Here is a 115,343-nt window from a genome sequence, read left to right on the forward strand (position 1 = left end):
CGATGCGCACCCGCATAGCGGGTGGTTTATTTGTTTCGCACCTTCGGAGCGAAACAGACTTAAAGTCACATAAAATAAAAACAAAAAGCAACAGTCTCGAGCACTGTTGCTTTCAATAATGTCTTAAGCTGAAAGAACTTTACGTCCTTTACGACGACGAGCTGCAAGAACACGACGTCCGTTTTTAGTTGACATACGGTGACGGAATCCGTGTTTACGTTGACGACGGATTTTACTTGGTTGATAAGTACGTTTCACGTTGAATACCTCCTGATAGATTTTCGTATTCGTTTAGCCGGCTATTTTTGATCAGTTACTAAACATACCATACTATTTTATAGCAATAGCTTAATCTTGTCAAGAATTACTTAGATATTAATTTCATTATATCTTCGATGCCCGAAGGCTAGTGATAACTGTAAACTACAATGCCGTTCCTATATCATCGCTTGCTCATAACCTTCTTGCTAGTTTAGCTATTTTCTTGAGTACCTCTTTTCGCTTATAATCACTCATATACTCAACGGGTGAAACCTGGGTAACTTTGACCGATTTAATACCACAAGGTTTTAGGACTTGAAATTTTAGGACTTTGCAATAATCTTGAACTAAAGGTAGAACAATCTTTGGTGTATTGTGGGTTGTAATAATCCAAGCTTTCCCAGTCAATTTACCATCCAATCCACGGGGTGTATTTTCATAGGCAAAGCCAGCAACAAAAACGCGTTCAATAAATCCTTTCAAGATAGCTGGCATTCCACTCCACCAAGTTGGAAAAATAAAAATCAACTGATCTGCCCAAGTTATTAAATCTCGATAGTCTTTCATAGCTACATCGTGCGCTAAGTCTCTTCTCCTATGTGTTGTATCAAAACGTAAAATAGGATCGAACTTTTCTTTATACAAATCTAGAATCTTTAACTCATGTTTAGACGATAAATTTTCTTTAACAGTCTCTAGTATAGAGGCATTGTAGCTCTTGTCGTTTGGATGGGCGTAGATAATTAAGGTTTTCATTGTTTAGCTCCTTTAACATAGATGTCTAACATAGTACTAACAGTCTCTTCAATAGTATTACTATTGAAATTATCACCAATGGGACTCCTTACCAAAACAGCTAATCCAGTAATAAAACTCCATATATGAACTAATATTTCTGCCTCACTACCAGAAATATTCATGTTACTTTTCAGCTTCAGAACCACACTCTTAAAGTGCTCAAACCCTGGTAAATGGGCATTAACAGAGATACTGTCCCGAGTGAGCTCCATATAATTGAAAGGAAACTTAATAAACAAGGCCTCAAAACTATTTGTTTCTTTTTGAGCAAATCCCACAAAATTACAGCCCATTAATACTAATTGACCTCTTACATCAAGCGAAGAGTCTACCCCTTGTGTCAGACACTTCAAAAAGATCTCAGATAAACGCTCTAAAACTACCTGAAGATAGACATCCTTATTTTCAAAGTGCTTATAGGGCGCTCCATGGGTGACCCCACATCTTTGAGCCACCGTTCGGATAGATAGTTGATCAACACCTCTTGTTCTTATTTCCTCGACTCCTGTTTCGATTAACTTTTCCTTCAATTCAGCAGTATTACGTTTCATTTTGACTCCTATTTCCATCTAAGTAGACAGCGACTACCTTTTAAATAAAGTATACACCGTCTACTTTTTATTGTCAAAAAAACCAGCCTTCAAATAAGACTAGCTTCTGTAAGCAATAAACGCTATTTTAACTATACTTTTGTCACAACAACGTAACGATTAGGATCGTCTCCTTCTGAGTGACTTTCAACACCTTCAATTTGAGAAAGTGCCTTATGGATAATTTTTCGTTCGCTATTCGTCATTGGATCCATAACGTACTCTCGACCTGTTTCTTTTACTTTAGCCGCCGTTTTTTCTGCTAGATCAATCAAAGTCTCTGTGCGTTGCTCCAAATAATCACGAACATTAAGAACAACACTAAAACGTTTAGAATGACGATCGTGCAAATAATTTTGCGCTAAAAGTTGTAAAGACTTGAGAACCTTGCCATGATAACCAATAACACGACCAGGTTGGTCTGTTTCAATCTGAATGATAATATTGCGACGATTGTGACTAACCTCTAGGCTAGCATCGACATCCATTTCATAGATAATTTTTTCGAGGTAAGATAAAACATCATCTGCAGCCGCTTGAATATCTTCTAAATTATTTTCAGAAGACTCATCTGAACTAAACTCAGATGCCACAAATGAACTGAAATCTCCTTCAGAAGTTTCCGGAGTCTGAACTTGAGCCACCGGTTCTAGTGGGGGCTCAAGCGAATTTGCCATAAATTCTGTAGCATCCTCTTCCGATGACTCACGTTTAACAGATAGAGGAATAATTGTTGCCTTTGGTTGCTCCTGTTTCTTATCTGGCAACTCTTCACCAAGGGTCTCTGTAGACACTGGTTGCTTTAAGTCTTCTTGTGCAATTTCCTTATTATCTGAAACCGTAACGAGTTTTGTCACTTTATTAAAAGCAATCGTTTCACCTTTTGGACTTGCGACAGAATCGTCTAATTGTTTTACAGCATCAGGAGCCACTTTAACGGTGTTTTGATCTGCTTCATGAGCTATCTTTTCATTTATTGGTTCAACACTAACTCGAGCTGGCTTCTTTCCGAACCCTAGAAAACCTTTTTTCTCACGAGAAATAACCTTAATATGAGCCTTCATACGGGGTAAATTAAGATCTTTCAAACCTTTTTCGATAGCTTGTTCGACTGTTCGTCCAGAATAGACAACCATAATAAGCCTCCTTATTTACGTTTATTCGCCTTTTTCTTGGCACGACGAATCTTAGCTTTACGTTCTTTTTCTTCCGCTTCCAAACGATTACGTTCTTCAATGATTTTAAATGGATTATTAAAAACCAAAATCTGAACAACTTGGAAGGCGTTTGAAACTGCCCAGTAAAGTGCTACCCCTGAAGAAATCTGAGTTCCAAACCAGAAAATAAAGATTGGAAGCATGATATTCATAACAAGAAGCATTGCACTACGATCTTTAGCTGCCTTATTTGTCAACCAAGTTGAAAGGAAGGTGAAAGCAGCCGCCAAAATCGGAAGAATAAAGTAAGGATCTTTCTGACCTAGGTCAACCCAGAGGAATGTTCCTTCTCGCAACTCTGGCACTCGCGTGAGCGCTCCATAAAGAGCCATCAAAATAGGAAATTGGATCAAGAGAGGAACGAAGCTTGCGTAAGGATTTACACCATGCTCTTTATAAAGATCTTGTTGTGCATAAGCAAGAGCTTCACGATTCTCGCGTCCAGGATACTCACTCTGCAAGCGACGTAACTCTGGTTGCAACTCTTGTAGTTCACGGCTTGACTTAATTTGGCGATTATAAAGAGGAATCATTACCGCACGAATTAAAATCGTGAAAATAATAATACCTAATCCAATAGAACCACCAAATGAGAGCCCTTGAATAGCCTTCCCAAACATTAAAATAAGACGTTCCCAAAGGCCTGTAGAGTGACTTGTAACATCACTTCGTCCACACGCGGACAAAAGCAAGAGAGCTCCTGCACCTAAAACAGATATATTAAGTTTTTTCTTCACTAAAAACTCCTTTTTAATACGATAAAGAACTGCTTCGCTTCCATTCATTAAGAGTATCTCAAAAATCAGGAGTGATTTTAGTTTATCCTACAATGTAAAGAAGCAAAATAATTTTTTAGTCCTTATATAACTTTGCTATTTTTAAGACATGAACGAGATTGCTATAAATGTCTTGATAACTTAAGTCTTCGACACCTTTACGAGCAATAACGACAAAATCTTGATGTTCTAACTGAGATGACATGTCCATCAGTGCATGTCGTAGACGACGTTTTACCCGATTCCGAGTAACCGCATTACCAAGACGCTTACTGACTGACAAACCTACTCTAAAATGAGGTAGATCACGATCCAGACAGTAGACAACAAATTTTCGATTAGCAACACTGTGTCCTGCATCAAATAATGCTTTAAAGTCTTTCTCTTTCTTAACGCGATAAGATTTTTTCAAAATGCGACTCCAAACTCAAAATTAGTACTATTATATCATAAATAGCAAAAAAGCCCAAAACCTTATGGTTAGGGCCTTAGAGACTTATTTTTTTAGAGCTTTTTGAGCTTCTTTGATTTGCCATTTAACCTGATCAAAACCAGTTCCACCAAGGGAATGACGACGTTCAACAGCTGTATGAGATTTAAGTGTCTCATAGATGTCCTCTTCAATTAAATCTGAAACTTCTTGATAACGTTCGAGAGGAACATCCTGAAGGTAATAACCAGCTTTGGTACACTCAAGGACAAGTTTTCCAACAATCTCATGTGCTTCACGGAATGGTAGGCCTTTAGATGCAAGATAATCAGCCAACTCTGTAGCATTTGAAAAATCTTTCTCTGTTGACTCTGCCATATGTTTGTCGTTAACAGTCATTGTATTGAGCATGCCTGCGAGAATATCAATAGCGACAGTAATCGTTTCTACCGTATCAAACATACCCTCTTTATCTTCCTGGAGATCTTTATTGTAGGCCAAAGGTAATGACTTCATCACGGTCAATAATCCAATCAAATTGCCATAGACACGACCTGATTTCCCACGAATTAGTTCTGCCATATCTGGGTTTTTCTTTTGAGGCATAATGGAAGAGCCTGTTGAAAAAGTATCAGATAGAGTTACAAACTTAAACTCGTTAGAACACCAGTTAATGATTTCTTCACAAATACGTGTCATATGCATCATGAGAATACTTGAGTTTGACAAGAATTCGAGAATAAAGTCACGATCGGAAACAGCATCCAAGGAATTGCTATATGGTTTTGCAAAGCCCATTAAGTCAGATGTCATATTACGATCAATCGGGAAAGTTGTTCCTGCTAGTGCAGCAGCTCCGAGTGGAGAGATATCCGTATGCTTGATATTAAATTCAAAACGTTCGGCATCACGTGTAAACATGTTGTAATAAGCCATCAAGTGGTGACCAAAAGAAATCGGTTGTGCATGCTGCAAGTGGGTGTAGCCTGGCATAATTGTGTAGGTATGTTTGTCTGCTAGATTGACCAAAGTACCACGTAAATTATCAAGCTTCTCAATAACTTCCACTAGTTTGGCTTTTAGATACAAGTGCATATCCGTTGCCACTTGGTCATTACGTGAACGTGCTGTATGAAGTTTTCCTGCTACTGGTCCAATTTTAGCCGTTAAAAGACTCTCCATATTCATATGGATATCTTCATTGGAAACATCAAATTCTAGTTTACCAGCCTTATATTCCTCAAGCAGTTCTTCCAAGCCCTGTTTAATTTGCAATGCTTCCTCTTTGGTAATAATCCCTGTCTCACCAAGCATCGTAACATGGGCAATAGATCCTTTCAAATCAAACTCTGCCATCTTTTGGTCAAAGGAGATTGAAGCACCAAATTCTTCTACCCATTTTTCAAGACTAGCTTCGAACCGACCGCCCCATAGTTTATGATTTTCTGCCATAGTTTTATTTTGAAGATTTCCCTACACTGAGATAATCTTCCATCCTTTCTTAATACTTATAACAAGCAACGACCTCTTTGGTCACAATAACTTAAATGAAAAAAGCTAGATAGTATTTGTCTAGCTTAATTTGTCTCTCTGGACACTTGTTTTCCTAAAACCAGATCTCTGTCGTAGTTTATTTAGGCTCGTGACGCCTCTCAGAACGCCTTAACGATAATAATATAAGTTATAAGAAAAGAGTATCAGATGTGGCTCTCTGTCCACTTTTATCTGATAAGAAGCGTTTTTCTTCTAATAGCCTACTTTTCTTATGTAATCTGTCATTAATTGTCAAATGGATGGTTAACTTGTGAATTAACCTGAGTTGGAAGACCCCAAAGCTTGATAAATCCAATTGCAGCATCCTGATCAAAGCTGTCTGCTGATGTGTAAGTAGCCAAGTTTTCATCATACAATGAATTAGCTGATTGACGTGCTACTACTTGAGCATGCCCTTTGTAAAGCTTAACTTTAGCGATACCATTAACAACTTTTTGTGTTTCCTTAATATAAGCAATGATAGCTTGTGTTGCTGGGCTAAACCACAAAGCATTGTAGATAAGGTTTGACAATTCATTTTCAAGAATTGGTTTAAAGTGAGAAACCTCACGTACCAAAGTTAAGTCCTCAATTTCTTTATGAGCTGTCAAAAGGGCGATAGCTCCTGGACATTCATAAATTTCACGAGATTTGATACCTACAAGACGGTTCTCAACGTGGTCGATACGTCCGACGCCATGCTTACCAGCAATAACATTCATTTCTTGGATAAGGTCAGCCAATTTCATTTCTTTACCGTTAAGAGCAACTGGTTTCCCTTCTTTAAAGGTTACATCGACATATTCAGCTTCATCTGGCGCAGACTCTGGTGAATTGGTAATCCCAAAAGCTTCTTCTGGAGCTTGATTCCAAGGATTTTCAAGAACACCACACTCGTTAGCACGTCCCCAAAGGTTTTGATCGACTGAGTAAGGATTATCAAGGTCTGCTGGAACTGGAACACCATTAGCCTTAGCATACTCAATTTCTTCCTCACGAGACCATTTCCATTCACGTACTGGCGCTACTACTTTAAGACTTGGATCTAGGGCAGCAATGGCAACTTCGAAACGAACTTGGTCATTACCTTTACCAGTACAACCGTGAGCGATAGTCGTTGCTCCTGTTTTATGAGCAATCTCAACCAATTTTTTAGCAATAATTGGACGACTAAGCGCTGAAACCAAAGGATATTTTTGTTCATAGTAAGCGTGAGCTTGAAGTGCTGGAAGCACATAATCTTCAGCAAACTCATCTTTAACATCAAGCACGTATGACTCGACAGCTCCAACTGTCAAAGCTTTGTCATGGATAAACTCAAGATCTTTACCTTCACCGACATCCATACAAACAGCAATAACATCATAATCTTTTTTAAGCCATGTAATAGCGACTGAGGTATCAAGACCTCCCGAATAGGCAAGAATAACTTTCTCTTTTGACATAATATTTTCTCTTTTCTTATATTTTCTTGTGGTTGCTATCTCTATCAACCTTACGAGATTAATTATATTGCATATTTATTCACTTGTCAACGCTTTTTTGTTATTTTTTTATATTTATTTCATTTTTATTTGTTTTTATTTATTATTTCGATCTTAAAAGTGCTTAATTCTTAATTTTTATTCAATTTTATGCAAGAGGTGATGAAAAATAAAAAAACACTTTTGAAACTATACCAATAGATTCAAAAGCATCTTTAACTAGTTATCTTCTAAAATGCCAAAAGGCCTGTACAAAGTACAGACCTTTTGAACAACAGCATCATCGGTAGAGAACACAACAGCAATTTTAGATAGAATGAATGAGGGAAATTATTATGTTTAAGGGACTAACTTAAACCATACATTCTTCTTGCTCTCTAACCTTGATTACATTATAGCATGCAATCCCCAAATGTATATCTTGATTTCCTAAAATGTCGAATTTCACTCACAGAATGTATTTTTTATCCTAATCTGCACTAATGCCCTTAAAAACAAAAAAACGGCTTGATTTCTCAAGCCTATTAATTTCTATAAAAAAGATATGTAATTGGACGAGCGGCCAATAAAAAATGGGGATTAGGAAAAAGTTATATAAAAGTACATTATTTATTTTCATAAAGTGTATGTAGATTTCAATAAGATTGACGATGTCTCATTTCCGAATCACATATCTTGATTATATATTAACTTTTTTCAATTTAATTGTCTATACGATTTCATAGAATGTCGTTTTTTCATCCTGAACTGCATTTTTTTTAGTCATTTTTTTATAAATCTCTAAATTTTATCACTAAAGGACATCTATTTTGTGTTTTTACAGAATTTGTTCACTTATAAGATTATCAATCACCTATGAAATAAACACATGCTTTTTTAGACTAAAAAGAACATTAGTCATCGACTAATGTTCTTTTACCTCTGACCATTTTTTAAGCAGGGCCTTCATTTTCAAACGTGAAACTGGACAAGAATCGCCATTTTCAAAGTAAATCATCAACTGAGTCTTATCAATACGAGATATGTTATCCAAATTAACTAAAAAGGAGCGATGACAAGAAAAGAGTTTTTTATTTACCGAAGTAATATCTCCAAGATTGGCATAAAACTCCAGACGCTCTGTTTTGGTAATTAGCATCACCTTATGAGGTGTCACAGCAGTCGCAAAATAATAAATATCTCTCATAGGGACTTGGATCCGAGACTGAGCGGTTTCAAACACAAATATCTCATCATCATCCACATCTCCAACTTTTTGGTTCACAAAAGTCAATGTTTGTTTTAGTTGTTGTTTGAATTCTGCATTAGAAACTGTCTTATCAATGAAATCTAGTGCAGAAACCTTGTATTTAAAACTGATCGGTGCAAACTCTGAGTGAGTTGTTACAAAAATAATAACTGCATTAGCATCTTGTTGGCGAATTTCTGAGGCGACTTCTAGCCCCTTCTTTCGCTCACCATCAATATCGATATCTAAAAGGAAAACCTGATGGTTACCCTTCTCGTTGATACTGGACAATAGTTTGTGAGGTTTAGAAAAAACTTCAAGTTTTCGTACGGAAAACGTGCCCTCTGAAACCAATTCTCGGATGATGTCGCTAATGCGTGTTTGCTGCATTAAGTCATCTTCTAAAATGTATATATTCATATTAGGGCCTCATTTCTAGTATTTGCATCATTTTATGATTCTGACTACGGACAGAAAAGGACGTGTTCGGATAACGTTCCAAGATATCTTGAACAGCATTAACACCTATACCACCCTCAGGATGAGAAAGCCGGGTACTCATCATTGAAAGTGGCATTTGCTCGTCTGCAATTGTACTTTCAATAATAAAACTCTGGCAATCCTCTTCATCAAAATAGGCCAGACTAATAAAACCTTCACTGGCTTTACGAGCACCATCAATAGCATTATCCATGAGGTGACCCAAAACAACAGCTAAATCTAAATCAGTTAGATAGTTATGAATCACTGGATCTGGAATCTCTGCATGAATATTGAGGCGATGCATCTGAGCTTCATGATATTTTGATGAAAGTAGACTATGAATACTTGGATTTTGGATATTATCCAAATCTGTGACCTGAGTTGAAAAACTATGCTGATCTCGATTGACATAAAGATCAACCAAATCTTTTTTATAAGAACGAATATCCCCTGTTCTTTCGATATCTCTCAGATTATTAAGTAGGAAATTATAGTTAGAGCGAACATGCATCAAGTCTCTATACAAACCTTCTACCCTGGTATTCTCACGCTTCAAATCATCAAGATAGTTGGCTTGCTTCATCGCTAAATCCTGCTCTATTTTTTCCTTAGCAAACTGGTTTACAGCACCAAGTACAAAGAGGAGTAAATAGAGATATCCCATTACTAATGGCAACCTAAATCTACTCTCAAGATGTAACTCTGGGAAATAAGTATCAAATGTCGACACTAAAAAGATAACTAAATAATAAAGTAAAAGAAGCATGTTGACCAAACCCAGACGGTTCTTTTTTTCTTGTTGGGCAGCAACTTTCAAGATATCTGTAAAATCTAGACGTAAAATAAAATCTACTATTCTGACCGTCAACATGACGAAGGAAAGTGGTACCATAGACCACCAAATATTAGTATTTAAAGTGTCAACAGTTATACCAAGTATCGGTGGAAAGAAGAAGGTAGCCAAAAAACGTCTTGCCAAATCGACTAGTACCACCGGGTAAAAACCTAGAAAAAAGCGCTCTACAGAGGTGACACTTTTATTCAATTGGTAACTAAATGTCAATGTTACAATGGCTACTAAGGGAGGTACTATGCCTATATAGCGTCCAATGAGTTGTCCCCAAATGCATAGAGCAACATCAAATAACAAATAAAGTATACGATTTTTAAGATTAGTGTTTTGTCCACCAATACGTAAGTAGATATCCCAAATAATGATAAACATCAAAATTTGAAATAGGATGTTACCCAGCATAGTTGTCCCTCTCCTTTCTACGATTATAGTCCTACCGTGACAATTTGATAGGTTTTAAATAATTCTTTTTTATTTTTTAAACCGATACCGTTTGACCAGCAAAACTGGGCAAAATCACGACTAATAGCCAGACTATCATCGAGTTTCGGATCAGCTTCCTGATTGGTATTCTCAAGAATAAAGCTGAGATTACCATCCTCATTCTGTTGAATAAGGAACCCAATATCTGTCTCCGGCTCCTTGGCCCAAAGTTTTTCAGCTAAGTTCATGCAACGTTCTAAAACTCCAATAAGAACTGCAATATTTAAATTGTTAGGATAAGCATCAACATTGACATCCAACCTAACGGTGATACCTTTTTGTTCCAAAGGAATGATTTGGTTTACAATCCAACTTCTTAATACCGGATAAGGAATCTCAAACAGAGGAGCCAACTTATCATTTAAGTCCAAATTATCAAGTTTAAGATGATTCAAATGCTCATGATAAACGGATAAAACTTCTGATAATTGATTTTTAGCCAATGGGGTCTCAAGAGCTACCAAAAGACTCTCAAAATCTTTTTCAATAGGTTTTACTTTTGTAAAAAGATCCTCAATATGTTTATTATAGACTTCCAAGTTATAGACATAAGTCTCCACAGCTTCCTTACTACGTTCTCTCACAAATTTATGAGAATAGCGGTTCAAGGTTGTTACCATTAGGAGATAAACTGCCATTGCAATAAAAATTGGCCCTCCCACATCACTACCTGTTGATACCAAAAGAGTACTACAAGTAATGTAGAGTGCAAAGGTCAGATCAACGGCTATCAACAGACGCTCACGACCACGTGAATAAATCAATTCCTTGACCTTATCAACATCTGAACTGGAAAGGTAATTGATATAGAGAAAGAATGGGTAAATCAGTACAAACGATAACAATTTGAGGAAGAAGTTTTCTTGAATCTCACTCAAAGTCATATTTGTAAACAGATTATTGAATACATAAAATGGAGTAAAAGTCGCAAATAAATCTGTAAAAATAACCGAGAAAGCTCCAAAAAAGAGGCTTGCCCAGATCGTCAAACGATGTTCCCGACGTTCCTTTAAGGCCAAAACTAAAAAGATAACAACTTGATAATAGAAGCCATCACCCTTACCAAGTGATACCACTATACCTAAGAGACTTAGACAAAATACTTTCCAGTAAGCTAATGTGCTCCTTGTTAGTTTTTTATAAATAAACCAGGTAATATGAAAACTAATAATCTGAATAATACTATTTTCAAGGGATACCATGGTCCAAAGCTGTAAGTTCATGATAATATTTCCTGTTTATACTCAAGAGACATTTTCGTCATCTTCTTCAATGAGTTCTTGACCTGCCTTTTTCAAAATATCTTGATAGGTTTGTTCAATAAGGTCAAAATCCCCACTATCAATACTTGTCTGCATACTAATGAGTATGTTTTCATAATCATGTTTAAACGAACGTACACTCTTATAGGCAGTTTCGATTTTTTCATTATAAGCTTCCAGACTCCTCAAGTGCTCCTCTTGTTCTCTGAGAATTTTGCTATCACGTACGTCTTTACCGTAGGAAACAAAACGAACAAGAATATACATGTGTATAAGGAAACCAACCCAAATATAAATTTGAGGGTAACCTGGGAGATAGGTCTGACTAAGAAGCAAGGAGAATATCTCCTGCTTAAAGAGGATAAGAAGATAACTGATAATTAAAATATAATCAACTTGCAAGAGCATGCTCTTATATTTATCCTGCAAGTCCTGATATGGTTCCTGAAAAAAGCTATCTAAACCGAACATTTTTTGCAAGCCTAGAAAGAAGGGAAGAACAACACTATCTACAGCCAGGATTCCTAAATGGTTTGGAACCAACTCGACCGGCTTATTAAAGAAAACTCGGAAAAGATAAAAACTAAAGAAACTTGTAATCAGAGTCCAAAAGACAGGGGAAAAGAAAGCATAAAAATACTTTTCTTCTCGTAGAGCCTGAGGTTTTTCAATAAAAATAAAGACTAGGAGATAGATTGCATCTGGAATGTCAATTTGCCATAGCACCTTGGCTAACCACTTAACAGCAGTTACTACGATTACATAAGGAATGTAACGGTAAGTAAAAACATCTAGATAAGCCATTCTAGCTAAAATCACAAGATGTGAAACGACAACAACCAAAGCAATAAGACCATCAATCGCAAGTTGCATATGCTTTTCCCCTTTCTATTTTCCCTTATCCTCCACAAATATTATCTTTGATTTATCAATTATCCTGAAAAGAGAGGACCTGGGTAAAATGATGGTCACAACTACGAGTCTCAAGATTTACTTTTGGATAGCGATTAAGTATATCTGCGACCTTAGACAAACCAAGTCCTCGGCCTTCACCTTTGCTAGAAACCCCTTCATCAAAAATCCTTGACACAGGAATACGTTCTTCTCTGGTTGTATTATCAATAACCAAGATAAGATAACCTTGATTTTTAAAGAAGGATATGGTTAAAGTAGGATTTTCAGAATCCACTGCCGACTCAATAGCATTGTTTAAGAAGACAGAAGAAATCACAACCAAATCTAAGGCCTCTATCTGAGTTGACGATATAACATCTGGTAACTCCAAATTGACCTTAATTCCTAAGTTCTCTGCCTCAAGCACTTTAGCAGAAAAGAGACTCTTGAGAGACGTGATTTCTAAGTTGATCAAACGTGACAATTCATAATTTGACAAAGTTAAGCTATTTCCAGATTTCTCTAAAAGCTCTGCATACTCTTGTTTCAAAGCAGGTAAGTCTCGACGTTGGATACTAACCTCCATTGTCTTAAGTCCTTCAAGATAATCCTTCTTCACCTGAGAAATATCATTATAGAGATTTTCTAAACGGTGGCTATATTCCTCTAAACTTTCCTCATGTCTAGCCATTTCTTCGGCCAACTGGTTTTTCACTCTTCTCTTAGAATAGATATTAAGCTGAGCAAAGAGCAAAATAAAGAGAATGGAGTAAACAATCGTAATACTGCCTGCTAAATAAATAAAGAGGCCTGTGTAAGGAAAGATGTTACTGGCATAGAAAATAATTAAAGATAAAACAATATAAGCCAGAGTAACCCCAACCAATAAGCGTTGCCTAACTTGGTAAGTATGGTTATTTCCCATAACATTGAGAGCACCAAAGTCAATAAAGAATACTTTGACAATCAGATGAAAAATTGGATAAATCAAGAGATAAGACAGAGCAATAAGTACTGGGGTGTCCTTGACCTGTAAATAATTAATTTGAAAAATCCATGGGAAAAAGTAAAGTTGAAGCAGTTTCGAGGTGACTTCAACAAAAACCCACGGCAAAAAGGTGAAAAGAAAAGAATTCTTTTCACTACTTGATATTTTATTTAAGAAAAGATAGCAGAACAAAAGTGCTAAGAGCGACCCTGTAATGCCTCCGACAAATAGAGAGAGCAAGAGACTCCCTGCGATAAACCAGCATTTACTCTTCCAAGTTTTGAGCAAACCTGACATATCGTGACTAACAATTAAAATAGCCAATAGACGTAGAACCGTAAACAAAACGATCATCTCTAGACTCCCCCCTTCCTTTCAAAAATCAACCTACTTTATTGTAACATAAATATATAATTTAGCGTCATTCCTATTAGAAAAAGCTAAAAATATAAATTTATTTTTTCTTGGTTAAGAACAATCAATTATTAATATGAGCGTCAGACCATTTCCCATATCCCCTACTTTTCATAAACATAAAAAAGAGCTTAGAAAAACTAAGCTCTTTAACTGACTCATTACCTCTTTTTATGGGTACATGCCAATGACGTAGTAGAAATACCAACCAAATCTTCTCATAATGCTCACTCCTCCCTACTTTTTATTACCAATCTATTATAAAACTAATTTAAAGTTTTGAAAATGATGATATGATTACGAAATATCATCATTATATTACAAATACACTCTTAGTAATACCCCATTAATTGCTGATACATTGTTTATGTGCATTCGAAAACCCAACAATTGTTGGGTTTGTTTTTATAATGTTGCAAGAACTTTATCAATATGTTTGATTGATTTTTCACGACCAAGCAAGAAAATAGTGTCTGGCAATTCTGGACCGTGCATTTCTCCTGAAACAGCAATACGGATTGGCATGAAAAGGTTTTTCCCTTTGATTCCTGTTTCTTTTTGAACAGCCTTAATCTGAGGGAAAATGTTTTCAACAACAAACTCATCATCAGACATAGCTTCGAGTTTGGCTTTAAAAGCCTCAAGTACTGTTGGTACTGTTTCACCAGCCATAACTTCTTTTTCAGCATCTGTCAATTCTGGGAAATCTTCAAAGAAGAGATCTGTAAGAGGGACAATTTCTTCTGCAGCTGTCATTTGTGGTTTGTAGAGTTCCACTAATTTTTCAGCTTTATCTGTTAAACGACCAGCTTCTTCCAAGAAAGGTTTGCAAAGAGCAAAGACCTTATCGAAATCTGCATTCTTAATGTAGTCGTTACTCATCCAATCCAATTTCTTCTGATCAAAGGCCGCTGGTGACTTACTTAGACGGTTTTCATCAAAAAGTTTAATGAGTTCTTCACGAGAAAAGATTTCGTCTTCACCGCCAGGATTCCAACCAAGCAGAGCAATGAAGTTGAATACTGCTTCTGGAAGGTAACCTTTTTTACGGTAGTCTTCGATAAACTGAAGGGTGTTAGTATCACGTTTAGACAACTTCTTACCAGTTTCAGAATTGATGATAAGGGTCATGTGTCCAAACTCAGGTGCTTCCCAACCAAGAGCTTCATAAACCATGAGTTGTTTTGGTGTATTGGCAATATGGTCATCTCCACGGATAACGTGTGAGATTTGCATATCGTGGTCATCAACAACTACCGCAAAGTTGTAAGTTGGGTAACCATCTTTCTTCTGGATAACCCAATCGCCACCGATATTACCACCTTCAAATTCGATATCTCCCTTAACGATATCATGCCATTTATAAATTCCTGACTCATTAACCGCCAAACGAACTGTAGGAACAATACCTGCTGCTTCACGTTCTGCGATGTAGGCAGCTTTTTCTTCTTCAGTCATACCAAGAAACTCGTTAATATAACGAGGTGGTTCACCTGCTGCTTCTTGACGTTCGCGCTCAGCGGCCAACTCTTCTTCAGTTACATATGACTTATAGGCTTTACCTTCTGCCAAAAGTTGATCAATATACTTTTGGTAAAGTGGCAAACGCTCTGATTGACGATAATTTTCGTGTGTTTCAGGACTTTCATCCCAGTCAATCCCCAACCAACGCAAGTTATCAAGCTGTGAACGCTCACCATCTTCAACGTGACGTTTACGGTCAGTATCTTCAATACGGATAATGAAAGTACCGCCATGATGACGTGCATAGAGGTAGTTAAACAATGCTGTACGGGCATTACCAATGTGTAGTAGCCCTGTTGGACTTGGTGCGTAACGAACGCGAATATCTTTAGCCAAGATAAATCTCCTTTTTATGTTTCATTCTTCAGTCTTTGGATACCTATTAAGCCTAAATCCTTCCCTTTGGAACAACCTTAAGACGATAAGTACCCGTAGGTAACTCTAGCCTTCAAATTTTCCAAATAAAAATCTAGAAGCGAGTACCAATCTTTCTTATTATATCACAATCTAGGGGTGGTTCGAGAAATTTTGTTAAAAAAACGACTACCTAAAGGTAGACGTTTTCGATAGATTACTTAACGTGTTTAGCAAGATCTTTTTGAGCTTTGTCATTAGATTTCGCTCTTTCTTTAAGCCAATCTTTATAAGCTGAGTCGTATTGTTTCTTAGTTACAATATCATCTTGAGATTTAAGATACTTGAAGTAGTATGTAGAACCTTTATCACCAGCTTGAGCATATGCTCCTGAGAATGGCTTAATACGAGAAATGACAGCGGCTGCACCATTATAAGTAGTCGTTGGGATATAAAGTGCACTATCCGTCAACCATGCCTGAGCTTTTGCATATTTTTCATAACGAGCCGTCAAGTCTGTTGTTTCCTTAGAAGCATCATCAACCAATTGGTCATATTCTTTAAGACCTACTTTTTGAACCGCTTGACTATTTGGATCGTCATAACCCATGAAAGATTTAGTATTTTCACTATTTGTAGTCTTCAAGACATCAAGATAAGTTGATGGATCAAGGTAATCAGGCTCCCAAGCCACACCTACTGACAAGTCCCAATCCTCTGCAGCTGCATTTGAAGCAGAGTAGGTAATATTATAGAAATCATCAGTTGACAATTGGTGAAGATCAAGTACAACATTATCTTTTCCAAGAGCTGATTCAATAGATTGTTTAAGTGACTGCACTTGATTCACAAAGATTTTATTTGACTGATTGACAGGAACATCCAAATGGATTGGGAACTGAACCCCTTCTGCTTGAAGAGCTTCCTTAGCTTTAGCAAATTCAGCCTTAGCTTTTTCTGGATTATAAAGACCATCTTGACTATCTGCAAGATTCACACCAGACCACTCATCACCATAGCTTGGTAATTGATCCATTACCATAGTTCCGAAATCTTTACCATCTGCTTGAACAAAGTCTGGTTTAACATAGATATTACGAACGGCAGTACTACCACCCTCTTTACCGTTAAGTTGTGCAGCATAATTCGTACGGTCAATAGCAAAACCTAATGCTTGACGGAAATCTTTGTTAAGAAGAGCTGTCTTAGTTGATGTCTTTTGCTGGTCATTTTCTTTAGATGTATGACCATAAGTTTGACGATCGATATTAATACCGACACCTTCTACAGCTGCTCCAGGTTGTGTATAGAAAATATTGTCTTTGTACTGTTTTTCAACTTTAGAATAGTTTGAACTAGTTGGGTATAGACGAGCTAAGTTATAGACTCCATCTGTGAAGTTACGTTCCAAGGATTCTTGGTCTGTACCATCATCGTAAGTCAATTTAACTGTATCAAAGAAGACATTATCCTTATCCCAATAGTTTTCATTCTTGGTGAACTCAATAGATGATTTCGTTGTCAAAGATTTAAGAAGGTATGGACCGTTATAGAGAATAGAAGTCGGATCTGTTGACTTACCAAAGTCTTTACCTTTAGATTTCAAGAATTCTCCATTAACAGGCCAAGTAACAGAGTAGGTCAATTTTGAATTCCAATAAGGTTCTGGTTGACTAAGCGTATATTGCAAGGTGTAATCATCAACAGCCTTGATACCTACATTTGAAAAGTCCTTGTTGGCACCTGAAAGGTAATCATTCAAGCCCTTAACTGAGTTTTGTAGCAAATAAATCGCTTCAGAATTTGTATCCGCAGCATGTTTAAGTCCTGTCACAAAGTCCTTAGCCGTCACATCAGCATACTCTTCACCATCTGAAGTATACCATTTGACACCCTTACGAATCTTGTAAGTATATGTCAAACCATCTTGAGAAACAGACCAGTTTTCGGCTACAGAAGGTTTTAGATTCCCATATTGGTCATTTTCAAACAAACCATCAACACCATTACTCACAGCTGTCGTCATATTTTTCTTGTTTGTAGCAAGATAGTCTAGGGTTGCAGGATCGCCACCGTAGACATAATTATAAGTCTTACCAGACGTCTTACTTGATGACGAGCAAGCCGTTAAAACACCTACAGATAACAGGCCTACGGCTGCCAGTAAAAATACCTTACTCTTTTTCATTCATTGCCTCCTTAAATTCGCAACGTAAAAAGTTCAAAAATCAATAATTATGTGTATACGCTTAAATTATACCATAAATTCGAAAAAGCAACACTACTTTCTGAATATTTTTTATTTTCTACTCAAATTTCGTGTTTAGACCAAGAAAAAAACCTATCCGAAGATAGGCCCTTTACTACTCTTACAATGAGTTAGGATCAACTTTGATACCAGCACCTTGTGTAGTAGTGATTGAAAGGTTTGTGATGTAAGCACCTTTCGCTGTAGCTGGTTTAGCTTTTTGAATTGCATCGTTAAATGCTTTGAAGTTTTCAACCAATTTTTCAGTTTCGAATGAAACTTTACCGATGATAGCTTGTACGTTACCTGCTTTATCAGCACGGTAAGTGATTTTACCACCTTTAGACTCTTCAACTGCTTTAGCAACGTCCATAGTTACAGTACCAGTTTTAGGGTTTGGCATCAAGTTACGTGGTCCAAGGACACGTCCAAGACGACCAACGATTGCCATCATGTCTGGTGTTGCAACAACAACGTCAAAGTCAAGCCATCCACCGTTGATTTTAGCAACGAGTTCGTCTTCACCAACGAAGTCAGCACCTGCTGCTTTAGCTTCTTCAGCTTTAGCACCACGAGCAAATACAAGAACGCGTTGAGTTTTACCAGTACCGTTTGGCAATACCATTGCTCCACGGATTTGTTGGTCAGCTTTCTTAACGTCGATGTTAAGGTTGTATGATACTTCAACAGTAGCATCGAATTTTGCGAAGTTAGTTTCTTGTGCAAGAGCTACAGCTTCTTCTACGCTGTAAGCTTTTGTGCTGTCGATCTTTTCAAGAGCAGCACGCATTTGTTTGCTTTTTTTAGCCATGTTAATTATTTCTCCTTGTGTAATGTGGTCATAACGACTTTCATCTTCCACGTCACTCAGCGAAGTGAGACGACGTCTGTGGTTTTCTTGTTAACTGAATTAGTCAGTAACAGTGAATCCCATTGAACGTGCAGTACCTTCGATCATACGCATAGCTGATTCGATGTTTGCAGCGTTCAAGTCAGGCATTTTAGTTTCAGCAATTTCTTGTACTTGTGCACGAGTTACTGAAGCAACTTTAACTGAGTTTGGAGTACCTGAACCTTTTTCAACACCTGCAGCTTTTTTCAAAAGAACAGCAGCTGGTGGTGTTTTAGTGATGAAATCAAATGATTTATCTTCATACACAGAGATAACAACTGGGATGATCATACCAGCTTGGTCAGCTGTACGAGCGTTAAACTCTTTAGTGAATCCCATGATGTTGATTCCGGCTTGACCAAGAGCTGGTCCAACTGGTGGAGCTGGAGTCGCTTTACCAGCAGGAATCTGAAGTTTTACGATGTTTTCGACTTTTTTAGCCATTTTGTAATTTCCTCCTATTGTGGTTTTGGCGGTAAGTAAGTTTTGTTACCTCCCACAAGTATGTTTTTACATACCTTATCTATTATACAGAAATTCTTTTTAGATGCAAGAATTTCTTATTAAGTTTAGGAAAAAATTTACATAAAGGGCTTTTCGAGGTAAAATAGACTTATGATTCTATATAAATTCTTTGCTATAGCATTTTTGATTCTAACACCTATCTTTGCTTTTATTATCCACCGCTTCTTCAGTTTAAAATACCTCGGGCTTAATTTTGCTGACCTTACCTTCCCTCTTTATTTTATTGAGCTAGTTGCTGTGTCAGCCCGTTTCTTTACCCATAGCTTTTTGCCTTACATCACCATTTTATTATCCTTGGCGGCTATAATTATCACGATTCAAATGCTGAGAAAAACACAATCCTTTAAATTTAAACGTTTTCTTAAGTTGTTCTGGCGTATCAGCTTTTTTATCACCAGTCTTTTCTATTTGGGGACCGTGATTCTCATTTTTATTGTTTCTTAAGAACTAGATTAACTCAGCAGATTTATTGTGTGCTGAGTTTTTTATGTCAAACCATGAAAAAAGCAGGCAACCTTGCCTGCTTAACTTTTCGGTATTAGGGTTGAACTTGAGTCATTCGACCAGTATCTACATCATAAACCGCACCGGAGATGATAACATCCTCAGGGATAAGCGGTGACTGACGAAGAATGGCCATATCTTCACGAACACTCTCTTCTACATCTGTGAATGGAAGAAAATCTTGATCAGAAACATCAACACCAAGTTCTTTATTGAGATAGGCGGTAAACTCATCGTTCTTAAAGGTCTGAGCACCACAATCTGTATGGTGAAGAACTACGATTTCTCGTGTCCCCATCTGTTGTTGAGAAATGACCAAAGAACGAATCATATCTTCCGTCACACGACCACCCGCATTACGCAAAATATGAGCGTCACCTAGGGCCAACCCCAAGGCCTGAGCAACGTGAAGGCGTGAATCCATACAAGTCACAATAGCCACCTTAGTCTTTGGTTTCAAGGGAAGATGGGCTGTCCCGTGGAGGTCAACATAGGCTTTGTTGGCATTGAGAAAGTTTTCAAAATAAGACATAATAACTCACTTTCTAATGAAGAAAATAATTTGACTATCAAATTATTTACACACTATCTTATCATCTTTTTATTAACTTGTCAGCTATTGAGTCCGCAACATAAAAAAGGAGAATAAATGCTAACAAGCATCCATCCTCCTTCAATTTATATTATGAACGTTTTGGCAAGTATCTATTAAGCAAGCCTGCAAAGGTTTGAAGATTGAGACTTTGAACATAAATTTCACCTGTTCCTCTAAAGGTATTAACAACACCCTCTCCTGTCCCAATAGACTGCCAGAAACCATTTTCCAGGTGAATATTATAATCAAGTGTCTGACTCCAGGCAACGACATGAGCATTATCAATAGTCACTTCTTGATTGTTTAGCTCAATTTTTTTAATAGAGCCGTAAGCATTTGCCAAGAGAGTTCCTTGGCCTTGGGTAGTCATTACAAAGAAACCACCCTGACCACCAAAAAGAGCCTTACCAACAGACTGGAGCTCCATTGTATAGTAAGCTGTGCCATCAAGTGCTAGAAAGGCACCGTCGTTGAGTCGGTACTGTTTTTCACCTAAATAAAGTGGAATCACTTGACCTGGAGAATCAGGGGCCAAGGCTATATAGCCATTATTGGACTGCGAGACAACCTGAGTAATAAAGCTACTTTCGCCCGAAACCATTGAACGCCCAACTGCTTTTACAAAGCGACCTAAACCTGATCCACTGGCATTTAATTTGGTACTCAGTGTCACATTCGGTGTGTGATATACCATACTGCCACGCTGGATAAAGACTGTTTCACCTTGATTAAGAGATAACTCTACTAAAGGGAACTGCATGTTGCTGTCTGTAAAAAATTGCATAATAAATACCTCCCTATTCTTAAGAAAAGTATAGCATCGAACAGGTATTTTTGCAAGCGCTTCCAAATTCTGGCTTTGAGGCATTTTTTTAAGAAAAGACTTTTTTGAGTACTTCTCCTACCGTCGTGACCCCAATGATCTGGATACCTTCTGGAATCTTCATGCCATGAAGCGAATTTTTAGGAGCATAAATCTTAGTAAAACCTAATTTAGCAGCCTCATTAATACGCTGTTCAATGCGAGTTACTCGGCGAATCTCTCCAGTCAACCCAATTTCTCCTATGAAAGCTTCTTGTGGATTGGTTGGAAGCTCCTTGTAACTAGAAGCAATCGCAACGGCTACAGCAAGGTCAATAGCTGGCTCGTCCAATTTGACACCACCAGCCGATTTGAGATAGGCATCTTGATTTTGGAGAAGAAGGCCACAACGTTTCTCTAAAACAGCCATAATGAGGCTGACACGGTTAAAGTCCAGTCCCGTCGTTGTCCGCTTGGCATTACCAAAGACGGTTGGTGTCACCAAGGCTTGAACTTCAGCTAAGATAGGTCTGCTACCTTCCATTGTCACAACAATGGCAGAACCTGTGGCACCGTCTAGGCGTTCCTCTAAGAAAACCTGGCTAGGGTTTAGCACTTCTACCAAACCACCAGACTGCATCTCAAAAATCCCAATCTCATTGGTTGAACCAAAACGGTTTTTGACTGCTCGTAAAATACGGAAGGTATGATGACGTTCCCCCTCAAAATAGAGTACCGTATCCACCATGTGTTCCAACATACGTGGCCCAGCCAGTTGTCCCTCCTTGGTCACATGTCCAACAATAAAAGTGGCAATGTTATTGGTTTTAGCAATCTGCATGAGTTCAGCAGTGACTTCACGAACCTGAGATACAGAACCTTGAACGCCAGAAATCTCTGGACTCATGATGGTCTGAATAGAGTCGATAATGAGGAAATCAGGTTTGATGGTCTCTACTTGACTGCGAACCGCTTGCATATTGGTCTCAGCATAAAGATAAAATTCGTTATCAATATCACCTAAACGTTCGCTCCGCAATTTGATTTGCTCGGCAGATTCTTCTCCAGATACATAGAGGACCGTACCCTTGTTAGCCAGTTGCGTTGACACCTGTAAGAGGAGGGTTGATTTCCCTATCCCTGGATCTCCTCCAATAAGAACCAGACTGCCCGGAACCACACCGCCACCTAAAACACGGTTAAACTCGTCCATATCAGTCTTTATGCGGGCATAATTGATTGAGGATACTTCTTTTAATTTAGTTGGTTTAGACTTTTCACCCGTCAAACTGACACGGGCATTTTTCACCTCCTGCACCTCAACCTCTTCTTCAAAAGAGGACCAAGAAGAACAGTTGGGACAGCGCCCTAGATATTTGGGTGAATTGTAGCCACATTCTCGACAAACAAAAGTTGATTTTTTCTTTGCTATGATAATTCTCCTTCTACGATTACTCCGACAGAATGCCACTTATGCAATGTTTTTTTTAATTTCTTCTGGTTGGCAACTCCGACAGCGGACAAATCAACAGAAACCTGATAATTCTCCTTGACAGCTGCCAAAATGGAAGCCTTGACACAGCCATTGCCATCTACCCCTATAAACTCTAAGCTTTTAGCAGCATTCCCCTCCAGAAACTCTTTTAAATCCAGATTGGTAAAGCAAGAAGCCCGACGCTTCTCAAAGATACGAGAAGATGCAAGCAGCAAGCCGGTCGCAAATTTCTTCTTTCTATCTTTTCTCTCCCAGAAAAAACGATTGAGAATATAGATAACCCGGTCACTGGGATAGCTGGCAATTTTGTCATTTACAGCTACAGTCAGTTCTTCATGATATGCTTTTCCTACAGCAACATAGTCTGACTGCATATCTACAACTAATAAATAGTCTGCCATATTCTTTCTCTATTTCCCTGTCGATCCGAAACCACCTGTACGAACACCGTCAGCTTCATCTCCATCTACAATTAAGAAGGGCATAAAGACACCTTGAACGATGCGTTCGCCAACTTCAAGAGTCACGGGCTGATCCGTAATATTTTTCATCTGGGCGAAGATGTGACCCTCATTCCCTGGATTTCCATAGTAATCGCCATCAATAACTCCAACAGAGTTGATCAAGACCAGACCTTTTTTGCGAGGATTAGAAGAACGATCATAAAGATATAGCACCTCACCCGCTTGCATATAAGCCTTGACCCCAGTTGGGACGAGGACGATTTCTCCTGGTGCAATCACTGTGCGCTCTGCCACCTTTAAGTCGTAGCCAGCTGCATGGGCTGTCTCCCGTTTTGGAAGCAAGTCCTGATTGGTATAGGTTGATACAAGTTCAAATCCACGAATTTTTGTCATTATTTTTCCTTTCGATACATCTATAAATTAATTCTTGTAAAACTAGCCATGCTAGCTTCAGACTTTTAAATCTATCCCATTATAATCTATTCGAAATAAGATGACAAAGGTAATAGTCTAATCACTTTCTCATTAAACGAAGATTGACTTTTAACCAGGAAAACGCTAACATAATAATAGATATAATACTTTTAAGGAGAATTGTCATGAAATTCATCGGACTTGTTGGTACGAATTCAAAACGTTCAACTAATAGACAATTATTGCAATATATTCAGAAACATTTTGCAGATAAGGCAGACATCGAACTTGTTGAAATCAAAGACCTCCCTGTCTTTAACAAACCCGCTAACAAACAATTGCCAGAAAGTGTCCTTGAAATCGTTAAAAAAATCGATGAGGCTGATGGGGTTATTATTGGAACACCTGAGTATGACCACTCAATTCCAGCTGTTCTCATGAATGCTTTAGCTTGGGTCTCATACGGTGTTTTCCCTCTTTTGAATAAGCCTGTTATGATTACAGGAGCATCTTATGGAACTCTAGGAGCTTCTCGTGCACAGCTACAACTTCGTCAAATTTTGAATGCTCCAGAAATCAAAGCTAATGTGCTTCCAGACGAATTCTTGCTTTCACATTCCCTTCAAGCTTTTGATAGCAACGGCGATTTAGTTGACCTCGATGTCATCAAAAAATTAGATGCTATTTTCGATGACTTCCGTCTCTACGTCAAAATTACTGGTAAACTCTCACATGCTACAGAGTTATTACATAAAGAAGCTGAAGACTTCGACTGGGAAAGCCTATAAGACAGGAGAATATAAACTATGAAATTTGTTGGACTCGTTGGAGCAAATTATGATCAATCATATAACCGTAAACTGCTCGAATTTATCAGAAGACATTTTAAAATTAAATTTGAACTTGAAGTTTTAGAAATTGATGAAGTCCCTATGTTTAACCAAGATGAAAAATGGGATGAAAGTTTCCAACTTCGCTTACTTAATAATAAAATTACACGCGCTGACGGTGTCATCATTGCAACACCTGAGCACAACCACACTATCTCTGCAGCACTTAAATCAGTATTAGAGTGGCTATCATTCGAAGTGCACCCTTTTGAAAACAAGCCTGTAATGATTGTTGGTGCTTCTTACTACGATCAAGGGACTTCACGTGCCCAAGTGCATTTGCGTAAAATCCTTGAAGCGCCTGGTGTTAATGCTTATACACTTCCAGGTAATGAATTCTTGCTTGGAAAGGCTAAAGAAGCCTTTGACCTTGAGGGAAACATTACCAACGAAGGTACTGTTAACTTCCTTGAACAGTGCTTAGATAATTTCATCCAATATGTAGGAGTGGTTTCTAAATTGAAAAAACCAAAACCAATTGAACCTGAAGACTTGGATTGTAACAACCCAATCGCTACAACTGTTACCGAAGTTGATCCTGACGATCCAGAGTGGGTAGAAAAAGTAGCTGAAATCACTGGTGCGGTATCTGGTGATACCTACGTAAAATTGGACCACGGTATTTTGACGGTTAATCAAATTGACATGTTCCTCAAGGCTATGCCATTTGAATTGACCTATGCCGATGATAACAACCAGTTCCTCTACTACAACAACGCCCATCAAGATCCTGACACTATGTTTGCCAAACGTGTGCCACCTCAATCTGGTAGCCGTATGTCAACTGTTCACGGCTCACTTCCACCAGCTCGTATGAAAAATGTGGAATGGGTTATCGGTACACTTCGTAATGGTAACCAAGAATATGTTCGTACGATTGTTCCAGGGTCACCTGAAGGAGTTATTAATACGCATAACTATCAGGCTATGTACTATGATGATGGTTCTTATGCAGGAATCAATGAAATCGTCTTTAACTTTAAACCATGGCTTGACTGGTATCTCGAAACAACTGGTCAACGCCTTGTCGGAGGAAGCGGTCCTTTTGCACCAGCTGCAGCTAGTCATGGCGGTAGCGACGCCACATCTGGTGCATCAGATGCGGGTGGTCATGGTGGCGACGCAGCCCCAGCCGCAGATGCTACATCTGGAGCATCCTCATATTAAGACTTGGAAAAGTTGGGACAACTGTCCTGACTTTTTTTCATGGTCATCCTAGATTAAGTTTCACTCGAGCTTGCGCATTTGCCATGCTCCATGCCACATATTTTAGAGGTAAACCTATGTCTCAATTTAAAGAAAAAGTATTCGCTGCTTGTGCTAAAAAAGAAGCTCTCTTTGACGAAAGTCTGGGTCGCTATGCCTTGCGTTCTATGCTTGCAGGAGCTTATCTTACCATGTCAACTGCTGTAGGAATTATTGGTGCGGATGTTATCGCTACAGGTATTCCGGCCCTTTCTCGTTTTGTTTTTGCCTTTATCTTTGCCATCGGACTGGTCTTCGTTCTCATATTCAATGGAGAGTTGGCTACTTCAAACATGATGTTCCTGACCAGTGGTGCCTATTATGGTAAAATCAAATGGAGCAAGGTGTGTACCATCCTCCTCTACTGTACCTTCTTTAATTTTGTCGGTGCCCTTATCTTGGCCTGGTTCTTCAACCAATCCTTCTCTTTCCAACATTTGACTGACAAGAGTTTCTTAGTTACCGCTGTCTCAACCAAGCTTGGAAAAACAGATTGGATGAACTTTACAGAAGGTATTACAGCGAATATGTTCGTTAATATTGCCATCTTGGGTTACATGCTCCTCAAAGAAGAATCTGCTAAGATTTTCATTGCGCTATCAGCCATCTTTATGTTTGTATTTTTAATTAATGAACACTTGATTGCTAACTTTGCCTCTTTCATGTTGCTCGGTTTCAACGGTGTGCGTGATGCTGTGGATAATTTCACTTTGGCAAATATTCTACGTCAGTGGATAGTCGTTTTCTTCGGTAACTGGATTGGCGGAGGTATTTTCATTGGTTTGGCATACTCTTGGCTCAATAAAACTAAAACACCTCACATTGATTAGGAGACCTCATGCGTCAAAAGACATTCATCAAACAAACCAGTATAGCTATTCTACTCTATTTTATTTGCCTAGCCCTTGCAGTCGCCATTGATTTAATCTTTTTCAAAGTCAAAAATATGTATCATACGCCTGCTTTAGCTGCTATCTTTGCAGGCTGGGTCTATTTGGGGCTTATCAGAAAAACTAAACAATTTGGAGCTATTACCTGTCTGGGTATCTTTATGTCCCTCTTCTTCTTTGCCTCTGGGCACTTTGTTCTAGCCTTTCTTCCTAGCTTTTTAGCTGGCCTTGTCGCTGATTTTCTAGCTAAGAAAGGGAACTATGAGAATAATAAACTTAATCTACTCTCCTATATGATTTTTTCCCTAGGGAACTTAGCACCCATTATCACCATGTGGCTTGCGCCCAAAACTTATATCGCACAGCTCCTGGCCAAAGGGAAAACTCAAGATTATGTCAATCAAGTTATGGTTCCCTTTACAGGCAGTCATGTCTTAATCCTGATTGGAGGAACGCTCATGGCTGCCCTCATTGGAGGCTACATTGCCCAAAATTGGCTGAAAAAATAAATGGCCATCAGCCTTACTAACAGAGAGTACAAGACAAACATGCTTTTCTTATGTTATAATGAGAAAGAATACAGTCTTTTTCTACTTTGTTAGAAAGGACCTAAAGGGAGACCTAATGATGAAAAAACAAAAAATCGCTGTCTTGGGCCCTGGTTCATGGGGAACTGCCCTTGCTCAGGTACTCAACGACAACGGACACGAGGTCCGTATTTGGGGAAACATCCCTGAACAAATTGATGAAATTAACGAGAAACACACCAACACCCGCTACTTCAAGGATGTGGTTTTGGATGAAAACATTAAAGCCTACAAGGAACTGTCTGAAGCCCTAGATAGTGTCGACGCTGTTCTCTTTGTTGTTCCAACCAAAGTTACTCGCTTAGTTGCTAAACAAGTTGCCGAACTTTTGGACCACAAAGTTGTTGTCATGCATGCTTCAAAAGGATTGGAACCTGGAACACACGAACGTCTTTCAACAATCCTTGAAGAAGAGATTCCTGAGGAACTTCGCAGTGACATTGTTGTCGTATCTGGTCCAAGTCACGCTGAAGAAACTATCGTTCGCGATATCACTTTGATTACAGCAGCATCTAAGGATCTTGAAGTGGCACGCTATGTCCAAGGCATTTTCAGTAATAACTACTTCCGCCTCTACACCAATTCAGATGTGATTGGTGTTGAAACAGCTGGTGCTCTTAAAAACATTATCGCGGTAGGTGCAGGTGCCCTCCACGGTATGGGATATGGGGACAATGCTAAGGCAGCCGTTATTACTCGTGGACTTGCAGAAATTACTCGTCTTGGTGTGAAACTCGGTGCCGATCCTTTGACTTACAGCGGTCTATCTGGGGTTGGTGACCTTATTGTTACAGGAACTTCTATCCATTCACGTAACTGGCGTGCTGGGGATGCGCTCGGTCGTGGAGAAAAATTAGAAGACATTGAACGTAACATGGGAATGGTTATCGAAGGTATTTCAACCACAAAGGTTGCCTACGAAATCGCCCAAGAACTCGGTGTCTACATGCCAATTACAACAGCAATCTACAAATCTATCTATGAGGGTGCTGATATCAAGGAATCTATTCTCAATATGATGTCCAATGAATTGCGCTCTGAAAATGAATGGGATAAAAAATAAAAATCTAAGGAGTTCTCATGAAGAATCAAAAAGTTAGAAAAGCTATCATCCCCGCTGCAGGACTCGGAACACGCTTTTTACCAGCTACTAAGGCCTTGGCCAAAGAAATGTTGCCAATCGTTGACAAGCCAACCATCCAATTTATCGTTGAAGAAGCCCTCAAATCAGGTATTGAAGATATCTTGGTGGTTACTGGTAAGTCAAAACGTTCTATCGAAGACCACTTTGATTCAAACTTCGAGTTAGAATACAACTTGGAACAAAAAGGTAAGACAGACTTGTTGAAATTGGTTAATGACACCACTGCTATCAACCTCCACTTTATCCGTCAAAGCCATCCGCGTGGTCTTGGGGATGCAGTTCTTCAAGCCAAAGCATTTGTCGGAAATGAGCCATTCGTTGTCATGCTTGGTGACGACCTCATGGATATCACTAATGACAAAGCAGTACCTTTGACTAAGCAGCTCATTAACGACTATGAGGAAACACATGCATCAACCATTGCAGTTATGCCTGTACCTCACGAAGAAGTTTCTTCATATGGTGTCATCGCCCCTCAAGGCAAAGGCGAAAATGGACGTTATAGCGTTGAAACTTTCGTTGAAAAACCAAATCCAGAAGATGCACCAAGTGATCTTGCTATCATCGGACGTTATCTTCTAACACCTGAAATTTTCGGTATTTTGGAAACTCAAAAACCAGGTGCTGGAAACGAAGTCCAACTGACTGATGCCATCGATACACTTAACAAGACACAACGCGTCTTTGCTCGCGAATTTACTGGAAACCGTTATGATGTCGGTGACAAATTCGGATTCATGAAAACGTCTATCGATTACGCACTTAAACATCCTCAAGTTAAAGATGACCTCAAGCAATACCTCATTGACTTGGGCCACAAACTTGAAGGCAAAGCAGCTAAAAAAGACTAAAATAAAATCCATCGAACATAACATTCGATGGATTTTTCATATGACTTAAAAATAAGTGAATCCTAGAAGAATCAGCAATAGTAAAATGTAGGTTAAAAGGGATGTAGAACGCCAACCTTTACTAAATAAGCGACTTTCAACCTTGTTGGCCAAAAAGATAGCTGCAAGAGCACCTCCAACTAAACCACCGAGATGGCCTGTAATCCCAACACTAGGTGTAAAAAGGTTGAAGATTAAGTTAATAACAATCAAAACCAAATAATTACGGCCTAACTGATTAAGCAAGGGGCTGTGACTGTAATAACCAAGAATCACAACAGCCGCAAAAAGTCCAAACAAGGATGTCGAAGCACCAGCTGCAATAACATTAGGCGTAAAAAGTAAGGTAAAGGCATTTCCCATAACACCCGCTAACAAATAAAGCCCTAGAAAACGTGGAGTCCCAAAAATCTGCTCAGCCATTTTCCCCATAAAGTAAAGAGTAAGCATATTAAATAGAAAATGCTCAACACCTATATGCACAAAAATTGGTGTTACAAGACGCCAAAGGTTCAAGGGACTGTACTGAACAAACGCACCGTACATAGCTCCCATCTTAAAAAGGCTCAAAGGCGAAGTCGCTTGAAAGCCGTTTAAAAGATATTGACAGATAAAAGTCAACGTCGTAAGCCCCAACAATAGATAGGTTGCCGGGTATTTCTTCCACTCATTTATTTGCATGTGACGACCTCCTTAACAGGAATATCATAGCTGTCTGGTTGAAAATCATGTTTCTGGCAAGGATAAACCGTACTAACTGTCTCCCCTTCAAAATCAGACAAATAGCGATCATAGTAACCTGCTCCGTAACCAATGCGATAGCCTTCATCATTGAAAACTACTCCTGGCACATGAATCAAATCAATCTCTGATTTTTCCACAGCCAAATCAGACGCAGGTTCCATCAAGCCAAAAGAGGTTGCAACAAGATTATCTGGATCATAATCCACAAAAATCATTCGACCTTGTTTATATGTTTTAGGAATCAAAAGTCGTTTACCATCCTTTAAAGCCTGATTGATTAAAAGACTGGTATCATATTCATGAGGAAAAGACAAATAAGTCGCAATCACCTGAGCCTCTTTATAAGCAGGTAAGGCAATCAATTGCTCCAAAAGATGTTTATCTATCTTAGCCTTAGTCTCAGGTTCTTGTGAAGTTAATTGAGCCAAGACTGTTTTTCTAAGTTCATTTTTCATAGGTTTATCATATCAAAAAATCTACCAAAAGTCAGACTTGGTAGATTTTTTAGCTTTATCGACTCTGATTAGGCTTCTGCCTTGTGTTTAAGGAATTTTCCAATTTCAGCCACTGCAAAAGCGAGAGCATCTTCATTTGGGCTCATCTTAGGATGGTGAAGTGCATATGGCGTGTCGATTCCCAACCAGAACATGACACCAGGAACTTTACTAAGCAAATAACCAAAATCCTCTCCAGTCATAGCCGGTGGACAATCAATCAGGTTAACTTCTGGGCTAGCATCAAAGAAGGCCATCAACTCTTTGGCCAAGGCTGGATTATTTTCCACAGGAAGATAACCACCTTGTTTCAACATGATATCCACTTCCATACCAAAGCTAGCTGCTACACCTTCTGCAATCTGGCGCACACGCTTCTGGATAAGGAGACTCATTTCCTGAGTAAGGGTACGAATAGTTCCATAAACCTCTGCAGTTTCAGCGATAACATTATTAGTAGTTCCTGCATGGAAAGAACCAAAGGTAACTACCCCACCCTGAATAGGGTCAACATTACGACTGACAATCGTTTGCACTTGAGTAATAAAGTAAGAAGCTGCTACAAGAGCATCATTGGCCTCATGTGGAAAGGCCGCATGTCCACCTTTCCCCTTGAAAGTAACGAGGACTTCACAAGTCCCAGCAAAAAGGGTACTTGTGTTAGTCGCAATATCACCTACCTTGAAATCTGGACGGACGTGGAGGCCATAGAACTCATCTGGCAACCAATCTCCAAAGGCACCATCTTCATACATAAGCATACCACCAGCTTCATTTTCTTCGGCTGGTTGGAAGAGGAAGAGCATGTTATTTTTAGGTTGTACTTGAAGCATCTGGTCCAAAAGACCAAGTGCTGTGGTCATGTGCATATCGTGTCCACAAGCATGCATACGACCTTCATGAGTAGACTTGAAGTCAAGATCTGTTTCCTCTACGATTGGGAGGCCATCAATATCTGTACGCCAACCAATGATTTTTTCAGGAGCATGCCCGTGAAGATAGACAAGAATTCCTGTACGCCAAGTACGTTGCTCCACAAAGTCCTTACCTTCAGTCATTTCGGCAATACGCTCTAAGAGGTAAGCCTGAGTTTTAAATTCTTCCAAACCAATTTCAGGAATTTGGTGAAGGTCTCGTCTGATTTTGATTAAATCAAGTGTCATGTTTTTGTCCTTTTTATTTATATTTATTTTATAGAGAATCTAGAAATAGAGGCCTTACAGGCCTCTACTATCAATATGTTACAAATTACGCAAAGCGTCTTCGAGTGCTGTTTTTTGTTGTGTTTTTTCATCGATTTCCTTGATGATACGAGCTGGAACACCAGCTACAACCACATTTTCAGGAACATCTTGAGTAACGATAGCTCCAGCAGCAACGACTGAACCATTACCAACTTGAACACCTTCAATAACAACAGCATTAGCACCAACAAGAACGTTGTCACCGATACGAACTGGGTCTGCTGAAGCTGGTTCAATCACACCAGCAAGGACCGCACCCGCACCGATGTGGCTGTTTTTACCAACAGTAGCACGACCACCAAGGATTGCGCCCATATCAATCATAGTACCAGCACCAATTTCAGCACCGATGTTGATAACAGCACCCATCATAACGACAGCATTATCTTCGATAGTTACTTGGTCACGGATAATAGCGCCTGGTTCGATACGCGCATTAAGGTGACGTTTATCAAGCAATGGAACAGCTGAGTTACGGCCATCTTGTTCCACAACATAGTCCTTGTTTTCAGTCAAATTCGCAAGAAGTGGTTCGATTTCTTTCCAGTCTCCGAAAAGAACATTACCAAGCTTAGTGACAGAAGCCGGAACAGCAGTTGCCAATTCCCCTTCAAAAGTTACTTTAACATTCGTTTTCTTTTCAGCATTACCGATAAAAGCGATAATTTCTTGTGCAGACATTTTTTGTGCAGTCATGAGATTCTCCATTCACATAAAGTTAGGAATTATTATACCAAAAATTCTGATAATTGTCTTTGCTTTTGCCAAATAGAGTGTATTTTTATGTAAAATTTGTCTTTAGAGCCTCTATGTCAGTAATCACTCGATCTGGTTTAATTGGGGATTTCTCCAACTCTCGACGAGAATAAGGGAAGGTATTCAGCAAGATACCATCGATCCCAACTGCCTCAGCCACAGCAATATCAGTCGTCAGGTCATTTCCCACCATGACAGTCTCAGATGGCTTTAACCCATGATCATCCAAAACTTGCTTTAAAAATTCAGGTTGAGGCTTACAGATACCCGCATCCGAAGACAGGTAAATGGCATCAAAGTAAGGTCTTAACTCCATTAAGTCAATCTCAGCATTAGTAAAGGCTGCTTGAGCATTAGACAAGAGATAGAGACGACAGCCCTGCTCTTTTAGAAAGGTCAAAACCTCCTTGGTATGCGGATAAGCTAACAACTGCTTACGAGATAAGACGCGAAAGACCATGGCTATCAAATTTCCCCAATCGTCCGGCTGACTAGAGTTACTAGACTGAGACCGACCATCTACATAAAGCTGGTTGAAAATGTGAACTAAATCAACTTCTGGATAAGCAACTCCTTTAATCTCTATTAACTCCTTACGAGTCTGAGCCACACGCTTAGCATAAGCCTTTTTAAGAGCATCACCTTCATAAGCCGCTCCATAAGCCTGATATAGCTGGCCTAATGTATCCCATAACACAGGATCCTTCTCATCAGTTAGGATATCAACCAAGGTACCATAAAAATCAAAAATGTAGTTCTTATAGGCTCTATTTTTCATCACTTTTTACCCATTACTGAAACTTTCTTACTTATTGCTCCCATCATACACCTTTTAGGAAGACCAAACAAGCTAACTGAGATATTTTCCCATCAAAAAAATCCCAACGACTGTTAGGATTGCTTATCATCTCTAATACGACCAATCAGCAGCTCTCCCGCAACGGTTAATTGCGTCACTGAAGTCAAGTCCAAAGTATCCTTATTGGTATGGAAGAAAAGAGGTGTCATCTCAGCAAATGTTTGAACATGCTCTGATGGCATAGACCAAGTCTTAGCAATCGTCACACGCTCCAAAAGCTCACAAGACTCTTGAAAATGTTCCAGAACATCCTGGTTAGAATAAGCCTGCGCCTCCGGTAACAGTTGGCGAAACTCTTTAAGATGATCTTCGTGAGGAATAACCTTGAAAATCAAGCCCTGATCAGACAAAAGTCTTCCAAATTCTTGATAATTAGCTGGTGAAAAGATATCTAAAATGACATCGATACTGTGTTCACATAAGGGCAATTGAGCCAAATCACCAACGAACCAAGCTACGTTTTTCTGAGGATTTTGACGTGCCGCAAGAAGGATTGAATCCTTAGACAAGTCAAAGGCCATGAAATCCTTGTCAAACTGTTGAGCCAACTGACGGCTATAATAGCCTTCACCACAGGCAACATCTAACACGTGCGAGTGTCCAGGAAGGTCACGCAAGCGCTCTGAAATCACCTTCAGGATAGGATCGTAATAGCCTGCTGCTAAAATCTGACTCCTCTTTTCAAAAGAAGCCATATCATAGTGCTTATCTCCCTTAGTCTGTCTTAAAAAATTGACAAAGCCCTGCTTAGCTATATTAAAGGTATGCCTATTCTGACAAACCAAGCTAGACAAATCCAAATGCATTGGCACCTGACAGATTGGACAAGCAAAAAGGCTCTCTTGATCTTTAAAAACACTAAATTTGGCCATAAATCCTCCTTAACACAAAAAAAGAGCACACACCTGAAATCGCTTAGGGCTGCTGGATTCCTCCCCTGACCCGCTTCACGCACAGATGTTGCTCCGAGAAATATTATACCATAAATCGAAGTGATTGCAAGTAGAGAACTTACGATAAGACTAGCTAGACCTATCCCCCTATTAATCCCCTTTGTTTCCTCCCGTTAGTATAAGCTTTGGTAAAGTATAAGACTTACCATAGTGACATTTATGTCACTACTTTTTTATTTCTCGACGCCTTATAATAAATCCATAGCTTGAGGGAAGCTCCATAAGTTAGTGACATGACTGATTTTATTGAAAGAAGAAGTCATGTTTAACATATCACTTAACTCACGGTGAGAGGGTATGAGATTTAAAAATTCACCAAAAATAAAAAAAGGAGAACAATAATGACTAACAAAGAAATGAACACTTCTGATTTAGCCTCAGTAACAGGAGGCGGATGGAAGACTAACCTTGCCGTTGGAGGGCTCTGCCTAGCTTCAGGACCTATTGGAACTATGATTTGCCTTGGTGCCTACAACGGCTACATGGACTCTGCACGATAAAAAGAAAGGACATATGAATAATGACTAAGACAATTAACAATCGTAAACACATGACTACTCAAGAACTTGAAGCTGTATCAGGTGGGGTAGTTCCTTGGGTGGCTATTTCTGTTGGCATGGCTGCTGCAAAACTAACTTATGACCTTAGCTATGCCGCAGGTAAATCTTTCTATAACCTCACCCACTAACTAACAGAACTCACCTGATATCTCAAAGATTTTGAGGATGATAACTCATGAAACATACCATAAATCGAACAAATGATACTACTACTAATCAATCACCTAAAATGAATAACTATTTACTCGTAAAAATAGCTTTAGCTGGAATTATCAGTAGCCTACTTCTGATACTCCTAATCAACCTTATCTTTCATATACGATTAGGAACACCAATTATTGATACTAATTTGAAGTCCGCTTTTGGTACTCTGATTCTCTTTATGCCTATTTTTATTCTAACAAGAGAGAAAGAAAAAAATAAAGCATAGAAAGAGTGACTTAAACTGTCTTCAGGAAAACAAAAATACTCATCTTCCATTAAAAATGCAAGTCCAAAGGGACTTGCACTTTTGTTTACATATCTTGCATTGTTTCCAATTTAGCCAATCGTTTGGCTTCTTTTTTGCGTTCACGACTCTGGCGGAAGAAGTCTTGCATAATCTTAGCACACTCCTCCTCCATGATACCGGTCTCTACTTCTACGCGATGATTGAGACGCTCGTCTCGTAGGATATCGTAGAGGCTGCCCGCACCACCAAACTTTTGATTACTTGCTCCATAGATAACTTTAGGAATACGAGCCAGGCCGATGGCCCCACTACACATGACACAGGGTTCAATGGTCACAAAGAGGGTACAATCTAACAAACGCCAATTGCCCTCGGTCCTATTAGCTTCCTGAATAGCCATGACCTCCGCATGCATAATAGCTTGATTGAGCTCCTCACGTGCATTGTGCCCACGACCGATGACTTCGCCATCTTTAACGATGACACAGCCAATTGGGATCTCTGCTTTATCTAGAGATTTTTCGGCCTCCTTAAGAGCTTCAGACATAAAAAAGTCTTTCTCTTCTTGGGTAAAATCAAGCATTAGTATCACTCCCGTTCCAAGATTTGCGAGATATTATCTCGCTTAGTCCTTCTATTATAGCATAAGAAAATCAATACCAAAGATCTCCATTTTAAAGGACACAAAAAAAGCTAAGACGAATCATCCTAGCTTCAAACACATTAGTCTGGTGAGTCTTAGGAATCACACCAATGTGTTCCCCCAAGGCTAGACGAAAAGTCAACGACCGCTTAACATCCTAATTCATATGTCAGTCGGAGTGTCATAGTCAATTGTCTGTGAAATCAATCATGGACCTGTGGCCTCACAACAATAAACAAAAATGCAACTGCCTCAAACAATTGCAAGGATAGTGTTCTAGTTGTGATATTTCACACTTTCCTTCCAAACAAATAATGCCTACTATAAAAGTAACTTTTATAGCTTTTTCCTTACCCACCTATAGTTTATCACGAAACCTCTATCATTTAATTTAAAAATTGGTAATAAAACAATGATATAAATGAGAAAGAACTGTTAATTGTGTACACTGTTTTGGCTAATTAACCAAATAGCAAAAAACCATGTTATAACTGCATTTTAAGGTTTTTCGAATAACTTTCTCTACTCTATCTATACTTTTCAACCCCTATCATCCTAAGTCTTATCTAATTTTACTGTTTATTAGTCTAACAGGTGTTTAATGTTTTATCTCCGACAATTCTTCAAAACAAGGTATGGAACAAGATAATGATTTTTTGGATAGGTGGCTTCAAAGATAGGAGACCTAGATAGCTAGACAAAGGATAAACTAGAAGGGAAGTTCTTCTTCCAAGACGAGGTCAGCCAAGTCATTGTCAGGATTATTTTCCCTAACAGCACGCTGAGCACGACTCTCCAGAAGTTGGAAAGAGGAACAAAGCACTTCAGTAACGTAATGGGTTTGACCATCCTTATCATACTTACGGGTACGAAGCTCACCATCAAGAGAAATTAAACTCCCCTTGCTAGCATAAGAGGCTAAGGTCTCAGCCAAACGCCCCCAGACAACCACTGTAATAAAGTCAGCCTCACGCTCACCATTTTGCGTCTTATAGCGACGATTAACCGCAACTGTGACACGTGTAAAAGACCTATCGCTAGCAGTCTTAACCATTTCAGGAGTAGCTGTCAAACGTCCAATTAAAATTACTTTGTTATACATTTTTTTACCTCCACCTATCTATTCGTAAGAGGAAGTAAAAAATAGATTATTTTAAATAGCTTTACAGATTCCTTTGAGAGTATCCTTACTAACACTCCAGTCTACATACCCAAATTGTCCTAATAATCCTAGTAAATAGAAGGTTATTACTTTTCTAGTAATACTGCTCTCTCAGATATTTTCATTACAACAATTGATCTTTAAATTTTCTCGACTCGCTTAGCTGACTCAACGTTTTTGAACTACAATTTCCCATGAAGCAGGGCCGACTTGTTCAAAGCGCGTCACAGGATAATCATTATCTGCAGCCCAGTTTGGTATACTTTCCGTTGCTTGCGTACAATCGAAAGCTATCAACAACTCATCACCTGTAGCTAATTCAACCATTTTTTTCTTCGCATCAATCAATGGGAATGGACATACCAATCCACCCGTTTCAAGTTTTATCAAAGCCATATGATATTCTCCTCTTAATTTTTGTTGGGTTTTACAAAGATAATATAGGAAGCCGTCCAAACACCTAATATAGTCACTGGTAAAGCAATCCATCCCTTACTGGAAAAAATTGCTGTAGCTGTTAAACCATTACCAATCGTACAGCCACCAGCCCATGAAGCACCGATTCCCATAAAAATACCCCCTAGTGTGCTCTTACCGATGGTTGACAAGTCTGGCAAGCGCCAACGAAACTCTCGAGAACCCTTTGCAGCAAGAAAGGAACCAAGAAAAATCCCCAATACAAGAAAAACACCCCAACCAAGCTGTTTACTATCTCCTGTAATAATATAACTAATTAGATGTGCTGAGGGAGTTGTAATCCCTAACCCTCCAACACGACCCGTCAACTGACTAGCAGGCCAAGCAATAAAAGCAACAAGACCTATTAGAAGTCCTGCAAAATATTTATGGTAAGTTTTCTCAAAAAGATAGTGTCTCACTCCCTTATATTTTGATGGAAGCGAAGCAATCTGACGTCTGGGCTTACGTAACTCTCGAATGACAACAAAACTTGTTATAGCTACTAAGAAAACAAGAAAATACCAAACCGGAATTCCTAATTGACCAGCTAAATCATCATTAATTACCCATCGCTTGGCTATTAATTGATTCAAAGGAACAAGAAATCCTGATTTCATAGCTGCTGCACTTGTCATATAAAAGAATAGTGCAACCCAACTACCTAGGAGACCTTCACCGGCACGATACCACGTTCCTGTGGCACATCCCCCAGCAAGAACAATTCCAATACCAAATAGATAGGAGCCCACAATTGCTCCCAACACGGAAAATTCTTCATAAGGGTTTCCAATAATACCTAATTTAATCAGGGAAAGTACTCCTATACTTTCTACTGTGATTGCAATAAGAAAAGCGTAAAATAATGTATTATTACGTGCAATGTACATGTCTCGGAAACCACCAGTCAAGCAGAATCGAGTTCGTTGCAAAATGAATCCAAATATCAGACCTATGAGCCCACCAGAAAGAACAGTTGTAAGCATAATTACCTCCTAAAGTAAATATTGATTACATTTTAAGAAAAATATTATAACTTGCATAATCTTTCTTTTTTATGATTAGCTATAAACTTTCTTTATGACAAACAAAAAAGCGGCTTACTTACCGCTTCTTGTCTTATTTACCCTTTCCAGTGTTTGGCTGGATCAAAAGCCTCACCGACTACTGCTGAATCATCAAGTTCAATAATACCACGTTTTTGTGGGGCATTTGGAAGTGCCAACTCACGTGGGGCACACATCATACCATAACTATCTTCACCACGAAGTTTTCCTGGGAAGATAAGGGTACCGCTAGGCATCATAGCACCGGGAAGAGCTACGATAGTTTTAAGCCCAAGCGCTGCGTTTGGTGCTCCTGCAACGATTTGGACCTTCTTATCACCGATGTTCACTTGGCAGATGTTAAGGTGGTCACTATCTGGATGTGCAACCATTTCATCAATTTGTCCAACCACAAAAACTGGACCTTGTGTATTTTCCAAACGCTCTTCAAAGCCTTCTTTAGCCAATTCCTCGTTCAAGACAGCTACATCTTGGTCTGACAAGAAAACTTGACCGTTACCTTCGATATCAATGAGGCTTGACGCTTCAAAAATATTCCAAGCAAGAGTCTCGCCTGTTTCATCAGCTGTGACACGCGCCACTTTACCTTTACGTTCTACGCTACGTTTGATGTCTTTAGTATCTTCCAAGATAACCAACAAAACGTCGCCAACTTGTTCTTTATTATATGCAAAAATCATGGATTCTCCTTCAATAATTCTTTTTCTAGATTTTAAAATCGACTGATATGCCAAGAATCGTCGTTACTACCATAGCGATAACTAATCTTGTCAATTTTCCAGTCACTCTCTGTTAATTTTACGATAAATTGTTTATGGTACCAAAAATCATTCCCATAGGAAAATTCGAGAAACATCTTAGCCTTACTCTTCATAATAAACTTAACTCGACAGGGCTCTAACACAAAATCATAGGTGCCTGGAGAACCAAAAGAAGCTGAAAAACCTCTTTTATAACAGTTATCAGTCAAGTGTTTTTGAGCTAAAGGAGTCAACTTCACTTTAAATTCATCAAATAACTCCATTTCTCCAGGAATAGTTTGATGTGTAGGAAGATTATTTTCCTTTTTGTAGGTGTTTATTTCTTGGTGTTTTAGGAAGATATCACTTTCAATTTTGGAATGCTCTACTAAAACTTGGCATAATTCTTCGATGATCCTCTCATTTTTTTCTGTCAGATACTTTTCTTTGGTTTCTGAAATATCAAAAGAGATATTAGGAAAGTGATTGATTTTCATCTTTTAAATCTCCGACAAAAAGGCATTGATTTCTTCTTTGGTTTTACGAGCTTTATTGACCAAGCGCCCCAATTCCTGGCCTTTCTTAGTCACAACAAAACTTGGGATACCAAAAATATTCCAAGTTTGTGCCAAAGCCATATAATCATCACGATTAACACTCACAAAGGTCATATCTGGATGGAGGGCTTCGATTTCAGGCATAACGGGATAGATGAACTGGCAGTCTGGACACCAGTCGGCAGTGAAAAAGAAAACCACCTTTTGATCACTTTCGACATAGCTTGCCAGTTCTTCAAGATTCTTAGGAATAATCATGCCCGCTCCTCCTCATAGGTCAAGATATCCTCTGCATAAACAAAGCTATAGGCACGTCCATCCTCTAAGACGATACCTCCTGTAAGCCCTGAATTTTCCTTATCAGTGGGATTCGTATAGAGGACTGCGATAGTCCCTAGGTGTGATAATTCTTGTCTAATATCTTGGATTAATGCAGCCTTCTTCATTTCTGCACGTGACTGTCTATACTTCTCTGCCATTGCCAAGAGACCTAAAGCTCCTACGCCTCCAGCAAACAAGGCCAATGTTTTACGTTTCATAAGAAACATTTTACCATAATTTTAGATGAATGGGGAGAGGCTACCTATCTCTTAAGAATCGTGCTAAAATAGTAGCAAGTACTACTCAAGGAGGATTTTATGACTACCCTATTTGACAAGATTAAAGAAGTAACTGAACTCAGTGCCACTTCAGGATTTGAAGCGCCAGTACGCGACTACCTTCGCCAAAATATTACACCACTCGTAGATGAGGTCCAAACAGATGGTCTCGGTGGTATTTTCGGTATCAAACATAGCCAGGCGGAAAATGCCCCTAAGGTGCTCGTGGCTGCCCACATGGACGAAGTTGGGTTTATGATTAAGGAAATCAAGGCAGACGGGACTTTCCGTGTCGTCGAACTTGGTGGTTGGAACCCACTGGTTGTCAGCTCTCAACGCTTCACCCTACACACTCGTGATGGCCGTATCTATCCTGTCATCTCAGGTTCGGTGCCACCTCATTTCTTACGTGCCAGCGGCGGAGCTTCAAGTCTTCCTAGTGTTTCTGATATCGTCTTTGATGCTGGTTTTGCCAACCAAGAAGAGGCTAATGCCTACGGTGTTTTCCCTGGTGATGTCATCATTCCTGAATCAGAAACGATTCTCACAGCCAATCAAAAAAATGTGATTTCTAAAGCTTGGGACAACCGTTATGGTGTTCTCATGATTCGTGAACTCTTGGAAAACGTTAAAGAGCAAGAACTCAATAATACTCTAATTGCTGGTGCCAACGTTCAAGAAGAAGTTGGTTTACGTGGTGCCCATGTTTCTACCACTAAATTTGATCCTGAAGTTTTCTTTGCCGTGGACTGTTCTCCTGCAGGTGATATCTATGGTAATCAAGGTAAGGTAGGTGATGGTACCCTTATTCGTTTCTTCGATCCAGGTCACATCATGTTGCCAAATATGAAAGATTTCCTTTTGACTACAGCTGAAGAAGCTGGTATCAAATATCAATACTACTGTGCTGCGGGCGGAACAGATGCTGGTGCCGCTCACTTGCAGAATGCTGGTGTCCCATCAACAACTATCGGTGTTTGTGCCCGTTACATTCACTCGCACCAAACCCTTTATGCGATGGATGACTTCCTAGAGGCACAAGCCTTCTTACAAGCGATTGTTAAGAAGTTGGATCGTTCAACAGTAGATTTGATTAAAAACTACTAAGACAAGGAGTAACCCATGATTATTGGTTTTATTGGCGTTGGAAAGATGGCGACAGCCATTATCAACGGCCTAAATACAAGCTCACATCGTATCATTATTTCAGGGTCTTCCTTAGCTCGTTCACGCCAAATTGCAGAGGAACTAGAGGTTGAGGCTGCTGCTTCCCATCAAGAATTGTTGGATAATGCTGACCTGGTCATCCTCGGTATCAAACCTCAAATGTTTGATAAGGTACTAACTGGCCTCAATTTCCATCAACCTATCATGAGTATGGCTGCTGGAGTAACCTTGGAACGCCTCGCTTCACTCACCAGTCCAGACCTTCCTCTCATTCGTATCATGCCTAACCTTAACGCTCAGATTCTCAAGAGCACTACTGGTCTTTGCACCAACGATAAAGTATCTGAGGACCTTTTGGCAGTTGCCAAGGAAATCACAGATAGTTTTGGAACTACTGTTGAATTGGCTGAGAAGGACTTTGATACCTTTACTGCTCTAGCTGGCTCTAGTCCGGCCTACATCGCCCTCTTTATAGAGGCTCTAGCCAAGGCTGGCGTCAAAAATGGCCTAAGTAAGCAAGTTGCTCTGACCATTGCCACACAGACAGTTCTAGCTACTGCTGAAAATCTCAGTCTTGGTAGCGACAGTCCACATAATCTTATTGACAAGGTGTGTAGCCCTGGTGGAACCACTATCGCCGGTCTCATGGACCTTGAGCGTACAGGTCTCACCCATAGTGTGGTTTCAAGTATTGATACAACCATTGCTAAAGCTAAAAAACTATAAGAAAAAAGCTCGGAATCTTCCGAGCTTTATTTGATATATGGTGCTAACAATTGTAGGAGTAACATCATTGAAACCGCAATACTATTGTTAATCATATGAGCCATGATACAGTACTCTAACTTTTGACACTTACGATATGCTATCCCAAGGACAAACCCCATACCTGCATATACAATCCAAACACCGATGCTATTAGGCATATGAGCAAGGCCAAAGAGTAAGCTACTCAAAATCAAGCCAACAATAGAATCTGGATTAAAGACACGTCCCATGAGGATCCCTCGAAAAACCAACTCTTCCACAATCGGTGCCATAATTACTGTCAACGTTATGAGAAGGAAGGGATTCATATGGGCATTTTCTATGGCTGCCTGATTGGTGCTATTACTAACACCTTCCATCATCATGACCATAGAACCAATCCTAGTAACGATATAAATACCTAGGTAGGTCAAGCCAATCATCCCCCAGGCCTTCAGGGAAGAAAGGGCCTTAAAGCCTTCGAAAAGCCCAAGACGTTTTCCTAAGAAAAGAGCTCCTGCGCTCATGAGAAGCAAGACAAAAATTAAGAGACAGACTAACCTTGTATCTTTGACACCTAAATAGATGGTTGGAACTTGATCAATAATTAGTATTAGGAAAGCGAGTAAAAAATAAAGAAAGCGTTTGAGAATTGACTCTTTGTTCATGAAAATCTACCTCTTTTCATCGTTTATTTGTATCTCTATTATAATACAATATAACTCAATTAACAAGACAATAAGAGAAAGAGAGGTGAAGTTTTCAAGAAAATATAGGCTCTTATCCTATTTTAGATAGGATGAGACGAATAAGAGCAAATCCCAATACTAAGCCATAGAGCAAGACTGATAAGACTGTAACATAGGGCAACTGAATATTGACAAAGGCATATAGGGCAATCAAAGCAAAGATAAGCAAAAACTCTAAAATCAGAGTTGCAACTGCTGTCGCCATTAAAATCTGTTTATTTCGCTCATCATAGGCAGCAATATACATCCGATGAAGACGTTTAGGATGGGTAAGTGTCGCAAAATAATAGATTGACAAGGCATAAACCCCAAGGGTAAGTCCCAAAACTAAGCCTAGAGCATAATCACTAAGACTGTTAGAGCGAACAACAAACAATCCCAAAACACCCAAGCAAAAAAGAGAACATGCTACTCGTGTAATGTATTTCTTAAACTCATCCTCTGTTTTTCTCTTTCCTAATAACATTTTTATTAACATATCCTAATTCTCCCTTCATTATCCTTTAAAAGAGCAATATACATTTTTTCAATGATAACTTTAATCATTCACCTTAAACGAAAAGACTGAGTAGTACACTTATGCTATTGTTTAAGATATGAACACCCATACTGTACTCGATACGCTTAGTCTTATAATATGTTATCGCAAGACCAGCTGACATAACACCATAGATGACAATTGTCTGAAGCGTAAATGCTGAGTGACCAGCCATAAAGAGAAGACTGGAAATAACAAGACCCGTCTTAAAGTATTTTCCAAAGAGCACCTTGGCTAAGAGTCCCCTAAAAATGATTTCTTCCATAATCGGAATAATAAAACCGACGACTACTAGGTGAAGATAGAATGGTACTTGAATAAATATCTTATTTAAAGCATCTTGATTTTCCATAGTCGCATTGTGTGTTAACTGACCAACAAAATACCCTAGAAGATCACCTAGGAAAAAGATGACGAGATTAAGAGAAGCAATCGCAACGAGACGTCTCCAATTAATCTCTTTAAGCGATAAGAGTTTAAATCTATAAGCAATCACGATAAAAATAGCCAAACTCCCTAATGCCCAAATACCGTAACCTATTTGCTCCACAAGTGAAAACTTACCATCCTGAGTAAGTAGCGGGAAAGCACCTAATAGTGTTAAATCTAAGATTAGTAGAGTGAGCGCTAAAACAATAACACCAATTTTCTTCATTACCTGTTTAAACATATCTTTTCTCCTTAATCTTCCTCAAAAATAAAGACTTCTTCAATAGTCTTTCCAAAATACCTAGCAATTTTAAAAGCTAGTTCCAACGACGCATTATAGCGACCTTTTTCGAGTGAAATGATGGTCTGTCTCGTGACCCCCATCTCATCTGCTAAGTCTGCCTGACTAATCTTATTAGCCTTACGAAGTTCCTGAATTTTTGTTTCCATGTGGTACCTCAACTTTATCGTTTATTCTCAAATGGTTAAACTCCTTGCTTTTCTTTGTTAAGTTAACTTTACATTTATAGTATAGTCTACTTTACATATTTTGTAAAGCCTCTTTTACATTTTTTGTAAAGTTTTCTTTACTTATAGAATTACACATAAATAGAAATAGTCGAATGATTCTGTCAGAGCATTCAAAAAAGCTGGCCAATCACTCAGCCAACTTTTCTGGTCTTATCAAATTTTTGATAACTTATTTAGTTTTAAGGCGCTCAACATCACGCGCAATCACCAACTCTTCATCTGTTGGGATAACAAATACTTTAACAGCTGACTCTGCTGTTGTAATGTCGCCTACATGTCCAAAGACATTCTTTTCAGGATCCACTTCAATACCAAACCAAGTGAGACCATCCAATACTGAAGCACGAACTTCTGCAGAGTTTTCACCAATACCTGCTGTAAAGACGATAGCATCCGCTCCGTTCAACACACCGAAGTATTGTGCAATATATTTACGCAAACGATCCACATAAAGATTATAGGCTAACACACATTTTTCATCGCCAGCATTCTTACCAGCAATGATATCACGCATATCACTTGATTTTTCAGAAATACCAAGGAGACCCGATTCCTTATTAAAGACGTGACGGATACGCTCAGCATCTGCCATTTCAGGCTCACGGTCGATAACAAATGGAATAATCGCAGGGTCAAGATCCCCAGTACGTGTTCCCATCATAACGCCACCAAGTGGTGTCAACCCCATTGACGTGTCTACTGATTTACCACCATCAACGGCAGTAATTGAAACACCATTTCCCACATGGGCTGTGATAATCTTAGTTTCTTCAATTGGCTTACCTAACAACTTAGCTGCTTCTTGAGAAACATATTGGTGGCTAGTTCCGTGTGCTCCATACTTACGGACTTGGTAGTCTGTATAGTAACGATTAGGCACTGGATAACGGTAGGCCACTTCCGGCATAGACGTATGGAAGGCTGTATCAAAAACAGCAACACTCGTAATATCTGGGAGGAGCTCCTTAAAGGCCCTAATCCCTGAAGCTGCACCTGGATTGTGCAAAGGTGCTAAGGCTGACAATTCTTCAATCTTAGCCAAGGCATCTTCATCCACCAAGCTTGATTCTTTGAAATATTCTCCACCAGCAACCACACGGTGACCAACACCTGTAATTTCATCATAACTCTTGATAATATCAAAACGAATCAAATCATCAAGCAAGATTTTTACTGCCTGAACATGGTCAGCAATATCTAGGGTTTGCGATTCTGAACGGTCATCAAATTTTACTGTTGAAACAGAATCTTTCAAGCCGATACGTTCAATCAACCCCTTAGCAAGAACAACTTCATCTGGCATCTCATATAGTTGCCATTTCAAGCTTGAGCTTCCTGCATTAATTGCTATTGTTTTTGTCATAAGCCACCTCTTTGTAAAACGCTTTCAATAATATAGTCCTATTCTAACATGTTTTGCTAGAAAATGGAATTATCTGATTTCCATTTTTGAAAATTATCTGTGAAATCCTTGAGGATCTCTGGGTTTTGCAAATCGCTAAGTGGATAAACGAAGGTCTCTGGAGCATTTTCAGTTTGTTTTTTAAGTACGAAGATAGACTTCATATTATGTTTATTGCCAAAAGCTGCTTCTGGAAGAGTGATAACGGCAATAATATCAGCATATCCTGATAGCCATTTCTTAAGCAAGTCACTTTGTGGGCTTGTCAAAAGATTAGTTGGTGCCAAAAGAATAGCAATACCATCTTTCTTCAGGTACTTGAGTGATTGCTCCATGAGAAGGTGATGGGCATAGGTGTGTTCACCAGTTGCTGCAACCTTGAAACGACTCGCAATCTCATCATTTGGGTAATACCCAACAGGTAGGTCACTGATAATAACATCACTCTCTTTGAGAATGTGTGGTCGAACAGCATCTTCTTGAATGTAAACTGCACTTGAATTCACCACATCAGCAATACTAGCTGACAAATCGATAAGGAGATCGTCAACTTCCATTCCCATATAATTAAGGGTTTTCTGACTATTATTTAGAAGAGTTTCAGCCAAGTTTCCTGTCCCTGAACCAATCTCCAAAATATCTAATTGGTCGTCCTTGGTCAAACCTTCGAGTAGGTAAAGAATGATAAATCCAATAGCATCTGGTGTAAATTGGTGATTGGCTTGTAAAGCTTCCAATTGCCCTAGTTTGATAAACAAGAACTGAAAAGCACGACGCCACTCCTCTTTACTTAGATCAAGAGCACGTAAATTCTCGTTGTTTTTGATGATGACTTCATTAGCTACCTCAGCCCCCAAATAATAGGAATTTTGCTCAATAAGTGCATCGTAAGCATGGGTTCCAAGATCATTTTCAATGGTTTGGACATTTTCTAACAACAGCTCAAAAGCTGTCTCAATTGCTTCAAAATTCATGATTTCCTCCGTCCTTCTATCATATCAAAAAGGGAAGAGAATTTCTATTTCTGCTCCTGTTTCTTCATATAACGATAGGTCTTGATTTGGCCTTTACTGGCAACTCTAACAATCACTTGTTTGTCCTTAACCTCATAAGTCGTAGTTCCCTGAGAAAAACTAAAAGCACCAGCTTCCTTGTCCGCCAAGTCCATGGTCATTTCTGCCATGAGATGACTTTGACTGGAAGTCATTTGCGCTTGGTTTTGTCTAGAGCTAGCAACCACCCGCTCCAGATAAACATGAAGAAGAAGTGTGAAAATGCCAGCCATAAAAAGAGCGTAGAGGAGAACGCCTCCCCTAACCTGTTTTTTCAAAAGCATAAACAAAACTCCTTTGTAGCCCATTTTTAAGAGTCACTTGGATAGTGACTATCTGGTTATTTTGACTAATCGTACTAGATTTTACATTGAAAAGCATTGGTTGGTAGCCTCGACCGTCAGCATTTGTTTTTCGAAAATCAGTAGCACTTGAAAGTCCAAAAGCCAGGTCTTGATTATCCTGCTTAACATAGAGTTTGTTCCCTTCTACCTTTACAAACTGACAACCTTCTAACTCTGCCTCCATTTGTTGAACAAATAGAAGCCAGTCTTGGTTTTCTTGTTGCTTGACCTGCTTAACATTGCTCACCAATACTGTGGTCAGACCTTGATAAACTTGAATTGAACCAGCAATCACCAACAAGGCTACTAGACATTCCAAGAGGGTAAAGGCGCGGACCTTACTATTTAGAGACATGAATAATCTCCTTTCCTGATTCATAAACCGCGATACCTTGCTTGCTACGTTTTACTGTCACTGTGATACCATTTAAGGTCAACTGATCCTGTTTGGTCTGAACTGCCATGGTTGCCACACTCAAAACCTCCTGTTGGTGGAGATTCCTAGCCATTAACCTACGATTGGTATTGATTTGATCTAATATAAGACCACTGACAAGCACTAAGACAGCCATTGCTACCAGGCTTTCGATAAGAATATAGCCTCTAAGAGACCGTCTTTTTATATTTACCGCTGCCCATGTTAAGCTGATAGGTCACCACCTCCTTATCACTTGAAAAACGAATTTTCGTGAGGCTAGAGTTGCCTCCTTTGGCATCAAACATTAGCGTCTGCCCCTTATCAAGATGAATACTTTTAGGAATCACCAGACTGGATTTTCCGTTACTGATTTTATCCTTGGTCAACTGCAATTCAACATTGGCCCCTTCCGCCGCTGCCAAGCGCTGACTATCTCGGTATAGGTACTCAAAGCGCAGATAAAAAAGGTTAGTTTCAACCTGTTGAAAAATACCTGTCACTGAGCCTGACAAACTCAGAGTGAGAAAGGCAACCACTGCTAGTGTCACCAGACTCTCCAACAAGGTGAAGGCTCTAATTGGCCACTGAGCGGCTTTCGCCACCATGTTTCGCATAGTAATCATTGTATGAATCTGCCTGTTTTTGCGTGATTTGACCTTCTGAAACAAGAGCTGCTAAGCTAGCTGTCTTGTTATTCTTCATTTCATAAAGTTCTGCTTGAGAATCCACGACCTTGACCACAGCCGCATTTCCAGTCTCTTTAACAGAATCCTTCTGCTTACTCAAGTTAGGAACAAAAAGCAAGAGGAGAATACTGATAATGAGAAGCACGACTAGCATTTCAATTAGCGTAAAAGCTCGTAGTTTAACGGCATTCAATTTTTTTAACATCATTTTCATGACATCATTCCTTCCATATTTTGATACATTGGTAATAGCATGGCTGCATAGATCATTACAATCACGACAGCAACAATAATAAAAATGAGGGGTTGCACAAAGGTTGTTGCCTTATTAAGACGGTTAAAGAAAGCCTGCCAAACCTCTTCAGCATAGACTTCTAACTCATAGCCCAACCTAGCATTAGCCTCTCCATAAGCAATAATCAAGGATAGTTCCTTAGTGAAAAAAGGGTGAGTAGCAATACGGTCAGGAAAACTCTGTCCTAGCATTAAGGCCTCTTCTAAATCAGCCCCCAGCTCACGAAAGAGCTTGGACTTTTGCTCTTGCATAAGAGAAACCAAATCTAACAGGTCAATGCCTTGTCCTAAGAGATTTCCCCATTCCCTAGCATAATAGGCAGTCGTATATAGCCTGACAGTTTGCCCTATAAAAGGGATTTTTGCCATTCGTCGGTAAAAGACAAGGGCTGGCTGGTGTTTGACCCATAGATAAAGAATTAAGCTTAATACAAGAAGTCCACACAAACTCACAAAGAAGAGCTGGGGAAAGATTTGAACCAACTGTACAGCCCAATTATCCTTACCATCACCCTCTAACAGTTGAGGTAAAAGATAATTTTTAAGTCCTAACATAATCAGAATCAGGAAACCCAGGAGTAGGATAGGGTAGGTCGCTACCTCCATGAGTTTCTTGCGAACCTTGGTCATGCGAAGCATGTAGGTTTCAATCTTGGTTAAACTCCCTAGAAGATTACCGTGCTTATCAGCAAGGGCAATCTGAGTAACAATATTGTCCGAAAAACCCACTGACGCAAACATCTGGTCTAGCCTGTCGCCTCGCATTAAGCTTGCTTTCATAAGAGATAATGACGATTCTTTCAACAAGTGACTTCGCTCCAAAAAGGCTACGATTTCAGTTAAAGTAAACCCTGCTTTTAGAAGTTGTTTGAAAAGCTGGATAACCTTGACTTGCTGATTAATCTTTAATTTTTTCCCCTTGGATATCCCCTTCAGTGAGATATCCTTGTTGAACCAAGCCTTCCAACTGTTGGTTCCAGCTGGTTGACGAATGGCTTTGGAAATTTTCACTGGCAAAATCAATCACACCTCCTCCCTTAATCAAACGCATATAGGCAATCCCTTGAAGAGCATTATCCAACTCAGACTTATCTACACCGAGGTCCAGAAGACGCTCATAAACACCTGCCACACTCTTTGCGTGAATAGTTGAAAGAACAGTCACTCCTGTCAGACTAGCTCTAATAACCGCTCGAGCAGTCTCCTTATCTCGAATTTCTCCAATAATCAAAACATCCGGGCGGTGACGTAGTGATAGCTTAATCAAATTATCATAGGTCATGTCAATTGCCTGATTTACCTGGAGTTGCAAGACATTATCCTGTTTAATTTCCACAGGATCTTCAATCGAAATCACCTGCTGTCCCTTAAAACGCTCCTGAACCAATTCATGCATAAGCGTAGTCTTTCCAGAACCTACGGGACCTGCAAAGAGATACAAGCCACGATAATCCAAAGCATCCATAATCGGCTGGATTCCTTGATTCCAATACACCAATTCTCGACGTTCGGAATGTAGAACACGAATAACTAAACTTTCTAAGCCACGATAATCCCCAACGGTTGATAAACGCAGAGAAACCCTTTGACCATCACCACAATCATAGTCACAGGAACCTAGTTGACTCCTACGCTTCTCACCCACCATCATTCCTGCCACAAATTTAAAGTGACCAATAAGACTAGCCATGAAATCAGGCCGATATACATCAATTAATCTCCTCTCCTGGCCAACTCGCATATAGAGCTCGTAATTATCCTGACGTGGAATGACATAGATGTCTTGAGCCCCACAACTATCAGCATTTTTGATCATTTCCTTAGCAAATTCTGTTACCATAAGGACCTCCTCATAGACCTATTCGTAAAAAGTTTAAGAAAATGAAAAGAAGCCCGAAAAAAATTCGAGCTTGTGCATTGTTTAACGTTTAATTTTACAGTGGGCATGATTTGGAAGGTCATTTCGCTTTTCATATCCCGGACGGTATTTTTCCTCAGGAATTTCCTGCCAATCATCCAAAAGAGCAATCGATTGATAGACCTGCAGGTATTCGTCACACTCCTCACACCAGTGTTTATCCTCTTGGTCCCAAAAAGCAGTCATGACACTACTACGGCTGATATAACTTGGTAAGGTTTCTTCCATGGCAAACCAAAGTTTTTTATAGTACTTGAGGGCATCATAAAAATTTTCAAATTCCTTAGTACTGATGATATCTTCTTGCCAGCCTTCTAAGAACCACCACGGTTCCAAATCCCCTTTCATTTCAACTACTTGGTACATTTTTCTTTCTCACTTCATCTTTGGTGTTCCTATTATACAAAATTTTCTGGAAAAGATAAAAAAAATGGTCTTATATTTTATATTTATCAATCATTGAAGAAATTCTAGTCATATAAATACGAAAAGAACTCACAATTCATTGTGAGTTCTTTTGATTTCGTTTTAGTCTTCAGATGATTCCACAATTGCTTCATCAACAGCAATGTTTTCAATAACTTCAACTTCGTTAACTGAAAGTGGTTCAATGTTACGGTAACGAGCCATACCTGTACCAGCAGGAATAGTCTTACCAATGATAACATTTTCTTTAAGACCAAGGAGATGGTCTTTCTTACCACGGATAGCTGCATCTGTAAGCACACGTGTTGTTTCTTGGAAGGAAGCCGCTGACAAGAATGAATTTGTTTCAAGTGAGGCTTTCGTAATACCAAGAAGGACTGGACGAGATGTTGCAGGAACACCACCAGAGATAACAATATCCTTGTTAGCATCTGTGAAGTCAGAAATGTCCATAAGTGTACCTGGAAGGAGATCTGTATCACCTGGATCCATAACACGTACTTTACGAAGCATTTGACGAACCATTACTTCGACGTGTTTGTCACCGATTTCTACCCCTTGGCTACGGTAAACTTTTTGTACTTCTGCAAGAAGATAAGTTTCAACTGACAAGGTATCACGCACTTCAAGGAGACGTTTAGGTTGGATTGACCCTTCTGTCAAGGCTGCACCACGGTGTACTTCGTCACCCACTTCAACTTTCATACGAGCTGTAAATGGAACAACGTATTCACCCATTCCAGTCTTACCTTGAACGAAGACTTTCTTAGTACGTGTTGCGGCATCTTCTTCGATTTCAATAACAGTACCTTTAACTTCAGTGATAACCGCTTCCCCTTTAGGGTTACGTGCTTCAAAGATTTCCTGGATACGTGGAAGACCCTGTGTGATATCGGTGTTTGAGGCTACCCCACCGGTGTGGAAGGTACGCATAGTAAGCTGTGTACCAGGTTCCCCGATAGATTGAGCGGCGATAGTACCAACTGCTTCACCAACTTCAACCGCATCACCTGTTGCCAAGTTGATACCGTAACAGTGACGGCAGACACCGTGACGTGTGTTACATGTAAAGACTGAACGGATAGTTACTTCTTCAACACCAGCATTGACAATAGCAGCAGCCATGTCTTCAGTAATCAAAGTATCTGGACCTACGATTACTTCACCTGTTGTAGGATTCTTAACTGATTTCTTAGTGTAACGACCTTGAAGACGTTCTTCAAGTGTTTCCGTAACTTCTTTACCATCAGTAATCGCACGGATGAGAAGACCACGGTCTGTTCCACAGTCGTCTTCACGGATGATAACATCTTGGGCAACGTCAACCAAACGACGAGTAAGGTAACCTGAGTCGGCTGTCTTAAGGGCCGTATCGGTCATACCTTTACGCGCACCGTGAGTAGAGAAGAACATTTCCAAAACGCTCAAACCTTCACGGAAGTTTGAAAGGATAGGCAATTCCATGATACGTCCGTTAGGAGCGGCCATCAAACCACGCATACCGGCAAGTTGAGAGAAGTTAGAGATGTTACCACGAGCTCCTGAGTCCATCATCATAACGATTGGGTTCTTAGGATCTTGTGTCTCAATCAGACGTTTTTCAAGGGCTTCTTTCGCTTCACGCCATGTTGTTGTAACAGCAACATAACGGTCATCATCTGTCATCAAACCACGACGGAAGGCCTTGTTAATTTCTTCGACACGGTGGTGAGCAGCATCGATAATTTCTTGTTTGTTATCGATAACTGGGATATCGGCGATACCCACTGTCAAACCAGCAAGTGTTGAGTGGTAATAACCAAGGTCTTTCAAACGGTCAAGGAAGGCTGATGTTTCAGTCGTACGAAGACGTTTGAAGGTTTCAGCGATGATGTTACCAAGATTTTTCTTCTTGAATGGTGCATTAATTTCCAAACTATCAATAACTGTTTGGATATCTTGACCTGGTTCAAGGAAGTACTTATCTGGTGTACTATCTGTCAAGTTCTCATTTGTTGTTTCTTGAAGATATGGAATTTCTGCTGGGATGATTGAGTTAAAGAGGATCTTACCAACAGTTGTAACCAAAATCTTGTGAAGTTGGTTTTCTTTCCAAGGTTTATCAGGCATACTGTCTACTGCGATACCGACACGGCTATGCAAGTGAACATAACCATTACGATAAGCCATAACTGCCTCATCAATATCCTTGAAGACCATACCTTCACCCTCACGGCCTTCTTCTTCCATAGTCAAGTAGTAGTTACCAAGAACCATATCCTGAGATGGCGTTACGACCGGTTTACCGTCTTTAGGGTTAAGGATGTGTTCAGCCGCAAGAAGGAGCAAACGTGCTTCAGCTTGAGCTTCTTCAGACAATGGAACGTGGATGGCCATTTGGTCACCGTCAAAGTCGGCATTGTAGGCCTCACATACCAATGGGTGAAGACGAAGGGCCTTACCATCAATCAAGACTGGTTCAAAGGCCTGGATCCCCAAACGGTGGAGGGTAGGTGCGCGGTTAAGAAGTACTGGGTGTTCCTTGATAACATCTTCAAGAATATCCCAAATACGTTCATCGCCACGTTCAACCATACGTTTAGCGGCTTTCACGTTACCCGCGTATTCACGCGCAACGATTTCACGCATTACAAATGGTTTGAAAAGTTCGATGGCCATCAAACGTGGCACACCACATTGATACATTTTAAGTGTTGGACCAACGGCGATAACGGAACGTCCAGAGAAGTCAACACGTTTACCAAGCAAGTTTTGACGGAAACGACCTTGTTTACCTTTAAGCATGTGGCTCAAAGATTTAAGTGGACGACTACCTGGTCCAGTAATTGGACGACCACGACGTCCATTATCGATAAGGGCATCTACCGCTTCTTGCAACATACGTTTTTCGTTTTGCACGATGATACCTGGAGCATTCAATTCAAGCAAACGAGCCAAACGGTTGTTACGGTTGATAACACGACGATAAAGATCGTTCAAGTCAGATGCCGCAAAGCGTCCACCATCCAATTGAACCATTGGACGAAGGTCTGGTGGCAATACTGGCAAAATGTTAAGAACCATCCATTCTGGTTTGTTACCAGACTTATAGAAGGCATCAAGAACGTCCAAACGACGCACAGCTTTAACACGTTTTTGACCAGTTGCTGTCTTCAACTCTTCTTTGAGTTCAGCAATTTCAGCTTCCAAATCCACTTGTTTCAAGAGATCTTGGATAGCTTCTGCACCCATTTTAGCGACAAATGAACCATGTCCATACTCTTGCAATTTTTCACGATATTCACGTTCTGTCAAGAGAGATTTTGGTTCAAGTGGTGTTTCCTTTGGATCGATAACCACGTAAGCTGCGAAGTAGATAACTTCTTCAAGCGCACGAGGGCTCATGTCCAAAGTCAATCCCATACGAGAAGGGATTCCCTTGAAGTACCAGATGTGTGATACTGGTGCTTTCAACTCGATGTGACCCATACGTTCACGGCGAACCTTAGCACGTGTTACTTCAACACCACAGCGGTCACAAACGATACCTTTATAACGAATACGTTTGTATTTCCCACACGCACATTCCCAGTCTTTAGTAGGACCAAAGATTACTTCGTCGAAGAGACCTTCGCGTTCTGGTTTGAGCGTACGGTAGTTGATTGTTTCAGGTTTCTTAACTTCACCATAAGACCATGAACGGACCTTAGTTGGTGAAGCTAGTGTGATTTGCATACTTTTGAATCGATTTACGTCAACCACTAGTATTACCTTTCTTTTGTTCTATTGACAATAGCAGCGCTATTCTCACCTTTATCAGCTACCTTAGCAGAGAGTGTGAACTCCCTCTCTAAAGCTTATTTTATTCTGTTTTATCTGAAGCTTCTTCTTTAGCTTTTTCTAATTCAGCAGCTTCTTTGGCTTGTTGTACACGTGCTTTTTCAAGATCATCGACGTGCATGACATCGTCATCTTCACCTTCATCAAGATCACGCAATTCAACTTCGTAATCATCCTCATCAAGGACACGCATATCAAGACCAAGTGATTGCAATTCTTTAACGAGTACTCGGAATGATTCTGGTACACCTGGTTTTGGAATTGGTTTACCTTTAGTGATGGCTTCATAGGCTTTCAAACGTCCGTTAACGTCATCTGACTTGTAAGTCAAGATTTCTTGAAGGATATTTGATGCACCATAAGCTTCAAGGGCCCAAACCTCCATCTCACCGAAACGTTGTCCACCAAATTGCGCTTTACCACCAAGAGGTTGTTGGGTAACAAGTGAGTAAGGACCTACTGAACGAGCATGAAGTTTATCATCAACCATGTGGTGAAGTTTGATCATGTACATGACACCAACTGATACACGGTTATCAAATGGTTCACCTGTACGTCCATCGTAAAGGATTGTCTTAGCATCACTATCCATACCTGCTTCACGAACAGTATCCCAGAGGTCTTCTGAGCTTGCCCCGTCAAAGACTGGTGTTGCGATGTGGATACCCAAGTTACGAGCAGCCATACCAAGGTGAAGTTCCATAACCTGACCGATGTTCATACGTGATGGCACCCCAAGAGGGTTCAACATGATATCAACTGGTGTACCGTCTGGAAGGTAAGGCATGTCTTCAACAGGAACAATACGAGAAACAACCCCTTTGTTACCGTGACGACCGGCCATCTTATCTCCGACCTTAATCTTACGTTTTTGAGCGATGTAAACACGAACAAGCATGTTAACACCTGATTGCAATTCATCACCGTTTGCACGTGTGAAGATTTTAACATCACGAACGACACCATCACCACCGTGAGGTACACGGAGTGAGGTATCACGTACTTCACGAGATTTATCACCAAAGATAGCATGGAGAAGACGTTCTTCAGCAGAAAGGTCTTTTTCACCCTTAGGTGTTACCTTACCAACAAGAATGTCACCTTCTTTAACCTCAGCACCGATACGGATAATACCCATTTCGTCAAGGTCTTTGAGAGCTTCTTCACCAACGTTTGGCAATTCACGTGTAATTTCTTCAGGCCCAAGCTTTGTATCGCGTGTTTCTGATTCGAACTCTTCCAAGTGAACAGATGTATAAACGTCATCTTTCACAAGACGCTCACTCATGATAACGGCATCCTCGAAGTTGTAACCTTCCCATGTCATGTAAGCGACGATAGGGTTTTGACCGAGGGCCATTTCTCCACCTTCCATAGATGGACCGTCAGCGATAAAGTCACCTTTTTCAACAATATCGCCAACCTTAACCAAAGTACGTTGGTTATAGGCAGTACCTGAGTTTGAACGACGGAATTTTTGAATAGTATAAACATCAAGAGAACCATCTTCACGACGAACTTCAACTTTATCAGCATCAGAGTAGACAACTTTACCGTCGTGTTGAGCGATAACTGCAGCTCCTGAATCGTGGGCAGCTTGATATTCCATACCAGTACCAACATAAGGTGCTTTAGGGTCAATCAAAGGCACAGCCTGACGTTGCATGTTGGCACCCATGAGGGCACGGTTAGAGTCATCGTTTTCCAAGAAAGGAATACATGCTGTCGCAACGGCAACTACCTGTTTAGGAGAAACATCCACGAAATCTACAAGGTGTGATGGGTACTCTTGGTTATTACCTTGATGACGACCCATAACGATTTCTTCTGCAAATGTTCCATCTTCGTTCAATTTAGAGTTAGCCTGAGCAACTGTGTACTCATCTTCTTCGTCGGCAGTCAACCAAACTACTTCGTTGGTTACTTTACCAGTTGCACGGTCAACCTTACGGTATGGTGTTTGAATGAAACCATACTTGTTAAGGTGTCCGTATGAAGACAAGTTATTGATCAAACCGATGTTAGGTCCTTCAGGTGTTTCAATTGGACACATACGACCGTAGTGCGTGTAGTGCACGTCACGAACTTCATATCCGGCACGGTCACGTGTCAAACCACCAGGTCCCAAGGCTGACAAACGACGTTTGTGTGACAACTCTGACAATGGGTTGTGTTGGTCCATGAACTGTGACAACTGTGAAGAACCGAAGAATTCTTTAACAGCTGCAGTTACAGGGCGAATATTGATGATTTGTTGTGGTGTCAAGACTTCGTTATCTTGAACTGACATACGCTCACGTACGTTACGTTCCATACGAGCCAAACCAATACGGAATTGGTTAGCAAGCAATTCACCAACAGCACGGATACGACGGTTACCAAGGTGGTCGATATCGTCAACTTTACCGATACCTTCAGCAAGGTTGAGGAAGTAGCTCATTTCAGCCAAGATATCTGCTGTTGTCAAAGCACGAACTTTGTCATCTGGGTTGGCATTACCAACAATTGTAACCACACGATCTGGATCATTTGGTGCAACAACCTTGAATTTTTGAAGAACAACAGGTTCTGTAACCACCGCATAATCGTTTGGTGTGTATACAAATTTGTTCAAATCACCATCCAAGTATTCTGCGATTGAATCAATCACATCACGTGTCATTTCAGTACCAGCTTCAACAAGGATTTCACCTGTTTCAGGATCTACCAAGTTTTCAGCAATTGTTTGTCCCAAAAGACGTGTCTTGATGTTAAGTTTTTTGTTGACTTTGTAACGACCAACAGCAGCCAAGTCATAACGACGTGGATCAAAGAAACGAGCTACAAGCAAGCTACGTGAGCTGTCGGCAGTTTTTGGTTCACCTGGACGAAGACGTTCATAAATTTCTTTAAGCGCTTCATCAGTACGTGAATCTGCTGGGTTTTTGTGGATATCTTTTTCAATGGTGTTACGAACCAACTCGCTATCACCAAAGATATCAACAATTTCGTCATCACCTGAGAATCCAAGCGCACGCACAAGCGTTGTGAATGGAATCTTACGTGTACGGTCGATACGAGTGTAGGCGATGTCTTTTGAATCTGTTTCAAGCTCAAGCCATGCCCCACGGTTAGGGATAACTGTTGATCCATAACCCACTTTACCGTTTTTATCAACCTTATCGTTAAAGTAAACACCAGGTGAGCGCACCAACTGAGAAACGATAATACGTTCACCACCATTGATGATGAAAGTACCCATCTCAGTCATAATAGGGAAATCTCCGAAGAAGACTTCCTGAGTTTTGATTTCACCAGTTTCTTTGTTAATAAGACGGAAAGTCACAAAGATAGGTGCTGAGTATGATGCATCGTGGATACGAGCTTCTTCAAGTGTATACTTAGGCTCTTTCAATTCGTAACCAACGAATTCCAATTCCATAGTGTCTGTGAAGTTTGAGATAGGAAGTACATCCTCAAAAACCTCTTTAAGACCAGTATCCAAGAATTCTTTGAATGAATCCGTTTGGATTTCAATCAAGTTTGGTAAATCAAGAACTTCTTTGATTCTTGAAAAACTACGACGGGTACGATGTTTCCCGTATTGAACGTCATGTCCTGCCAAGTCTTCTACTCCTTTTCTACATTCGAGACCTGCTTTGCAAGTCGTGCACTTTAAATATTTGTCTTCTGCCTTTTTCAGTTGCTTGTCCCATTGACAAGTGATCAAACACCAAGATCCACTTAGCTGATTAATGATAAGCGAAAAATTTATTTTGTGAATTTTTAGAACGTTTAAATATGCATTACAACACTTGAAAATCCTAAAAATAAGCACAAAAATAGCAGCTAAATCTGACCGAAAAAACGTTGATTTAACTGCTGTATCTCTTGATTGGACAATATTTCAACCAAGTAAGACGACAAATAGTTGTCTATATTATACCTAATTTTTTGCTTTTTTGCAAGTTTTCTTGGTAATTCCTAATGCCCTCCAAGAATGCTAGACCAGGCTTTTTGATAATCACTATCAGTTCCACCAATAGCAAACTTGTAGGTCGTATCTCCAGGTCCATTTTTAGCCCAGTAAGTATCAACCATTTCACCACTTACAGAAACATTACGACCATTGACAGACACTGTTGCTGGTTTAAGACCTGTTGATTTGAGCACACTTGCCTTAATGGCACTTGAATCGATATTAAACTTATCTCCCGTTTTAAAAATACCTGGATTAGCATTATAGATAGCGGAAGTCAAACGAGCCATATATTGGGAATTATATATGTAACCCGTTTTAGAATTGGTAGGTGCATTGTTGTCATAACCAGCCCAACCACCAAGAGTAATACCAGGCGTTGAGACGATCAACCAAGAATCTACAAAATTATTTGTCGTTCCTGTTTTACCCATCCAGTCCGCTGAGGCTGCTGCACCATTGACATTTTTCAATTCAGAATGAAATTGAGTTGTTGCTCCCTTAACTACCACTTCTTTGAGCAAGTTATCCATGATGCTAGCCGTAGCTCTTGAAAAGACCTGAACCCCTTCAGATTTATGCTGATAGATAACTTCGCCAGTCCGGTCGGTAATACTATCAATCATATAGCCCTTCTCATAGACGCCACCATTTGAAAGCATTTGATAGGCATTTACCTGTTGGGCAACCGTGGTTTCAATCCCTCCACCAAGAGGTAAACTCTCGATATTGTAATTAGCAATCTTATAACCCATCTTGGTCATGTAACCCTCAACATCAACATCATGACGTTGAAGCATTTGATAAGTCCAAAAGGCTGGAATGTTCCATGAGGTATTGAGTGCCTCTTGGAGGTTCATCATAGCTGTACCCTTATCACCATCATGGAGAATAGGCGTTCCACCCGTAAAATTAGTTGGGTAGTTAGAAAGGATACTTGAGCTACCCATCAAACCTTGATCAATAGCAATTCCATAAGAAATAATAGGCTTAATTGTAGATCCCGGAGAACGTGCCGTATCAAAGGCATGGTTATTTTGATTATTTTCGTAACTACGACCACCAACAAATCCTAGAATTGCTCCAGTCGCATTATCCATGAGCACATTTCCGACTTCAACCCCACTATTGCCACCCTGGTCGAGGAGACCACCATATTGACTCGCAGCATCTTGCATCGCATTATAAACTGCATTATCAATAGTTGTCTTAACGCTGTAGCCACCGGTTTGGAGCTCTTGAAGGGCTCTCTCACGATAGCTTTCCTTTGTCTTATCATTTTTCAAATCTTGACTCGATACCTTGTCACGTTTAACGAGGTAATCATACATGACATCCTGAGCCTCAGACATGACAGAATAGTACAAATAGTCATGACTTACGGCATCAGATTTCTCACCAGCCTTGAAATCTTTAGTGATATCATAATCCTTATAGCTTTCGTACTGCGACTTATCAAGATAGCCGCCACGATAAAGATTGTAGAGTACATCTTGTTGACGTGCCAAGCCATAAGATAGATCCTCTGCGTTTTTTAATTGACCATCAGCTGTATAAGGTGAGTAGACAATCGGGCTCTGTGGCAAACCTGCCAGATAGGCAGCCTGAGGAACTGTCAAATCCGCTGCAGATACGCCAAAGATACCTTGAGCAGCCTCCTCAATACCAGCAATATTTTTCCCCTTGTTATTACGTCCAAAAGGAGAAACATTCAGATAATCGGTTAAAATTTCATTTTTAGAAACACGACGCTCCAATTGTAAGGCATAGATAATCTCTGCCGCCTTACGTTTAAAGGTTGGTGCATCTCCTGTTACCTGTTGCTTAATTAACTGCTGCGTTAGCGTCGAACCACCACTTGAAGAGCCGACTCCCAAAACTGATGACACCAAAGCCCTAAATACTGCCTTTGGCACAACACCCTTATGCTTCTTAAAATTTTCATCCTCAGTCGCAATGATGGCATTTTTGACATTGTTAGAAATCGCATCACTCTCAATAGGTGTTCTCAGCAAGTCAGTATCAATATCCGCAATCTTCTTAGAATCGGAATAGCTCATCGAAGATACCAAACTAACCTCACTAATCTGATTCAACAAGGTTTTGTCCTTAATCGACGGAACAGACTCAATTTGACTCCCCAAATACCCCAAACCAATTCCTGCACCGAACAAGGTAAGGACGATAATAACCACATAAAAGAAATCAGACAAGAGCTTTAAGGTTTTTAAGAAAACATCGCCCATGTCTAAGAGTGTCATCCGGTCCTCAGTCGACTTTCTCACTTGCTTACGATTCCACTTAGAATCAGTCGTAGATTTCCTTTCATTAAAAGATTTATCCCCTCTTTTAGACCTAAAACCAGCAAACCTTGTGCGAATAGCCTGCCCTAGTCGTCTAAAATAATTTATTATTTTTTCAAAATTCATAGAAATACCTCAAAGCCTATTATAACAAACTTTGACAAAGCTTGCATAGGCCTACTTTCTTTTGGTATAATGGTGCAGAATATACTTTACTGGAGAATATCATGACAATTTTTGAAGAACTAAAAGCACGTGGCTTGATTTTTCAAACCACAGATGAAGAAGCCCTTGTAAAAGCCTTTGAAGAGGGACCAGTCTCATACTACACTGGTTATGACCCAACAGCAGACAGTCTCCACCTTGGACACCTTGTAGCTATCCTTACAAGTCGCCGACTTCAATTGGCTGGGCACAAACCTTACGCCCTCGTTGGTGGTGCAACAGGTTTGATTGGTGACCCATCATTTAAAGATGCTGAACGTAGCCTCCAAACCAAAGAAACCGTTGAAGGTTGGGTTGAAAAAATCCAAGGTCAGCTCTCTCGTTTCCTTGATTTTGAAAATGGTGACAACAAAGCCGTTATGGTCAATAACTATGATTGGTTTGGTTCAGTCAGCTTCATCGATTTCTTGCGTGACGTGGGTAAATACTTCACAGTTAACTACATGATGAGTAAGGAATCTGTTAAGAAACGTATCGAAACAGGTATCTCTTACACTGAGTTTGCCTACCAAATCATGCAAGGTTACGATTTCTATGAACTCAACGATAAGTACGGCGTAACCCTCCAAATTGGTGGTTCTGACCAATGGGGTAACATGACCGCAGGTACTGAGCTCTTGCGTCGTAAAGCAGATAAATCTGGACACGTTATTACAGTGCCACTTATCACAGATTCAACTGGTAAAAAATTCGGTAAATCTGAAGGTAACGCTGTCTGGCTTGATGCTACTAAAACAACACCTTACGAAATGTACCAATTTTGGCTCAATGTTATGGATGATGATGCTGTTCGCTTCTTGAAGATCTTCACTTTCTTGTCACTTGAAGAAATCGAAGAAATCGGTAAAGAATTTGATCAAGCTCGTCACCAACGTTTGGCACAAAAGGTTTTGGCTCGTGAAGTTGTTACTTTGGTTCACGGTAAAGAGGCCTACGAACAAGCTGTTCACATCACTGAACAACTCTTCGCTGGTAACCTTAAAGCTCTCTCAGCACGCGACCTTAAAGTTGCCCTTAACGGTGTCCCAACTTATGAGATCTCAGCAGATGAAAATCTGAACATCGTTGAACTTCTCGTCAACGCTAAGATTTCACCTTCTAAACGCCAAGCACGTGAAGATGTACAAAACGGTGCTATCTACATCAATGGTGAACGTGTGCAAGACTTGGATTACACTCTATCAGATGCAGATAAAATTGATAATGAAATTACTGTTATCCGTCGTGGTAAGAAGAAAAACTTTGTCTTGACTTACTAATTTATAGCTATTCTCACTCCTTAATGGAGTGAGTTTTTTTTACCAAAAAAGAGCAGTCGGATTCCCAACTACTCTCTTCAGAACACAAAAAAACCAGTACTAGACTGGTTTTTGAGACTATCACATTAGTTATAGATTTTGAATGCGTCATCGTCGTTTTGACCAACGAATGGCATTGCTTTACGCAATTCAGCACCAACTTTTTCGATTTCAAGGTTAGCAGCTTCTTCACGGTAAGCAGTAAGTTTTGGACGTCCAGCTTTGTAGTCGTTAACGAAGTCGTTAGCGAATTTACCGTTTTGGATGTCAGCAAGAACTGCTTTCATGTTTTCTTTCACTTGTTCAGTGATAACACGTGGACCTGATACGTAGTCACCGAATTCAGCAGTGTTAGAAATTGATTGACGCATTTTCTTGAATCCACCTTCGTAGATCAAGTCAACGATCAATTTCATTTCGTGAAGCACTTCAAAGTAAGCCAATTCTGGAGCATATCCAGCTTCAGTCAAGACTTCAAAACCAGCTTCGATAAGGGCAGTCAAACCACCACAAAGAACTGCTTGTTCACCAAACAAATCTTCTTCAGTTTCTTCTTTATATGTTGTTTCAAGAAGACCAACACGTGCTGCACCAACACCTTTACACCAGTCCATAGCGATGTCTTTAGCGTTACCTGTAGCATCTTGGTATACTGCGTAAAGTGCAGGAACACCAAAACCTTCTTCAAATGTACGACGTACCAAGTGACCTGGTCCTTTAGGAGCACACATGAAGACATCAACATCTTTAGGAACTTTGATGAATTCAAAGTGGATGTTAAATCCGTGTGCAAAACCAACAGCATTACCAGCTTCAAGGTTTGGAGCAATTTCTGCTTCGTAAAGTTCTTGTTGGATTTCGTCTGGAGCCAAGATCATGATAACGTCAGCCAATTTAGTTGCTTCTGCTACTGTGTAAGTATCAAAACCATCTTCTTTAGCTTTATCAAATGATTTACCTGGACGAACACCGATGATCACATCGTGACCTGTATCACGCAAGTTTTGTGCATGTGCATGACCTTGTGAACCGTAACCGATAACGGCGATTTTTTTACCGTCAAGTGCTGCTACTTTTACGTCTTTTTCATATTCCATTTGAACTGCCATAGTAATATGTCTCTTTTCTAAAAAAATATTTTATTGCCTTTTTAAGGCTGGGTTAACAAATTTAAGTTGGATTTTTAATCACGGGTAAATCCAGTAGCACCCGTACGAGCGATATTCTTGATTCCGTAAGGACGAATAACTCGTAGAAGCGCCTCGCTCTTTTCAGCATCACCAGTCATCTGGATAGTGATAGAGCTTGGTGCCACATCAACCACCGATGCACGGAAAGGTTGAATAATCGCCAAGATTTCAGCACGCTTAGAAGTTGGTGCTGACACCTTAACCAGGATAACTTCACGTTCCAAGTGTGGCTGATCCGTGATATCACGGATACGAATCACATCAATCTGACGATTAAGCTGTTTGATGATTTGTTCCACTTCATTTTGAGAATTCACATCAATAATAATCGTAATACGTGAAACGTTAGGATCCTCAGAAGCCCCTACAGAGATACTTTCAATATTAACTTGACGTCGTGAAAGAACACCTGTGAAGCGGTTAAGGACACCCGAACGGTTCTGAAGTTTAGCTGTTAACATTCTACGCATTGAACTTCACCCCCAACATTTCGTGATTACTCTTACCAGCCGGAACGATTGGCAAGACATGCTCTTTACGAGAGATATCCACCTCGATGAACATTGGCACGTCTTCCTTGATAACTTCCAAATCCTGATCAATTGTCTCTGGATTATCAAACTTGTAAGACTTAATGCCATAAGCTTGAGCCATCAATTGGAAATCTGGAAGGGTATCAAAGACAGACTCTGATGTACGCCCTTCGTAGAAGGACTCTTGCCATTGACGTACCATACCAAGTGAGTGGTTGTTCAACATAACAACCTTGATTGGCACCTTGTAAATATTTAAGATAGCCAATTCTTGGTTCGTCATTTGGAAACCACCATCACCAACAAAGAGGATAACTTCTTTATCAGGATTAGCAATTTTGGCACCAATTGCTGCTGGGACACCGAATCCCATTGTTCCAAGACCACCTGAGGTCACCAGTTGACGCTCATTTTGGTATGGATAATATTGAGCTGTCCACATTTGATGTTGACCAACGTCAGTAACAACAACAGCATCACCCTTAGTCAATTCACCGATACGCTCGATAACTGCCTGAGGCTGTACCATACGTTCTTTCTTATCGTAAGAACGTACACGTTCTTTGTCTTTTGTGACTTTTTCAATCCATTTTTCAGTGTTATTCTGAACCACTGGTTCTGCTAAGAGCATTTCAAGAGCTTGCTTGGCATCACCAACAACTGGAAGGTCCACTGCAATAATTTTACCAATCTCAGCTGGATCTACATCAATATGGACAACCTTAGCATTCTTAGCAAATGTTTTAGGATTACCTGTCAAACGATCATCAAAACGACAACCAATGGCAATCATAAAGTCAGCATCGGTCATAGCAATGTTAGCCGCATATGAACCGTGCATACCACCCATACCCAAGAAAAGGGGATGGCTAGTAGCAATTGTCCCTTGTCCTAGAAGACTTGTGACAACTGGGATTTGGTAGCGTTCTGCAAAAGCAACTAGCTCCTTAGCAGATTCAGAATAAGACACCCCACCTCCAGCTACAATAACCGGCTTCTTAGCTTTACCCAACTGCTTCAAGATTTTCTTGATTTGCATTTCGTTTGGTCTTAGCGTCGGTTGGTAACTTGGAAGATTAATTTCAGGATCATTGATGAAGGCTGTTTCCTTAGCTACGACATCTTTAGGGAGGTCGATAACAACTGGACCAGGACGACCAGTTGTTGCAATATGAACCGCTTCCCTAATAATACGAGGAATATCAGCTGTATCGCGAATCTGATAATTGTATTTTGTAATCGGCATGGTAATTCCGACAATGTCAGCCTCTTGGAAGGCATCCTTACCAATACCTGGTGTTGCTACCTGACCAGTAAAGACTAGGAGAGGTACGCTATCACTCATAGCATCTGCAATCCCTGTAATAGCATTAGTGGCACCAGGACCACTCGTTACAAGAGCAACACCGAGTTTACCAGTTGATTTGGCATAACCTTCAGCTTCGTGCAGACTTCCTTGCTCATGACGAGATAAGATATGATTAATCTTGTCATTTTTGTAAATAGCATCATACAAAGGAAGAACCGCTCCGCCAGGATATCCAAAGATAGTTGAAATCCCAAGTTCAAGAAGTGTATCAAGAATCAAATCAGCACCAGAGCGTGCTTCTTCAAGTTCAATTTTCTTCACATGGACCTCCTTCAGTAGTTGTTTTTTTCGAATTGTCTAAAAATTCAAAACCTTGTATACTATGATAACATTTTTAACCAAATTTGCAAGGGTTTCAGAGAAAAATATCACAAACTCTTCGGAAAGAATGTTCTTAGTTTTTTTCTTGTGCTTGACGTTCTGCTTTACGTTCTTCGAATTCTTCGTCACTCATCAAAGTTCCGCCGACGTTGGCTGATTTAGCAAAGGCTGTATAGCGACGCAACCAACCACTTGAAATTTTTGATTTGAAAGGTTTCAAATGTTTGCGACGTTCTTCAAGGGTTGCATCATCGACAAGTAGATCAAGGGTACGATTTGGAAGATCAATCACGATTTCATCGCCATCTTCGATTAGGGCGATATTACCACCTTCTGCTGCTTCTGGAGAAACGTGACCAATAGCAATACCACGAGTCGCTCCTGAGAAACGACCATCCGTAATCAGAGCCACATCCTTACCAAGACCGCGTCCGACAATCTTAGAAGTTGGTGCCAACATTTCTGGCATACCAGGTCCACCCTGAGGACCCTCATAACGAATGACAACGACATGACCCTTCTTAACTGTTCCATTGTCAATCAACTCAAGGGCTTGATCTTGTGAATCACAACAAATAGCTTTACCGCGGAAAGTTTTAACAGATGGATCTACACCACCAACCTTGATTACAGCTCCATCCTGAGCAATATTTCCGTAAAGGATAGACAAACCACCAACTGGTGAAATAGGATGCTCGATTGGATGGATAATTTCTTCATTTTTGATTTCAGCACCAGCTACATTTTCTTTCAAGGTTTTACCAGTAACTGTAATACGATCACCTTTAATGGCTCCTTTTTTAATCAACTGATTAATAATGGCTGGAACACCACCAGCTTCATGGACATCATGCATAGTGTAAACACTTGAAGGTGCAATTTTAGAGAGATAAGGGGTCTTCTTGGCAATCTCGTTAATGTCTTTAAGATCATAGTCAATACCGGCCTCATGCGCAATAGCAAGAGTATGAAGAACAGTATTGGTTGAACCACCCATGGCCATATCTAGAGCAAACGCATCATCGATGGCTTCTTTGGTCACAATATCACGTGGGCGAACATTATTTTTGATGTTATCCATCAATTTTGTGGCTGCTTGACGAACCAATTCACGACGTTCATCTGAAACAGCTAGGATAGTACCGTTACCTGGAAGGGCAAGGCCCAAAACTTCCATCAAACAGTTCATTGAGTTAGCGGTAAACATTCCTGAGCATGAACCACAAGTTGGACAAGCATTTTTCTCCAAATAATCGAGCTCTTCCTTGCTCATATCTCCAGCCTGATAGGTACCTACAGCTTCAAACAAACTTGATAGCGTCGCTTGATGACCAGTCATGTCAACGCCACCCTTCATAGGTCCACCAGAACAAAATACTGCTGGCACATTAGTACGCATAGCCGCCAAAATCATCCCTGGTGTAATCTTATCACAGTTAGGAATGTAGAAAACCCCGTCAAACCAGTGGGCATTAATAACTGTTTCTGCAGAATCGGCAATCAATTCACGAGATGGAAGACTGTAACGCATCCCAATATGCCCCATGGCAATCCCATCGTCCACACCAATGGTATTAAACTCAAAAGGAATACCACCAGCCTCACGGATAGCTTCTTTGGCAATATCTGCCAATTCACGCAAGTGAACATGCCCTGGAACAATATCAATATAAGAGTTACAAATAGCAATGAAGGGCTTTTGCATATCATTGGCAGATTTAACTTGCCCAGTCGCATACAAAAGTCCGCGTGCTGGTGCCTTATCAACACCAACTTTGATCATATCACTTCTCATGATGTTACCTTCAATCTATAAAATTTCTTACAACATATGTTACCACTTTGGAAAGTAATGTCAAGGAATTTTCAGAATATTTTTGTAATTCTGAAAAGATATCCCCGCTATATCAAAACTGACAAAACAAAAAGGAAGCCCTAAGACTTCCTAAATGATTATTCAAAATTATTCAACACTGAAGAGGTATGGATAAACTGGTTGGTCTCCTTGGAAGATTTCAACTTCGATATCTTCGTGAGCCTCTTCCAATTTTTCCGCAAGTGCTTGAGCTTGTTCTTGATTACCTTCTTCGCCGACGTAAATCATAACAATTTCACTGTCTTCGTCAATCATCTTGTCAAAGGTGTCAAGAAGGGCTTGGTCCATATCTGGTGTAGACACAAGGATCTTACCATCCACCATACCAAGGATATCATTTTCATGAATCTCAAGACCATCAATAGTTGTATCACGTACCGCCAATGTCACGCTACCACTTGTTACATCTGAAAGACTAGCTGTCATAGCTTCAACATTAGCTTCGATACTTTGGCTAGGATCGAAAGCGAGCAAACTTGTAAATCCTTGTGGAACTGTACGTGTTTCAACAACAGCCGCATTGGCATCTACTACTTCAGCAGCTGATTGCGCTGCCATAAAGATGTTTTTATTGTTTGGCAAGATGATTACATTCTTAGCATTGACCTGTTCAATAGCCTTAACAATATCTTCTGTTGATGGGTTCATTGTTTGACCACCTGAAATCACATAGTCAACACCTTGTGATTTGAAGATATCTGCAAGTCCATCTCCAGCAACAACTGCAATAAGGGCAAAGTCTTTAGGAGCAGAAGGTGCAGCTTGGATAGCTTCTTCTTTTTGAACTTGTGCATCGTGTTGGTTACGCATGTTGTCAACCTTAACTTTGACAAGAGCCCCATATTTAAGACCTTCTTGCATGACAAGACCTGGATCCTCTGTATGGACGTGAACTTTTACAATTTCATCGTCGTTAACAACAAGGAGAGAATCCCCAAGGTTACTCAAGTAATTTTGGAACTCTTCGTAATCAAAGTCTTTCACATAAGTCGGACCTTGTTTGAGACCAATCATGATTTCCGTACAGTAACCAAAAGTAATGTCTTCTGTTGCAACATGACCAGCAACTGACTTATGATGTTCTGCATTGATCATCTCTGTCATAGTAGCTGGTGTTGCTTGGAAGTCCTCTGAAGCGATATACTCACCTGTGAGGGCTGACAAGAAACCTTCATAAATGAAGACCAAACCTTGACCACCTGAGTCTACCACACCAACTTCTTTCAAAACTGGAAGCATCTCTGGTGTCTTAGCCAAGGCAGCTTTAGCTCCGTCAAGAGCTGCACGCATAACCTCAACAGCATCATTTGTAGATTCAGCTTTCTTAATCGCTGCTGAAGCTGCACCACGTGATACTGTAAGGATTGTTCCTTCGACAGGTTTCATAACTGCTTTATAGGCAACTTCAACCCCTGCTTGGAAAGCATGAGCTAGATCTTGGCCGTCAAGTTCCGTTTTATCCTTGATACTTTGACCAAATCCACGGAATAATTGTGACGTGATAACACCTGAGTTACCACGGGCACCCATCAAAAGACCTTTAGACAAAATCTGACCAACTTCACCAACTGTTGAAGCTGATTGATCTGCGACAGCTTTGGCTCCGTTATCCATAGTCATTCCCATGTTTGTTCCAGTATCTCCATCTGGTACTGGGAAGACATTGAGTGAATTCACATATTCTGCTTGCTTACCTAGACGTGTTGCTGCCGCTTGGACCATCTCCTGAAGCAAGCTTGTTGTAATTTTAGACACTAGTTTTCTCCTACGACTTTAATATTTTGAACGTAAACATTTACTGTTTCAGCCTTGATACCGAGTTGATTCTCAAGATTAAATTTCACACGTTCTTGAATATTTTTTGAAACCTCACTAATCTTAACACCGTAACTCATAACAGTGTAGACATCCACAGTGATACCTGCATCAGTAGATTTCACGACAACTCCTTTTGCGTAGTTTTCTTTTCCAAGAAGTGCTTGAAAATTATCTCGGATAGCACTCTTACTTGCCATACCGACAACGCCAAAAATTTCTGTTGCTGAACCGCCAACTACTGTTGCGATGACATCATCTGACAATTCGATTTGACCATCTTTTGTATTGATTTTTACAGTCATAATTACTACCTCAAAAAGTTTTTATCAGCTTATTTTACCATATTCGAGCCTACTTGTAAAAAATAAGAAGAAGATACCCTTTGAATAAGAGTATCTCCTCAGTATTTATCATTAAAACTTTCTCTTTACGAGATAACGACGGTACATCACGTAGAGGAAGATCGCACGCCATACATTATCAACAACGGTTGCAATCCAGACACCAGCAAGACCCATTCCCAGACTCACCCCAAGGAAGTATCCTGAGAAAATTCGAATAATCCACATCCCAATAGTTGTCGCATAGAAAGGCATCTTAGCCTTACCCAGACCTTGCCAAACCGCTGTGTAGACTAGAGTCCCCGAAGTTACAGGATTCCCAAGGAAAGAATAAAGAATAACTACCTGACTAGCCGCAATAGCTGCTTTATTATCTGTAAAGAGACCCGATAATCCTTGGCCAAAGAGCAAGATACTCCCTGAAACAAGAACCATCAAGAAGGTGGAAATCCAATAAGACTCTCGTATAATACGCTTCATCTGCGTCTTATCCCCTCGACCCAGACTATTGGCAACCAAGATAACCGTAGCTGTTGCGACTCCCATACCAGGCATATAGTTAAACTGAGTGAGGTTTTCACCAATGGCGTTACCACCGACAACGGCTGTACCAAAGGTGACAATAATAGCCACGATGACCACATCTCCAGCACGCATCATCAGTCGTTCACCTGCTGCTGGCAGGGCAATCCCTAACAACTCTCTGTTAAAAGGTTTGGTAATTTCAAGCTGCTTCACATCCAGTTTCATCGCTTGCCAGAGTATCACTGTCCCAACCAGACGAGAGAAAACCGTAGCCGTTGCGACCCCAATAATCCCCCAATGTCCCACAAAGATGGCTAAAGAAGATAAAATAGCATTAAGAACATTGGTCAAAAGACTGACGACCATGGAAATACGAGGCCGCCCCTTGGCCCGTAGGATGTTACCAAAAGTAGTCATCAAGGCTAGGAAGACCACCCCTCCACCGACAAGAGCAAGGTAGAGACTACCAGCCTGAGTCACAGATTGCTCAGTACCTAAAAGATTAAGAATGGCCCCACCACCAAAAATAGAAAGTAGACCAAGGATGAAACTAAGAGCAAGGGTAATAATAATAGCATCCCAGGTGTCTCGGTTAGTCGCTTTAATATCACCTTTTCCTAGACTTCTAGCAATGACACTGGCACTTGAGGCTCCTAGAGCAATAAAGATAGCTTGGTAAATCGTAATGATATTATTGGCTACGGAAACCCCTGATATGGCGACAATACCCACCTGAGCCACCAGGTAAGAATCGACAACCCCCATCAACATTTGTAGAAGGTTTTCGGCCATAGCAGGCAAGGCTATGTTTAGAATTTTCTTTGTTTCTGTCATAATATTCTTTTCTATATTGATAAAAATAGGGCTGATTTCTCAGCTCCTATTTTTTTATTCTTATACACCAAGATAGCTTTCAACTGCTTTTTGCATATCAGCTGCCGCAACAACTGTTTTATGGCGAACTTCTGCATGTTCAAGTCCATCTACAGCCGCTGGGATAGTTACACCTGAAAGTTGGTGCAAATCTTCTACTGCTTTGAAATCATCCCCACTATCTTTACCAGTGACAGCTGAAACAGCCACACGTGGGAATTTGTATGGGCTAGCTGTTGAAGCGATAACTGTTGGTGTGTGGTCATCTGTCTTTTGAACATATGCTTCGTAAACAGCTGAGGCAACTGCTGTATGTGGATCTTCGATATACTTGTCTTCATCATAGACACGCTTGATTTCAGCAGCTGTTTCATCCTCAGTTGCAAAACCTGCTGCAAACAAATCAAGAATATCTTTATCTGCATCAGCCAAAGTATACTCACCCTTAGTCACAAGTGCATCCATAAGCTCTTTAGTCTTAGTAGCATCATTACCAAGAAGGTGGAAAAGCAAACGTTCCAAGTTAGAAGATACCAAAATATCCATAGAAGGGCTTGTTGTTACCTTGAAGTCACGTTTCTTGTCATAAGTACCCGTTGCGAAGAAGTCTGTAAGGACGTTATTTTCATTAGAAGCACAGATTAATTTGCCAACTGGAACACCAATCTGACGTGCATAATAGGCCGCCAAGATATTACCAAAGTTTCCTGTTGGTACTGTGAAGTTCACCTTATCTCCGTTTTGGATATGACCTGCCTTAACCAACTGTGCATAGGCATATACATAGTAAACCACTTGTGGTACCAAACGACCAACATTCATTGAGTTAGCTGACGAGAATTGCGTATGATGAGCCAACAATTTCTCACGCAAATCAACATCATTAAACATACGTTTCACATCTGTTTGGGCATCATCAAAGTTACCATCAATGGCAATAACGTGCGTATTAGCTCCTGTTTGAGTGGTCATTTGCAATTCTTGGATTTTTGAAACACCGTCTTTTGGATAAAAGACAATGATTTCAGTTCCTGGAACATCTGCAAAACCAGCCATGGCAGCTTTACCAGTGTCACCTGATGTCGCTGTCAAGATAACGATTTTATTATCAACACCTTGCTTTTTAGCTGATGTTGTTAGCAAGTATGGCAAGATTGAAAGGGCCATGTCTTTGAAAGCGATGGTAGAACCATGGAAAAGCTCAAGGTTGTAGTGGTTCTTAAGTTTAACTACTGGTGCAATGGCAGCTGTATCAAACTTGTCATCATAAGCATTTGTGATACAGTAATCCAATTCCTCTTCAGTAAAATCATCCAAGAAAGCTGACAAGACCAATTTAGCAACTTCTTGGTAAGAAGCATCTTTCAATTGATCAAAGTCCAAAGTAACCTCAGGCGTTGACAACGGTGTGAACAAACCACCATCTGTTGCCAAACCTTGAAGAATAGCCTGACTAGCTGTTACTTTATTATTTTCGTCACGTGTTGATTGGTATACAAGTGTCATGGTAAATCCTCTTTTTAGATAGTCTGTGGCTCTATTGTAGCATAATTGTCAGAATATTTCTACACGTATTGTGACTTGTGAGAAAATCATCCGGATATCACCTTATTCTTTCCTCTCAAAGACATGAAAAAATCCGGAATAGCTATTCCGGATGTCATCTTAAAATTTATCTTTGGTGTCATTCTTAGTTGAGAAAGTAATATCTTTTGATTTGCCATCACCACTAAGCGTTACTTTCTTATCTTTTTTAGTCACTTTTAGCTCTTGGCCTTTTTTCACATTGAGACCATCAATATCAACGTCTTTGTTGACAGAAGTAACAGTCATCTTATGTCCCAAACGGCTAACCTTCCCTTTGAAAAGGGTTGTCGTTGTTTCGCCTGTCTTCGAATCATACTTTTGATCACTGTCTTTCGCAGCTTTTTCAAGAGCTTCATCAAGTTCTTTTTCTATAGTTTCCTCACTGTAATAGTTTTCAAAGGAATCTCCATAGAAGGCTTTAAATAAATCTCCAAAGGCTGAGAAGGACTTCTGAACCCTCTCACGATAGTCCTTGATATAGGTTTTCTTATCAAAAGTATAGCTAGCAGTAACCTTCGCATTGCTACCTTTTACCTTCATGGTTACAGCAGTATCTGTAAAGTACTTTTCAAGCTCCTTACTATCTAAGTCTGTCAAACTTTCAGACATGCTTGAACTATACTCTCTACCTAGAGAACTACTGTACCATTTGCCATCAATATTACCTGTCACATAACGGTAAGTCATAAAGCCACCGATACATAAGAAGACAAGGACTACCGCTGACAAAACTGAGACTAGGATGCGTTTTTTCTTTTTGGGATCCATTGGTTTCTTAGGAGCCAAATTTGCCATAGCTGCTTGTCCTTCTGGAAAAGCAACCGTAGAAGGTGCTGTTGCTGTTACCGCTGGTGCCGTTGCTGTTGGTAGAGGACTAGTGCTTGTCTCGACGATTTCTGCCTCAACCTTAATAGGTTCAGCAGTAACTGCATCTTCAGTTTTAGCTGGTGCTTCATTGACAAACTCTCCAGCTTTCAAAGCATCCGCCATTTCCTGAACACTCGGCTTACGTCCGTTTACCGTCTCAAAATAGTCCAACCATTCTTCTCTTGTCATTTATATTCCCCTTTAATTTCCTTTTTTATTTATTTTTTGTAAAGCTAATGTCACCAAATTCACTGTGTGCCTTGATAGTAAAACCTTCATTGTTGGGCGTATAATCTAATACATCACCTTTTTTAAAAGCATCTGAATCTCCAGCCTTATCCACAGTGATTGTTTGCTCCCAACGGTTAATATCACCCGTGAAAGCAGTTGTTGTGACACGACCGGTCTTGGCATCGTAGGTATAACTCTTTGGAAGTTCTTTCTTCACTGTCTCATCAAACTGCTTATAGTAGTCTTTTTCTGACAATGAATAACTATCAAAAACCTCCGAGAACTCCTCGCCGTACTGACCTTTCAATTCAGTAACTCTACTTTGGTAAGCCTGATAAAGACCTTTACGATTGTAAACAAAGCTCACTTTTAAGTGAGCCTTATTGTCAGTAATGCTCATTGCTGTATTGATATCGGTGATAAGATCTTGACCTTGTGGTAAAGCATTACTAACTTTATTCTTAGTAGTAGCAGTGTCTTTCAGAGTGGCTAACATTTTCTCACTAAAGGTTGGGCTTGTCCAATCGCCCTCAATGCTTGCAGCTCGATAACGGTATCCCATCACGAGACAAACAATCAAAAGTATGGTGAGTATCGCTGCAATCACACCTGATACCATCCCCACAATATTCTTTGAGGTTACTGGCTCCTTTGATTCTTTTACTTGTTGACTAGGATTGAATTGAACACTCACCATCCTATCAGCATTAAACTCTTTAAACCTATTAGTCGCTCTATTCCCTGCTGTAGAAGCCATTGGTGGCCTCAATTCATGAGGCTTGAGAGGATGTGCTGTTTCACCCAAACTAAGCCCTTCTTCTTTTGTCATAGGAATCTCCTTATCTCGCTGTAAGGTTATTATAACAATTCTTAAAGCGTTTTTCTATCTTATTCGGGAAAGTCCTTTATTTTTAATTTGGATAAACACTCTAATATAGAAGGTTTCTAGCAAAAAAAGTAGCCCTTATAGAGCTACTTTAGTCTATCGCTTATCCTTTATAATCAAAGGCAATTTCGATGATTTCTTTCAATTCTGAAATAAGTGGTTCTTTCGGATTAGCTGTTGTACATTGGTCTTCATAAGCATGTTCGGCCAAAGTATAGGCAGTGTCTTGAAGAAGTTTCTTAGTAACACCTTGCCCCTTCCAGTTCATGGCAATACCAACGGCAATACCCAATTCGTATACTTTTTGTGCCAAAACTTCAACCAATTCAGCATCTGATTGCTTGTCAGTACCCCATCCCATGAAACGAGCGATATCTGCGTAATCTTTGTCTGCACGGAAGTAGTCATATTTAGGGAACATAGCGTGTTTTTGAGGATCACGACCGTTGTAACGGATAACGTGAGGCATCAAAATCGCATTAGTACGTCCGTGTGGAATGTCAAACATAGGACCAACCTTATGAGCTAGTGAGTGGTTGATACCAAGGAAGGCATTGGCGAAGGCCATACCAGCCATTGTTGACGCATTATGCATTTTTTCACGTGATTCTTCATCACCAAAGCGGTAAGAATGTTCAAGATTTTCAAAAACAAGTTTAATTGCTTGGAGTGAAAGCCCACGTGTATAGTCACTAGCCATGACTGATACATAAGATTCAATGGCGTGAGTCAAAACGTCCATACCTGTATCTGCTGTAACGCTGGCAGGTACACTCATAACCAAAGCAGGGTCAACGATAGCAATGTCCGGAGTCAAAGCATAATCTGCCAATGGGTACTTGATATGAGTTTCACTATCAGTGATAACCGCAAATGACGTTACTTCTGAACCTGTCCCTGAAGTTGTTGGGATACAGATGAATTGTGTCTTCTGAGCGTAAGGAATCTTGTAAGTACGTTTACGGATATCCAAGAATTTTTGTTTAGCACCGAAGAAGCTTACATCTGGGTGTTCAAAGAACATCCACATAGCCTTAGCAGCGTCCATTGCAGAACCACCACCAAGAGCGATGATTACATCTGGTTGGAAATCTACAAAGCGTTCCAAACCTTTATAAACGGTATTAGTAGATGGGTTTGGCTCAACATCTGAGAAAACATCTACTACCGGTCTGTGGCGGTTAAGTTCCAATTGGCGTTTAACCAAGGCAGCGTAGCCAAACTGAACCATACCAGGGTCACAAACCAACATCACGCGCTCAGCTTCAATGTGACGCAAGTAAGTTATTGAATCTTTTTCGAAGAAGATTTTTGGTGGGACGCGAAACCATTGCATGTTATTGCGGCGCTTTGACAATGTTTTAACATTCAAGAGATCAAATGAGCTAACATTGTGTGACACTGAGTTATGACCGTGTGAACCACAACCAAGAGTCAATGATGGAATCATGTTATTGTAGATATTACCGATACCACCTTCAGCTGATGGGCTATTAACCAAGACACGGCAGGCTTTCATGCGGATACCATATTGGAGTTGGAGCTCTTCATTTTCAGTGTGGATAACAGCAGTGTGTCCAAGACCACCCAAATTGAGCATACCTTCTGCTTTTTTGAATCCATCTTCAACGCCATCAGATTTGATAAGAGCAAGTACTGGAGACAATTTTTCCAAGGCAAGTGGGTGTTCCATTGTTGCATCTGGAATTTCTGCCAAAAGCATTTTTGTACCTGCAGGAACTTTAAGGCCAGCTTTTTCAGCAATTTCAATAGCTGAGTGACCTACAATGGCACCATTTACAGCTGTACGCGCTTCATTAAGAACGACTTTTTCCAATTTAGCAATGTCAGCTTTTTTAGAAATGATGACACATTGATGTGCTTCAAATTCAGCCTTAACTTCGTCATAAATAGCTGCATCAACGATAGCTGCTTGTTCAGACGCACAAATCATACCATTATCAAAAGTTTTTGAAACGATGATATCGTTGACCGCACGTTTAACCTTAGCATCAGCAGCGATGTAAGATGGGACGTTTCCGGCTCCTACACCAAGCGCTGGTTTACCAGTTGAATAAGCAGCCTTAACCATTCCAGGTCCACCAGTCGCAAGTACTGTGGCAATCTTAGGATGGTTCATCAAAAGACCAGTTGCTTCGATAGATGGCTCTTCAATCCACTGGATGCAGTCCTTAGGTGCACCTGCTTCAATAGCTGCATCACGAACAATACGAGCAGCCTCTGCAGATGATTTCTGAGCTGATGGGTGGAAGGCAAAGATGATAGAGTTACGTGTCTTAAGAGCAATGAGGGCTTTGAAAATGGTTGTTGAAGTTGGGTTAGTTGTTGGTGTAACCCCACAGATAACACCAACCGGCTCAGCGATAGAAACCAAACCTTGTTCTTTATCTTCAGCAATAACGCCTACAGTTTTGTCATATTTAATACTATTCCAAATGTATTCAGAAGCATACATGTTCTTGATGGCTTTATCTTCGTAAACGCCGCGCCCTGTTTCATCAACGGCCAATTTCGCCAAATACATGTGTTTATCTAGAGCAGCAATCGCAGCTTGGTGAACAATATGGTCCACTTGCTCCTGCGTAAAGTTAGCCATAGCATCAAGGGCTTCAACCCCTTTTGTTGCCAATTCATCTATTACTGTTTGAACATCTTTAGTTTGTTTAGTCATATGAAACTCCTTTGAATACTTGTTAAAAACTTCACAAGCTTTAACACAAATATATTATATCGTTTTCTAGACACTATGTAAACCCTTACAGTGATAAAAATAAAGAAATCCGTCCATTTTTGGACAGATTTCATCATTATTACCAAATAATCACGCGATTTTCTGGGGCACGCCACATGCCGTCGCCCTCTTTAACGTCAAATTCCTTGTGGAATTCGTCGAAGTTGCTCACGATAACATTGGTGCGCCATTTGGCTGGAGCATGCACATCCACGCTAGCTAACATTTGCATGTATTCTTCACGCGCCTTCATACGCCAGATTGTCGCAAAATTAACAAAGAATTCATGAACTGAAAAATCCTTATCTCGTTTAGCTGCTTCCAAGGCACAGGCTACACCACCGAGGTCAGCAACATTCTCAGAAACAGTCAATTTACCATTGACCTTGGCACCATAAGAGTCCAAGCCCTCAAACTGATCCACAATCTTGTCAGTACGTTCCTTAAAGGCTGCATAGTCCTCTTCAGTCCACCAATTCTTAAGACTACCGTTCTCATCAAAGGAAGCACCATTTGTATCAAAGGCATGGGAAATCTCATGAGCAATGACAGCACCAATACCACCGTAGTTGGCTGATGACGATTGGTGAAGGTCATAGAAAGGTGCTTGAAGGATAGCTGCTGGGAAAACAATTTGGTTCTGCTGTGGATCATAGTAAGCATTAACCATGTGGGCAGGCATATGCCACTCACTACGATCAACAGGTTGATTCCACTTGCTCCAACTATGTGCAACTGAAATTTCGACTAACTTCTGTGCATTCTCAACAAGTGATAAGTTTTCATCAATAATCTTCTTATCATATGTCTCAGGTAGTTTTTCTGGATAACCAATGTGAGGCGTAATAACATTAAGTTTCGTAATAGCTTTTTCACGTGTTTCTGGTGCCAACCAATCCGCAGTTTGAAGGCGTGATTTATAAACATCAATCATAGTTGCCACCTTCGCTTCAACATCTGCTTTTGCTTCTGGAGAGAATTTTTCACCTGCATACCAAAGTCCAAGAGCCTGATTGTAAGGTCCTTGTGCCAAATAGAAGGCAGCCTTTTTCTTTTCCATGGCTTGTGGTGTTCCTGAAAGCGCACGACCATATTTTCCAAATAGAACACGAAGTTCGTCTGTCAAATAGGCATTCCAAATTGTCGTAGCATTGATAAGTAGGCTCGCCTTAAGTAGCTCCCAATTATCTTCTGAATAATATTCCGCCGCAAATTCTGTCCAGAAGCGCTCTTCAGGAACGATAACTTTATCAGGAACTTGTCCCAAGATTTCTGTGAAGATGTTATCAAGTGGGAGTTCCGGTGCTAGCTTGGTAAAGTCTTCCCAATCATATGGGTGGTAGAGTTCCACATACTCGGAAGATTCTTCACTCGAAAGGACATACTTGGCCAACTTAGCATCAAGGGCGATAACCTTGTCCAAGATATCTTTGATTTCTTCAGCTGTAAAGCCATATTTCTCAAGGAGTTCTTCTTCCATTTCACGCCAAATTCCTAAAAGCTCCTTGCCCTTCTCATTATCCTCAGTGTAATAGGTTGTATCAGGTAAAATAATACTTGGCGCTGCTGCCCAGAGGACATTTAATTGAGCATTCATAAAGTCTGGAGATACACCGAATGGGAACTCATTAGGCTTACCAGACATCTCGTACTCAGCAATTTTCGAAGCAAATTCTGAGAATGAGGAAAGCTTCTTGTATTCTTCAATCCAAGGTTTAACAGGCTCGATACCCAATGCCTCACGTTTGTCAAAGTCTGCAGCCATACGGTGAAACTTTATAAAGTTTTGTAGAATGGCATTGTCAGGAAGATTCTCTCCTGCCAACCATTGATCAGTTGTTTCAAGCATGAGGTCTTCAATTTCATCTGCTAAATCTGAGAAACCTCCTGTGCGTGGTTTATCATCGGGAATCACTGCTGTTTTTTCCCACTCACCATTAATCGCATGGTAAAAATCATCTTGTAAGCGTGTCATTACACTTCCTCCATCAACATTAAAAGTGCTTTCATTATAACAAAATTCCCCAGCAAAAGCATTTACTGAGGAAAGTTTGGCTTATTTTACTAAGATTGCTAGGGTTTGATAAGGCTTAAGACTCACCTTTTCAGCAAGCTCTGCATCGTCATAGTTTGACAAGAGCACGCGCCCTAACTGGTATTCTGCTGGAATCTCCACTTCAGCTTCGCTTCCATAGAAATTATTGAGTACCAAGAGTTTTTGACCGTCTAAATGACGCTCAAAGGCGTAGACTTGTTGACTATCTTCAAGTGCTGACTGATAGCTGCCTTCTGAAATGATAGGCATTTCTTTACGCAAGCGAATCAATTCTTTATAGAATTTAAAGATTGGTCCGTCGATTTCATTTTCAACGTTGATGTCTTTATAAGATTTACCAGCTTTCAACCATGGAGTTCCTGTTGAAAAACCTGCATTTTCAGAAGCATCCCATTGCATTGGTGTACGAGAATTATCGCGTGATTTGGCTTGGATAATCTTAAAGGCTTGCTCAGGAGACTTGCCTTGGTCCAAGAGCATTTGGTAAGCATTGATGGACTCGACATCCACATAATCTGCCATCGAATCATAGTCTGGATCAATCATTCCAATCTCTTCGCCCATATAGATATACGGAGTTCCACGTGACAAGTGAATGCTAGCTGCTAGCATGGTCGCTCCTTCATTACGGAAGTTCTTAATATCCACAAAGCGATTCAAGGCACGAGGTTGGTCATGGTTATTCCAGAAGAGAGCACTCCAACCACCTCGTTCACTCATTTCCTTGCCCCATGTATGGTAAAGACGTTTGAGCTCTTCAAAATCAAAGGGAGTAATAGTCCATTTTTGACCATCTTCATAATCTACTTTAAGATGATGGAAGTTAAAGGCCATAGACAACTCGTGACGCTCCGGTGCTGAATAAAGAACACAGTTGTCAATTGTTGTCGATGACATCTCTCCAACTGTCATAAAGCTATCATCAGAACCAAAGGTCGCTTCATTCATCATACGAAGATAGTCATGGACAATTGGTTTATCCGTATAAGCTGGTTTCCCTTCATTTTCAGGGCAATCCACCAAGACTTCATCTTTCCCAATCAAATTGATCACATCGAAACGGAAACCTTTGACTCCCTTGTCACGCCAGAAGTTGACCACCTTGAACAACTCCTTACGGACATTGGGATTGCGCCAATTAAGGTCCGCCTGTGTTTCATCAAAGAGGTGAAGATAGTATTTCCCTGTATCTCCAAAAGGAGCCCAGGCAGAACCACCAAATTTAGACAACCAATCGGTTGGTTGGTTCTGAATAAAGAAGAAATCTTGATAATACTGGTCTCCAGCCAAAGCTTTTTGGAACCACTCATGCTCCAAAGAAATCACTATTGATAATGCTACCGATCAAGATAAGATTCTTATCGACCTAGGTAAAGACCAGCACGTTGTTTGTATCCGTTCTAAAGTTTATTTAACTAATGGAAAACAGTTCCAATTTACGGAAAGTCGCCACAAACTTGAAAAATTCAAATTTGTCGATTATGCCAAGCATCGTCATTGAAAGAAAGGGCTCTGCTCACAGAAAAAGTATCGGACAAGAATGTCCGATACTTTTTAGTTTTTACGGATAGGATCTGCTAGATACTCAGCACGAGCTCCACCAATTAACTTAGGACGACTAGCCAAAGCAGTCACATGAGCACCACCTAATTCTGGAGTAATCGGGCGAAGAGGAACTTGGACCCTCTTCACATGCATACCAATAGAGGTATCCCCAATATCGATACCAGCCTGAGCGACAATTTCCTCCACCTCAACAGGATCCTTCATATAGTCGAAAGCAGCCAGCTGACCACTTCCCCCAGCATGCAAGGTCGGAAGAACATTAACAATTTCCAAATCTTTAGCCATGGCGAGCTCACGCTCAACAACCAAAGCACGATTCAGATGTTCGCAGCCTTGAACAGCCAAGTAAATTCCTTTAGGTTCCAAAACTTCAAGAATCGTTTTCACAATTCGTTGGCCAATTTCACGGCTAGAGGCTTTTCCGATTATCCCACCAGCGACCTCACTGGAAGACAATCCCAAGACAAAGATATCTCCTCGCCCAATAGCGGAACGTTCAACAATATCTTCTACAAGCACACGTGTCTTCTCTTCTAAATCTAGCAACATCACAACAGCCCTCCTTTAGACAACAGCTGTATTCAGGATTCGCACAATAAGATAGTACAGAATCACAAAAAAGATAAGGAAAAATACCCCTAATAATAATAACTGCCCACGGCGTTTCTTACTTAGGTCCCAGGAGAAACCAAATCCCATCAAAAAAGGACCAACACTATAACTTAGCATAAACCATAAATCTACACGTGCTATATGCCAAAAAGAAGAAATAAAGGCCACCAAACCTATTAAGGATAATATCCAAGAAAACTCCCAACGATCTGATTTAGCAAAAGCCAAGCCTATTAAGAAGCAGCCCAAGGCAGGCATGATAATAAATGATAGGGTCATAAAATAAAACATGCCATTATTATAGCATGTTTTACAGTTTCATGTTAGTGGCGGTTAATGACACCATAAGCAATAGTGAATGCAATAGCAGCAATACCTACAACGATTGCCATGACAGCCCAGAAAATAGTCATCGCACGGCGTCCCTTGCGATTGTTAAAAGGAAGTCCCCAACCAATCATGATGACACCTAGCAATCCAAGCCAGATTTTATAAGTGATAACAATCGCCGCATCAAAATAGGCAAAAGCAACCAAACCTAAACCTAGCAAAGAAATCAAATAAGACCACTTACCCTTCAAAAATGAAGGCAAGGCCCAACCAAATAACACTAAACCTAGTAGAGCAAGAGCTCCACCACCAAAAAATACGGGTACAATATAATTATCAAACATATTCATATTATAGCATATCTTAAAAAGTTAGGAAATAGAATCTATCAACCAAAGCCATACCATCTCTTTAAAATTTGTTCACTCTCAATCACAGATTGATTCGCAGATACTAACTATTTATTTGGGTACAAAAAAACAAGACCCAGAAAGGACCTTGTTTTAATAGCCTATTTGCGCTTTGTTTGCACTACATCTATAATCAAAAGGGACTGACATTTAGAAAGTGTGGCAAATCTGTGGCAAAACATAAGAAAAAAGCTTGTCCATATTGGACAAACCCTTTCATTTCAAGCTTATATAGTCTAATTAAGCTTTGTTTGCTGAACCGAATACGTCGATACGTTCTTCAACAGCTTCTGTAATAGCTTCGAAACCTGGTTTCAAGAATTTACGTGGGTCGAAGAGTTTCTTCTTGTCGTATTCTGCTTCATTTGCTTCGTATTCAGCAACAAATTTACGTGTTGCGTTAGCAAATGCGATTTGACATTCAGTGTTAACGTTAACTTTAGCAACACCAAGTTTGATAGCTTCTTGGATTTGATCGTCAGGAATACCTGATCCACCGTGCAATACGATTGGGAAGTTAGGAACAGCTTCTGTCAATTTTTGCAAGTGGTCAAGGTGAAGTCCGCTCCAGTTTTCTGGGTAAGGACCGTGGATGTTACCGATACCTGCTGCAAGGAAGTCGATACCAGTTGCAACCATAGCTTTAGCATCTTCGATTGGTGCCAATTCACCATCACCGATGATACCATCTTCTTCACCACCGATTGTACCAACTTCAGCTTCAACTGATACACCGTTAGCGTGTGCAAATTCAACAACTTTAGCTGCTTTTTCAAGGTTTTCTTCAACTGGAAGGTGTGAACCGTCAAACATAACTGAAGTATAACCTACACGGATACATTCCAAAGCGTCATTGTAGTGACCGTGGTCAAGGTGAATAGCAACTGGTACAGTGATACCCATTGATTCAACCAATTCTTCGATAAGGACTTTACACAATTTGTAACCACCCATGTACTTAGCTGCACCCATAGAAGTTTGGATAAGTACTGGAGCTTGTTTAGCTTCTGCTGCACGCAAGATAGCTTGAGTCCACTCAAGGTTGTTTGTGTTAAATCCACCAACTGCGTAACCATTATCACGAGCTGCTTGGACAAATTTTTCTGCTGAAACGATTGCCATTATAAAGGCCTCCTATATTTTTTTGGGTTTGAACCCGTTTACAAGTTTATTCTATCACAATTGAACTCAAAAAACTAGCTTTTCTACAATTTGTAAGCGTTTTGATTTTTTAATATAAAAAAACCAGTCATGTGACTGGTTACTCTGCGGAAAGAGGGACTTGAACCCTCACGACCTAAAGCGGTCACAGGATCCTTAGTCCTGCGCGTCTGCCAATTCCGCCATTTCCGCTAACAACATTAGTTATTATATCAAGATTGACAACTCGTGTCAATACTTTTTTGAAAGTTTTTTAGTAACTTTCTCTTGTCTCTTTCGAAACAACTATTATATAATACCATTTATTGTTTGCTGACGTCAATACTTTTTTGACTTTTTTTAAAATTTTTAGCAAAAACTATCTATCATATCTCTTGTCAAAGGTTAAGCTAAACTCTTATTCAGCCTATCTAATTTCTCTCTAAGGGGAGCTAAGTAAACTTCTTCTCCAAAACCACGCGATTTTAAGCCATCCTCAGCACAAGACAATAACGATTCTGTCAAAGGTAAAATCATTTTGAGGTCTGTAGCAGAAATATCTTTTTTCGAAAATAAACGACGAATTCTAGGGTAATCATAGTCAAATGCTTCAAAAAAAGGTGAGTCATTCAAAATATTTTCTAGATTTACCAAATTGACTAAAAGACCAAGGTGAAAGGCTGCTGGCGCAAAGGTTGATGAGAAAGGTTGGGTACATACACTACGAAACTCAATAGTCCCTCGTGTCGTTAAATCTTGGAATTGATAAGAACGATGAGTCTTAAAATCTTCCTCACTTGGTTCAATAGTGACCACTTGGCCACGAATAGAGTGTGCTTTGATAGATGGCATACTTAGATAGTCTTTAGCACGTATTGGTTCAAAATAGTAGGTTTCGTCACCACGCTTAGCAGTAAAAATGGCTGTCTCAGACAAGTAAGAAAAATAGTCATCTTCATTCTTAAATACCTTAGGAAATACTCCTGCATTTTCCTCAAACACACCATGCATGGAATTCTCCCAGAAAACATCACGGGAAAGCGCTAAATCCCAATCAGAATCCCAAAACTCAGAGTTTGCCAATAATACTGCCTTGGGTCCCTCTATTTGGTTAAAAGCATTTAAGACTCTTAAATAGGATGTTTTTGAAACATCTAATTGTACCTGACTCCCACAGATGAAAGAAGCATATTCTGGATAATCATGAAAGAAAGGATCGTTCTTTGCTTTAGATAGCTCGAGAAAATCCATAAGCATTTCATAACGAGGAGATTTAACAGGTCTGTTGTCATTTTTTGCCCAGTTTGGATTCACTCCCCAACCTTGCAACTCATGATTATGATTCTGAAGATAGGATTGGATTATACTGAGGTAAGTATCCAGACGTTCCTCAACCTCAGAAATTCTCTCAGCCTTTGCAAAAGCAAACTCGATCGTATTGTACGAAACTTCAAAAAGAATCATGTCTCCAGAAGCTTTATCGATAAGCTGAATAGGATTATTATCAGAATCATACTTATCAGCTTGAAAATCAAAATTATCCAAGAGATAGACTAGTAACTGTTTTGTAAGAGAGACATCTGTAGCATTACCACTCAAATTAACAACTGGGTATTCCAACTCAATCCCCACAAATAATTCGGGTTGCTCCTTAATTGGCTCATAGTACCTTTGCTTAAGCAGTTTCTTGGCTGTTGTCAAAATAATGTCCCCCTTTTTAAAATAAGCTTATTCCATTATATCAAAATATTCAGACGATTTATAGACAAAAAAACGCCTGCTTACGAAAAATAACCGTATTACCTTTCGTAAACAAGCGTTACATGCTTATTTATTCCCATTTTTATGATGAGTGTTCCCGCTAGGCGTATGCCCAGCGGTAGACCAGAGCTAGACTAAGAAAAGCTAAGCTATTCCATCATCATAACACTCAACAAAATTGATAAAAATTAAACAAGTTCGATGATTGCCATTGGGGCAGCATCGCCACGACGTGGTTCTGTTTTAAGGATACGAGTGTATCCACCGTTACGTTCAGCATAACGAGGTGCGATTTCTGAGAAAAGTTTTTGAAGAGCAGTTGTTGATGTATATTTATCAGTTGCTTCATCATAGCTTTCAGATGCAATTTCGTTACGTACAAATGCAGCTGCTTGACGACGTGCGTGCAAATCACCACGTTTACCAAGAGTGATCATTTTTTCAACTGTTTTACGGATTTCTTTAGCACGTGCTTCAGTTGTAACGATTGCTTCGTTAATGATAAGATCTGTAGTCAAATCACGAAGAACCGCTTTACGTTGTGAGCTTGTGCGTCCAAGTTTACGGTAAGCCATGTTATCCTCCTATATTATTATTTATCGTTTTTGAGTCCAAGTCCAAGATCAGCCAACTTAACTTTGACTTCTTCAAGAGATTTACGACCTAGGTTACGGACTTTCATCATTTCAGGCTCAGTTTTTTCTGTCAAATCATGAACGGTATTAATACCGGCACGTTTCAAACAGTTATATGAGCGTACAGACAAATCAAGTTCTTCGATGGTACGGTCAAGCACCTTTTCATCGTTCACTTTTTCAGTTTCTTTCATTACATCAGTAGCTTTAGCAACATCAGTAAGGTCAGTAAACAAGTTCAAGTGTTCAATCAAAACGCGAGCCGAGAGACCGAGGGCATCTTCAGGGATGATTGTTCCGTTTGTCATGATTTCGATTGTCAATTTATCAAAACCATCATTGCTACCTACACGGGCAGGTTCAACTTGATAATTGACTTTTTTCACTGGTGTGTAGATTGAATCTACAGCCAATGTTCCCACTGGTGCATCGTCTTTCTTGTTTTCATCTGCTGGAACATAACCACGGTTTGTAGCTACTGTCATAGTCGCTTTCAAAGAAGCGCCGTCAGCGATAGTGAAAAGATAATGATCAGGGTTAACAATTTCAATGTCGCTATCAGTCAAGATGTCTCCAGCAGTAACTTCAGCTGGACCTTGGACATCAAGTTCAATTGTCTTTTCGTCTTCGACGTAAGATTTTACAGCAAGTCCTTTAATATTAAGGATGATTTGCATCACGTCTTCACGGACGCCTGGTACGGTATCAAATTCGTGGAGTACTCCATCAATCTTAATTGATGTTACGGCAGCACCTGGAAGTGATGACAAAAGTACACGACGAAGAGAGTTACCCAAAGTTGTACCATAACCACGTTCTAGTGGTTCGATGACAAATTTGCCGTAATCTTTATTTTCATCAATTTTTGTTATTATTGGTTTTTCAAACTCAATCATTTATTATACTCCCTCGAAACGAACCTTGTGTACTATTGTTATTAAAGATTACACACGACGACGTTTTGGAGGACGACAACCATTATGTGGTACAGGTGTTACATCACGGATTGCTGTTACTTCAAGACCTGCAGCAGCAAGAGCACGGATAGCAGACTCACGACCTGAACCAGGACCTTTAACAGTTACTTCAACTGTTTTAAGACCATGTTCTTGTGCAGATTTAGCAGCAGCTTCTGAAGCCATTTGTGCAGCAAATGGTGTAGATTTACGAGAACCTTTGAAACCAAGAGCACCAGCTGATGACCATGCTACAGCGTTACCATGCACATCTGTAATCATAACAATAGTGTTATTGAAAGTAGCGTGAATGTGAGCAATACCAGATTCGATATTCTTTTTCACACGACGTTTACGTGTTGGTTTAGCCAATGTTTTTACCTCCTATTTTATTTTAGTTATTTTTTCTTACCTGCAATCGCAACAGCTTTACCTTTACGAGTGCGGGCATTGTTTTTAGTGTTTTGTCCACGGACAGGAAGTCCACGACGGTGACGGATACCACGGTATGAACCGATTTCCATCAAACGTTTGATGTTAAGGTTAACTTCACGACGAAGGTCACCTTCAACTTTGATTGCATCCACTTCGCGACGGATAGCGTCTTCTTGATCGTTTGTCAAATCTTTAACGCGGATGTCTTCAGAAACGCCTGCAGCAGCCAAGATTTTCTTAGATGTTGCAAGTCCGATACCGTATACGTAAGTAAGTGAAATTACTACACGTTTATCGTTTGGAATGTCAACTCCAGCAATACGAGCCATGATTTCTCCTTTCTATATTATCCTTGACGTTGTTTGTGTTTTGGATTTGTTGGACAAATTACCATAACACGACCGTTACGACGAATAACTTTACAGTATTCGCAAATTGGTTTAACCGATGGTCTTACCTTCATGTTTTAATCCCTCCAATTATTTCGATTATTTAAAGCGGTATGTGATGCGTCCACGTGTCAAATCATAAGGACTCATTTCAACAGTCACACGGTCACCGACCAAAATACGAATGTAGTTTTTACGGATTTTACCAGAAACTGTCGCCAAAATTTGGTGTCCATTTTCCAATTCAACAGTAAACATAGCATTAGGCATAGTTTCTACAACTTTACCTTCAATTTCAATCACGTCTTCTTTTGCCACGCAAAAGTACCCCCTAAAATTTCGATTTGATTTCCTCTGAGCACAGAGGTAACAATTATAAGTCAGACTAAAGTATTATAACATGCTTAAGCCTGATACGCAAGTAAGATTATATAATTATTTAATTGCTGCAATCGCTTTTTTAACATCAGCGAATACATCATCGATATCTTGGTTACCTTGAATATCTGATACAAGACCAAGCTCACGATAATGTGCAATAATTGGCTCACCTTGAGCAATGTTTACGTCAAGACGACGTTTAACAGTTTCAGGTTTGTCATCTTCACGTTGGAAGAATTCATGTTCGCCACAAACATCACATGTTCCTTCAACCTTAGTTGGGTTGAATACTTTATGATATGTTGCACCACATGAGCGACAAATGAAACGACCTGAAAGACGTTCAACCAAACTCTCTGGATTAACTTCAATATTGATTACACCGTCAAGTTTAATACCAAGTGCTTTCAATGTTTCATCCAATGCATGAGCTTGCTCAATAGTACGTGGATAACCATCTAGCAAGAAACCTTTTTCAGCAATATCAGATTCAGCCAAACGCTCTTTAACGATTCCATTTGTCACTTCATCTGGTACCAATTCACCTTTATCGATGAATGATTTTGCCAAAGTTCCCATTTCTGTTTGGTTAGCCATAGCAGCACGGAACATATCACCAGTTGAGATGTGAGCTACACCAAATTCTTCAACAATTTTTGCAGCTTGAGTCCCTTTACCAGCACCTGGTAGACCCATAATTAAAAGATTCATCTTACGAACTCCTTATTTTTGTTTTCAAATAACTCTATCAAAGTTTAAAAACATTGGTAGAGTTATCAAAAAACAAAAGAGAAGGGACAGAAAGTAACCTTTCTTTCCCTCTCAATTGTTCATGAGAAGACTTAGTCTTCAAGATTCATAAATCCAACGTACTGACGTTTCAATAGGTAACCTTCGAGTTGTTTCATACCTTCGATACCAGTTGAAATCAAGATCAAAAGAGATGTACCACCAAGCGCGATTGAGCTTGTAAGGTGCATAAACTGTTGAGCCGCAATTGGAGCCAATGAAATAAACGCGAGAAATACAGCCCCGATTGTTGCCAATCTCTTAAGCAATGAAGACATGTACTTTTCAGTCTCACGACCTGGACGAACACTAGGAATGTAAGACCCATTCTTTTGAAGATTTTCTGCAGTTTTTTCAGGATTTACTTGGACAAATGTGTAGAAGAATGAGAACAAGATAATCAATATCGCGTAAGTGATCATTCCACTAGGTGTATTATACGAGAGTAGTCCTTGTAAGTGTGATAACCATGTAACCTTCGAGAAGAATGGAAGAATAGTACTAGGAATTGTTGTAATCGAGCTAGCAAAGATAACGGGAATAACACCAGCTGGATTAACTTTCAATGGAAGGTAAGAACTCGTTGGAGCCCCTTGAACCAATTTAGTATATTGAATTGGAATTTGATATTCTGCCTGTTGAACAAATGTCGTAAAGAAGACAATCGCCAAACCTACCACAATTAGCAAAGCAACTATGATATATGAACGAGTCAATTCTCCTGAACGAACGTTGACAAAGAAATCCTCGTAAATTGTTGAGAACATTTTTGGAATAGAAGCAATAATCCCTGAAAAGATAATCATTGACACACCATTACCAAAACCTTTATCTGTGATTTGTTCACCAAGCCATGTCACAATTATGCTACCAGCAGTTAGAATTGTCCCAATCAATAGGTAGGTTGAAACATTTGGTGTTTTAACCAATGAAATTGATGAGAGAGTATTAAAACTTGCTGTAATACCAATCGATTGAACAAAGGCTAAAACAAGAGTGATGTAGCGAGTCGCTTGGTTCAATTTACGACGACCAACTTCCCCTTGTTTGCCCCACTCCACAAATTTTGGATAGATATCCATCTGCAAAAGTTGGACAATGATTGATGCTGTAATGTAAGGACTAACCCCCATCGAGAAGATAGAGAAGTTATTCATGGCATTACCAGACACCAAGTTAAGCATGTTCAAGAAAGGTAAATCACTTAATTGTTTCAAACTTTCCGCATTGATACCAGGAACTGTTACATGAGTCCCTACACGAAAAACGAAAATAATGAAGATTGTAAATAAAATCTTATTACGAACGTTTTTGACTTTCAATGCGTCTTTTAATAGTTTAAAGAACATAATGAGTTACCCCTCATTAGATGACTTCGATTGAACCACCTTTAGCAGTGATAGCTGCTTCAGCAGATTTTGAGAATTTAGCTGCTTTAACAGTCAATTTCTTAGTCAATTCGCCGTTACCAAGAACTTTAACGCCTGATTTTTCAGCACGAACGATTCCAGCTTCTTTAAGAACTGCTGGAGTTACTTCTGTACCATCTTCAAAGACGTTCAATTGATCAAGGTTTACAAGTGCGTATTCTTTAGCGTTGATGTTAGTGAATCCGCGTTTTGGAAGACGACGGAACAATGGAGTTTGTCCACCTTCAAATCCTGGACGTACGCCACCACCGCTACGAGCTTTTTGACCTTTTTGACCACGGCCTGAAGTTTTACCGTTACCAGATGAAGTACCACGACCTACACGGTTGCGGACTTTACGAGAACCTTCAGCAGGTTTCAATTCATGAAGTTTCATTATTATTTTCTCCTCTTTTTGTAAAATGCTAGCGCCTCTAACCAAGTAAGGTAGCTTGATTAGAAACTCGCCTATACATGAAATTCAGTTTAAGTCGCAAGGTAACCCTCACGACTTAAATCAATTTTTATTTAACGTCTTCTACAGTTACCAAGTGAGATACTGCGTTGACCATACCACGGATAGCAGTGTTGTCTTCTTTAACAACTGAGCTATTCAATTTACCAAGTCCAAGAGCAACAACTGTTTTACGTTGTTCTGGTTTGCGTCCGATTGGAGACTTAGTCAAAGTAATTTTAATTTGAGCCATTGTTATCTCCTTTCTTATGCCAAGTCAGATACTGAGATGCCACGAAGAGCCGCAACTTCTTCAGCACGTTTAAGTTGTTTCAATCCTTCAACAGTCGCACGAACGATGTTGATTGGAGTGTTTGAACCGAGTGATTTAGATGTTACATCAGCAACACCAGCCAATTCGATGACGGCACGAACTGCACCACCAGCGGCAACCCCAGCCCCTTCAACAGCTGGTTTCAACAATACTTTCGCTCCACCAAATTCTGAACGAACTTCGTGAGGAATAGTTGTACCAACCATAGGAACTTCGATAAGGTTTTTCTTAGCTGCTTCAACTGCTTTACGGATAGCTTCTGGAACCTCTTGAGATTTACCAGTACCAAATCCTACGCGACCATTACGGTCACCAACAACAACAAGAGCAGCAAAACGCATGTTGCGTCCACCTTTTACAACTTTAGTAACACGGTTGATAGCAACTACGCGTTCTTCAAGTTCTACTGCATTATCTTTAAATGCCATTATTAAGTGTCCTCCCTATTAGAATTTCAATCCGTTTTCACGAGCTGAGTCAGCCAAAGCTTTAACACGTCCGTGATAGAGATATCCACCGCGGTCAAACACCACTTCAGAAATACCTTTAGCTACTGCGCGTTCAGCAACAAGTTTACCGACAACAACGGCTTGTTCTGTTTTAGTTCCTTTAGAAACTTCTTTATCAAGAGTTGATGCACTTGCGAGCGTTACACCCGCTACGTCATCAATAACTTGAGCGTAGATGCCTGTATTAGAACGGAAAATGTTCAAACGTGGGCGATCAGCAGTTCCAGAGAGTTTTCCGCGAACGCGACGGTGGCGTTTTTGGCGGAGTTTGTTTTTATCTGGTTTCGAAATCACAATTTTCACCTCTTAATTATAATGCTAGCTCATGAGAGCTTTTGGTAAAGAGACAATCCACAAAGAATTGCCATAAGGATAAAATCCTATTATTTACCAGTTTTACCTTCTTTACGACGTACGTATTCACCAACGTAACGGATACCTTTACCTTTGTAAGGTTCTGGTGAACGAAGGCTACGGATGTAAGCTGCTGTCTGACCAACAACTTCTTTGTTAATACCACTTACAACGATTGAAGTTGCAGATGGTACTTCAAAAGTAATACCTTCTGGAGCTTCAACTTCGTCTTGGTGAGATTTACCAACTGAAAGAACAAGTTTTGTTCCTTGGAGTTGCGCACGATATCCGACACCGCGCATTTCAAGTTCTTTTTTGAAACCTTCAGAAACACCAACAACCATGTTGTTCAAGTTTGCACGTGAAGTACCGTGGATTGTTTTGTTTTCTTTTGAGTCGTTCGGACGGTGAAGTGTAACTTCATTGCCTTCAACTTTGATTTCAATGTTTTTGTTAAACTCACGAGTGAGTTCGCCTTTAGGTCCTTTAACAGTAACAACGTTATCGTTGTTTGTTACTTCAACACCAGCAGGCAAAGTAATAACTTTATTACCAATACGTGACATAGTATTTAATTCTCCTGTTAGATTATCAAGCCACAAAGTGACTAGTTTTCACGGGGATGAGTTTCATAGAATATAATCAACGAAACTCGCACAAATCATTTGAGATAAGTGCTTAGTATCAACTTCTTACCAAACGTAAGCGATAACTTCTCCACCAACGTTCTTTTGACGAGCTTCTTTATCAGTCAAAAGACCTTCTGAAGTAGAGATGATCGCGATTCCAAGTCCGTTAAGAACTTTAGGAACATCTTCACGTTTAGAGTAAACACGAAGACCTGGTTTAGAAATACGTTTCAAGTTAGTGATAACACGTTCACCGTTTTGTCCGTATTTCAAGAATACGCGGATGATACCTTGTTTGTCATCTTCGATAACTTCAACATTTTTTACGAAACCTTCACGTTTAAGGATTTCAGCGATACCTTTTTTAATGTTTGATGCAGGTACTTCAAGTACTTCGTGCTTAGCTTGGTTAGCGTTACGAATACGTGTCAAGAAATCTGCAATTGGGTCAGTCATAACCATTTTAAATTTTCTCCTCTTACTAGTAGTTTGAATAATTCACTTGCTAGTTAATGATTGAGCTAGGCTCAGATTGTGTTAAATACATTCAAATTAGGTGAAACTAACTTAAATGTACCATGTTTTTTACCAAGAAGCTTTGGTAACACCTGGAATTTGACCTTTGTAAGCCAATTCACGGAAGCAAACACGGCAAAGTTTAAATTTGCGATAAACTGAGTGTGGACGTCCACAACGTTCGCAACGAGTGTAAGCTTGCGTAGAGAACTTCGCAGGGCGTTTGTTCTTAGCAATCATTGATTTTTTAGCCAATTTATTTACCTCCTAGATTATTTTGCAAAAGGCATTCCAAGGCCTTTAAGCAATTCACGACCTTCTTCGTCAGTGTTAGCAGTAGTTACGATAACGATATCCATACCACGTACTTTATCAACATCGTCGAAGTTGATTTCTGGGAAGATAAGTTGTTCTTTAACACCAAGTGTGTAGTTACCACGTCCATCAAATGATTTAGTTGGAACACCATGGAAGTCACGAACACGTGGAAGTGATACTGATACCAATTTATCCAAGAATTCGTACATGCGTTCACCACGAAGGGTAACTTTAGCACCGATCGCTACACCTTCACGAAGACGGAAGCCAGCGATTGATTTCTTAGCTTTAGTAATCAATGGTTTTTGACCTGAAATAAGTGCTAACTCAGCAGCAGCTTTTTCAAGAGTTTTAGCGTTGTTTACAGCTTCACCAACACCCATGTTGATAACGATTTTATCAACTTTTGGCACAGCCATAACTGAAGAATAGTTAAATTTTTCAGTCAAAGCTGGAATTACTTCGTTAGTGTATTTTTCTTTAAGACGGTTAGCCATTTAATACTTTCTCCTTTCCTTCGTGATTAGTCAAGCACTTCGCCTGATTTTTTGTTGTAACGAACTTTTTTGCCGTCAACAACTTTGTAACCTACACGTCCAGCTACACCGTTCTTGTCAAGGACTTGAACGTTTGAAGCGTGGATTGGTGCTTCTTTTTCCACGATAGCACCTTGAGGGTTTTCAGCTGATGGTTTTTGGTGTTTTTTGATGATTGCAACACCTTCAACAACAACTTTGTTTACTTTTGGAAGAGCTTTAAGAACTACTGCTTCAGTTCCTTTGTCTTTACCAGCAATAACGCGAACTTTATCGCCTTTTTTTACAAACATTTGAGTATTTCTCCTATTATTTCTTACGCCCTAATGGGCACCCTGAATATATCAGGGGACTAAGTTTGTGTTAATTCAGATTAAAGTACTTCTGGCGCCAAAGATACGATACGCATGTATCCACCTTCACGCAATTCACGTGCAACAGGGCCAAAGATACGAGTTCCACGAGGAGTTTTGTCATCGCGGATGATTACTGCAGCGTTGTCATCAAACTTGATGTATGAACCGTCTGGACGGCGAGCACCAGTTTTTGTACGAACGATAACAGCTTTAACAACATCACCTTTTTTAACAGCTCCACCTGGTGTAGCTTGTTTAACAGTTGCAACGATAACGTCGCCGATGTTAGCGAATTTACGTCCTGAACCACCAAGAACCTTGATAGTCAAGATTTCACGAGCACCGCTATTATCAGCAACTTTTAAGCGACTTTCTTGTTGAATCATTTCAATTGTCTCCTTTTAGTTTTATTAGATAATAACAGCTTCTTCCACAACTTCTACAAGACGGAAGCGTTTTGTAGCTGAAAGTGGGCGAGTTTCCATGATACGAACGATATCGCCTTCTTTAGCAACGTTGTTTTCATCATGTGCTTTGTATTTTTTAGAATAGTTGATACGTTTACCATAGACTGGGTGGTTACGTTTAGTTTCAACTACAACTGTGATTGTTTTATCCATCTTGTCAGATACTACGCGTCCAACAAGGGTTTTACGTTGATTACGTTCCATTATTAGAATTGCTCCTTTCCCAATCTATTATTTGATTTCAGATTGCACAGTTTTAACACGTGCAATTTGTTTTTTCACTTCGTTCAAACGGGCAGTTTGATCAAGTTGACCTGCTGCAGCTTGGAAACGAAGGTCGAAAAGTTCTTTCTTAAGTTCGTTTTCTTTTTTAGCAAGCTCTTCTTGAGACAAGCCACGAAGCTCAGCAACAAACTTTTTGATTTCTTCAAGTTTCATGTCTTCTCCTTATTCTGCTTCACGTTTCACGAATTTACATTTAACTGGCAATTTGTGGCTAGCAAGACGAAGCGCTTCACGTGCAACTTCTTCAGAAACACCTGCGATTTCGAACATTACTTTACCACGTTTAACTGGTGCTACCCAACCTTCAGGTGCCCCTTTACCAGAACCCATACGTACACCGATAGCTTTAGCAGTGTATGATTTGTGTGGGAAGATCTTGATCCAAACCTTACCACCACGTTTCATGTAACGAGTCATGGCAATACGAGCAGCCTCGATTTGACGGTTTGTGATCCAGTGGCTAGTTGTAGCTTGAAGACCGTATTCACCGAATGATACTTCTTTACCACCTTTAGCCTCACCGCGCATTTTTCCACGGAATTCACGACGGTGTTTAACACGTTTAGGTACTAACATTTGTTATTTGCCTCCTTTAGTGTTTTTACGAGCTGGAAGAACTTCTCCACGGTAGATCCAAACTTTAACACCAAGTTTACCGTAAGTTGTGTCAGCTTCTTCCCAAGCGTAATCGATATCAGCACGAAGTGTGTGAAGTGGAACTGTACCTTCAGAGTATCCTTCTGCACGGGCAATATCTGCACCGTTCAAACGACCTGATACTTGAGTTTTGATTCCTTTAGCTCCAGCACGCATTGCACGTTGGATAGCTTGTTTTTGTGCACGACGGAAAGCAACACGTTGCTCAAGTTGGCGAGCAATTGTTTCACCAACAAGGTGAGCGTCCAAATCAGGTTTCTTGATTTCAACGATGTTGATGTGTACTTGTTTTCCAGTCAATTTGTTAAGTTGAGCGCGAAGAGCGTCAACGTTTGATCCACCTTTACCGATAACCATACCTGGTTTTGCAGTGTGAAGTGAAACAATAACTTTGTTTACAGCACGTTCGATTTCAATAGTTGAAACTGAAGCGTCTGCAAGTTCTTTTTGAATGAATTTGCGGATTGCCAAATCTTCGTGAAGGTAATCTGCGTATTCTTTTTCAGCATACCATTTCGCATCCCAGTCACGGATGATCCCGACACGCATACCAATTGGATGTACTTTTTGACCCACGAGTTTACCTCCTTATTTTTCTGACACAACTACTGTTACGTGAGTTGTGCGTTTGTTGATTGGTGAAGCTGAACCTTTCGCACGTGGACGGAAACGTTTCATTGTTGGTCCTTCGTTTGCGAATGTTTCAGATACTACCAAGTTAGCTTTTTCCAAACCAAAGTTGTTTTCTGCGTTAGCGATAGCAGAGTTAAGAGTTTTCTCAACAATGCGAGCTGCTTTGTTTGGAGTGAATTTCAAGATTGCGATTGCATCAGCAACGTTCTTACCACGGATAAGATCAAGAACAAGACGTGTTTTACGAGGTGAAACACGCACTGTACGAGCCATTGCTTTAGCTGAAGTAATTTCTGCCATTGTGTCCTCCTCCTATTAACGACGTGTTTTCTTATCGTCAGCTGCGTGACCTTTGTAAGTACGAGTTGGTGCAAATTCACCAAGTTTGTGACCTACCATGTCTTCTTGGATGTAAACAGGAACGTGTTTACGTCCATCATAAACTGCGATAGTGTATCCGATGAAACTTGGGAAAATCGTTGAACGACGTGACCAAGTTTTAATTACTTTTTTCTTTTCGTCATTTGCTTGAGCTTCAACTTTTTTCATCAAATGCTCATCGACGAAAGGTCCTTTTTTAAGACTACGTCCCATTTTGTAGTTTTCTCCTTTAAATTGAATGTACCACAGCGGCTTGCACTAAGAAATGCTACCGAGTTGGCGGATGTTATGTGCTAAGCGACTAAATTATTTTTCGTTACGACGACGAACGATAAGTTTGTCAGATTTAGCTTTCTTGTTACGAGTTTTAAGACCAAGCGCAGGTTTACCCCATGGAGTAGATGGCGCTTTACGTCCAACTGGTGCTTTACCTTCACCACCACCGTGTGGGTGATCGTTAGGGTTCATTACAGAACCACGAACTGTTGGGCGAATACCTTTCCAGCGATTACGGCCGGCTTTACCAAGGTTGATAAGTGATTGTTGTTCGTTACCTACAGTACCGATAGTTGCACGACATGTACCAAGAACCATACGAACTTCACCTGATTGAAGACGAACAAGTACGTATTTACCTTCTTGACCCAAAACTTGAGCAGAAGCACCAGCGGCACGGATAAGTTCAGCACCTTTACCTGGTTGAAGCTCGATGTTGTGGATAACTGTACCAACTGGGATGTTTGCAAGTGGAAGAGCGTTACCAATCTTGATATCCGCATCTGGACCTGAAACGATACGTTGACCTACTTCAAGACCTTTAGGTGCGATGATGTAAGCTTTAACCCCGTCAGTGTAGTGTACAAGAGCGATGTTTGCAGTACGGTTTGGATCATACTCAATTGTTTTAACAACTGCTTCAACGCCATCTTTGTTACGTTTGAAGTCAATCAAACGGTAGTGACGTTTGTGTCCGCCACCTTGGTGACGTACAGTGATACGACCGTTGTTGTTACGACCAGCTTTGTTCTTAAGAGAAACAAGCAATGATTTTTCAGGAGTGCTTGTAGTGATTTCTGCGAAATCCAAAGAAGTCATGTTACGACGGCCATTTGTCGTTGGTTTATAAACTTTAATACCCACGTTAATTTCTCCTTTGATTATTCAGCTTCAGCTGCAAACAACTCGATTGCTTTAGAATCAGCTGTAAGAGTGATGATAGCTTTTTTAGTTTTTGAAGTGAAACCAGTGTAACGTCCAACACGTTTTTGTTTTGGTTTAACAGTTACAGTGTTCACGCTAGCAACTTTAACACCTTCAAATGCAGCTTCAACTGCTTGTTTGATCAAGAGTTTGTGTGCACGTGTATCAACTTCGAAAGTGTATTTTCCTGCTTCAAGAGCAATCATAGATTTCTCAGTGATAACAGGTTTTTTGATTACGTCATACAAATTCATTATGCAAGAACCTCCTCGATTGATGAGATAGCTTCTTTAGTAACAAGAAGTTTATCTGCGTTTACGATGTCAAGTACGCTTGCAGTTGCAGGAGTTGCAACAGTTACGTTTGCAAGGTTACGTGCTGAAAGTTCAGCGAATTTGTTTCCTTCTTCAACGATAACAAGTACTTTAGAATCGATGCTAAGAGCTGAAAGAACGTTTGCGAATTCAGCAGTTTTTGGAGCTGCAAATGAAAGAGCTTCAACTGCTACAAATTTATCTTCTGCAACTTTAGCTGAGTAAACAGATTTCAATGCAAGGCGACGAACTTTTTGTGGAAGTTTGTATCCGTAAGAACGTGGAGTTGGTCCGAAGACAACACCACCACCACGCCATTGTGGTGAGCGGATAGAACCTTGACGAGCACGTCCAGTCCCTTTTTGACGCCATGGTTTACGTCCACCACCTGATACTGCTGAACGGTTTTTAACCGCGTGAGTACCTTGGCGAAGGCTAGCACGTTGGCTGATTACGACATCAAATACTACTGATTCGTTTGGTTCGATACCGAAGATAGCGTCGTTAAGTTCAACTGTGCTAACTTCTTTACCAGTTTGGTCAAATAGTTTTACGTTTGCCATTTTTAACTGATTTCTCCTTTCTTATTATTTAGCAGCTTTAACTGCTGATTTGATAGTGATAAGAGATTTCTTAGCACCTGGTACGTTACCTTTGATAAGGATAACGTTTTTCTCTGGGATAACTTGTACAACTTCAAGATTTTGAATTGTCACACGGTTGCCACCCATACGTCCTGCCAAGTGTTTGTTTTTGAAAACACGGTTAGGCGCAACAGGTCCCATTGAACCTGGACGACGGTGATAACGAGAACCGTGAGCCATAGGTCCGCGTGATTGACCGTGGCGTTTGATAACACCTTGGAAACCTTTACCTTTTGAAGTACCAGTTACGTCAACAACATCTCCAGCTTCGAATGTGTCAACAGTGATTTCTGATCCAACTTCCAAGCCTTCAATGTTTTTGAATTCACGAATGAAGCGCTTAGGAGCTGTGTTAGCTTTCGCTACGTGGCCTTTGGCAGGTTTGTTGCTCAATACTTCGCGTTTGTCGTCAAAACCAACTTGAACTGCTTCGTAACCGTCTGTTTCAACAGTTTTAACTTGAAGCACAACGTTTGGAGTAGCTTCGATGACAGTAACAGGGATAAATTCACCTGCTTCAGTGAAGATTTGAGTCATTCCCACTTTTTTCCCTAAGATTCCTTTTGTCATGAGAAAATATTTCCTTTACTTTATTGTTTTTTCAAAAAGTTTTTTATGAGCGTTTTTTATGCTCAAAAAAGTTTTTAACGAGCGTTTTTTATGCTCATTGAATCAAACTTTAAATTAAAGTTTGATTTCTACGTTCACACCACTTGGAAGATCAAGTTTCATCAAAGCGTCAACTGTTTTTTGAGTTGGGTTGATGATGTCGATAAGACGTTTATGTGTACGCATTTCAAATTGTTCGCGAGAATCTTTATATTTGTGAGTCGCACGAATAATTGTGTAGAGACTACGTTCAGTTGGAAGTGGAACTGGTCCAGCAACTGTCGCACCTGTGCGAGTTGCAGTTTCTACGATTTTTTCAGCCGCTGTATCAAGCGTACGGTGTTCGTAAGCTTTCAAACGGATACGAATTTTTTTGTTTGCCATTTTTTCTCCTCTTTCGTCTATTTAAGATAATAGGCTAGCTCCTCAAGAAAACCAACACGGATTGCGTGGCAGTGCAACCAGGCGTGTCGCAACCTCTTGTATCATAGCTAAGCGCTGTATTTACAGCACCATAATATAATAACAAAAGAACCCACTCATTGCAAGGGATTTTTTAAGTTTTTTTCTTTTTTCTTTATTTTCTTTTTGACTAAACAAAAAAATCCACCTTCGATGGATTTTTTATCAACTTTCTTTAGTGTAGTCGTACCCCATGTGTTCATAGGCTTTAACCGTTGCAACACGTCCTGTTCGTGTTCGCATAATAAATCCTTTTTGAATTAGATAGGGTTCATACATATCTTCTACCGTTTCTCGCTCTTCAGCAATATTAACTGACAAGGTCCCTAGACCAACCGGTCCCCCACCATACATCTCAATCATGGTTCGGAGAATTTTTTGGTCGACATAATCTAGTCCTTCATGGTCCACATCCAACATAGTCAACGCCTTGTCTGCAATCTTATCATCAATGATGCCATCACCCATAATTTGTGCATAGTCTCTCACACGCTTAAGTAGGCGGTTAGCAATACGTGGCGTTCCACGACTACGACGTGCTAACTCTAGGGCAGCCTCAGGTGTTATAGTCATATCAAAGATTTCTGAAGTGCGTTCTATAATTTCCTTCAAATCTGGTAACTCATAATATTCCATATGACCATTAATCCCAAAACGAGCCCTCAATGGATTTGACAACATACCTGCTCGTGTGGTTGCACCCACTAAAGTGAACGGTGGTAACTCTAGGTGAACACTACGACTTGTTTCACCTGCACCAATCATGATATCGATGTAGTAATCTTCCATAGCACTATAAAGTACTTCTTCCACTGCCATAGGTATTCGATGAATCTCATCAATAAATAAGATATCACCTGGCTCCAAGTCATTGAGTATGGCAACCAAATCTCCAGCCTTCTCAATTGCTGGACCAGACGTCTGCTTTAAATTGACGCCCATCTCATTAGCTATCACAAAAGCCATGGTCGTTTTCCCTAAACCTGGAGGACCAAACAAAAGAGTATGATCCAATGCTTCATCACGAAGTTTAGCTGCCTCTATAAAAATCTTTAATTGGTCCTTAACCTTATCTTGACCAATATATTCCTTAAAGTACTGAGGACGAAGGGTACGCTCAACATACTCTTCATCTCCTAGTAAATCATTATCTAATATTCTTGCCATAGGCTTATTTTAGCACAAAACAAAAAATGCAGTCAAAATTTGTCCATAAAAAAGAAGACAAGACTTGCCTTCTCTTTTGATTATTTCTTACCACCCTTAACTGGTGCCTTATCAGCTTTCTCTATAGCTTCTTTAATTGTCTTAGTATAGAGTTTAGCACCACGGTTAATAGAGTCGCTATCAGATCCAAAGTGAACCCCATCTGTACCATTCCAGATAGAAATATTTTCTTTAGCCACTTGATACCAGTCAGCAACCGTCACAAAGTCGTATTTCTTAGCCATCTCTAACTCATACTTACGTAACTGAATCAAAGATTGGGCCTCATTACCAGATTTACTACCATTATATGGTGTCACAAAGATAATATGGTGACCCTTAGGTAAATTCTTGATGATTTTATTAATAACGCCTTTATAGTCGTCAATCTCATTAACACCACCAGCAATGACAACATCCTTAGCAAGAGCATTACTATCCGCGTAATCTTTAAGCAAATCATTGATTGTTGATAGGTTACGACTGACAACTGCATCTATAGCGACATTATCAATACTTGATTCCAGCTGATCTTTTGATCTAAGAGCTACGGAGTCCCCTAAAACTGTCACTCCCTTATTCACACCAAATGAAGTAGCCTGACTGTTTTCCGCATTGGTACGCGTTAATTTCATCTTAGTCTGAGCTTGCGACAAACCATTAGCTTCTAAATCTTTCTCGAAGTTTCCTACAGCTGGCGCAAAGAGAGAAATAAGCACTGTAATTAAAGTAAGACCACTAAAAACATAAAGCACAATATGTCGGTACGGCGTCAAGTCTAAATCTATTCCAAAGAGACTGGCCTTTCTTCCTGCAATAAATGGCTCTATTATATAGTAGGAAAGTGTTGCGAAAACAATTGACAGAATCGTTGTCAGAATGACTGCAATAATATTATTGGTCAATTGACTAAAGATAATATATAGTGGCCAGTGAAAAAGATAGACACTATAGCTAATCTCTGCCAAATAACTAATAAGAGCAGGCTCTGATTTTCCAGGCAATTTCTCATGAAGGACACGGGCAGAGTAAATCATAACAGCCGTGAACAAACTAGCTAAAACAAAACCAAATAGATAGGTAATGCGTTCCTCAAAATGGAGAACTAAGCCCAACAATACGAGCAAGGCAAAACTTCCTACCATATAAAGGACTGTCTTTTTCAGAGTCCAAAGGCGTATATTTTTCTTGAACCTAGCGGTCGTTTCATACACACCTGAAAGTGTCGCAAAAAGCGAACCTAGGAAAAACGGATAGGCATGCGTAATTGACGAGAAATATAAGCGAGAAAAACTATCAACAAAGAAAGCACTAATAAACATTGATAGGAAACTCACCATAAAGCAGGCAAGAGATACCATAAAGACTAGGCTTCTAAATTTATTTTGATGTTTAACACGCTTAGCTAAGAACCAAAGCAAGGCACCCCAAAGAATATAATAGTGAACCTCAATAGCCAGACTCCATGTATGGAGGTAAATATGCTGGTTAAACTGGTTCTCATAATTTCCCCCGGTCAAAATCTCATAATAGTTAGTTACAAAACCGATAACAGAGGTGATTTGACGTCCAATACCTGCAATAAAATCATTTCGAACCAAGAGTGCCAAAGGGGTGCAGATAAGAACCATCAACACAAGTGGTGGTACTATCCGGTAGAAGCGTCGTCGCATAAAACCAAGGTAATCAATGCGATGCGTCCTAGATACCTCATCAATCAAAAGTGCTGTAATCAAATACCCTGAGAAGGTAAAGAAGACATCAACACCGATGAAGCCCCCAGGAAGAATACTTGGGAAGAAATGATAAATCAGAACCAAAAGAAGTCCTGTCACACGAATATAAGAAAACCAGTTAATTCTCATCCTTTAAAAATCCCCTGTTTAAATTTTCCTTTGTAGGTAACCTTATTTTCAGTAGTCAATTTTCCTTGACCATCGGCTTGACCAGACTTGAACTCTCCTTGATAAATCCAACCCTCATGAGATTTGAAGGTTCCTTGACCATTAAAGGAACCATTCTTAAATTCTCCCGTATAGGTATCACCATTATCATAGGTCAAAGTTCCTTGACCATTCAATCGATGGTTCTGCATCTGACCTTTATAGGCAATCTTAGTCCCATCAATCTTGATAGAATGTTGCGTTTTTATAGTCACCAAAAACAAGGACAGGGCGCATAAAATAATAACCCCTACTGTAATACGCTCAAATTGATTTCGGTCAATATCAATATTTTTAAAATCAAAATCCTTTAGTTGTTTAAAATTCATTGTCTATCCTTAATCCACTGTAACCAGTCTCGACAACCTGCAGTTACCAATTTGTATGTTTCTTCAAAGTCACCTGTATACCATGGGTCCGGAACTCCACCAGGTCTGAAAAGCTTGATTTTATCGTCATAACGCCCTGCAGATATCTGTAGAAGATCCTCAACATTTGACTCATCCATTCCCACAACTAAATCAAAGAACTCAAAATCGGCCTGACTAATCTGTTGTGAGCCCTTGTAAGAGTCAAAAGAAATAGCATATTTCCTTAAAATCTTTTGGGTTCCTTGATGAACTGGATTTCCATGCTCCCATGAAGATGTCGCGCGACTTTCGATATGCAAAGACTTTTCTTGGTCCAGCTCTTTCATCACAAATTCTGCCATTGGGCTACGACAAATATTCCCCAGACAAACAAATACAATCTTCTTCATTATTCACCTCTTGCCCAAAACTATTAAGAGATATGCTCACTTATTTTCTTCGTCAAAATTATGAACACACTTTTAAATCATGAAAGTAGGTTCTCATTAATTTTCATTTAATCAATCCATATTATACCGAAAAACTAATCAAATAGAAAGGTTTCTTTCCTAATCATATCGAAAAATTAGTAACCTTTTTTAACAGTTGCAACATTCATATTAATCTATATGTTTAAGGCGTGAGAAAAGAGAACCTAGTTTCCTAGATTCTCCTTTTGTTGGCTTTAGATATTTGACCAAACACTTTCAAGGATGTTTGTTTGTTCACGTCCTGGTCCTACAGAGAAAGTAGAGATACGTACACCTACCAATTCACCAACACGACGAACATAATTACGAGCATTTTCAGGAAGCTCATCTAAACTACGACAACCTGTGATGTCTTCTTCCCAACCTGGCAATTCTTCATAGATTGGTTTACAACGTTTCAGTTGCTCAAGACTAGCTGGGTAGTGATCAATACGCTCACCATCAAGGTCATAAGCTACACAAATTTTTACAGTGTCAAGACCTGAGAGAACATCGATACAGTTCAAGCTGAGGTTTGTGATGCCTGATACACGACGACTATGGCGCATCACCACTGAGTCAAACCATCCTACACGACGTGGACGTCCTGTTGTTGTTCCATATTCATGACCAACTTCACGGATGCGTTCACCAACTTCATCAAATAACTCAGTTGGGAAAGGACCATCACCAACACGACTCGTATAGGCCTTACATACACCGACTACCTTATTAATTTTAGATGGACCAACACCAGAACCGATTGTAACACCACCCGCAACTGGGTTTGATGACGTTACAAATGGGTAAGTACCTTGGTCAATATCAAGCATAACCCCTTGAGCTCCTTCAAAGAGGACACGTTTACCTGCATCAAGAGCGTCATTCAAGATAACGGATGTATCTGTGACATATTGCTTAATTTGTTGTCCGTAAGCGTAGTATTCTTCAAAAATCTCATCGAATGATAATTCTTCAGCTTCATACATCTTACTGAAAAGACGGTTTTTCTCAGCTAAGTTCGTTTTCAAACGATCAGCAAAGATTTCTTTGTCCAAAAGGTCTGCAATACGAATACCTACACGCGCAGCCTTATCCATATAGGCAGGCCCAATACCTTTGTTAGTTGTACCAATCTTATTATCACCTTTAGCAGCTTCTTGCAGTTGATCAAGTTTAATATGGTACGGCAAGATAACGTGCGCACGGTCAGAAATACGAAGGCTCTCTGTTGACACACCTTCGGCATGAAGATATTCCAACTCTTTGACAAGTGATTTAGGATTGACCACTACACCGTTCCCGATAACAGAGATTTTCTCTGGGAAGAAAATACCTGATGGAATCAAGTGCAATTTAAATTTCTTACCATCGATAACAATCGTGTGACCTGCATTGTCTCCACCTTGATAACGTGCGATCACTTCGGCATCTTGACTTAGGAAATCTGTAATTTTCCCTTTACCTTCATCACCCCACTGGGTGCCCACAACAACTACTGATGTCATATTATTTTGATAACGGACAGCTCCACCTTTACGAGGCTGTCCCCACCTTTCTTGAAAAACTTCACGGTGGGAATTTCACCCACAAGTTTCGCGTTACAGTTTATTATAGCAGAAAAAAGGCTATTTGTTCAACGTTGAAAGCGCTTCTTACAAAATATTCTGACAGTTATAGCTAAGATTGCAACTCGTTATTTACGATCTCTTTTTTATCCTTACATCTTATATAGAACTACCAGCTATTTTATGACCAAATAATTCTACTAGCTATTTAACCTGCTTCATATAATGATTTAACTGCCTTTGATTCTTTAAAATAATTGTCTTATCAGAATAATTTTTAACAACTACATTATATTGCTCGACATATTTTTTAGAACGTCCGTCTAATAAAATCCATTTCACAAATGCAAAATCAAATTTTTCATTACAGTCTTCTGCCATGCTAGGACGTGTCTTTCCCCTATATGTTAAATAGCGCCTAAATGCCCGATAGAGACAATTAACTCTGTTAAAGTTGAAATAGACAATACAGTCAGCTTCCCTCATCCGTTCTTCATAAAGACAGGCCGAGTAATTCCCTTCAATAATCCAATCACGTTGTAGCATAAATGTTGATATATCGTCAGTCATTTCATCAACTGTTCGCTCTTGCCAATTTGATGTGAAATGAATTTTATCTAAATGAAGAACCTCACAATTGTAGTGTTGACCTAAAAAGTTTGCCAAAGTAGACTTTCCAGAGCCGCTATAGCCAATGATTGCAATTTTCAACACAGGTCTCCTTTTTCAATTCTGTTTCCTGACTAATATCATAACACAAAGCATATATCTTAGAAGGAATTATCATTTGGAACAACTCTCGTTTGGACAAACAAGCACGTAAAGTTCTGTTTAAAGTGAGTTCTTTCTTAGAAAAATAAAAAAAGAGACCTACAATCAAGTCTCTTTTCGATATTAAACTGCCCCCTACATGGATTTGTAAGAACTTTTCATATTGAAAATAAACAAAAATGTTGAAATATAGCTGATTTTAGGGAAATACTTTTAGGTATTTTCAATGTCAGGATTTAAAAATGGGGCAAAAGCGGGGCAAAAACGAATGACTCGTATTTTGTTTGAAAACCTATAATACCTAATGATTATGCTATTCTAGATATATAGTTTTGTTATAAATAAATGTCAGTGCGAGATCAAATTGGAGAATAAAATGGAAAAACAAATTTCTACGTAGAATGGAATGCGAAAAAGTGATAATTAAAGAGACGAAAAAGCTGAGAATATGATTTCCCAGCTTTTTTGAATGCGATAGAAATAGCAACTAGACTATTTACGAAAGGCCTCAATAATGTAGGTGAAGCCAGTAACTAAAAATGAAAAGGCAATGACATAAACGACAAAGACACCTGTAGCCACTGGATTGAACAGAATCACTAGACCTAGTAAAAATTCAAGCAAGGCTACCCACATGATATTGCTACCAATAATAGGGAAAATCAATCTTAGACGATTGCCTTTAAAGAAAGCAATAATGGCTTCTACAATTAACCAAATTCCTACAATGGTCGGAATGACGACCGGCAGGGTCACAAAGCCATAAGCAACGAGGTAAAGAGCTAAGAGAAGACTAACAAATCCTTGGAAAAGATAAACAGGTGAGCGAAGCTCTTTTGGTGCAGAGAAATAGCCTAAAATAGCTGCTATAGAAGAAACCAGTAAACCAAATGAAATCCACCAGCTGTAAGCAACAAGATTAGCTACTGGGTTTGTAAATAGGAAAAGTCCTAAAAGGACAAAAACAACTCCTGCAAGGAATAGCAGTAAACGATTAGAAAATTTCATTTCAATACCCCCTATATAGTATAGTTTCTAATAAAACTATTGTACTTATTTTTATAGAAAATATCAATAAAATAAATAAACAATTTGGAAGTTTCAGTCTGACTTACAAAAAGAAAAGGAGTTTTCACTCCTTTTCACAGATTGAAGACAAAGTCCTTATAAAAGTGTCTTCTAAAGATTTTAACTTCAATCTGAAGCGAGGTTATCCTCGCTTTTTCTATTTATCAAACAATTCCTTATTTTCAATTAAGAGTTCTAGTGGAGATTTATCCCTTGCTTCAATAAAACCAGGTTCATATTGGTTATGAAGTGTTCTTTTCTGAGAAGTTGGATCAATATACAACTCATCTCCATCTTCTGTGTATAGTTGGTTGCCTCTTGTTAAGTAAAGTAAATCCTCTAAGTACTGTCCATCAGTTTCTAGAAAATCTTCGATGTATTTGACAGCTTTTAAAATCTCACTTACTTTATCAGAGTATTCATTAGATTCAAGAACACTCTTTTCTAACTCAATCTCTTTACTAGTTCCAAATAGTTGGGTTGGAGTTGCATTAAAATATTCTGCTATCTTATCCAAATTTGCAAAGGTAGGATAGCTTTTTTGTTTTTCGTAATCAGAGATGGACTGTTTACCGATTCCTAAATCTTCCGCAAGTTGAGTTTGACTTACTCCTTTTTCTATGCGTAGTCGTGCCAAATTGGGTCCAAAATTTTGAATAATAAAGGTCATGATAAACTCCTATGTTGTATTTTAAACTTATTCTATCACCTATAAACTTACAAATCAAGTTTTTAGTTGACTACTCAAAATATTTTTTATAAAATATATTTATAACTTACAAATAAGTTATAAACGATACAAATAACTCATATGTTTAGGAATAGTGAGTGAGGAGGAATTTGAGGACGAGACTATGACTATGACTATGACTGATGACTATTCGAAGCCTTGGAGCTAGAAATTGTGTGGACAAGGGCAAGGGACGAGCCTGACGGGAAGTCAGGCGAAGTCCTGCAGGCTGCCGTCCAGACAATTTCTAGCCAAGCAAAAGCTGGCTATTCTAACAGCCAGCAAAAAGGTACACTTAGGACAACGTCCAAAGAACGACGGAACGATCAAACGTTGATTTGACGGTGTTTCTGAGGCCTAAAAAATCTAAAAGAAGGGGGGACAATTTTGTTGGTTTCTATACAAGATTTAAGAAGCATTCAAGAACGATGTGAAATAGGAGAATTAGTACAGAGGTTAGATGTCAGTATTGATAGATTAACGGTTATCTGGGATACAGACACTGGTTCCCTAAGACGAATTTTCAAAAATCTGAAACAGGCAATAAGTACAAGAGTTGACTCATTTGAAATACATGATAACGTGCGAGATGATGTCTTTACTTTAGCTAAGGATTTTAATGAGTATGATTCAATCAATATTATATTTTTCCAATTATCCACTTATGGAGGTGAACAATTGATTCGAATTGATTTCAATCCTAATACTTTAAAAGAATTTGATGGAATGAAAGTTTGGAGGCAATTAATGTACTTTGCCAGATTGAATTCATTGACGGTACGTTTGTCTCGTTTTGATTTGGCATTTGACATTTTCAACAGGCCTGAAATCGTTAATTTGCAACATATTAAAGGTGGTGTTACCCATAAGGTCTTCTATGGTCGAGGGGGCGAATTAGAGACGAAATATTGGGGTTCTAGCGGTAGTAATGTACAAGTTAGGTTATATGATAAGAACAAAGAAATCATTGCTCACAAGCGCGAAGAGAAGCTAGATTTGGGTGTAAATCCGTTTTGGTGGAGATTGGAGTTCCAACTCAGAACCAAAGCGATTGGTGAGGAGATGGTCCAAGATATTATGAATCGACTTGATAATTTCGGATTTTATAAGCTAGATCATATTCGAGTGGAGCAAAGAGCATTTACAATTATCTTTCTCAACAATCCTGAACTGTTGTCATTGGCTTTTCCAAATTTAAAATCAGATAGCATCAAAAAGAAAAAAACAAGAGTCCGCAAACTATTGAGAGAAGAAACGAACCAATTTGCGGAAGAATTAAAAGAAGTATTAATACAGAATCTCCCTAAATTAAATACAGAATTACAACTGCTTGTAGGCGAGTTTCTGAATTTAGAAAATAAATAAGGAGGATAACTATGGATCATAATTTAATTAGTAACAAAGAATTAATTGAAATGGGCTATCGCCCTCACACTGCAAATGATATTATCCATCAGGCAAGAGAATTACTTGTATCACGAGGTTATACATTTTATAATCGTAAACGTTTGATGGTTGTTCCAAAAAGTGTTGTAAATGAGATTCTAGGAACAGAGGTGGCGTAATATGGCAAGTGTTCGTTATCGAAAGCGAGGAGATAGTAACTTATGGACCTATGAAATTCGTAACGAAGGAAAAACTGTTGCTCATAATAGCGGTTTTAAAACAAAAAAACTTGCAGAGTCAGAAGCTGAGCCGATTCTGCAAGAACTTCGTTTAGGGAAAAGAATTTCTAGAGATATTTCTCTTGTCGATCTCTATCAAGAATGGCTTGAACTAAAAATTCTACCGAGTAGTAGGTCGGAAGAGACAAAGAAAAAATATCTTCTCCGTAAAAACACAATTGAAAGATTATTTGGAAATAAAAAAGTCACTCAAATTCGTGCGAGTGAATACCAAAGAATAATGAATAAGTATGGTCAAACAGTTGGTAGAAATTTTCTTGGTAGATTGAATACTGGAATTCATCAGAGCATCCAAATGGCAATTGCTGACAAAGTTCTAATAGATGATTTTACACAACATGTCGAGTTGTTTTCATCCAAAGAACAACAGATGACAGAAGAGAAATATTTACATACAGAAAAGGACTATCTGGATTTACTTTTAGCAGTAAAGAGAAAATTCGATTACCAACGTTCAATTGTTCCTTATATCGTCTATTTTCTATTAAAAACAGGCATGAGGTTTGGAGAGTTAGTAGCGTTAACTTGGAATGAGGTTGATTTTGACAGAGGATTGTTAAAAACATACAGGAGGTATAATACTCTCTCTCATAAGTTTGTTCCACCAAAAAATAAAACGTCTATTCGGATGGTTCCAATAGACGAAGAGTGTATCAAAATTTTGCGCCTTTTACAAACGGAGCAAGAAAGATCAAACATGGAGTTAGGAATCAAAAATCGATATCGAATGATCTTTCAACATTTTGGATATATTCATTCAGTTCCAGATATTGCAAGCGTCAATAAAGCTTTGAGTGTTCTCTTAAATGAGTTGGACATTTATCCAATTATCACGACAAAAGGAGCACGTCACACCTATGGAAGCTACCTCTGGCACAAAGGTTTTGACCTTGGAGTTATTGCAAAAATTCTAGGACATAGAGATATTTCAATGTTAGTAGAAGTATATGGACACACTTTAGAAGAGAAAATTTTTGAGGAATTTAATCAAATCAGAGATATCTGGAGAGATTGCTCATAAAAAAATGTGGGGCAAATGATGGGGCAAATGCTCTTAAGACAAGCAAAAAAGCCTTGGTTATCAAGGCTTTTACTGTTGAAGTTTGATGCCCCCTACAGGGCTCGAACCTGTGACCCATGGATTAAGAGTCCACTGCTCTACCAACTGAGCTAAGGAGGCTGGATGCTGTATTGGTACCGATGATCCACGGTTTGTATTGAACCCGCGACGTAAAAAAGCAGGTGGGCGACTCGCTACTAACTTCAGTTGCTTCTGGGTGAGCCAGCCTGCACACTGTTAATAGACCTCTGTCTCCCGATAATACAAAAATTAGTCGGTCAACACTTATATGTGGATTCGTATACCACAGCAATTTCTATGTTTTTATAATACCACTTTTGAAAATTATTGCAAGAGGAAAAATCAAATTTTTTGCAATCGTTTTCGTTGATTCCTCTCGTATTACCTAGATAACTTATCAATCCGTTCTTTATTAGCTCCAAGAGCTCTTTCATATTTCCCGGTTTCATTGGGTTGGAAATAATTCACACCTCTTAATTTATCTGGAAGGTATTGTTGCTTGACCCACTTTTCGGGATAAGCATGGGGATACTTGTAATCTTGTGCATTGCCCAGTTCCTTGCTTCCAGCATAGTGTCCATCTCTCAAATGACGAGGAATCGGTAAATTTCCTGATTTTCTAAGGTCTGCCAAGGCAGCATCCATAGCCATATAAGCCGAATTCGACTTAGGAGATAAAGCTAAGTCAACAACTACATTGGCTATCAAAATACGCGCCTCTGGGAAACCTACTTTCTGTGCAGCTTCCAAAGCTGTAACAGTGTGAACTTGCGCATCAGGATTAGCTAAACCAATATCCTCGTATGCAATCACAGTCAAGCGCCGCGCTAGACTAGGGAGATCTCCTGCTTCAACCAAACGCGCTGCATAATGAAGACTGGCATTAACATCAGAGCCTCGAATAGATTTTTGCAAAGCAGAGAGCACATCATAGTGTCCATCACCGTCTTTATCCATGGTGATATAGCTACGTTGTAAACTATTTTCCACTGTATCTAAAGTAATATGGCGAAGCCCATCTTCTGAAGCTGGCGTCGACATGACAGCTAGATCCAACGAATTATAAGCTGAACGTAAATCACCATTAGTAGCCGTAGCAATAAAATCTAGAGCATCATCATCTAACTGGACATCAAAGTCAAAACCACGCTCCTTGTCCTCTAAAACACCTAGGATAGCTTCCTTAATATCCTCGTTAGAGAGTGGTTCCAACTCAAATATTTGTACACGACTACGGATGGCTGGTGTTACAGAAAAAAACGGATTCTCCGTTGTAGCCCCAATCATGATAATATTACCATTCTCTAAGAGTGGTAATAAAAAGTCTTGTTTAGCTTTATCTAAACGATGAATCTCATCTAGGAGCAGAACTAAGCCACCTGAAAATTTAGCCTCTTCCGCAATTTCCTGCAGGCGTTTCTTGCTATCAACTGTAGCATTAAAGGTTCTAAAAGCAAATTTTGTTGTTCCTGCAATAGCACTAGCTATTGAGGTCTTCCCGATTCCTGGTGGCCCGTAGAGAATCATTGACGATAGCATATTCGCTTCTACCATACGGCGAATAATTTTACCTTCACCAACCAGATGCTTCTGACCAATCACCTCTGAAATTGTACGTGGACGCATGCGTAGAGCAAGATTATCTGGCATCTTCTCTCCTTTTTTAACTGATTTTTTCTTATTATAATAAGCATATACTATTTTGTTACAAAAAGAAATCATAAATAGTTCTTGTCAAACCTAAATTCTTATGATAGAATGTTTTGGTATGTGGTGCTAGCACATCCGTAATAAATTCTACCTAGGAGGAAAACACGAAATGGCTAAAGTATGTTACTTTACAGGACGTAAAACTGTTTCTGGAAACAACCGTTCACACGCTATGAACAAAACTAAACGTGCCGTTAAACCTAACCTTCAAAAAGTTACTATCCTTGTTGATGGTAAACCTAAAAAAGTTTGGGCTTCAGCTCGTGCGCTTAAATCTGGTAAAGTTGAACGCGTTTAATCTTATTGGATATTAAGAGAGATGACTTTAGTCGTCTCTTTTTTTATTCATCGTCTTTCCCTTTTGGGTATACTTATGTTATAATAAAGAACTAACAGATAATTCTTATAGAAAGAAGGTGTCAGTATGGGATTTACAGATGAAACTGTTCGTTTCAACCTAGACGACGGTAGCAAAGATGAAATCAGTAATACTTTGACAAATGTCTACCGTTCGTTGGCTGAGAAAGGTTATAATCCTATCAACCAAATCGTCGGTTATGTTCTGAGCGGTGACCCTGCTTATGTTCCGCGTTATAATGACGCCCGTAACCAGATTCGTAAATACGAACGTGATGAAATCGTTGAAGAACTCGTTCGCTATTATCTTAAAGGAAATGGAATTGACCTCTAATGCGAGTAATGGGACTTGATGTTGGCTCAAAAACAGTAGGAGTTGCGATTAGTGACCCCCTCGGTTTTACGGCCCAAGGCGTTGAAATTATCAAAATTGACGAGGAGGCTGAAGAGTTTGGTTTCGACCGACTAGGCGAGCTCGTTAAAGAATATAAGGTAGAAAAATTTGTTGTTGGTCTTCCTAAAAACATGAATAACACTGAAGGACCACGTGTTGAGGCAAGCAAAGCCTATGGTGACAAAATCAAGGAAATCTTTGGAATTCCTGTAGATTACCAAGACGAGCGCTTGACAACTGTTCAAGCCGAGCGTATGTTAGTTGAACAAGCAGATGTCAGCCGTGGAAAACGTAAAAAAGTTATTGATAAATTAGCTGCCCAACTTATTCTACAAAACTACCTCGATCGAATGTTTTAAGAAAGTGTAATAGAGACCTAATAGTCAAGTGACAATCTAGTAAACTGACAAGCAAATATACTAGATTTTCCTCACTATTCAGCGCTCTCTTCAAAAAGGAGAACAATATGTCACACAATCACGACCACAACCATGATCATGAAGTCATCACTTTAGTAGACGAACAAGGAAATGAAACACTTTTTGAAATCTTGTTGACTATTGATGGACGCGAAGAATTTGGTAAAAACTATGTTCTTTTAGTACCAGCTGGTGCTGAAGAAGATGCTAATGGAGAAATCGAAATACAAGCATACTCATTCACTGAAAATGAAGACGGTACTGAAGGCGACCTTCAACCAATCCCTGAAGATTCAGATGCTGAATGGGATATGATCGAAGAAGTTTTCAATAGCTTTATCGACGAAAACTAAAAATATTCAATGCCATAGGCAAAGAAATGGCTTGTTAAAAGAGATTGGGATATTGTATCTCAGTCTCTTTTTAGATATTTTTTATTAAATGTAAGAAATTAGAGGAAAATTGACTAAATGGTATTATCTGATATACTTTAAATAAGACAATTAGGAGGCAAGACCCTTCTATTTATAACTTTCCAAATATCAACAAAGGAGTTTAATTGTGAGTCCATACAACGAAGACAATACTGTAGATTCAAGTGGCTACCAAGGTTATCATCGAAGCCACCATCGATCTCATACACAAGATAGTCAATCCGAAAAGATTGAAGTGACAATTCAAGGACATACCGAAGAATCAGATTCTTCTCAAATAGAGAAAAAAACTAAGATCTCACTTCCATGGAAGCATAAAGGTCATATCCTGATTTTCAGTTTGATCTTAAGTATTTTTAGTATAGCAGTTCCCTGCTTTACAGACTTTGCCAATAATATACAGTCTCAAAACCTTTATATTGCAAAAATGTTTGCCAATGGTAGCTTACCTTACTCTGACTTTTTTGCGACAGGTGGATTCTTTTATTACCTCCTGGTTTCTCTGGCTTTCCGTTTAGGATCAACGCTTTGGCTAATTCCTATACAATTCCTCGCCTACTATCTTTCTGGTAGTTACCTTTACAAGACTGTCATGCACATGACAAGTAAGAAGGAAATTGCCACTCTAATTAGTATTATTTTCTATGTCACTAATGGAACACTTGGTTTTGGTGGGCTTTACCCTATCCAATTTGCTATGCCTTTTGTCCTAGGT

At 39.7% G+C, this 115,343-nt stretch carries 130 protein-coding genes, 2 tRNA genes, 2 other RNA genes and 2 pseudogenes (1 of these 136 running past the window's edge); 23 read left to right on the top strand and 113 right to left on the bottom strand.

Features of this window, described 5'->3' with window-relative positions; translation table 11 throughout:
• Positions 1–123: 123 nt before the first annotated feature.
• The 17 genes from rpmH to rplK form a co-directional block, all read right to left on the bottom strand.
• Positions 124–258, bottom strand: coding sequence for a 50S ribosomal protein L34 (gene rpmH, locus AX663_RS06290; RefSeq protein ID WP_002885866.1), 135 nt, complete (start codon positions 256–258; stop codon positions 124–126).
• Positions 259–453: 195 nt separating this feature from the next.
• Positions 454–1,017, bottom strand: coding sequence for an NAD(P)H-dependent oxidoreductase (locus tag AX663_RS06295; protein WP_038676809.1), 564 nt, complete (start codon positions 1,015–1,017; stop codon positions 454–456).
• The gene (locus AX663_RS06300; protein WP_060973048.1) at positions 1,014–1,610 is read right to left on the bottom strand and encodes a TetR/AcrR family transcriptional regulator; all 597 of its coding nucleotides are present in this window, start codon (positions 1,608–1,610) and stop codon (positions 1,014–1,016) included. Before AX663_RS06300 ends, AX663_RS06295 begins: the two co-directional genes overlap by 4 nt.
• 131 nt (positions 1,611–1,741) lie before the next feature.
• Positions 1,742–2,785 (bottom strand): RNA-binding cell elongation regulator Jag/EloR, encoded by a 1,044-nt coding sequence (gene jag / locus AX663_RS06305; RefSeq protein WP_060973049.1) that lies wholly within the window; start codon positions 2,783–2,785, stop codon positions 1,742–1,744.
• A gap of 11 nt (positions 2,786–2,796) precedes the next feature.
• A complete protein-coding gene (locus AX663_RS06310; protein WP_014635083.1) occupies positions 2,797–3,603 on the bottom strand; it encodes a membrane protein insertase YidC in 807 nt (268 codons plus the stop codon).
• A gap of 115 nt (positions 3,604–3,718) precedes the next feature.
• Positions 3,719–4,054, bottom strand: a complete 336-nt coding sequence (gene rnpA / locus AX663_RS06315) for a ribonuclease P protein component (protein ID WP_002891957.1) — start codon at positions 4,052–4,054, stop codon at positions 3,719–3,721.
• Between the two features lie 84 nt (positions 4,055–4,138).
• Complete coding sequence (gene argH / locus AX663_RS06320) at positions 4,139–5,524, bottom strand: argininosuccinate lyase (RefSeq protein WP_037601513.1); 1,386 nt, start codon at positions 5,522–5,524, stop codon at positions 4,139–4,141.
• 326 nt (positions 5,525–5,850) lie between these two features.
• Positions 5,851–7,050 (bottom strand): argininosuccinate synthase, encoded by a 1,200-nt coding sequence (locus AX663_RS06325; RefSeq protein ID WP_002885646.1) that lies wholly within the window; start codon positions 7,048–7,050, stop codon positions 5,851–5,853.
• A 943-nt stretch (positions 7,051–7,993) separates the two neighbouring features.
• Complete coding sequence (locus tag AX663_RS06330; RefSeq protein WP_002885796.1) at positions 7,994–8,737, bottom strand: response regulator transcription factor; 744 nt, start codon at positions 8,735–8,737, stop codon at positions 7,994–7,996.
• Between the two features lies 1 nt (position 8,738).
• Complete coding sequence (locus AX663_RS06335) at positions 8,739–10,055, bottom strand: GHKL domain-containing protein (RefSeq protein ID WP_022496038.1); 1,317 nt, start codon at positions 10,053–10,055, stop codon at positions 8,739–8,741.
• 23 nt (positions 10,056–10,078) lie between these two features.
• Positions 10,079–11,359, bottom strand: coding sequence for a hypothetical protein (locus AX663_RS06340; RefSeq protein WP_048674188.1), 1,281 nt, complete (start codon positions 11,357–11,359; stop codon positions 10,079–10,081).
• A gap of 21 nt (positions 11,360–11,380) precedes the next feature.
• Positions 11,381–12,271: a hypothetical protein gene (locus tag AX663_RS06345; RefSeq protein WP_022496040.1), complete on the bottom strand. Its 891-nt coding sequence runs from the start codon at positions 12,269–12,271 to the stop codon at positions 11,381–11,383.
• 55 nt (positions 12,272–12,326) lie between these two features.
• Complete coding sequence (locus tag AX663_RS06350; RefSeq protein ID WP_037600068.1) at positions 12,327–13,634, bottom strand: GHKL domain-containing protein; 1,308 nt, start codon at positions 13,632–13,634, stop codon at positions 12,327–12,329.
• Positions 13,635–14,099: 465 nt separating this feature from the next.
• Positions 14,100–15,554: a glutamate--tRNA ligase gene (gene gltX, locus AX663_RS06355; protein ID WP_060973050.1), complete on the bottom strand. Its 1,455-nt coding sequence runs from the start codon at positions 15,552–15,554 to the stop codon at positions 14,100–14,102.
• Positions 15,555–15,789: 235 nt separating this feature from the next.
• Positions 15,790–17,760 (bottom strand): peptide ABC transporter substrate-binding protein, encoded by a 1,971-nt coding sequence (locus AX663_RS06360; protein WP_060973051.1) that lies wholly within the window; start codon positions 17,758–17,760, stop codon positions 15,790–15,792.
• Positions 17,761–17,941: 181 nt separating this feature from the next.
• Positions 17,942–18,631 carry a 50S ribosomal protein L1 gene (gene rplA / locus AX663_RS06365; protein WP_037598508.1) on the bottom strand — a complete coding sequence of 230 codons (690 nt, stop codon included), beginning with the start codon at positions 18,629–18,631 and terminating at the stop codon, positions 17,942–17,944.
• Between the two features lie 99 nt (positions 18,632–18,730).
• Entirely contained in the window at positions 18,731–19,156 is a 426-nt protein-coding gene (gene rplK / locus AX663_RS06370; RefSeq protein WP_002885648.1) for a 50S ribosomal protein L11, read from the bottom strand.
• Positions 19,157–19,327: 171 nt separating this feature from the next.
• Between rplK and AX663_RS06375 the strand changes: the two genes are divergently transcribed.
• Entirely contained in the window at positions 19,328–19,681 is a 354-nt protein-coding gene (locus AX663_RS06375) for a DUF3397 domain-containing protein (RefSeq protein WP_060973052.1), read from the top strand.
• Between the two features lie 94 nt (positions 19,682–19,775).
• On the opposite strand, the gene AX663_RS06380 is transcribed toward AX663_RS06375, so the two are convergent.
• From AX663_RS06380 to AX663_RS06400, 5 genes are all read right to left on the bottom strand, one after another.
• A complete protein-coding gene (locus AX663_RS06380) occupies positions 19,776–20,273 on the bottom strand; it encodes a beta-class carbonic anhydrase (protein ID WP_002886981.1) in 498 nt (165 codons plus the stop codon).
• Between the two features lie 151 nt (positions 20,274–20,424).
• Complete coding sequence (locus tag AX663_RS06385; protein WP_037598509.1) at positions 20,425–21,120, bottom strand: TIGR00266 family protein; 696 nt, start codon at positions 21,118–21,120, stop codon at positions 20,425–20,427.
• An 88-nt stretch (positions 21,121–21,208) separates the two neighbouring features.
• Complete coding sequence (gene radA, locus AX663_RS06390; protein ID WP_082759652.1) at positions 21,209–22,570, bottom strand: DNA repair protein RadA; 1,362 nt, start codon at positions 22,568–22,570, stop codon at positions 21,209–21,211.
• Positions 22,567–23,034 carry an isochorismatase family protein gene (locus AX663_RS06395; RefSeq protein WP_060973054.1) on the bottom strand — a complete coding sequence of 156 codons (468 nt, stop codon included), beginning with the start codon at positions 23,032–23,034 and terminating at the stop codon, positions 22,567–22,569. Before AX663_RS06395 ends, radA begins: the two co-directional genes overlap by 4 nt.
• A 9-nt stretch (positions 23,035–23,043) precedes the next feature.
• Positions 23,044–23,490 carry a dUTP diphosphatase gene (locus tag AX663_RS06400; RefSeq protein WP_002886985.1) on the bottom strand — a complete coding sequence of 149 codons (447 nt, stop codon included), beginning with the start codon at positions 23,488–23,490 and terminating at the stop codon, positions 23,044–23,046.
• Positions 23,491–23,696: 206 nt separating this feature from the next.
• Between AX663_RS06400 and AX663_RS06405 the strand changes: the two genes are divergently transcribed.
• The 6 genes from AX663_RS06405 (at position 23,697) to galU (ending at position 29,118) form a co-directional block, all read left to right on the top strand.
• Positions 23,697–24,299: an NADPH-dependent FMN reductase gene (locus AX663_RS06405; protein ID WP_002886986.1), complete on the top strand. Its 603-nt coding sequence runs from the start codon at positions 23,697–23,699 to the stop codon at positions 24,297–24,299.
• A gap of 18 nt (positions 24,300–24,317) precedes the next feature.
• The gene (locus AX663_RS06410) at positions 24,318–25,568 is read left to right on the top strand and encodes an NAD(P)H-dependent oxidoreductase (protein WP_060973055.1); all 1,251 of its coding nucleotides are present in this window, start codon (positions 24,318–24,320) and stop codon (positions 25,566–25,568) included.
• Positions 25,569–25,684: 116 nt separating this feature from the next.
• On the top strand, positions 25,685–26,476 hold the full coding sequence (locus AX663_RS06415; protein WP_060973056.1) for a formate/nitrite transporter family protein: 792 nt from the start codon (positions 25,685–25,687) through the stop codon (positions 26,474–26,476).
• 8 nt (positions 26,477–26,484) lie between these two features.
• Complete coding sequence (locus AX663_RS06420; RefSeq protein ID WP_060973057.1) at positions 26,485–27,045, top strand: MptD family putative ECF transporter S component; 561 nt, start codon at positions 26,485–26,487, stop codon at positions 27,043–27,045.
• A 118-nt stretch (positions 27,046–27,163) separates the two neighbouring features.
• On the top strand, positions 27,164–28,186 hold the full coding sequence (locus AX663_RS06425) for an NAD(P)H-dependent glycerol-3-phosphate dehydrogenase (RefSeq protein ID WP_037598511.1): 1,023 nt from the start codon (positions 27,164–27,166) through the stop codon (positions 28,184–28,186).
• Between the two features lie 17 nt (positions 28,187–28,203).
• A complete protein-coding gene (gene galU / locus AX663_RS06430; protein WP_037601510.1) occupies positions 28,204–29,118 on the top strand; it encodes a UTP--glucose-1-phosphate uridylyltransferase GalU in 915 nt (304 codons plus the stop codon).
• Between the two features lie 45 nt (positions 29,119–29,163).
• On the opposite strand, the gene AX663_RS06435 is transcribed toward galU, so the two are convergent.
• From AX663_RS06435 to ffs, 7 genes are all read right to left on the bottom strand, one after another.
• A complete protein-coding gene (locus tag AX663_RS06435; RefSeq protein WP_060973058.1) occupies positions 29,164–29,838 on the bottom strand; it encodes a rhomboid family intramembrane serine protease in 675 nt (224 codons plus the stop codon).
• Positions 29,829–30,356 (bottom strand): 5-formyltetrahydrofolate cyclo-ligase, encoded by a 528-nt coding sequence (locus AX663_RS06440; RefSeq protein WP_060973059.1) that lies wholly within the window; start codon positions 30,354–30,356, stop codon positions 29,829–29,831. Before AX663_RS06440 ends, AX663_RS06435 begins: the two co-directional genes overlap by 10 nt.
• Positions 30,357–30,424: 68 nt before the next feature.
• Complete coding sequence (locus AX663_RS06445) at positions 30,425–31,558, bottom strand: N-acetyldiaminopimelate deacetylase (protein WP_060973060.1); 1,134 nt, start codon at positions 31,556–31,558, stop codon at positions 30,425–30,427.
• A gap of 78 nt (positions 31,559–31,636) precedes the next feature.
• Complete coding sequence (gene dapD / locus AX663_RS06450) at positions 31,637–32,335, bottom strand: 2,3,4,5-tetrahydropyridine-2,6-dicarboxylate N-acetyltransferase (protein WP_060973061.1); 699 nt, start codon at positions 32,333–32,335, stop codon at positions 31,637–31,639.
• 85 nt (positions 32,336–32,420) lie between these two features.
• Positions 32,421–33,173 (bottom strand): HAD family hydrolase, encoded by a 753-nt coding sequence (locus AX663_RS06455; protein WP_037598514.1) that lies wholly within the window; start codon positions 33,171–33,173, stop codon positions 32,421–32,423.
• Between the two features lie 113 nt (positions 33,174–33,286).
• Positions 33,287–34,126: a methyltransferase domain-containing protein gene (locus AX663_RS06460; RefSeq protein ID WP_002891996.1), complete on the bottom strand. Its 840-nt coding sequence runs from the start codon at positions 34,124–34,126 to the stop codon at positions 33,287–33,289.
• A gap of 14 nt (positions 34,127–34,140) precedes the next feature.
• Positions 34,141–34,226, bottom strand: an RNA gene (gene ffs, locus AX663_RS06465) — signal recognition particle sRNA small type.
• Positions 34,227–34,548: 322 nt separating this feature from the next.
• Between ffs and AX663_RS06470 the strand changes: the two genes are divergently transcribed.
• From AX663_RS06470 to AX663_RS11050, 3 genes are read left to right on the top strand one after another with little or no spacing between them, the layout of a single operon-like run.
• Positions 34,549–34,707, top strand: a complete 159-nt coding sequence (locus AX663_RS06470) for a class IIb bacteriocin, lactobin A/cerein 7B family (protein WP_002892000.1) — start codon at positions 34,549–34,551, stop codon at positions 34,705–34,707.
• Between the two features lie 20 nt (positions 34,708–34,727).
• The gene (locus tag AX663_RS06475; RefSeq protein ID WP_002892002.1) at positions 34,728–34,895 is read left to right on the top strand and encodes a class IIb bacteriocin, lactobin A/cerein 7B family; all 168 of its coding nucleotides are present in this window, start codon (positions 34,728–34,730) and stop codon (positions 34,893–34,895) included.
• Between the two features lie 47 nt (positions 34,896–34,942).
• Positions 34,943–35,197 carry a hypothetical protein gene (locus tag AX663_RS11050; RefSeq protein ID WP_060973062.1) on the top strand — a complete coding sequence of 85 codons (255 nt, stop codon included), beginning with the start codon at positions 34,943–34,945 and terminating at the stop codon, positions 35,195–35,197.
• Between the two features lie 85 nt (positions 35,198–35,282).
• On the opposite strand, the gene tadA is transcribed toward AX663_RS11050, so the two are convergent.
• From tadA to AX663_RS06520, 8 genes are all read right to left on the bottom strand, one after another.
• The gene (tadA, locus tag AX663_RS06485; RefSeq protein ID WP_060971580.1) at positions 35,283–35,801 is read right to left on the bottom strand and encodes a tRNA adenosine(34) deaminase TadA; all 519 of its coding nucleotides are present in this window, start codon (positions 35,799–35,801) and stop codon (positions 35,283–35,285) included.
• Between the two features lie 769 nt (positions 35,802–36,570).
• A complete protein-coding gene (locus AX663_RS06490) occupies positions 36,571–36,963 on the bottom strand; it encodes a single-stranded DNA-binding protein (RefSeq protein ID WP_002885697.1) in 393 nt (130 codons plus the stop codon).
• A gap of 228 nt (positions 36,964–37,191) precedes the next feature.
• Positions 37,192–37,419, bottom strand: coding sequence for a sulfurtransferase TusA family protein (locus AX663_RS06495; RefSeq protein ID WP_060973063.1), 228 nt, complete (start codon positions 37,417–37,419; stop codon positions 37,192–37,194).
• Positions 37,420–37,433: 14 nt separating this feature from the next.
• Positions 37,434–38,465, bottom strand: a complete 1,032-nt coding sequence (locus AX663_RS06500) for a YeeE/YedE family protein (RefSeq protein WP_060973064.1) — start codon at positions 38,463–38,465, stop codon at positions 37,434–37,436.
• Between the two features lie 137 nt (positions 38,466–38,602).
• A complete protein-coding gene (ytpR, locus tag AX663_RS06505; RefSeq protein ID WP_037598520.1) occupies positions 38,603–39,226 on the bottom strand; it encodes a YtpR family tRNA-binding protein in 624 nt (207 codons plus the stop codon).
• Positions 39,227–39,258: 32 nt separating this feature from the next.
• Entirely contained in the window at positions 39,259–39,783 is a 525-nt protein-coding gene (locus AX663_RS06510; RefSeq protein ID WP_060973065.1) for a hypothetical protein, read from the bottom strand.
• A gap of 3 nt (positions 39,784–39,786) precedes the next feature.
• Entirely contained in the window at positions 39,787–40,101 is a 315-nt protein-coding gene (locus AX663_RS06515) for a thioredoxin family protein (protein ID WP_060973066.1), read from the bottom strand.
• On the bottom strand, positions 40,098–40,382 hold the full coding sequence (locus AX663_RS06520) for a DUF4651 domain-containing protein (protein ID WP_060973111.1): 285 nt from the start codon (positions 40,380–40,382) through the stop codon (positions 40,098–40,100). The genes AX663_RS06515 and AX663_RS06520 overlap by 4 nt, the downstream gene beginning before the upstream one ends.
• Positions 40,383–40,481: 99 nt before the next feature.
• Between AX663_RS06520 and pepA the strand changes: the two genes are divergently transcribed.
• Together pepA and proC are read left to right on the top strand one after the other, a co-directional pair.
• Positions 40,482–41,549, top strand: a complete 1,068-nt coding sequence (gene pepA / locus AX663_RS06525; protein WP_060973067.1) for a glutamyl aminopeptidase — start codon at positions 40,482–40,484, stop codon at positions 41,547–41,549.
• Positions 41,550–41,564: 15 nt separating this feature from the next.
• Entirely contained in the window at positions 41,565–42,335 is a 771-nt protein-coding gene (gene proC / locus AX663_RS06530) for a pyrroline-5-carboxylate reductase (protein WP_002892025.1), read from the top strand.
• A gap of 26 nt (positions 42,336–42,361) precedes the next feature.
• Here the strand turns inward: proC and AX663_RS06535 are convergent, their stop codons facing one another.
• The 17 genes from AX663_RS06535 to pbp1b all read right to left on the bottom strand — a co-directional run bounded on the left by AX663_RS06535 (position 42,362) and on the right by pbp1b (position 61,349).
• On the bottom strand, positions 42,362–43,024 hold the full coding sequence (locus AX663_RS06535) for a CPBP family intramembrane glutamic endopeptidase (RefSeq protein WP_060973068.1): 663 nt from the start codon (positions 43,022–43,024) through the stop codon (positions 42,362–42,364).
• Between the two features lie 112 nt (positions 43,025–43,136).
• The gene (locus tag AX663_RS06540; protein WP_060973069.1) at positions 43,137–43,583 is read right to left on the bottom strand and encodes a hypothetical protein; all 447 of its coding nucleotides are present in this window, start codon (positions 43,581–43,583) and stop codon (positions 43,137–43,139) included.
• 73 nt (positions 43,584–43,656) lie between these two features.
• Positions 43,657–44,313: a CPBP family intramembrane glutamic endopeptidase gene (locus tag AX663_RS06545; RefSeq protein ID WP_060973070.1), complete on the bottom strand. Its 657-nt coding sequence runs from the start codon at positions 44,311–44,313 to the stop codon at positions 43,657–43,659.
• An 11-nt stretch (positions 44,314–44,324) separates the two neighbouring features.
• The gene (locus AX663_RS06550) at positions 44,325–44,522 is read right to left on the bottom strand and encodes a helix-turn-helix transcriptional regulator (protein ID WP_013991261.1); all 198 of its coding nucleotides are present in this window, start codon (positions 44,520–44,522) and stop codon (positions 44,325–44,327) included.
• A gap of 250 nt (positions 44,523–44,772) precedes the next feature.
• Complete coding sequence (locus AX663_RS06555) at positions 44,773–45,966, bottom strand: acetate kinase (RefSeq protein WP_003095894.1); 1,194 nt, start codon at positions 45,964–45,966, stop codon at positions 44,773–44,775.
• 56 nt (positions 45,967–46,022) lie between these two features.
• Positions 46,023–46,979, bottom strand: coding sequence for a class I SAM-dependent methyltransferase (locus AX663_RS06560; protein ID WP_060973071.1), 957 nt, complete (start codon positions 46,977–46,979; stop codon positions 46,023–46,025).
• Positions 46,980–47,023: 44 nt separating this feature from the next.
• Positions 47,024–47,341: a competence type IV pilus minor pilin ComGG gene (comGG, locus tag AX663_RS06565; protein WP_060973072.1), complete on the bottom strand. Its 318-nt coding sequence runs from the start codon at positions 47,339–47,341 to the stop codon at positions 47,024–47,026.
• Positions 47,319–47,756: a competence type IV pilus minor pilin ComGF gene (gene comGF, locus AX663_RS06570; RefSeq protein WP_037600123.1), complete on the bottom strand. Its 438-nt coding sequence runs from the start codon at positions 47,754–47,756 to the stop codon at positions 47,319–47,321. Before comGF ends, comGG begins: the two co-directional genes overlap by 23 nt.
• Positions 47,743–47,973 (bottom strand): competence type IV pilus minor pilin ComGE, encoded by a 231-nt coding sequence (gene comGE / locus AX663_RS06575; RefSeq protein ID WP_051412000.1) that lies wholly within the window; start codon positions 47,971–47,973, stop codon positions 47,743–47,745. Before comGE ends, comGF begins: the two co-directional genes overlap by 14 nt.
• A gap of 31 nt (positions 47,974–48,004) precedes the next feature.
• A complete protein-coding gene (gene comGD / locus AX663_RS06580; protein WP_253183867.1) occupies positions 48,005–48,433 on the bottom strand; it encodes a competence type IV pilus minor pilin ComGD in 429 nt (142 codons plus the stop codon).
• Positions 48,393–48,719: a competence type IV pilus major pilin ComGC gene (gene comGC, locus AX663_RS06585; protein ID WP_002885815.1), complete on the bottom strand. Its 327-nt coding sequence runs from the start codon at positions 48,717–48,719 to the stop codon at positions 48,393–48,395. The genes comGD and comGC overlap by 41 nt, the downstream gene beginning before the upstream one ends.
• Positions 48,716–49,816, bottom strand: coding sequence for a competence type IV pilus assembly protein ComGB (gene comGB / locus AX663_RS06590; RefSeq protein ID WP_156247047.1), 1,101 nt, complete (start codon positions 49,814–49,816; stop codon positions 48,716–48,718). The genes comGC and comGB overlap by 4 nt, the downstream gene beginning before the upstream one ends.
• A complete protein-coding gene (comGA, locus tag AX663_RS06595) occupies positions 49,698–50,639 on the bottom strand; it encodes a competence type IV pilus ATPase ComGA (protein WP_002885658.1) in 942 nt (313 codons plus the stop codon). Before comGA ends, comGB begins: the two co-directional genes overlap by 119 nt.
• An 81-nt stretch (positions 50,640–50,720) precedes the next feature.
• Positions 50,721–51,083 carry a DUF1033 family protein gene (locus AX663_RS06600; RefSeq protein WP_002887019.1) on the bottom strand — a complete coding sequence of 121 codons (363 nt, stop codon included), beginning with the start codon at positions 51,081–51,083 and terminating at the stop codon, positions 50,721–50,723.
• Positions 51,084–51,245: 162 nt separating this feature from the next.
• Complete coding sequence (rpoC, locus tag AX663_RS06605) at positions 51,246–54,884, bottom strand: DNA-directed RNA polymerase subunit beta' (RefSeq protein WP_002887020.1); 3,639 nt, start codon at positions 54,882–54,884, stop codon at positions 51,246–51,248.
• Between the two features lie 100 nt (positions 54,885–54,984).
• Entirely contained in the window at positions 54,985–58,566 is a 3,582-nt protein-coding gene (rpoB, locus tag AX663_RS06610; RefSeq protein ID WP_002885744.1) for a DNA-directed RNA polymerase subunit beta, read from the bottom strand.
• 359 nt (positions 58,567–58,925) lie between these two features.
• Positions 58,926–61,349 carry a penicillin-binding protein PBP1B gene (gene pbp1b, locus AX663_RS06615; protein ID WP_060973074.1) on the bottom strand — a complete coding sequence of 808 codons (2,424 nt, stop codon included), beginning with the start codon at positions 61,347–61,349 and terminating at the stop codon, positions 58,926–58,928.
• Between the two features lie 101 nt (positions 61,350–61,450).
• Between pbp1b and tyrS the strand changes: the two genes are divergently transcribed.
• A complete protein-coding gene (gene tyrS / locus AX663_RS06620; RefSeq protein ID WP_002885869.1) occupies positions 61,451–62,707 on the top strand; it encodes a tyrosine--tRNA ligase in 1,257 nt (418 codons plus the stop codon).
• Between the two features lie 125 nt (positions 62,708–62,832).
• Here the strand turns inward: tyrS and ilvC are convergent, their stop codons facing one another.
• The 13 genes and pseudogenes from ilvC to AX663_RS06685 form a co-directional block, all read right to left on the bottom strand.
• The gene (ilvC, locus tag AX663_RS06625; protein ID WP_002885764.1) at positions 62,833–63,855 is read right to left on the bottom strand and encodes a ketol-acid reductoisomerase; all 1,023 of its coding nucleotides are present in this window, start codon (positions 63,853–63,855) and stop codon (positions 62,833–62,835) included.
• Between the two features lie 74 nt (positions 63,856–63,929).
• On the bottom strand, positions 63,930–64,406 hold the full coding sequence (gene ilvN / locus AX663_RS06630; protein WP_002887025.1) for an acetolactate synthase small subunit: 477 nt from the start codon (positions 64,404–64,406) through the stop codon (positions 63,930–63,932).
• A complete protein-coding gene (locus AX663_RS06635; protein WP_022496094.1) occupies positions 64,399–66,099 on the bottom strand; it encodes an acetolactate synthase large subunit in 1,701 nt (566 codons plus the stop codon). The genes ilvN and AX663_RS06635 overlap by 8 nt, the downstream gene beginning before the upstream one ends.
• A 133-nt stretch (positions 66,100–66,232) precedes the next feature.
• Positions 66,233–67,954 (bottom strand): dihydroxy-acid dehydratase, encoded by a 1,722-nt coding sequence (ilvD, locus tag AX663_RS06640; RefSeq protein WP_060973075.1) that lies wholly within the window; start codon positions 67,952–67,954, stop codon positions 66,233–66,235.
• A 168-nt stretch (positions 67,955–68,122) separates the two neighbouring features.
• Entirely contained in the window at positions 68,123–69,790 is a 1,668-nt protein-coding gene (locus tag AX663_RS06645) for a DAK2 domain-containing protein (RefSeq protein ID WP_060973076.1), read from the bottom strand.
• Complete coding sequence (locus AX663_RS06650) at positions 69,790–70,155, bottom strand: Asp23/Gls24 family envelope stress response protein (RefSeq protein WP_002885694.1); 366 nt, start codon at positions 70,153–70,155, stop codon at positions 69,790–69,792. The genes AX663_RS06645 and AX663_RS06650 overlap by 1 nt, the downstream gene beginning before the upstream one ends.
• Before the next feature lie 111 nt (positions 70,156–70,266).
• On the bottom strand, positions 70,267–71,553 hold the full coding sequence (locus AX663_RS06655) for an MATE family efflux transporter (RefSeq protein WP_060973077.1): 1,287 nt from the start codon (positions 71,551–71,553) through the stop codon (positions 70,267–70,269).
• Between the two features lie 60 nt (positions 71,554–71,613).
• Positions 71,614–73,098: a threonine synthase gene (thrC, locus tag AX663_RS06660; protein WP_060973078.1), complete on the bottom strand. Its 1,485-nt coding sequence runs from the start codon at positions 73,096–73,098 to the stop codon at positions 71,614–71,616.
• Between the two features lie 159 nt (positions 73,099–73,257).
• Positions 73,258–74,235, bottom strand: a complete 978-nt coding sequence (locus tag AX663_RS06665) for a hypothetical protein (RefSeq protein ID WP_060973079.1) — start codon at positions 74,233–74,235, stop codon at positions 73,258–73,260.
• Positions 74,236–74,260: 25 nt separating this feature from the next.
• On the bottom strand, positions 74,261–75,106 hold the full coding sequence (locus tag AX663_RS06670; protein ID WP_022496088.1) for a hypothetical protein: 846 nt from the start codon (positions 75,104–75,106) through the stop codon (positions 74,261–74,263).
• A 160-nt stretch (positions 75,107–75,266) separates the two neighbouring features.
• Positions 75,267–77,906 (bottom strand): bifunctional acetaldehyde-CoA/alcohol dehydrogenase, encoded by a 2,640-nt coding sequence (gene adhE, locus AX663_RS06675; RefSeq protein WP_269449919.1) that lies wholly within the window; start codon positions 77,904–77,906, stop codon positions 75,267–75,269.
• Positions 77,907–77,994: 88 nt separating this feature from the next.
• A complete protein-coding gene (locus AX663_RS06680) occupies positions 77,995–79,890 on the bottom strand; it encodes a M13 family metallopeptidase (RefSeq protein WP_060973081.1) in 1,896 nt (631 codons plus the stop codon).
• A gap of 81 nt (positions 79,891–79,971) precedes the next feature.
• Positions 79,972–81,291, bottom strand: a pseudogene (locus AX663_RS06685) (alpha-amylase family glycosyl hydrolase); the annotation flags it as partial.
• Between AX663_RS06685 and AX663_RS10390 the strand changes: the two are divergent.
• Positions 81,287–81,472, top strand: a pseudogene (locus tag AX663_RS10390) (UTRA domain-containing protein); the annotation flags it as partial. The pseudogenes AX663_RS06685 and AX663_RS10390 overlap by 5 nt on opposite strands.
• A 53-nt stretch (positions 81,473–81,525) precedes the next feature.
• Here AX663_RS10390 and AX663_RS06690 read toward each other — a convergent pair.
• From AX663_RS06690 to AX663_RS06890, 43 genes are all read right to left on the bottom strand, one after another.
• Positions 81,526–82,086, bottom strand: a complete 561-nt coding sequence (locus tag AX663_RS06690; protein WP_060973082.1) for a TIGR01440 family protein — start codon at positions 82,084–82,086, stop codon at positions 81,526–81,528.
• Between the two features lie 15 nt (positions 82,087–82,101).
• On the bottom strand, positions 82,102–82,440 hold the full coding sequence (locus AX663_RS10395; protein ID WP_073689700.1) for a hypothetical protein: 339 nt from the start codon (positions 82,438–82,440) through the stop codon (positions 82,102–82,104).
• Positions 82,441–82,472: 32 nt separating this feature from the next.
• Positions 82,473–82,829 (bottom strand): hypothetical protein, encoded by a 357-nt coding sequence (locus AX663_RS06695; RefSeq protein ID WP_002892073.1) that lies wholly within the window; start codon positions 82,827–82,829, stop codon positions 82,473–82,475.
• Between the two features lie 300 nt (positions 82,830–83,129).
• Positions 83,130–84,011 carry a class II fructose-bisphosphate aldolase gene (locus tag AX663_RS06700; RefSeq protein WP_002885816.1) on the bottom strand — a complete coding sequence of 294 codons (882 nt, stop codon included), beginning with the start codon at positions 84,009–84,011 and terminating at the stop codon, positions 83,130–83,132.
• Between the two features lie 145 nt (positions 84,012–84,156).
• Positions 84,157–84,242 (bottom strand) — tRNA-Leu (locus AX663_RS06705).
• Positions 84,243–84,434: 192 nt separating this feature from the next.
• A complete protein-coding gene (locus AX663_RS06710) occupies positions 84,435–85,730 on the bottom strand; it encodes a hypothetical protein (RefSeq protein ID WP_060973083.1) in 1,296 nt (431 codons plus the stop codon).
• 248 nt (positions 85,731–85,978) lie between these two features.
• The gene (gene rplQ, locus AX663_RS06715; RefSeq protein ID WP_002885709.1) at positions 85,979–86,365 is read right to left on the bottom strand and encodes a 50S ribosomal protein L17; all 387 of its coding nucleotides are present in this window, start codon (positions 86,363–86,365) and stop codon (positions 85,979–85,981) included.
• A gap of 17 nt (positions 86,366–86,382) precedes the next feature.
• Positions 86,383–87,321 (bottom strand): DNA-directed RNA polymerase subunit alpha, encoded by a 939-nt coding sequence (locus AX663_RS06720; protein WP_002885793.1) that lies wholly within the window; start codon positions 87,319–87,321, stop codon positions 86,383–86,385.
• A gap of 48 nt (positions 87,322–87,369) precedes the next feature.
• Positions 87,370–87,753: a 30S ribosomal protein S11 gene (rpsK, locus tag AX663_RS06725; RefSeq protein WP_002885718.1), complete on the bottom strand. Its 384-nt coding sequence runs from the start codon at positions 87,751–87,753 to the stop codon at positions 87,370–87,372.
• Positions 87,754–87,779: 26 nt separating this feature from the next.
• On the bottom strand, positions 87,780–88,145 hold the full coding sequence (gene rpsM, locus AX663_RS06730) for a 30S ribosomal protein S13 (RefSeq protein WP_002885820.1): 366 nt from the start codon (positions 88,143–88,145) through the stop codon (positions 87,780–87,782).
• Between the two features lie 17 nt (positions 88,146–88,162).
• Positions 88,163–88,279: a 50S ribosomal protein L36 gene (rpmJ, locus tag AX663_RS10400; protein WP_000868345.1), complete on the bottom strand. Its 117-nt coding sequence runs from the start codon at positions 88,277–88,279 to the stop codon at positions 88,163–88,165.
• Positions 88,280–88,304: 25 nt separating this feature from the next.
• Entirely contained in the window at positions 88,305–88,523 is a 219-nt protein-coding gene (infA, locus tag AX663_RS06735) for a translation initiation factor IF-1 (protein WP_001040189.1), read from the bottom strand.
• A 117-nt stretch (positions 88,524–88,640) separates the two neighbouring features.
• Positions 88,641–89,297, bottom strand: coding sequence for an adenylate kinase (locus AX663_RS06740; RefSeq protein ID WP_002885632.1), 657 nt, complete (start codon positions 89,295–89,297; stop codon positions 88,641–88,643).
• A gap of 131 nt (positions 89,298–89,428) precedes the next feature.
• The gene (gene secY, locus AX663_RS06745; RefSeq protein WP_002892081.1) at positions 89,429–90,724 is read right to left on the bottom strand and encodes a preprotein translocase subunit SecY; all 1,296 of its coding nucleotides are present in this window, start codon (positions 90,722–90,724) and stop codon (positions 89,429–89,431) included.
• Between the two features lie 16 nt (positions 90,725–90,740).
• Positions 90,741–91,181 carry a 50S ribosomal protein L15 gene (gene rplO / locus AX663_RS06750; protein WP_002885849.1) on the bottom strand — a complete coding sequence of 147 codons (441 nt, stop codon included), beginning with the start codon at positions 91,179–91,181 and terminating at the stop codon, positions 90,741–90,743.
• Between the two features lie 127 nt (positions 91,182–91,308).
• Entirely contained in the window at positions 91,309–91,491 is a 183-nt protein-coding gene (rpmD, locus tag AX663_RS06755; protein WP_060973084.1) for a 50S ribosomal protein L30, read from the bottom strand.
• A gap of 14 nt (positions 91,492–91,505) precedes the next feature.
• The gene (gene rpsE / locus AX663_RS06760; RefSeq protein WP_002885626.1) at positions 91,506–92,000 is read right to left on the bottom strand and encodes a 30S ribosomal protein S5; all 495 of its coding nucleotides are present in this window, start codon (positions 91,998–92,000) and stop codon (positions 91,506–91,508) included.
• 18 nt (positions 92,001–92,018) lie between these two features.
• Complete coding sequence (rplR, locus tag AX663_RS06765; protein WP_002885810.1) at positions 92,019–92,375, bottom strand: 50S ribosomal protein L18; 357 nt, start codon at positions 92,373–92,375, stop codon at positions 92,019–92,021.
• An 89-nt stretch (positions 92,376–92,464) separates the two neighbouring features.
• Positions 92,465–93,001 (bottom strand): 50S ribosomal protein L6, encoded by a 537-nt coding sequence (rplF, locus tag AX663_RS06770; RefSeq protein WP_002887056.1) that lies wholly within the window; start codon positions 92,999–93,001, stop codon positions 92,465–92,467.
• 126 nt (positions 93,002–93,127) lie between these two features.
• Positions 93,128–93,526, bottom strand: coding sequence for a 30S ribosomal protein S8 (gene rpsH / locus AX663_RS06775; RefSeq protein WP_002885642.1), 399 nt, complete (start codon positions 93,524–93,526; stop codon positions 93,128–93,130).
• Positions 93,527–93,649: 123 nt separating this feature from the next.
• On the bottom strand, positions 93,650–93,835 hold the full coding sequence (locus AX663_RS06780) for a type Z 30S ribosomal protein S14 (RefSeq protein WP_001085699.1): 186 nt from the start codon (positions 93,833–93,835) through the stop codon (positions 93,650–93,652).
• Positions 93,836–93,852: 17 nt separating this feature from the next.
• Positions 93,853–94,395: a 50S ribosomal protein L5 gene (gene rplE / locus AX663_RS06785; RefSeq protein ID WP_002887058.1), complete on the bottom strand. Its 543-nt coding sequence runs from the start codon at positions 94,393–94,395 to the stop codon at positions 93,853–93,855.
• A 26-nt stretch (positions 94,396–94,421) separates the two neighbouring features.
• Positions 94,422–94,727, bottom strand: coding sequence for a 50S ribosomal protein L24 (rplX, locus tag AX663_RS06790; RefSeq protein WP_002885874.1), 306 nt, complete (start codon positions 94,725–94,727; stop codon positions 94,422–94,424).
• An 80-nt stretch (positions 94,728–94,807) separates the two neighbouring features.
• Positions 94,808–95,176 (bottom strand): 50S ribosomal protein L14, encoded by a 369-nt coding sequence (gene rplN / locus AX663_RS06795; protein WP_002885711.1) that lies wholly within the window; start codon positions 95,174–95,176, stop codon positions 94,808–94,810.
• 24 nt (positions 95,177–95,200) lie between these two features.
• Entirely contained in the window at positions 95,201–95,461 is a 261-nt protein-coding gene (gene rpsQ, locus AX663_RS06800; protein ID WP_002885836.1) for a 30S ribosomal protein S17, read from the bottom strand.
• Between the two features lie 27 nt (positions 95,462–95,488).
• Positions 95,489–95,695, bottom strand: a complete 207-nt coding sequence (gene rpmC / locus AX663_RS06805; RefSeq protein WP_002885754.1) for a 50S ribosomal protein L29 — start codon at positions 95,693–95,695, stop codon at positions 95,489–95,491.
• 9 nt (positions 95,696–95,704) lie between these two features.
• Positions 95,705–96,118, bottom strand: a complete 414-nt coding sequence (gene rplP, locus AX663_RS06810) for a 50S ribosomal protein L16 (protein ID WP_000960950.1) — start codon at positions 96,116–96,118, stop codon at positions 95,705–95,707.
• Positions 96,119–96,121: 3 nt separating this feature from the next.
• Entirely contained in the window at positions 96,122–96,775 is a 654-nt protein-coding gene (gene rpsC, locus AX663_RS06815; RefSeq protein ID WP_002885727.1) for a 30S ribosomal protein S3, read from the bottom strand.
• 12 nt (positions 96,776–96,787) lie between these two features.
• Positions 96,788–97,132 carry a 50S ribosomal protein L22 gene (gene rplV, locus AX663_RS06820; RefSeq protein ID WP_002887063.1) on the bottom strand — a complete coding sequence of 115 codons (345 nt, stop codon included), beginning with the start codon at positions 97,130–97,132 and terminating at the stop codon, positions 96,788–96,790.
• Between the two features lie 15 nt (positions 97,133–97,147).
• A complete protein-coding gene (gene rpsS / locus AX663_RS06825; RefSeq protein ID WP_000533765.1) occupies positions 97,148–97,426 on the bottom strand; it encodes a 30S ribosomal protein S19 in 279 nt (92 codons plus the stop codon).
• A 93-nt stretch (positions 97,427–97,519) separates the two neighbouring features.
• Positions 97,520–98,353, bottom strand: a complete 834-nt coding sequence (gene rplB, locus AX663_RS06830) for a 50S ribosomal protein L2 (RefSeq protein WP_002887065.1) — start codon at positions 98,351–98,353, stop codon at positions 97,520–97,522.
• Between the two features lie 17 nt (positions 98,354–98,370).
• Entirely contained in the window at positions 98,371–98,667 is a 297-nt protein-coding gene (locus tag AX663_RS06835; protein ID WP_002887066.1) for a 50S ribosomal protein L23, read from the bottom strand.
• Positions 98,667–99,290, bottom strand: a complete 624-nt coding sequence (rplD, locus tag AX663_RS06840; RefSeq protein WP_002885795.1) for a 50S ribosomal protein L4 — start codon at positions 99,288–99,290, stop codon at positions 98,667–98,669. The genes AX663_RS06835 and rplD overlap by 1 nt, the downstream gene beginning before the upstream one ends.
• A 24-nt stretch (positions 99,291–99,314) precedes the next feature.
• Positions 99,315–99,941, bottom strand: coding sequence for a 50S ribosomal protein L3 (gene rplC / locus AX663_RS06845; RefSeq protein WP_002885755.1), 627 nt, complete (start codon positions 99,939–99,941; stop codon positions 99,315–99,317).
• Between the two features lie 114 nt (positions 99,942–100,055).
• A complete protein-coding gene (gene rpsJ, locus AX663_RS06850; RefSeq protein ID WP_002885653.1) occupies positions 100,056–100,364 on the bottom strand; it encodes a 30S ribosomal protein S10 in 309 nt (102 codons plus the stop codon).
• A gap of 243 nt (positions 100,365–100,607) precedes the next feature.
• On the bottom strand, positions 100,608–101,609 hold the full coding sequence (gene ruvB / locus AX663_RS06855; RefSeq protein WP_060973085.1) for a Holliday junction branch migration DNA helicase RuvB: 1,002 nt from the start codon (positions 101,607–101,609) through the stop codon (positions 100,608–100,610).
• A gap of 80 nt (positions 101,610–101,689) precedes the next feature.
• Complete coding sequence (locus AX663_RS06860) at positions 101,690–103,513, bottom strand: acyltransferase family protein (protein WP_060973086.1); 1,824 nt, start codon at positions 103,511–103,513, stop codon at positions 101,690–101,692.
• Complete coding sequence (locus AX663_RS06865; protein ID WP_014635145.1) at positions 103,510–103,920, bottom strand: membrane protein; 411 nt, start codon at positions 103,918–103,920, stop codon at positions 103,510–103,512. The genes AX663_RS06860 and AX663_RS06865 overlap by 4 nt, the downstream gene beginning before the upstream one ends.
• A complete protein-coding gene (locus AX663_RS06870) occupies positions 103,917–104,351 on the bottom strand; it encodes a low molecular weight protein-tyrosine-phosphatase (protein ID WP_060973087.1) in 435 nt (144 codons plus the stop codon). Before AX663_RS06870 ends, AX663_RS06865 begins: the two co-directional genes overlap by 4 nt.
• 275 nt (positions 104,352–104,626) lie before the next feature.
• Positions 104,627–105,919 (bottom strand): adenylosuccinate synthase, encoded by a 1,293-nt coding sequence (locus tag AX663_RS06875; RefSeq protein ID WP_014632520.1) that lies wholly within the window; start codon positions 105,917–105,919, stop codon positions 104,627–104,629.
• 264 nt (positions 105,920–106,183) lie between these two features.
• Positions 106,184–106,690 carry a DNA topology modulation protein gene (locus tag AX663_RS06880; RefSeq protein ID WP_002885695.1) on the bottom strand — a complete coding sequence of 169 codons (507 nt, stop codon included), beginning with the start codon at positions 106,688–106,690 and terminating at the stop codon, positions 106,184–106,186.
• A 552-nt stretch (positions 106,691–107,242) separates the two neighbouring features.
• Positions 107,243–107,758: an HdeD family acid-resistance protein gene (locus AX663_RS06885; RefSeq protein ID WP_003004261.1), complete on the bottom strand. Its 516-nt coding sequence runs from the start codon at positions 107,756–107,758 to the stop codon at positions 107,243–107,245.
• Positions 107,759–107,975: 217 nt separating this feature from the next.
• Entirely contained in the window at positions 107,976–108,488 is a 513-nt protein-coding gene (locus AX663_RS06890; RefSeq protein WP_003013606.1) for a helix-turn-helix domain-containing protein, read from the bottom strand.
• A gap of 219 nt (positions 108,489–108,707) precedes the next feature.
• On the opposite strand from AX663_RS06890, the gene AX663_RS11055 reads away from it, so the two are divergent.
• The 4 genes from AX663_RS11055 to AX663_RS06910 are packed head-to-tail and all read left to right on the top strand — an operon-like array spanning position 108,708 to position 111,254.
• Positions 108,708–108,890, top strand: coding sequence for a hypothetical protein (locus AX663_RS11055; protein ID WP_041826713.1), 183 nt, complete (start codon positions 108,708–108,710; stop codon positions 108,888–108,890).
• Positions 108,891–108,935: 45 nt separating this feature from the next.
• Complete coding sequence (locus tag AX663_RS06900; protein WP_048770534.1) at positions 108,936–109,913, top strand: replication initiation protein; 978 nt, start codon at positions 108,936–108,938, stop codon at positions 109,911–109,913.
• A gap of 11 nt (positions 109,914–109,924) precedes the next feature.
• Positions 109,925–110,113, top strand: coding sequence for a DUF3173 domain-containing protein (locus AX663_RS06905; protein WP_002903611.1), 189 nt, complete (start codon positions 109,925–109,927; stop codon positions 110,111–110,113).
• 1 nt (position 110,114) lies between these two features.
• Positions 110,115–111,254, top strand: coding sequence for a site-specific integrase (locus AX663_RS06910; protein ID WP_060973088.1), 1,140 nt, complete (start codon positions 110,115–110,117; stop codon positions 111,252–111,254).
• Between the two features lie 86 nt (positions 111,255–111,340).
• Here the strand turns inward: AX663_RS06910 and AX663_RS06915 are convergent.
• The 3 genes from AX663_RS06915 to AX663_RS06925 all read right to left on the bottom strand — a co-directional run bounded on the left by AX663_RS06915 (position 111,341) and on the right by AX663_RS06925 (position 112,964).
• Positions 111,341–111,413, bottom strand: a tRNA-Lys gene (locus tag AX663_RS06915).
• A non-coding RNA gene (gene ssrS, locus AX663_RS06920) (6S RNA) lies at positions 111,414–111,609 on the bottom strand.
• 86 nt (positions 111,610–111,695) lie between these two features.
• Entirely contained in the window at positions 111,696–112,964 is a 1,269-nt protein-coding gene (locus tag AX663_RS06925) for a replication-associated recombination protein A (RefSeq protein ID WP_037598551.1), read from the bottom strand.
• 169 nt (positions 112,965–113,133) lie between these two features.
• Between AX663_RS06925 and rpmB the strand changes: the two genes are divergently transcribed.
• The 5 genes from rpmB to AX663_RS06950 all read left to right on the top strand — a co-directional run.
• A complete protein-coding gene (gene rpmB / locus AX663_RS06930; RefSeq protein ID WP_002885786.1) occupies positions 113,134–113,322 on the top strand; it encodes a 50S ribosomal protein L28 in 189 nt (62 codons plus the stop codon).
• Positions 113,323–113,448: 126 nt separating this feature from the next.
• Positions 113,449–113,715 (top strand): IreB family regulatory phosphoprotein, encoded by a 267-nt coding sequence (locus tag AX663_RS06935; protein WP_002885737.1) that lies wholly within the window; start codon positions 113,449–113,451, stop codon positions 113,713–113,715.
• A complete protein-coding gene (gene ruvX / locus AX663_RS06940; RefSeq protein WP_002887078.1) occupies positions 113,715–114,134 on the top strand; it encodes a Holliday junction resolvase RuvX in 420 nt (139 codons plus the stop codon). Before AX663_RS06935 ends, ruvX begins: the two co-directional genes overlap by 1 nt.
• Positions 114,135–114,241: 107 nt before the next feature.
• Positions 114,242–114,547, top strand: coding sequence for a DUF1292 domain-containing protein (locus AX663_RS06945; RefSeq protein ID WP_002887079.1), 306 nt, complete (start codon positions 114,242–114,244; stop codon positions 114,545–114,547).
• A gap of 208 nt (positions 114,548–114,755) precedes the next feature.
• On the top strand, positions 114,756–115,343 hold the 5' end (the start) of the coding sequence (locus AX663_RS06950; RefSeq protein ID WP_060973089.1) for a hypothetical protein. 1,059 nt of this gene lie beyond the right edge of the window; only the first 588 of its 1,647 coding nucleotides appear in the window; its start codon is at positions 114,756–114,758; its stop codon lies beyond the right edge, outside the window.

Source organism: Streptococcus sp. CCH8-H5 (genome assembly GCF_001556505.1).
In the GTDB taxonomy this organism is placed as follows: domain Bacteria; phylum Bacillota; class Bacilli; order Lactobacillales; family Streptococcaceae; genus Streptococcus.

Bases quoted from the DNA above. Each gene is read 5' to 3' on its own strand.
- AX663_RS06295 (WP_038676809.1), bottom strand. From the start codon at position 1,017: ATGAAAACCTTAATTATCTACGCCCATCCAAACGACAAGAGCTACAAT.
- AX663_RS06300 (WP_060973048.1), bottom strand. From the start codon at position 1,610: ATGAAACGTAATACTGCTGAATTGAAGGAAAAGTTAATCGAAACAGGA.
- jag (WP_060973049.1), bottom strand. From the start codon at position 2,785: ATGGTTGTCTATTCTGGACGAACAGTCGAACAAGCTATCGAAAAAGGT.
- argH (WP_037601513.1), bottom strand. From the start codon at position 5,524: ATGGCAGAAAATCATAAACTATGGGGCGGTCGGTTCGAAGCTAGTCTT.
- AX663_RS06325 (WP_002885646.1), bottom strand. From the start codon at position 7,050: ATGTCAAAAGAGAAAGTTATTCTTGCCTATTCGGGAGGTCTTGATACC.
- AX663_RS06330 (WP_002885796.1), bottom strand. From the start codon at position 8,737: ATGAATATATACATTTTAGAAGATGACTTAATGCAGCAAACACGCATT.
- AX663_RS06335 (WP_022496038.1), bottom strand. From the start codon at position 10,055: ATGCTGGGTAACATCCTATTTCAAATTTTGATGTTTATCATTATTTGG.
- AX663_RS06340 (WP_048674188.1), bottom strand. From the start codon at position 11,359: ATGAACTTACAGCTTTGGACCATGGTATCCCTTGAAAATAGTATTATT.
- AX663_RS06345 (WP_022496040.1), bottom strand. From the start codon at position 12,271: ATGCAACTTGCGATTGATGGTCTTATTGCTTTGGTTGTTGTCGTTTCA.
- AX663_RS06350 (WP_037600068.1), bottom strand. From the start codon at position 13,634: ATGATCGTTTTGTTTACGGTTCTACGTCTATTGGCTATTTTAATTGTT.
- AX663_RS06360 (WP_060973051.1), bottom strand. From the start codon at position 17,760: ATGAAAAAGAGTAAGGTATTTTTACTGGCAGCCGTAGGCCTGTTATCT.
- rplA (WP_037598508.1), bottom strand. From the start codon at position 18,631: ATGGCTAAAAAAAGCAAACAAATGCGTGCTGCTCTTGAAAAGATCGAC.
- rplK (WP_002885648.1), bottom strand. From the start codon at position 19,156: ATGGCTAAAAAAGTCGAAAACATCGTAAAACTTCAGATTCCTGCTGGT.
- AX663_RS06375 (WP_060973052.1), top strand. From the start codon at position 19,328: ATGATTCTATATAAATTCTTTGCTATAGCATTTTTGATTCTAACACCT.
- AX663_RS06380 (WP_002886981.1), bottom strand. From the start codon at position 20,273: ATGTCTTATTTTGAAAACTTTCTCAATGCCAACAAAGCCTATGTTGAC.
- AX663_RS06385 (WP_037598509.1), bottom strand. From the start codon at position 21,120: ATGCAATTTTTTACAGACAGCAACATGCAGTTCCCTTTAGTAGAGTTA.
- AX663_RS06395 (WP_060973054.1), bottom strand. From the start codon at position 23,034: ATGGCAGACTATTTATTAGTTGTAGATATGCAGTCAGACTATGTTGCT.
- AX663_RS06400 (WP_002886985.1), bottom strand. From the start codon at position 23,490: ATGACAAAAATTCGTGGATTTGAACTTGTATCAACCTATACCAATCAG.
- AX663_RS06405 (WP_002886986.1), top strand. From the start codon at position 23,697: ATGAAATTCATCGGACTTGTTGGTACGAATTCAAAACGTTCAACTAAT.
- AX663_RS06410 (WP_060973055.1), top strand. From the start codon at position 24,318: ATGAAATTTGTTGGACTCGTTGGAGCAAATTATGATCAATCATATAAC.
- AX663_RS06415 (WP_060973056.1), top strand. From the start codon at position 25,685: ATGTCTCAATTTAAAGAAAAAGTATTCGCTGCTTGTGCTAAAAAAGAA.
- AX663_RS06420 (WP_060973057.1), top strand. From the start codon at position 26,485: ATGCGTCAAAAGACATTCATCAAACAAACCAGTATAGCTATTCTACTC.
- AX663_RS06425 (WP_037598511.1), top strand. From the start codon at position 27,164: ATGAAAAAACAAAAAATCGCTGTCTTGGGCCCTGGTTCATGGGGAACT.
- galU (WP_037601510.1), top strand. From the start codon at position 28,204: ATGAAGAATCAAAAAGTTAGAAAAGCTATCATCCCCGCTGCAGGACTC.
- AX663_RS06435 (WP_060973058.1), bottom strand. From the start codon at position 29,838: ATGCAAATAAATGAGTGGAAGAAATACCCGGCAACCTATCTATTGTTG.
- AX663_RS06440 (WP_060973059.1), bottom strand. From the start codon at position 30,356: ATGAAAAATGAACTTAGAAAAACAGTCTTGGCTCAATTAACTTCACAA.
- AX663_RS06445 (WP_060973060.1), bottom strand. From the start codon at position 31,558: ATGACACTTGATTTAATCAAAATCAGACGAGACCTTCACCAAATTCCT.
- dapD (WP_060973061.1), bottom strand. From the start codon at position 32,335: ATGACTGCACAAAAAATGTCTGCACAAGAAATTATCGCTTTTATCGGT.
- AX663_RS06455 (WP_037598514.1), bottom strand. From the start codon at position 33,173: ATGAAAAATAGAGCCTATAAGAACTACATTTTTGATTTTTATGGTACC.
- AX663_RS06460 (WP_002891996.1), bottom strand. From the start codon at position 34,126: ATGGCCAAATTTAGTGTTTTTAAAGATCAAGAGAGCCTTTTTGCTTGT.
- AX663_RS06470 (WP_002892000.1), top strand. From the start codon at position 34,549: ATGACTAACAAAGAAATGAACACTTCTGATTTAGCCTCAGTAACAGGA.
- AX663_RS06475 (WP_002892002.1), top strand. From the start codon at position 34,728: ATGACTAAGACAATTAACAATCGTAAACACATGACTACTCAAGAACTT.
- AX663_RS11050 (WP_060973062.1), top strand. From the start codon at position 34,943: ATGAAACATACCATAAATCGAACAAATGATACTACTACTAATCAATCA.
- tadA (WP_060971580.1), bottom strand. From the start codon at position 35,801: ATGCTTGATTTTACCCAAGAAGAGAAAGACTTTTTTATGTCTGAAGCT.
- AX663_RS06490 (WP_002885697.1), bottom strand. From the start codon at position 36,963: ATGTATAACAAAGTAATTTTAATTGGACGTTTGACAGCTACTCCTGAA.
- AX663_RS06495 (WP_060973063.1), bottom strand. From the start codon at position 37,419: ATGGCTTTGATAAAACTTGAAACGGGTGGATTGGTATGTCCATTCCCA.
- AX663_RS06500 (WP_060973064.1), bottom strand. From the start codon at position 38,465: ATGCTTACAACTGTTCTTTCTGGTGGGCTCATAGGTCTGATATTTGGA.
- ytpR (WP_037598520.1), bottom strand. From the start codon at position 39,226: ATGATTTTTGCATATAATAAAGAACAAGTTGGCGACGTTTTGTTGGTT.
- AX663_RS06510 (WP_060973065.1), bottom strand. From the start codon at position 39,783: ATGAAAATCAATCACTTTCCTAATATCTCTTTTGATATTTCAGAAACC.
- AX663_RS06515 (WP_060973066.1), bottom strand. From the start codon at position 40,101: ATGATTATTCCTAAGAATCTTGAAGAACTGGCAAGCTATGTCGAAAGT.
- AX663_RS06520 (WP_060973111.1), bottom strand. From the start codon at position 40,382: ATGAAACGTAAAACATTGGCCTTGTTTGCTGGAGGCGTAGGAGCTTTA.
- pepA (WP_060973067.1), top strand. From the start codon at position 40,482: ATGACTACCCTATTTGACAAGATTAAAGAAGTAACTGAACTCAGTGCC.
- proC (WP_002892025.1), top strand. From the start codon at position 41,565: ATGATTATTGGTTTTATTGGCGTTGGAAAGATGGCGACAGCCATTATC.
- AX663_RS06535 (WP_060973068.1), bottom strand. From the start codon at position 43,024: ATGAACAAAGAGTCAATTCTCAAACGCTTTCTTTATTTTTTACTCGCT.
- AX663_RS06540 (WP_060973069.1), bottom strand. From the start codon at position 43,583: ATGTTAATAAAAATGTTATTAGGAAAGAGAAAAACAGAGGATGAGTTT.
- AX663_RS06545 (WP_060973070.1), bottom strand. From the start codon at position 44,313: ATGTTTAAACAGGTAATGAAGAAAATTGGTGTTATTGTTTTAGCGCTC.
- AX663_RS06550 (WP_013991261.1), bottom strand. From the start codon at position 44,522: ATGGAAACAAAAATTCAGGAACTTCGTAAGGCTAATAAGATTAGTCAG.
- AX663_RS06555 (WP_003095894.1), bottom strand. From the start codon at position 45,966: ATGACAAAAACAATAGCAATTAATGCAGGAAGCTCAAGCTTGAAATGG.
- AX663_RS06560 (WP_060973071.1), bottom strand. From the start codon at position 46,979: ATGAATTTTGAAGCAATTGAGACAGCTTTTGAGCTGTTGTTAGAAAAT.
- comGG (WP_060973072.1), bottom strand. From the start codon at position 47,341: ATGCTTTTGAAAAAACAGGTTAGGGGAGGCGTTCTCCTCTACGCTCTT.
- comGF (WP_037600123.1), bottom strand. From the start codon at position 47,756: ATGTCTCTAAATAGTAAGGTCCGCGCCTTTACCCTCTTGGAATGTCTA.
- comGE (WP_051412000.1), bottom strand. From the start codon at position 47,973: ATGGCTGTCTTAGTGCTTGTCAGTGGTCTTATATTAGATCAAATCAAT.
- comGD (WP_253183867.1), bottom strand. From the start codon at position 48,433: ATGCGAAACATGGTGGCGAAAGCCGCTCAGTGGCCAATTAGAGCCTTC.
- comGC (WP_002885815.1), bottom strand. From the start codon at position 48,719: ATGAAAATGATGTTAAAAAAATTGAATGCCGTTAAACTACGAGCTTTT.
- comGA (WP_002885658.1), bottom strand. From the start codon at position 50,639: ATGGTAACAGAATTTGCTAAGGAAATGATCAAAAATGCTGATAGTTGT.
- AX663_RS06600 (WP_002887019.1), bottom strand. From the start codon at position 51,083: ATGTACCAAGTAGTTGAAATGAAAGGGGATTTGGAACCGTGGTGGTTC.
- pbp1b (WP_060973074.1), bottom strand. From the start codon at position 61,349: ATGAATTTTGAAAAAATAATAAATTATTTTAGACGACTAGGGCAGGCT.
- tyrS (WP_002885869.1), top strand. From the start codon at position 61,451: ATGACAATTTTTGAAGAACTAAAAGCACGTGGCTTGATTTTTCAAACC.
- ilvC (WP_002885764.1), bottom strand. From the start codon at position 63,855: ATGGCAGTTCAAATGGAATATGAAAAAGACGTAAAAGTAGCAGCACTT.
- ilvN (WP_002887025.1), bottom strand. From the start codon at position 64,406: ATGCGTAGAATGTTAACAGCTAAACTTCAGAACCGTTCGGGTGTCCTT.
- ilvD (WP_060973075.1), bottom strand. From the start codon at position 67,954: ATGAGAAGTGATATGATCAAAGTTGGTGTTGATAAGGCACCAGCACGC.
- AX663_RS06650 (WP_002885694.1), bottom strand. From the start codon at position 70,155: ATGACTGTAAAAATCAATACAAAAGATGGTCAAATCGAATTGTCAGAT.
- AX663_RS06655 (WP_060973077.1), bottom strand. From the start codon at position 71,553: ATGACAGAAACAAAGAAAATTCTAAACATAGCCTTGCCTGCTATGGCC.
- thrC (WP_060973078.1), bottom strand. From the start codon at position 73,098: ATGACACTTGTATACCAATCAACACGTGACGAAAATAATAAAGTAACA.
- AX663_RS06665 (WP_060973079.1), bottom strand. From the start codon at position 74,235: ATGACAAGAGAAGAATGGTTGGACTATTTTGAGACGGTAAACGGACGT.
- AX663_RS06670 (WP_022496088.1), bottom strand. From the start codon at position 75,106: ATGACAAAAGAAGAAGGGCTTAGTTTGGGTGAAACAGCACATCCTCTC.
- AX663_RS06680 (WP_060973081.1), bottom strand. From the start codon at position 79,890: ATGACACGCTTACAAGATGATTTTTACCATGCGATTAATGGTGAGTGG.
- AX663_RS06690 (WP_060973082.1), bottom strand. From the start codon at position 82,086: ATGTTGCTAGATTTAGAAGAGAAGACACGTGTGCTTGTAGAAGATATT.
- AX663_RS10395 (WP_073689700.1), bottom strand. From the start codon at position 82,440: ATGTTTTATTTTATGACCCTATCATTTATTATCATGCCTGCCTTGGGC.
- AX663_RS06695 (WP_002892073.1), bottom strand. From the start codon at position 82,829: ATGAATATGTTTGATAATTATATTGTACCCGTATTTTTTGGTGGTGGA.
- AX663_RS06700 (WP_002885816.1), bottom strand. From the start codon at position 84,011: ATGGCAATCGTTTCAGCAGAAAAATTTGTCCAAGCAGCTCGTGATAAT.
- rplQ (WP_002885709.1), bottom strand. From the start codon at position 86,365: ATGGCTTACCGTAAACTTGGACGCACAAGCTCACAACGTAAAGCGGTT.
- AX663_RS06720 (WP_002885793.1), bottom strand. From the start codon at position 87,321: ATGATTGAGTTTGAAAAACCAATAATAACAAAAATTGATGAAAATAAA.
- rpsM (WP_002885820.1), bottom strand. From the start codon at position 88,145: ATGGCTCGTATTGCTGGAGTTGACATTCCAAACGATAAACGTGTAGTA.
- rpmJ (WP_000868345.1), bottom strand. From the start codon at position 88,279: ATGAAGGTAAGACCATCGGTTAAACCAATTTGCGAATACTGTAAAGTT.
- AX663_RS06740 (WP_002885632.1), bottom strand. From the start codon at position 89,297: ATGAATCTTTTAATTATGGGTCTACCAGGTGCTGGTAAAGGGACTCAA.
- secY (WP_002892081.1), bottom strand. From the start codon at position 90,724: ATGTTCTTTAAACTATTAAAAGACGCATTGAAAGTCAAAAACGTTCGT.
- rplO (WP_002885849.1), bottom strand. From the start codon at position 91,181: ATGAAACTTCATGAATTGAAACCTGCTGAAGGTTCTCGTAAAGTCCGC.
- rpmD (WP_060973084.1), bottom strand. From the start codon at position 91,491: ATGGCTCAAATTAAAATTACTTTGACTAAGTCTCCAATCGGACGCAAA.
- rpsE (WP_002885626.1), bottom strand. From the start codon at position 92,000: ATGGCATTTAAAGATAATGCAGTAGAACTTGAAGAACGCGTAGTTGCT.
- rplF (WP_002887056.1), bottom strand. From the start codon at position 93,001: ATGTCACGTATTGGTAATAAAGTTATTACTTTGCCTGCTGGTGTTGAA.
- rpsH (WP_002885642.1), bottom strand. From the start codon at position 93,526: ATGGTTATGACTGACCCAATTGCAGATTTCTTGACACGTATTCGTAAC.
- rplE (WP_002887058.1), bottom strand. From the start codon at position 94,395: ATGGCTAACCGTCTTAAAGAAAAATACACTAACGAAGTAATTCCAGCT.
- rplX (WP_002885874.1), bottom strand. From the start codon at position 94,727: ATGTTTGTAAAAAAAGGCGATAAAGTTCGCGTTATTGCTGGTAAAGAC.
- rplN (WP_002885711.1), bottom strand. From the start codon at position 95,176: ATGATTCAACAAGAAAGTCGCTTAAAAGTTGCTGATAATAGCGGTGCT.
- rpsQ (WP_002885836.1), bottom strand. From the start codon at position 95,461: ATGGAACGTAATCAACGTAAAACCCTTGTTGGACGCGTAGTATCTGAC.
- rpmC (WP_002885754.1), bottom strand. From the start codon at position 95,695: ATGAAACTTGAAGAAATCAAAAAGTTTGTTGCTGAGCTTCGTGGCTTG.
- rplP (WP_000960950.1), bottom strand. From the start codon at position 96,118: ATGTTAGTACCTAAACGTGTTAAACACCGTCGTGAATTCCGTGGAAAA.
- rplV (WP_002887063.1), bottom strand. From the start codon at position 97,132: ATGGCAGAAATTACTTCAGCTAAAGCAATGGCTCGTACAGTGCGTGTT.
- rpsS (WP_000533765.1), bottom strand. From the start codon at position 97,426: ATGGGACGTAGTCTTAAAAAAGGACCTTTCGTCGATGAGCATTTGATG.
- AX663_RS06835 (WP_002887066.1), bottom strand. From the start codon at position 98,667: ATGAATTTGTATGACGTAATCAAAAAACCTGTTATCACTGAGAAATCT.
- rplD (WP_002885795.1), bottom strand. From the start codon at position 99,290: ATGGCAAACGTAAAACTATTTGACCAAACTGGTAAAGAAGTTAGCACA.
- rplC (WP_002885755.1), bottom strand. From the start codon at position 99,941: ATGACAAAAGGAATCTTAGGGAAAAAAGTGGGAATGACTCAAATCTTC.
- rpsJ (WP_002885653.1), bottom strand. From the start codon at position 100,364: ATGGCAAACAAAAAAATTCGTATCCGTTTGAAAGCTTACGAACACCGT.
- ruvB (WP_060973085.1), bottom strand. From the start codon at position 101,609: ATGGCAAGAATATTAGATAATGATTTACTAGGAGATGAAGAGTATGTT.
- AX663_RS06860 (WP_060973086.1), bottom strand. From the start codon at position 103,513: ATGAGAATTAACTGGTTTTCTTATATTCGTGTGACAGGACTTCTTTTG.
- AX663_RS06865 (WP_014635145.1), bottom strand. From the start codon at position 103,920: ATGAATTTTAAACAACTAAAGGATTTTGATTTTAAAAATATTGATATT.
- AX663_RS06870 (WP_060973087.1), bottom strand. From the start codon at position 104,351: ATGAAGAAGATTGTATTTGTTTGTCTGGGGAATATTTGTCGTAGCCCA.
- AX663_RS06875 (WP_014632520.1), bottom strand. From the start codon at position 105,919: ATGACATCAGTAGTTGTTGTGGGCACCCAGTGGGGTGATGAAGGTAAA.
- AX663_RS06885 (WP_003004261.1), bottom strand. From the start codon at position 107,758: ATGAAATTTTCTAATCGTTTACTGCTATTCCTTGCAGGAGTTGTTTTT.
- AX663_RS06890 (WP_003013606.1), bottom strand. From the start codon at position 108,488: ATGACCTTTATTATTCAAAATTTTGGACCCAATTTGGCACGACTACGC.
- AX663_RS06905 (WP_002903611.1), top strand. From the start codon at position 109,925: ATGGATCATAATTTAATTAGTAACAAAGAATTAATTGAAATGGGCTAT.
- AX663_RS06910 (WP_060973088.1), top strand. From the start codon at position 110,115: ATGGCAAGTGTTCGTTATCGAAAGCGAGGAGATAGTAACTTATGGACC.
- AX663_RS06925 (WP_037598551.1), bottom strand. From the start codon at position 112,964: ATGCCAGATAATCTTGCTCTACGCATGCGTCCACGTACAATTTCAGAG.
- rpmB (WP_002885786.1), top strand. From the start codon at position 113,134: ATGGCTAAAGTATGTTACTTTACAGGACGTAAAACTGTTTCTGGAAAC.
- AX663_RS06935 (WP_002885737.1), top strand. From the start codon at position 113,449: ATGGGATTTACAGATGAAACTGTTCGTTTCAACCTAGACGACGGTAGC.
- ruvX (WP_002887078.1), top strand. From the start codon at position 113,715: ATGCGAGTAATGGGACTTGATGTTGGCTCAAAAACAGTAGGAGTTGCG.
- AX663_RS06945 (WP_002887079.1), top strand. From the start codon at position 114,242: ATGTCACACAATCACGACCACAACCATGATCATGAAGTCATCACTTTA.